General features: G+C 69.2%; 105 protein-coding genes, 2 tRNA genes and 2 pseudogenes (2 of these 109 running past the window's edge). 57 read left to right on the top strand and 52 right to left on the bottom strand.

Annotated elements, in window-relative coordinates:
- The 4 genes from DOS48_RS27655 to serB form a co-directional block, all read right to left on the bottom strand.
- On the bottom strand, window positions 1-422 hold the 5' portion of the coding sequence (locus tag DOS48_RS27655) for a GNAT family N-acetyltransferase (protein ID WP_127118789.1). Its footprint begins 208 nt before the window's first position; only the first 422 of its 630 coding nucleotides appear in the window; its start codon is at window positions 420-422; the stop codon falls past the left edge of the window.
- Window positions 423-473: 51 nt separating this feature from the next.
- Complete coding sequence (locus DOS48_RS27650; protein WP_127118788.1) at window positions 474-1580, bottom strand: Brp/Blh family beta-carotene 15,15'-dioxygenase; 1107 nt, start codon at window positions 1578-1580, stop codon at window positions 474-476.
- Window positions 1573-2403 carry a lycopene cyclase domain-containing protein gene (locus DOS48_RS27645; RefSeq protein WP_127118787.1) on the bottom strand — a complete coding sequence of 277 codons (831 nt, stop codon included), beginning with the start codon at window positions 2401-2403 and terminating at the stop codon, window positions 1573-1575. Before DOS48_RS27645 ends, DOS48_RS27650 begins: the two co-directional genes overlap by 8 nt.
- 115 nt (window positions 2404-2518) lie before the next feature.
- The gene (gene serB / locus DOS48_RS27640; protein ID WP_127118786.1) at window positions 2519-3163 is read right to left on the bottom strand and encodes a phosphoserine phosphatase SerB; all 645 of its coding nucleotides are present in this window, start codon (window positions 3161-3163) and stop codon (window positions 2519-2521) included.
- A 95-nt stretch (window positions 3164-3258) separates the two neighbouring features.
- Between serB and DOS48_RS27635 the strand changes: the two genes are divergently transcribed.
- The 3 genes from DOS48_RS27635 to DOS48_RS27625 all read left to right on the top strand — a co-directional run bounded on the left by DOS48_RS27635 (window position 3259) and on the right by DOS48_RS27625 (window position 4406).
- The gene (locus DOS48_RS27635; protein WP_127118785.1) at window positions 3259-3462 is read left to right on the top strand and encodes a hypothetical protein; all 204 of its coding nucleotides are present in this window, start codon (window positions 3259-3261) and stop codon (window positions 3460-3462) included.
- 3 nt (window positions 3463-3465) lie between these two features.
- A complete protein-coding gene (locus DOS48_RS27630) occupies window positions 3466-4017 on the top strand; it encodes a 2'-5' RNA ligase family protein (RefSeq protein ID WP_127118784.1) in 552 nt (183 codons plus the stop codon).
- Window positions 4018-4106: 89 nt separating this feature from the next.
- Window positions 4107-4406 (top strand): hypothetical protein, encoded by a 300-nt coding sequence (locus tag DOS48_RS27625; protein ID WP_127118783.1) that lies wholly within the window; start codon window positions 4107-4109, stop codon window positions 4404-4406.
- A gap of 63 nt (window positions 4407-4469) precedes the next feature.
- Here the strand turns inward: DOS48_RS27625 and DOS48_RS27620 are convergent, their stop codons facing one another.
- Together DOS48_RS27620 and DOS48_RS27615 are read right to left on the bottom strand one after the other, a co-directional pair.
- Window positions 4470-5882, bottom strand: coding sequence for a cytochrome P450 (locus tag DOS48_RS27620; RefSeq protein ID WP_127118782.1), 1413 nt, complete (start codon window positions 5880-5882; stop codon window positions 4470-4472).
- Window positions 5883-5985: 103 nt separating this feature from the next.
- On the bottom strand, window positions 5986-7617 hold the full coding sequence (locus tag DOS48_RS27615) for a methyl-accepting chemotaxis protein (protein ID WP_127118781.1): 1632 nt from the start codon (window positions 7615-7617) through the stop codon (window positions 5986-5988).
- 166 nt (window positions 7618-7783) lie between these two features.
- Here DOS48_RS27615 and DOS48_RS27610 point away from each other — a divergent pair, with 166 nt between their 5' ends.
- Complete coding sequence (locus DOS48_RS27610) at window positions 7784-9562, top strand: excinuclease ABC subunit C (RefSeq protein WP_127118780.1); 1779 nt, start codon at window positions 7784-7786, stop codon at window positions 9560-9562.
- Between the two features lie 162 nt (window positions 9563-9724).
- Entirely contained in the window at window positions 9725-10978 is a 1254-nt protein-coding gene (locus DOS48_RS27605; RefSeq protein ID WP_127118779.1) for a HEAT repeat domain-containing protein, read from the top strand.
- A 6-nt stretch (window positions 10979-10984) separates the two neighbouring features.
- Here the strand turns inward: DOS48_RS27605 and DOS48_RS27600 are convergent, their stop codons facing one another.
- The gene (locus DOS48_RS27600; RefSeq protein WP_127118778.1) at window positions 10985-11830 is read right to left on the bottom strand and encodes a hypothetical protein; all 846 of its coding nucleotides are present in this window, start codon (window positions 11828-11830) and stop codon (window positions 10985-10987) included.
- A 357-nt stretch (window positions 11831-12187) separates the two neighbouring features.
- Between DOS48_RS27600 and serA the strand changes: the two genes are divergently transcribed.
- Entirely contained in the window at window positions 12188-13792 is a 1605-nt protein-coding gene (gene serA, locus DOS48_RS27595) for a phosphoglycerate dehydrogenase (RefSeq protein WP_127118777.1), read from the top strand.
- A 60-nt stretch (window positions 13793-13852) separates the two neighbouring features.
- Here serA and thrC read toward each other — a convergent pair whose 3' ends face one another.
- The 3 genes from thrC to upp all read right to left on the bottom strand — a co-directional run bounded on the left by thrC (window position 13853) and on the right by upp (window position 16184).
- Window positions 13853-15136: a threonine synthase gene (gene thrC / locus DOS48_RS27590; protein ID WP_127118776.1), complete on the bottom strand. Its 1284-nt coding sequence runs from the start codon at window positions 15134-15136 to the stop codon at window positions 13853-13855.
- Between the two features lie 83 nt (window positions 15137-15219).
- Entirely contained in the window at window positions 15220-15435 is a 216-nt protein-coding gene (locus DOS48_RS27585) for a hypothetical protein (protein WP_127118775.1), read from the bottom strand.
- Window positions 15436-15509: 74 nt separating this feature from the next.
- Window positions 15510-16184, bottom strand: a complete 675-nt coding sequence (gene upp, locus DOS48_RS27580; RefSeq protein WP_127118774.1) for a uracil phosphoribosyltransferase — start codon at window positions 16182-16184, stop codon at window positions 15510-15512.
- A gap of 142 nt (window positions 16185-16326) precedes the next feature.
- Between upp and DOS48_RS27575 the strand changes: the two genes are divergently transcribed.
- From DOS48_RS27575 to DOS48_RS27560, 4 genes are all read left to right on the top strand, one after another.
- Window positions 16327-16530, top strand: a complete 204-nt coding sequence (locus DOS48_RS27575) for a hypothetical protein (protein ID WP_127118773.1) — start codon at window positions 16327-16329, stop codon at window positions 16528-16530.
- Between the two features lie 99 nt (window positions 16531-16629).
- On the top strand, window positions 16630-17316 hold the full coding sequence (locus tag DOS48_RS27570) for a DUF5828 family protein (protein ID WP_127118772.1): 687 nt from the start codon (window positions 16630-16632) through the stop codon (window positions 17314-17316).
- Window positions 17317-17429: 113 nt separating this feature from the next.
- Complete coding sequence (locus tag DOS48_RS27565; RefSeq protein ID WP_127118771.1) at window positions 17430-17672, top strand: hypothetical protein; 243 nt, start codon at window positions 17430-17432, stop codon at window positions 17670-17672.
- A 116-nt stretch (window positions 17673-17788) separates the two neighbouring features.
- Window positions 17789-18166 carry a helix-turn-helix domain-containing protein gene (locus DOS48_RS27560; RefSeq protein WP_127118770.1) on the top strand — a complete coding sequence of 126 codons (378 nt, stop codon included), beginning with the start codon at window positions 17789-17791 and terminating at the stop codon, window positions 18164-18166.
- 22 nt (window positions 18167-18188) lie between these two features.
- On the opposite strand, the gene DOS48_RS27555 is transcribed toward DOS48_RS27560, so the two are convergent.
- From DOS48_RS27555 to hisB, 4 genes are all read right to left on the bottom strand, one after another.
- The gene (locus DOS48_RS27555) at window positions 18189-18797 is read right to left on the bottom strand and encodes an IMP cyclohydrolase (RefSeq protein ID WP_127118769.1); all 609 of its coding nucleotides are present in this window, start codon (window positions 18795-18797) and stop codon (window positions 18189-18191) included.
- 427 nt (window positions 18798-19224) lie between these two features.
- Entirely contained in the window at window positions 19225-19821 is a 597-nt protein-coding gene (gene cgi121, locus DOS48_RS27550; protein ID WP_127118768.1) for a KEOPS complex subunit Cgi121, read from the bottom strand.
- Window positions 19818-22262, bottom strand: a complete 2445-nt coding sequence (locus DOS48_RS27545) for an ATP-dependent DNA helicase (RefSeq protein WP_127118767.1) — start codon at window positions 22260-22262, stop codon at window positions 19818-19820. Before DOS48_RS27545 ends, cgi121 begins: the two co-directional genes overlap by 4 nt.
- Before the next feature lie 84 nt (window positions 22263-22346).
- Window positions 22347-22943: an imidazoleglycerol-phosphate dehydratase HisB gene (hisB, locus tag DOS48_RS27540; protein WP_127118766.1), complete on the bottom strand. Its 597-nt coding sequence runs from the start codon at window positions 22941-22943 to the stop codon at window positions 22347-22349.
- 93 nt (window positions 22944-23036) lie between these two features.
- Between hisB and DOS48_RS27535 the strand changes: the two genes are divergently transcribed.
- Window positions 23037-24479, top strand: a complete 1443-nt coding sequence (locus DOS48_RS27535; protein WP_127118765.1) for an APC family permease — start codon at window positions 23037-23039, stop codon at window positions 24477-24479.
- Window positions 24479-25285, top strand: coding sequence for a universal stress protein (locus DOS48_RS27530; RefSeq protein ID WP_127118764.1), 807 nt, complete (start codon window positions 24479-24481; stop codon window positions 25283-25285). Before DOS48_RS27535 ends, DOS48_RS27530 begins: the two co-directional genes overlap by 1 nt.
- A 22-nt stretch (window positions 25286-25307) precedes the next feature.
- On the opposite strand, the gene hisA is transcribed toward DOS48_RS27530, so the two are convergent.
- Window positions 25308-26048: a 1-(5-phosphoribosyl)-5-[(5-phosphoribosylamino)methylideneamino]imidazole-4-carboxamide isomerase gene (gene hisA, locus DOS48_RS27525; protein ID WP_127118763.1), complete on the bottom strand. Its 741-nt coding sequence runs from the start codon at window positions 26046-26048 to the stop codon at window positions 25308-25310.
- 114 nt (window positions 26049-26162) lie between these two features.
- On the opposite strand from hisA, the gene DOS48_RS27520 reads away from it, so the two are divergent.
- The 3 genes from DOS48_RS27520 to DOS48_RS27510 are packed head-to-tail and all read left to right on the top strand — an operon-like array spanning window position 26163 to window position 30424.
- On the top strand, window positions 26163-27455 hold the full coding sequence (locus tag DOS48_RS27520; RefSeq protein ID WP_127118762.1) for a thiamine ABC transporter substrate binding subunit: 1293 nt from the start codon (window positions 26163-26165) through the stop codon (window positions 27453-27455).
- Window positions 27456-27462: 7 nt separating this feature from the next.
- Entirely contained in the window at window positions 27463-29268 is a 1806-nt protein-coding gene (locus DOS48_RS27515; protein ID WP_127118761.1) for an iron ABC transporter permease, read from the top strand.
- Window positions 29258-30424 carry an ABC transporter ATP-binding protein gene (locus DOS48_RS27510; RefSeq protein ID WP_127118760.1) on the top strand — a complete coding sequence of 389 codons (1167 nt, stop codon included), beginning with the start codon at window positions 29258-29260 and terminating at the stop codon, window positions 30422-30424. Before DOS48_RS27515 ends, DOS48_RS27510 begins: the two co-directional genes overlap by 11 nt.
- A gap of 17 nt (window positions 30425-30441) precedes the next feature.
- Here the strand turns inward: DOS48_RS27510 and DOS48_RS27505 are convergent, their stop codons facing one another.
- Entirely contained in the window at window positions 30442-30699 is a 258-nt protein-coding gene (locus DOS48_RS27505) for a hypothetical protein (RefSeq protein ID WP_127118759.1), read from the bottom strand.
- A gap of 109 nt (window positions 30700-30808) precedes the next feature.
- The gene (locus DOS48_RS27500) at window positions 30809-33181 is read right to left on the bottom strand and encodes an amino acid permease (RefSeq protein ID WP_127118758.1); all 2373 of its coding nucleotides are present in this window, start codon (window positions 33179-33181) and stop codon (window positions 30809-30811) included.
- Between the two features lie 304 nt (window positions 33182-33485).
- On the opposite strand from DOS48_RS27500, the gene DOS48_RS27495 reads away from it, so the two are divergent.
- Complete coding sequence (locus DOS48_RS27495) at window positions 33486-34595, top strand: alanine--glyoxylate aminotransferase family protein (protein ID WP_127118757.1); 1110 nt, start codon at window positions 33486-33488, stop codon at window positions 34593-34595.
- A gap of 22 nt (window positions 34596-34617) precedes the next feature.
- On the opposite strand, the gene DOS48_RS27490 is transcribed toward DOS48_RS27495, so the two are convergent.
- From DOS48_RS27490 to DOS48_RS27480, 3 genes are read right to left on the bottom strand one after another with little or no spacing between them, the layout of a single operon-like run.
- Entirely contained in the window at window positions 34618-34926 is a 309-nt protein-coding gene (locus DOS48_RS27490) for a hypothetical protein (RefSeq protein WP_127118756.1), read from the bottom strand.
- Between the two features lie 18 nt (window positions 34927-34944).
- Window positions 34945-35244 (bottom strand): DUF424 domain-containing protein, encoded by a 300-nt coding sequence (locus DOS48_RS27485; protein WP_127118755.1) that lies wholly within the window; start codon window positions 35242-35244, stop codon window positions 34945-34947.
- Entirely contained in the window at window positions 35245-36129 is an 885-nt protein-coding gene (locus DOS48_RS27480) for a tetratricopeptide repeat protein (protein WP_127118754.1), read from the bottom strand.
- A gap of 218 nt (window positions 36130-36347) precedes the next feature.
- Here DOS48_RS27480 and DOS48_RS27475 point away from each other — a divergent pair, with 218 nt between their 5' ends.
- Window positions 36348-37745 carry an APC family permease gene (locus DOS48_RS27475; RefSeq protein ID WP_127118753.1) on the top strand — a complete coding sequence of 466 codons (1398 nt, stop codon included), beginning with the start codon at window positions 36348-36350 and terminating at the stop codon, window positions 37743-37745.
- 25 nt (window positions 37746-37770) lie between these two features.
- Here DOS48_RS27475 and pepF read toward each other — a convergent pair whose 3' ends face one another.
- The 3 genes from pepF to DOS48_RS27460 form a co-directional block, all read right to left on the bottom strand.
- On the bottom strand, window positions 37771-39570 hold the full coding sequence (gene pepF / locus DOS48_RS27470; protein ID WP_127118752.1) for an oligoendopeptidase F: 1800 nt from the start codon (window positions 39568-39570) through the stop codon (window positions 37771-37773).
- An 83-nt stretch (window positions 39571-39653) separates the two neighbouring features.
- Window positions 39654-40142, bottom strand: a complete 489-nt coding sequence (rimI, locus tag DOS48_RS27465) for a ribosomal protein S18-alanine N-acetyltransferase (RefSeq protein ID WP_127118751.1) — start codon at window positions 40140-40142, stop codon at window positions 39654-39656.
- Between the two features lie 98 nt (window positions 40143-40240).
- On the bottom strand, window positions 40241-41839 hold the full coding sequence (locus DOS48_RS27460) for a PAS domain-containing protein (RefSeq protein WP_127118750.1): 1599 nt from the start codon (window positions 41837-41839) through the stop codon (window positions 40241-40243).
- A gap of 206 nt (window positions 41840-42045) precedes the next feature.
- Between DOS48_RS27460 and DOS48_RS27455 the strand changes: the two genes are divergently transcribed.
- Window positions 42046-42118 (top strand) — tRNA-Arg (locus DOS48_RS27455).
- A gap of 221 nt (window positions 42119-42339) precedes the next feature.
- Here the strand turns inward: DOS48_RS27455 and DOS48_RS27450 are convergent.
- Both DOS48_RS27450 and DOS48_RS27445 read right to left on the bottom strand, forming a co-directional pair.
- Window positions 42340-42480 (bottom strand): hypothetical protein, encoded by a 141-nt coding sequence (locus DOS48_RS27450; RefSeq protein ID WP_168654270.1) that lies wholly within the window; start codon window positions 42478-42480, stop codon window positions 42340-42342.
- Window positions 42481-42505: 25 nt separating this feature from the next.
- The gene (locus tag DOS48_RS27445) at window positions 42506-42994 is read right to left on the bottom strand and encodes a type II toxin-antitoxin system death-on-curing family toxin (RefSeq protein WP_127118749.1); all 489 of its coding nucleotides are present in this window, start codon (window positions 42992-42994) and stop codon (window positions 42506-42508) included.
- A 196-nt stretch (window positions 42995-43190) separates the two neighbouring features.
- On the opposite strand from DOS48_RS27445, the pseudogene DOS48_RS29670 reads away from it, so the two are divergent.
- Both DOS48_RS29670 and DOS48_RS27440 read left to right on the top strand, forming a co-directional pair.
- Window positions 43191-43280, top strand: a pseudogene (locus DOS48_RS29670) (IS5/IS1182 family transposase); the annotation flags it as partial.
- 243 nt (window positions 43281-43523) lie between these two features.
- Window positions 43524-43697: a hypothetical protein gene (locus DOS48_RS27440; RefSeq protein ID WP_158283850.1), complete on the top strand. Its 174-nt coding sequence runs from the start codon at window positions 43524-43526 to the stop codon at window positions 43695-43697.
- Here the strand turns inward: DOS48_RS27440 and DOS48_RS27435 are convergent.
- A pseudogene (locus tag DOS48_RS27435) lies at window positions 43685-44318 on the bottom strand (IS6 family transposase). The gene DOS48_RS27440 and the pseudogene DOS48_RS27435 sit on opposite strands and share 13 nt — an antisense overlap.
- Before the next feature lie 119 nt (window positions 44319-44437).
- A complete protein-coding gene (locus tag DOS48_RS29425; RefSeq protein WP_127118748.1) occupies window positions 44438-44794 on the bottom strand; it encodes a type IV pilin in 357 nt (118 codons plus the stop codon).
- 420 nt (window positions 44795-45214) lie between these two features.
- Here DOS48_RS29425 and DOS48_RS27425 point away from each other — a divergent pair, with 420 nt between their 5' ends.
- The 3 genes from DOS48_RS27425 (at window position 45215) to DOS48_RS27415 (ending at window position 47435) form a co-directional block, all read left to right on the top strand.
- Entirely contained in the window at window positions 45215-45994 is a 780-nt protein-coding gene (locus tag DOS48_RS27425) for a hypothetical protein (RefSeq protein WP_127118747.1), read from the top strand.
- Window positions 45991-46644: a chromosome partitioning protein ParA gene (locus DOS48_RS27420; protein WP_127118746.1), complete on the top strand. Its 654-nt coding sequence runs from the start codon at window positions 45991-45993 to the stop codon at window positions 46642-46644. The genes DOS48_RS27425 and DOS48_RS27420 overlap by 4 nt, the downstream gene beginning before the upstream one ends.
- 92 nt (window positions 46645-46736) lie before the next feature.
- Window positions 46737-47435: a peptidase gene (locus tag DOS48_RS27415; protein WP_127118745.1), complete on the top strand. Its 699-nt coding sequence runs from the start codon at window positions 46737-46739 to the stop codon at window positions 47433-47435.
- A 16-nt stretch (window positions 47436-47451) separates the two neighbouring features.
- Here DOS48_RS27415 and DOS48_RS27410 read toward each other — a convergent pair whose 3' ends face one another.
- Window positions 47452-47754, bottom strand: coding sequence for a HalOD1 output domain-containing protein (locus DOS48_RS27410; protein WP_127118744.1), 303 nt, complete (start codon window positions 47752-47754; stop codon window positions 47452-47454).
- A gap of 232 nt (window positions 47755-47986) precedes the next feature.
- Between DOS48_RS27410 and DOS48_RS27405 the strand changes: the two genes are divergently transcribed.
- From DOS48_RS27405 to DOS48_RS27395, 3 genes are all read left to right on the top strand, one after another.
- Window positions 47987-49495, top strand: a complete 1509-nt coding sequence (locus tag DOS48_RS27405) for a phenylalanine--tRNA ligase subunit alpha (protein ID WP_127118743.1) — start codon at window positions 47987-47989, stop codon at window positions 49493-49495.
- On the top strand, window positions 49495-51234 hold the full coding sequence (pheT, locus tag DOS48_RS27400; RefSeq protein WP_127118742.1) for a phenylalanine--tRNA ligase subunit beta: 1740 nt from the start codon (window positions 49495-49497) through the stop codon (window positions 51232-51234). Before DOS48_RS27405 ends, pheT begins: the two co-directional genes overlap by 1 nt.
- Window positions 51235-51338: 104 nt before the next feature.
- Window positions 51339-51491: a hypothetical protein gene (locus DOS48_RS27395; protein ID WP_158283849.1), complete on the top strand. Its 153-nt coding sequence runs from the start codon at window positions 51339-51341 to the stop codon at window positions 51489-51491.
- A gap of 29 nt (window positions 51492-51520) precedes the next feature.
- On the opposite strand, the gene DOS48_RS27390 is transcribed toward DOS48_RS27395, so the two are convergent.
- The gene (locus DOS48_RS27390) at window positions 51521-52654 is read right to left on the bottom strand and encodes an aminopeptidase (protein WP_127118741.1); all 1134 of its coding nucleotides are present in this window, start codon (window positions 52652-52654) and stop codon (window positions 51521-51523) included.
- A 132-nt stretch (window positions 52655-52786) separates the two neighbouring features.
- On the opposite strand from DOS48_RS27390, the gene DOS48_RS27385 reads away from it, so the two are divergent.
- Window positions 52787-53452, top strand: coding sequence for a hypothetical protein (locus DOS48_RS27385; RefSeq protein ID WP_127118740.1), 666 nt, complete (start codon window positions 52787-52789; stop codon window positions 53450-53452).
- On the opposite strand, the gene DOS48_RS27380 is transcribed toward DOS48_RS27385, so the two are convergent.
- Window positions 53428-54771: a M20 family metallopeptidase gene (locus tag DOS48_RS27380; protein WP_127118739.1), complete on the bottom strand. Its 1344-nt coding sequence runs from the start codon at window positions 54769-54771 to the stop codon at window positions 53428-53430. The genes DOS48_RS27385 and DOS48_RS27380 overlap by 25 nt on opposite strands.
- A gap of 109 nt (window positions 54772-54880) precedes the next feature.
- Between DOS48_RS27380 and DOS48_RS27375 the strand changes: the two genes are divergently transcribed.
- Window positions 54881-54954 (top strand) — tRNA-Lys (locus tag DOS48_RS27375).
- A 316-nt stretch (window positions 54955-55270) separates the two neighbouring features.
- On the opposite strand, the gene DOS48_RS27370 is transcribed toward DOS48_RS27375, so the two are convergent.
- From DOS48_RS27370 to DOS48_RS27345, 6 genes are all read right to left on the bottom strand, one after another.
- Window positions 55271-55927 (bottom strand): lactate utilization protein, encoded by a 657-nt coding sequence (locus tag DOS48_RS27370; protein WP_127118738.1) that lies wholly within the window; start codon window positions 55925-55927, stop codon window positions 55271-55273.
- A gap of 285 nt (window positions 55928-56212) precedes the next feature.
- The gene (gene thsA / locus DOS48_RS27365; protein WP_127118920.1) at window positions 56213-57862 is read right to left on the bottom strand and encodes a thermosome subunit alpha; all 1650 of its coding nucleotides are present in this window, start codon (window positions 57860-57862) and stop codon (window positions 56213-56215) included.
- Between the two features lie 260 nt (window positions 57863-58122).
- Window positions 58123-58665 carry a KH domain-containing protein gene (locus DOS48_RS27360; protein WP_099255094.1) on the bottom strand — a complete coding sequence of 181 codons (543 nt, stop codon included), beginning with the start codon at window positions 58663-58665 and terminating at the stop codon, window positions 58123-58125.
- A 102-nt stretch (window positions 58666-58767) separates the two neighbouring features.
- Window positions 58768-59751, bottom strand: coding sequence for a serine/threonine-protein kinase Rio1 (gene rio1 / locus DOS48_RS27355; protein WP_127118737.1), 984 nt, complete (start codon window positions 59749-59751; stop codon window positions 58768-58770).
- A 68-nt stretch (window positions 59752-59819) separates the two neighbouring features.
- Window positions 59820-60371, bottom strand: coding sequence for a Holliday junction resolvase Hjc (gene hjc / locus DOS48_RS27350; protein WP_127118736.1), 552 nt, complete (start codon window positions 60369-60371; stop codon window positions 59820-59822).
- A 57-nt stretch (window positions 60372-60428) separates the two neighbouring features.
- Entirely contained in the window at window positions 60429-60800 is a 372-nt protein-coding gene (locus DOS48_RS27345; protein WP_127118735.1) for a rhodanese-like domain-containing protein, read from the bottom strand.
- Window positions 60801-60959: 159 nt separating this feature from the next.
- On the opposite strand from DOS48_RS27345, the gene DOS48_RS27340 reads away from it, so the two are divergent.
- Both DOS48_RS27340 and DOS48_RS27335 read left to right on the top strand, forming a co-directional pair.
- Window positions 60960-62360, top strand: coding sequence for a phosphoglucomutase/phosphomannomutase family protein (locus DOS48_RS27340; RefSeq protein WP_127118734.1), 1401 nt, complete (start codon window positions 60960-60962; stop codon window positions 62358-62360).
- A 138-nt stretch (window positions 62361-62498) separates the two neighbouring features.
- The gene (locus DOS48_RS27335) at window positions 62499-63242 is read left to right on the top strand and encodes a DNA polymerase sliding clamp (protein ID WP_127118733.1); all 744 of its coding nucleotides are present in this window, start codon (window positions 62499-62501) and stop codon (window positions 63240-63242) included.
- Window positions 63243-63296: 54 nt separating this feature from the next.
- On the opposite strand, the gene DOS48_RS27330 is transcribed toward DOS48_RS27335, so the two are convergent.
- The 3 genes from DOS48_RS27330 to DOS48_RS27320 all read right to left on the bottom strand — a co-directional run bounded on the left by DOS48_RS27330 (window position 63297) and on the right by DOS48_RS27320 (window position 67219).
- Window positions 63297-65081 carry a histidine kinase N-terminal 7TM domain-containing protein gene (locus tag DOS48_RS27330; protein ID WP_127118732.1) on the bottom strand — a complete coding sequence of 595 codons (1785 nt, stop codon included), beginning with the start codon at window positions 65079-65081 and terminating at the stop codon, window positions 63297-63299.
- 62 nt (window positions 65082-65143) lie between these two features.
- Entirely contained in the window at window positions 65144-66535 is a 1392-nt protein-coding gene (locus DOS48_RS27325; RefSeq protein ID WP_127118731.1) for an MFS transporter, read from the bottom strand.
- Between the two features lie 90 nt (window positions 66536-66625).
- Window positions 66626-67219 (bottom strand): hypothetical protein, encoded by a 594-nt coding sequence (locus DOS48_RS27320; RefSeq protein ID WP_127118730.1) that lies wholly within the window; start codon window positions 67217-67219, stop codon window positions 66626-66628.
- 126 nt (window positions 67220-67345) lie between these two features.
- On the opposite strand from DOS48_RS27320, the gene mdh reads away from it, so the two are divergent.
- The 6 genes from mdh (at window position 67346) to DOS48_RS27290 (ending at window position 74119) form a co-directional block, all read left to right on the top strand.
- Window positions 67346-68260 carry a malate dehydrogenase gene (mdh, locus tag DOS48_RS27315; RefSeq protein WP_127118729.1) on the top strand — a complete coding sequence of 305 codons (915 nt, stop codon included), beginning with the start codon at window positions 67346-67348 and terminating at the stop codon, window positions 68258-68260.
- A gap of 181 nt (window positions 68261-68441) precedes the next feature.
- A complete protein-coding gene (locus tag DOS48_RS27310; protein ID WP_127118728.1) occupies window positions 68442-68714 on the top strand; it encodes a glutaredoxin family protein in 273 nt (90 codons plus the stop codon).
- A gap of 106 nt (window positions 68715-68820) precedes the next feature.
- Entirely contained in the window at window positions 68821-69996 is a 1176-nt protein-coding gene (locus DOS48_RS27305; RefSeq protein ID WP_127118727.1) for an amidohydrolase family protein, read from the top strand.
- Between the two features lie 82 nt (window positions 69997-70078).
- Window positions 70079-72217 (top strand): NAD-dependent DNA ligase LigA, encoded by a 2139-nt coding sequence (gene ligA, locus DOS48_RS27300; RefSeq protein WP_127118726.1) that lies wholly within the window; start codon window positions 70079-70081, stop codon window positions 72215-72217.
- Between the two features lie 40 nt (window positions 72218-72257).
- Window positions 72258-73289, top strand: a complete 1032-nt coding sequence (locus DOS48_RS27295; RefSeq protein WP_127118725.1) for an ABC transporter ATP-binding protein — start codon at window positions 72258-72260, stop codon at window positions 73287-73289.
- Window positions 73286-74119, top strand: coding sequence for an ABC transporter permease subunit (locus tag DOS48_RS27290; RefSeq protein ID WP_127118724.1), 834 nt, complete (start codon window positions 73286-73288; stop codon window positions 74117-74119). Before DOS48_RS27295 ends, DOS48_RS27290 begins: the two co-directional genes overlap by 4 nt.
- A gap of 98 nt (window positions 74120-74217) precedes the next feature.
- On the opposite strand, the gene DOS48_RS27285 is transcribed toward DOS48_RS27290, so the two are convergent.
- Complete coding sequence (locus DOS48_RS27285; RefSeq protein WP_127118723.1) at window positions 74218-75519, bottom strand: O-acetylhomoserine aminocarboxypropyltransferase/cysteine synthase family protein; 1302 nt, start codon at window positions 75517-75519, stop codon at window positions 74218-74220.
- Window positions 75520-75662: 143 nt separating this feature from the next.
- Between DOS48_RS27285 and DOS48_RS27280 the strand changes: the two genes are divergently transcribed.
- Window positions 75663-76892, top strand: a complete 1230-nt coding sequence (locus DOS48_RS27280; RefSeq protein ID WP_127118722.1) for an SPFH domain-containing protein — start codon at window positions 75663-75665, stop codon at window positions 76890-76892.
- 26 nt (window positions 76893-76918) lie between these two features.
- On the opposite strand, the gene DOS48_RS27275 is transcribed toward DOS48_RS27280, so the two are convergent.
- The 3 genes from DOS48_RS27275 to uvrB all read right to left on the bottom strand — a co-directional run bounded on the left by DOS48_RS27275 (window position 76919) and on the right by uvrB (window position 80276).
- On the bottom strand, window positions 76919-77515 hold the full coding sequence (locus DOS48_RS27275) for a hypothetical protein (RefSeq protein WP_127118721.1): 597 nt from the start codon (window positions 77513-77515) through the stop codon (window positions 76919-76921).
- A 77-nt stretch (window positions 77516-77592) separates the two neighbouring features.
- Entirely contained in the window at window positions 77593-78123 is a 531-nt protein-coding gene (locus tag DOS48_RS27270) for a hypothetical protein (RefSeq protein ID WP_127118720.1), read from the bottom strand.
- 98 nt (window positions 78124-78221) lie between these two features.
- Window positions 78222-80276 (bottom strand): excinuclease ABC subunit UvrB, encoded by a 2055-nt coding sequence (uvrB, locus tag DOS48_RS27265; protein ID WP_127118719.1) that lies wholly within the window; start codon window positions 80274-80276, stop codon window positions 78222-78224.
- Window positions 80277-80784: 508 nt separating this feature from the next.
- Here uvrB and hisG point away from each other — a divergent pair.
- Window positions 80785-81675: an ATP phosphoribosyltransferase gene (gene hisG, locus DOS48_RS27260; RefSeq protein ID WP_127118718.1), complete on the top strand. Its 891-nt coding sequence runs from the start codon at window positions 80785-80787 to the stop codon at window positions 81673-81675.
- A gap of 12 nt (window positions 81676-81687) precedes the next feature.
- Here hisG and DOS48_RS27255 read toward each other — a convergent pair whose 3' ends face one another.
- The 3 genes from DOS48_RS27255 to larB all read right to left on the bottom strand — a co-directional run bounded on the left by DOS48_RS27255 (window position 81688) and on the right by larB (window position 83074).
- The gene (locus tag DOS48_RS27255; RefSeq protein WP_127118717.1) at window positions 81688-81954 is read right to left on the bottom strand and encodes a GIY-YIG nuclease family protein; all 267 of its coding nucleotides are present in this window, start codon (window positions 81952-81954) and stop codon (window positions 81688-81690) included.
- An 81-nt stretch (window positions 81955-82035) separates the two neighbouring features.
- A complete protein-coding gene (locus DOS48_RS27250; RefSeq protein WP_168654269.1) occupies window positions 82036-82188 on the bottom strand; it encodes a hypothetical protein in 153 nt (50 codons plus the stop codon).
- A gap of 103 nt (window positions 82189-82291) precedes the next feature.
- Entirely contained in the window at window positions 82292-83074 is a 783-nt protein-coding gene (gene larB, locus DOS48_RS27245; RefSeq protein WP_127118716.1) for a nickel pincer cofactor biosynthesis protein LarB, read from the bottom strand.
- 187 nt (window positions 83075-83261) lie between these two features.
- Here larB and DOS48_RS27240 point away from each other — a divergent pair, with 187 nt between their 5' ends.
- Window positions 83262-83429 carry a DUF1931 family protein gene (locus DOS48_RS27240; RefSeq protein WP_004047560.1) on the top strand — a complete coding sequence of 56 codons (168 nt, stop codon included), beginning with the start codon at window positions 83262-83264 and terminating at the stop codon, window positions 83427-83429.
- A 69-nt stretch (window positions 83430-83498) separates the two neighbouring features.
- Here DOS48_RS27240 and rpiA read toward each other — a convergent pair whose 3' ends face one another.
- From rpiA to DOS48_RS27225, 3 genes are all read right to left on the bottom strand, one after another.
- Window positions 83499-84224: a ribose-5-phosphate isomerase RpiA gene (gene rpiA / locus DOS48_RS27235; protein ID WP_127118715.1), complete on the bottom strand. Its 726-nt coding sequence runs from the start codon at window positions 84222-84224 to the stop codon at window positions 83499-83501.
- A 39-nt stretch (window positions 84225-84263) separates the two neighbouring features.
- A complete protein-coding gene (locus DOS48_RS27230; RefSeq protein WP_127118714.1) occupies window positions 84264-85391 on the bottom strand; it encodes an ORC1-type DNA replication protein in 1128 nt (375 codons plus the stop codon).
- A gap of 105 nt (window positions 85392-85496) precedes the next feature.
- Window positions 85497-86597: a methyltransferase domain-containing protein gene (locus DOS48_RS27225; RefSeq protein WP_127118713.1), complete on the bottom strand. Its 1101-nt coding sequence runs from the start codon at window positions 86595-86597 to the stop codon at window positions 85497-85499.
- Window positions 86598-86683: 86 nt separating this feature from the next.
- On the opposite strand from DOS48_RS27225, the gene DOS48_RS27220 reads away from it, so the two are divergent.
- On the top strand, window positions 86684-87241 hold the full coding sequence (locus DOS48_RS27220; RefSeq protein WP_127118712.1) for a TATA-box-binding protein: 558 nt from the start codon (window positions 86684-86686) through the stop codon (window positions 87239-87241).
- 75 nt (window positions 87242-87316) lie between these two features.
- Window positions 87317-87676, top strand: a complete 360-nt coding sequence (locus tag DOS48_RS27215; RefSeq protein ID WP_127118711.1) for a hypothetical protein — start codon at window positions 87317-87319, stop codon at window positions 87674-87676.
- 19 nt (window positions 87677-87695) lie between these two features.
- On the opposite strand, the gene DOS48_RS27210 is transcribed toward DOS48_RS27215, so the two are convergent.
- Window positions 87696-89939 carry an ATP-dependent DNA helicase gene (locus DOS48_RS27210; protein WP_127118710.1) on the bottom strand — a complete coding sequence of 748 codons (2244 nt, stop codon included), beginning with the start codon at window positions 89937-89939 and terminating at the stop codon, window positions 87696-87698.
- A gap of 168 nt (window positions 89940-90107) precedes the next feature.
- Between DOS48_RS27210 and DOS48_RS27205 the strand changes: the two genes are divergently transcribed.
- The 14 genes from DOS48_RS27205 to DOS48_RS27140 all read left to right on the top strand — a co-directional run bounded on the left by DOS48_RS27205 (window position 90108) and on the right by DOS48_RS27140 (window position 105659).
- Window positions 90108-90608 (top strand): amino acid-binding protein, encoded by a 501-nt coding sequence (locus DOS48_RS27205; RefSeq protein WP_127118709.1) that lies wholly within the window; start codon window positions 90108-90110, stop codon window positions 90606-90608.
- Window positions 90609-90815: 207 nt separating this feature from the next.
- On the top strand, window positions 90816-91847 hold the full coding sequence (radA, locus tag DOS48_RS27200) for a DNA repair and recombination protein RadA (protein ID WP_127118708.1): 1032 nt from the start codon (window positions 90816-90818) through the stop codon (window positions 91845-91847).
- A 505-nt stretch (window positions 91848-92352) separates the two neighbouring features.
- A complete protein-coding gene (locus DOS48_RS27195) occupies window positions 92353-94071 on the top strand; it encodes an ammonium transporter (protein WP_210755386.1) in 1719 nt (572 codons plus the stop codon).
- A 99-nt stretch (window positions 94072-94170) separates the two neighbouring features.
- The gene (locus tag DOS48_RS27190; protein ID WP_127118707.1) at window positions 94171-95508 is read left to right on the top strand and encodes a glutamate-1-semialdehyde 2,1-aminomutase; all 1338 of its coding nucleotides are present in this window, start codon (window positions 94171-94173) and stop codon (window positions 95506-95508) included.
- Window positions 95509-95855: 347 nt separating this feature from the next.
- A complete protein-coding gene (locus DOS48_RS27185) occupies window positions 95856-97085 on the top strand; it encodes an argininosuccinate synthase (protein ID WP_127118706.1) in 1230 nt (409 codons plus the stop codon).
- Complete coding sequence (argH, locus tag DOS48_RS27180) at window positions 97086-98558, top strand: argininosuccinate lyase (protein ID WP_127118705.1); 1473 nt, start codon at window positions 97086-97088, stop codon at window positions 98556-98558. It abuts the gene before it with no gap.
- A gap of 252 nt (window positions 98559-98810) precedes the next feature.
- On the top strand, window positions 98811-98999 hold the full coding sequence (gene lysW, locus DOS48_RS27175) for a lysine biosynthesis protein LysW (protein WP_008847314.1): 189 nt from the start codon (window positions 98811-98813) through the stop codon (window positions 98997-98999).
- A gap of 41 nt (window positions 99000-99040) precedes the next feature.
- On the top strand, window positions 99041-99937 hold the full coding sequence (gene lysX / locus DOS48_RS27170) for a lysine biosynthesis protein LysX (RefSeq protein ID WP_127118704.1): 897 nt from the start codon (window positions 99041-99043) through the stop codon (window positions 99935-99937).
- On the top strand, window positions 99934-101019 hold the full coding sequence (gene argC / locus DOS48_RS27165; protein ID WP_127118703.1) for an N-acetyl-gamma-glutamyl-phosphate reductase: 1086 nt from the start codon (window positions 99934-99936) through the stop codon (window positions 101017-101019). Before lysX ends, argC begins: the two co-directional genes overlap by 4 nt.
- Window positions 101016-101933 carry an acetylglutamate/acetylaminoadipate kinase gene (locus tag DOS48_RS27160; RefSeq protein ID WP_127118702.1) on the top strand — a complete coding sequence of 306 codons (918 nt, stop codon included), beginning with the start codon at window positions 101016-101018 and terminating at the stop codon, window positions 101931-101933. Before argC ends, DOS48_RS27160 begins: the two co-directional genes overlap by 4 nt.
- Window positions 101930-103057: an aspartate aminotransferase family protein gene (locus tag DOS48_RS27155; protein ID WP_127118701.1), complete on the top strand. Its 1128-nt coding sequence runs from the start codon at window positions 101930-101932 to the stop codon at window positions 103055-103057. Before DOS48_RS27160 ends, DOS48_RS27155 begins: the two co-directional genes overlap by 4 nt.
- Window positions 103057-104220, top strand: a complete 1164-nt coding sequence (locus DOS48_RS27150; protein WP_127118700.1) for a [LysW]-lysine hydrolase — start codon at window positions 103057-103059, stop codon at window positions 104218-104220. The genes DOS48_RS27155 and DOS48_RS27150 overlap by 1 nt, the downstream gene beginning before the upstream one ends.
- A 126-nt stretch (window positions 104221-104346) precedes the next feature.
- Window positions 104347-105246 carry an ornithine carbamoyltransferase gene (gene argF, locus DOS48_RS27145; protein ID WP_127118699.1) on the top strand — a complete coding sequence of 300 codons (900 nt, stop codon included), beginning with the start codon at window positions 104347-104349 and terminating at the stop codon, window positions 105244-105246.
- 59 nt (window positions 105247-105305) lie between these two features.
- On the top strand, window positions 105306-105659 hold the full coding sequence (locus tag DOS48_RS27140) for a hypothetical protein (protein ID WP_127118698.1): 354 nt from the start codon (window positions 105306-105308) through the stop codon (window positions 105657-105659).
- Between the two features lie 236 nt (window positions 105660-105895).
- Here the strand turns inward: DOS48_RS27140 and DOS48_RS27135 are convergent, their stop codons facing one another.
- Both DOS48_RS27135 and DOS48_RS27130 read right to left on the bottom strand, forming a co-directional pair.
- Window positions 105896-106258 (bottom strand): hypothetical protein, encoded by a 363-nt coding sequence (locus DOS48_RS27135; RefSeq protein ID WP_127118697.1) that lies wholly within the window; start codon window positions 106256-106258, stop codon window positions 105896-105898.
- 202 nt (window positions 106259-106460) lie between these two features.
- Window positions 106461-107642, bottom strand: a complete 1182-nt coding sequence (locus DOS48_RS27130) for a twin-arginine translocase subunit TatC (RefSeq protein WP_127118696.1) — start codon at window positions 107640-107642, stop codon at window positions 106461-106463.
- Window positions 107643-107763: 121 nt separating this feature from the next.
- On the opposite strand from DOS48_RS27130, the gene DOS48_RS27125 reads away from it, so the two are divergent.
- A complete protein-coding gene (locus DOS48_RS27125) occupies window positions 107764-110016 on the top strand; it encodes a twin-arginine translocase subunit TatC (protein ID WP_127118695.1) in 2253 nt (750 codons plus the stop codon).
- Between the two features lie 115 nt (window positions 110017-110131).
- Window positions 110132-112283 carry the 5' portion of an excinuclease ABC subunit UvrA gene (uvrA, locus tag DOS48_RS27120; protein ID WP_127118694.1) on the top strand. It continues 800 nt past the right edge of the window, so only the first 2152 of its 2952 coding nucleotides appear in the window; it begins with the start codon at window positions 110132-110134; its stop codon lies beyond the right edge, outside the window.

The raw sequence follows: 112283 nt of genomic DNA, 5'->3' as shown, positions 1-112283 counted from the left end.
CCGATAGCGTGTAACCGTTCGAGGAGCCGGCTCCCGATCCCTCGGCCCGTCGCCCCGTCGCGGACGTACCCCATCTCGAGGTGGCCGTATCGGCTCGCCTCGGGGAGCAGCGCCGGGTCGTCGAAAAAGTACACCTCCTCGGCGACGGCGGTCGGCGATTCGCACTCGCGCAGCGCCATGACGCCGAGAATCTCCCCGGCGTCCCGCGCTTGGGCGTCGGCTCCGGCGGGTGTGTCGCCCCCGCCACTCCCGTCGCCCCCGCCACCCCCGTCGGCCTCGGTCGCGACCAGCACGTGGTACGTCGGGTCGTCGAACCCCAGGTCGACGCCGTACGACTGCCCCTCGCTGAAGTGCGCGGTGATGAGCGCCTCCACCTCCTCGGCGTCGCCCGGCCGCGGGTCGCGGATCGCGATGTCGTCCATTCGGCGCGTCCTACGCCGCCCGCGGACAAGAGGCGCGCGGTGTCGCCCGGCTCACGCCTCTCGCTCGGCGCCCGGCCGCCAGACGCCCTGTCGCCGGTCGAGCCACGCGACGACGGCGACGTGCGGGAGCGTCATGGCCGCGATGGCGACGAGCGACACGGCGAGCACGTCGCCGGGCGCGGCGACGCCGGCGGGGACCGCCAGCCCGACCGCGCCGACGACGAGGAACCCGCCGAGGGTGAGCGGCGCGGCGTCGCGCGCGAACCGGCGAAGCGCGCCCGCGCGGTCCCCCGCTCCGAGCGCCGTCGCCGCCCGGTGGTCGACGAGGACGAGGCGGCCGACGTGCCGGAGCGCGTGCCAGAGCGCGAAGTACACCCCGACGGCGAATATCGGCGCGGCGAGCAGGAACCACGCCCACAGCGCGCCGACCTCCCCGGCGTCGCGGAGCCACCCTCGTCGCGACGCGCCGGCCCGAACGCGTCGGTAGCCGAGCCCGACCGACGCCGCCGTCGCGGCGACCATGAGTCCGCCGACGGCCGCCCGCGTCGCCGGGACGAAGAGCGGGTCGACCGCGGCGGCCGCGGCGTCGGCGTCGACGACGAACAGCCCGACGATCCACTCCGCCACGAGCCGGTACTCCGCCGGGTGCGCGAGCAGCGGGACGCCCATCGGGAGCCCCCCGCGGACGACGAGGCTCAGCCAGCGCTCGGCCGCGGTCGGCAGGTGGTCGACGCCCGCGACGACGAGCGCTGCCACGTCCCCCTGGCCCCAGTGAAGCCACGTGAGCGCGATGAAGCCGACGAACGCCGCGACGGGCGCGAGGAAGAACGCGCCGACGACGGCCCCGCCGAGGATCGCGTAGACGACCGAGACGACCGCGATCGACCGCCGCACGGAGACGCCGGCCGCCGCCCGAAGGGGGACGAGGTGGTCGACCGCGCCGTGAGCCATCCCGACGACGAGCGTGCCGACGGCGAACGTCGCGACGCCGACCTCCACCGGAAACAACGGGGTCACGGCGCCGACCGGCAACAGCGCCGCCAGCGCGACCGCCGGGTACAGCGCGAACCAGCGATCGACCGCCGACCGGGCGCCCTCGTCGCGCCACGTCGCCGTCGGGTCGCTCCGCGCCCCCGTCCCCGTCGCCGCCTCAGTCATTGATCGGTTCGACGGCTTCCGGCTCCGGCTCCGGCGGGTCCGGCTTCCGGTCCGGGTCGAACGCGTCGACCGAGGACTCGGTCGGCCGCCCGCGCCGGTCGTTCCAGTCGAGGACCCACTCGAACAGCACGAGGCCGTTCACGGTCATCACGCCGGCCGAGGCGAAAAACAGCATCTCCTCTATCGGGAGCCCGAGGACGCTCACGCCGGTCGTGAGCTCCGCGGAGAGCCGCCACGTGCCCATCTCGATAGCAATCCGGTCCGCGACCCAGAAGTACGCGGCCGGGATGAGCGTCGCCGCGAGCCACATCCGCGGCGTCCGGACCAAGTACCCGCCGCCGACCGACCACTGGAGCGCGAAGACGGGGCCGACCCACGCGATCAGACCGCCCAGGTAGAGGTACGAGGGGTCGAGCGTGACGAGCCAGAGGCCGACGACGACCATCGCGACCCCGGCGACGACGCCGGCGATCCGGGGCCGCCAGTCGAAGTCGCCCTCGCGGAACGTCGGGTCGAACCCGATCAGGTGGAGCGCGAACGCGGTGACGACCGTCTGGATGGCGAAAAAGAGGTACTCGCCGAGCGGGATCGACAGCGCCCGGACGAGGACCGCGCCGTCCGCGTACCCCCACGCCCCCCGCCGGATCATATAACTGATCCACGGCGTCGTGTACACGTACGCGATGGCGACGAGGATCGCGATACCCGCCGTTGCTCGTCGTTGCCGAACGCCGCCGTACCGCGGCGCGAGGTACCACAGCGCCGCGAGGACGGGGAGGCTGAAGACGAGGTGAAACTGGAGGTACGTCAGTGTCGGGAGCATCGACTCACCCCAGAAACGCCAATCATGCCATCGTTTTCGCACCGCTGCTTATTAAGCGCCCGTCCAAACAGTGTGGGTGTTCCCGACGGGACCGCCCATTCCGTCGTCGCGTCGGTCACTCCTCTGAGAGCACGTCGTACCCCGTTAACACGGTTTCGAGCCGGAACATCGACTCGACGACCGTGTCACAGACGGGGCGGACCGCGTCCTTCGGCTCGAACCCGACCGCGAGGTTCGCCACCTCCAACATCGGCAGGTCGTTGGCGCCGTCCCCGACCGCGATCGTCTCGGCCATCGGGACGCCGACGTCGTCGGCCAGCGCTTCCAACGCGTCGTCTTTCGTCCCCTCGATGAGCGGCCCCTCCGCGCCGCCGGTGAGCGCGCCGCCGGCCATCGGCAGGCGGTTGGCGACGATGGTGTCGGCCGTGACGCCTTCCTTCGCGAGCGCGGCCTCGACCCCGCGCTCGAAGCCGCCGGTGAGGACGGCGACGTGGTGGCCCTCGGCCTGCAGGCGCTCGATCAGGTCGCCGGCGCCCGGCCGAAGCGTGACCGCGTCGAACGCGGCCGCGACCGCGTCCTCGTCGAGCCCCGCCAGCAGTTCGGCCCGCTGGTAGAGGCTCTCGGCGTAGCTGAGTTCGTCGTTCATCGCCCGCTCCGTAATCTCTGCCACCTCGTCGGCGACGCCCGCGCGCTCCGCGAGCAGGACCGTCATCTCCGAGTCTGAGAGCGTGCCGTCGAAGTCGAACGCGATGAGGCTCATGGCTTCCGTTCGGCCCGGAGGGGTTTTTAAACACCTGATCGCGCAACGCGGCGCGTCCCCGCCGGGCTTTTTGCCCGCCTTACCGTTGTGCGGGTATGGATCGAACAGACGCGGACCGCGCCGACGTCGACGTCGACGACCTCCTGAAACTCATCTTGGTGCTCGCCATCGCGTGGCTTCTCTTGGAGATCGTCGGCACGGTGCTCAACCTCACGTTCGCGCTCGTAGACGCCATCTCGCCGCTTCTCGCCGTCGTCATCGTGGTGTTGATCGCCTTACGGCTCACCGACCGCATCTAAGGCGTGTTCAGCCTGAACGTTCCGTTAGCGCCCGCGGTCAGCCGCCTCGCTACCGATCTCCACCTGAAACGGTCGGGGTTCGACCGGGTTCGCGAGCGACACACCCTCGTCTGTAAGCGGTTCGGCGTCGACGACATCGACGCGGCGTCGAGTCGACCCGACGACGCGACCCCCTCGAAACCGGACGCGCTCAGGGTGCTCCGGCGCGACCTCAGACCCGTCCTGTCCGCCACCGCGCCCTTCGACGTGGCCGTGACCGGCGTCGAGGTCTTCGACGACCCGGCTTCGGGCTCTCGCCCCGTCGTGTACCTCGCCGTCGAGAGCGCGGGGCTGGTCCGGCTCCACCGGCGGCTCTGTGACGCCTATGGCCCGATCCCCGGCATCGAGGGTGACGACTACGAGCCGCACGTCACGCTGGCTCGTGGTGGAAGCCCCGACCCCGGCGTCGTCGCCGACCTCGTCGCGAGCTCGTTCGAGCCGGTCCGGTGGCGCGTCCACGCGCTCGACGTGTACGACCCCGACTACCGCGAGGTCGCCGCGACCATCGACTTATAAGCGACGGCGGCGAGCCCATCGGTCGGCGACTCCTCGCCAGCAGGGGGCACGCAGTACGTATTTACCTCTCGCGCGAAACGACACGCCCGATGTCCTCCACCGTCGACCGAACGCTGTTCAGCGAGCCCTCCGGCCGTCTCCTCGGCGTTGTCTACCTCTCCGGCGCGCTCCTGCTGTCGGGCTCGTACGGGTACTACGTCCTCCTGACGGATTTCACGCCGAACCGTTTCGCACTCGTCATGAGCGCCGGCATGGCGCTGTCCGGCGTCGCGGAGTCCCTGCCGAAACGTCGCCGACGAGCGGCCGGGATCCTCCGGATCGCGTCGATATCCGTCCTGGTGAGCCTGCTCGTCGTCATCACTTCCGCGCCCGAACTCCTCTCCGCGTGAGAGGAGGGGGGAGGCGAGCCCACATGAGCGGGGTCGGGAGGCGAGCCCGCGGGCGAGCGCCTCTCAGCGCTCCCGGATCCGCATCGGCACCGGGTGGTTCGGATGCATCGTCAGCGACCCGCGCAACGAGAGGTCGGGGCCCTCGTACTCGAGGTCGTACTGCGAACACACCTCCGCGAGGATGAGTTTCGCCTCCAAAAGCGAGAACGCCTTGCCGATACAGTGGCGCGGCCCGCCGCCGAACGGGAAGTAGGCGAACCGCGGCCGCTGGCTCCGGCGCTCCGGCAGCCAGCGGTCGGGGTCGAACTGGTCGGGGTCGTCGTACCAGCGCGAGGACCGATGGGTGACCCACTGCGAGAGCATCAGTGCGGAGCCCTCGGGGATCCGATACCCCCCCAGTTTCACGTCGAGTTTCGGCTCGCGAAAGAGGGTGTAGACGGGCGGGTACAGCCGCATCGACTCGTTGAGGACGCGGTCGGTGAACTGCATCTCGCGAACGTCGGCCGCGGTCGGCCGGCCGTCGGCGGTGCCCGCGTCACCGCCGGTCGCCGCCTCGGCCTCCGCCACGACGCGCTCGCGGGCGGCCGGGTGGTTCGAGAGCAGATAAAAGGTGTACGTCAGCGTGAGCGCGGTGGTGTCGTGGCCCGCGAGCAGCATCGTCACCAGCTCGTCGCGGAGGTTCTCGTCGGTCTGCTCGCCGCGGTCGCGAGCGCGAAGCAGGACTGAGAGCAGGTCCATCGGCAGGTCGCCGTCGCCGTCGCCTGCGGGCCCGCGAACCGCCACGCCCTCGGGGCCGGCCGGGTCCACGGCGGGGTCGCGCTCGGTCCCGCGACGGCGCTCGACGATGCCGTCGATCACGCCTTCGAGGGTGTCGATGGCGGCGTCGAACTCGCGGTTCTCGCGGGTCGGCACCCAGTTCGGGATCAGGAAGCGCCGCGGGTCTGGCTCGAACCGCGCGCCGAGCGGCTCCAGCTTCTCTTGGACCGTCTTCACCTCCTCGTCGGTGATGTCGGCGCCGAACATCGCCGAGACGATGATCTTGACGGTGAGCCGAGCGACCTCCAGCTGGATGTCGACCACCTCGCCGTCGCTCCAGTCCGCGAGCTGAGAGCGCGTGTGATCGACCATCGTCCCGTCGAGCGCGCCGATCCGCTGGGTGTGGAACGACGGGTTCGCCAGCTTCCGCTGACGCTGCCACGTGTCCCCCTCGCTCATCAACAGGCCGTCTCCGAGGAGGGTGTCCATGGCGTCGTCGCCGAACTGCGGCTTTCGGTACCGCTCGGCGTCTCCGACGAGGACGCGCTCGATGTCTGCGGGGTTCGTCAGGAGGTACGTCTCTCGCGGCCCGAGGTCGAACCGCACGACGTCGCCGTAGCTGTCGGCGCAGGCGTGCATAAACGAGAACGGGTCGTCTGCGAACTGGCGACCGTTGCCGAAGAGGGGGTCGCCGATGGGTCCGGGCGGCGTGGCGGACATACGAAAACAAGGGTCTCGGCGGGGTTAAACGTTCGGCGGGGAGGGAACACGGCCGGGTCATCCGCGCCCCGTAGCGCGGGGCAACCACCGCCGCCGACCGCGCTTACAAACTCCGCCCGGATCCCTGCCGCTGCCCCTCTCGTTGGGCGTCTAACCGCTCGACGCGAGTGATGAGTTCCTCGACGGCGACCTCCTGATCGTCGGTGGCGTCGACGATGCGATCGGTCGCTTCCTCGGTGCGATCCGAGCGCTCCCGCACCCCCTCTAGCGACGACGTGAGCTCCTCGACCGTCGCGGCCTGATCGTCGGTGGTCCGGGCGACCTCTGCGACGCCGGCGGCGGCCTCGTCCACCGCGTCGGCGATCTCTTCGAGGGAGTCTAACACCGTCTCGATCTCCGTGCCCGCGTCCTCGATGCGGTCGTGCGAGCGCTCGACGGCGGTGCTCGTCTCGTCCGACTGCGCCTGCAGCTCGGCCAAACTCTGTGTGATCTCCTCGGTGTAGCCGCGGGTCTCGTCGGCCAGCTTCTTCACCTCCTCGGCGACGACCGCGAAGCCGTCGCCCCCCTCGCCGGCGCGGGCGGCCTCGATGTTGGCGTTGAGCGCGAGCAGGTTCGTCTGTTCGGCCACGTCGGAGATGACCTCGATGACCTCCTCGATGTCGTCCATGCGGTCCGAGAGCGCGCCGACGCTCTCGACGAGCTCGTCGCCGATCTCGACGACGTCCTCGGTCGCCTCGCGGGCGTCCTCGCTGGCGTCGAGCCCCTCGTCCGCGGCCTGGCTTGCGGCCACGGCGGCGGAGTCGACCTGGTCGGCCGTCGCGGCGACCTCCTCCATCCCGGCCGAGAACGACTGCATCTCGGAGACGCTCTCGTCTAACAGCTCGTTCTGCTCGTCGACGTTCTCGGCGATGTCGGCGGCCGCGGTGCTGGCCTTCTGGACCGTCTGGTCGATCTGACGGGCCTGCTCGTGGACGCTCTCCGAGAGGTCCTGGAGGTTCTCGGCCATCCGGTTGACGACGCCGATGACGCCCAGAAGCTCCTCGTCTAGGATCTCGCACTCCTCGTGGCAGACGGCGCGGGCGTCGAGGTTCCCCTCGCCGATCGATTCGGCCGTCCCGCGGATCTCCGAGACCAGCCGCTTCGTCGCGTCGCGCTGGTTGATGTTCTCCGTCCGGTCGATGACGACCTCGGTGACGCCGACGAGCGCGTCGCCCTCGTAGAGGGGCGTCGCCGTGAACTCGATGTGTTTCTCCTCGCCGTGGCGGTCCACCATCGTGCTGGTGTCGCGGTACCGGGTCTGTGCCGAGTCGCAGCGCTCGACGCCGTACTCCTCGTCCGCGGTCTCCGGCGCGTCGAGCACCTTGTCGGCGAGGGTGTCGGCCCGCCGCCCGTCGGGGTAGAACAGCTCCGAGACGTGCGCGTGACCGATCGCGTCCTCGCGGGCCTTCCCGGTGAGCGACGCGATCGACTCGTTCCACTCGGCGACGTTCCCCTCGGCGTCGAGGATGAAGGTTGGGACACCGGTCGCGTTGAACACCTGTTCGAAGCCGGCGGCGGCGAGCGTCTCGGCGCGGTCGACGCCGTCCTCGTCCGTGATGTTGTACTCCTGTCCGCCGCCCGCGCTCGCTCCGGTCGCCTCGGCGGGGTCGTCCACCACGACCCCACCGTCCGGGACCGACCGCGAGTCTCGATCCCGACCGAACGCGCGTCGGAGCAGCCCTCGAAGTCCCGTCATTGCTACTCGCTCCTCTCCGAACCAATCAAATAAACCATCGCTCCTGCTGCTCAGAACTGATAATTGGATCGGTCCGGTCGGGGACGAACCCGGACCCGTCCGACGCCGCCTCGCCCGCCGATCCGCCCGCAGCGTTCAAACGCGTCCGACGACTACTCCCGATCCGATGGACGCCGACGCCGTGCGCGAGCGGGCCGGGGACCTCCCCGCGGAGCCCGGCGTCTACCAGTTCCGCGCCGGCGAGACGACGCTGTACGTCGGCAAGGCGGTCGACCTGCGCGACCGCGTCAGGTCGTACGCCGACCCCCGCTCCGGCCGGATCCGGGGGATGGTCGGCCGCGCCGACCACATCGAGTTCGCGGTCACCGACACCGAGACGCAGGCGCTGTTGTTGGAGGCGAACCTGATCAAACGGCTCCAGCCGCGCTACAACGTCCGGTTAAAGGACGACAAGTCGTACCCGCTCGTCGCGTTCACCGACCACCCCGTCCCCCGGATCGAAGTGACCCGCGACCCCGCCGAGGGCGCGGTCGCGTACGGCCCGTTCACGAACAAGGGGCGCGTCGAGGCGGTGATCAAAGCGATCCGCGACGAGTTCCGGCTCCGCGGCTGCTCGGACCACAAGTACGCGAACCGGGACCGCCCCTGTCTCGACTACGAGATGGGCATCTGTTCGGCGCCCTGCACCGGCGAAATCGACCCCGAGGCCTACGCCGACGACGTCGCGGCCGCCCGCCGGTTCTTCGAGGGCGAGACGGGCGTCCTCGCCGACCCCCTCCGGCGCCGGATGGAGGCCGCCGCCGAGCAGGCGGAGTTCGAGCGCGCCGCGAACCTCCGGGACCGCCTCCGGGCCGTGGAGGCCTTCCACGGCGAGGGCGGCGAGGCCGTGAGCGACCGGCGCGACGACCGCACCGTCGACGTGCTCGCCGCCGCCGTCGAGGGCGACGTCGCTCGCGTGGCCCGGCTCCACAGCGAGCGCGGCCAGCTGGTCGACCGGAGCCGGCACCGCCTAGACGCCGCGGCGGCGGGCGAGGGGAGCGAGGACCGCGATTCGTCCCCGGCTGACCCCGACGCCAACACCCCCGCCGCCGTGCTGTCGGCGTTCCTCTCGCAGTACTACGCCGAGCGCGAGTTCCCCGAGGCGGTGCTGCTCGCCGAGCGCCCGGCCGACCCGGACGTGGTCGACTGGCTGGAGGCGGAGGGCGTCTCGGTCCGCGTTCCCGGCGCGGGCCGGGAGGCAAAACTCGTCGAACTCGCGCTGAAAAACGCCCGCAAGCGCGGGGGTCGCGACGACCCGGTCGGCGCGCTCGGCGAGCGGCTCGGCATCGACCGCCCCGCCCGGATCGAGGGGTTCGACGTGAGCCACGCGCAGGGCACCGCGGTGGTCGGCTCGAACGTCTGTTTCGTCGACGGGAGCGCGGAGACCAGCGACTATCGTCGGAAAAAACTCACCGAGCGCAACGACGACTACGCGAACATGCGCGAGCTGGTCCGGTGGCGGGCCGACCGCGCGGTCGCCGGCACGGACGACCGGCCCGACCCCGATCTGCTCCTCATCGACGGAGGCGAGGGGCAGCTCGGGGCCGCCGGCGACGCGCTCGCGGAGACCGGTTGGGACGTGCCGGTCGTCGCCTTGGCGAAGGCCGAGGAGCTGGTCGTCACCCCGACCGGCACCCGGCGGTGGGACGACGGGGCGTCCGAACTGCACCTGCTCCAGCGCGTCCGCGACGAGGCGCACCGCTTCGCCGTTTCCTACCACCAGACCGTCCGCGACGAGGTCAAGACGGTCCTCGACGACGTGCCGGGCGTCGGGCCGCAGACCCGCCGCCGACTCCTGCGTCGGTTCGGCTCCGTCGACAGCGTCCGGTCGGCCTCCCGCGACGACCTCACCGACGTCGACGGCGTCGGCGACGCGACCGCCCGGTCGCTCCGCGAGCGCTTATAAACTCCTACCGCGCTCGTCGCGTCCGTCGCGTCCCTCGCGCTCGTCGCGGCGCCGGACCACGCCGCCCGCGACCCGGACCACGCTGTCCGCGACCTGGACCGTTCTCGGCCGTGATACTCGCGGGGGCACGTTTAAAAAGCCGCCCGGAAGAAATGTCAACGAATGCAGGACGACTCCCGACAGGACCGGACGGACGGCGAGCGCCCGCGGGCGTTCGCCCTGCTCGACGCGGGGAACGACGCGGCCACCCGGCTGGAGGGCGTCGAGGCGCTCGGCAACCCGTCGAGTTCGATGACCGGCAGCGAGCGGCGCATCGCCGACCGGCTCCTGCGAGTCGTCCTCACCGACGAGAACGCGACGGTCCGCGCCGAGGCCATCGACGCGCTGTACTTCCACGGCGACCGATACATCGACGAACTGGTCGCCCGCGTCGCCGACGCGGTCCGACGCCGCGACGGTGACGACGACCCTCAGTCCGTCTTTCTCCGGTGGCTGACGAGCGGCCACGCCGCCTACCGGATGGCCGGCGCGACCGGGGTGGGGGCGGCGGACTCTCCGGCCTCTCCGGACGCGACGCGCCGGCTCCGCGAGGCGTTCGACGACGACGACGCGCGAGTCCGCGCCCGCGCCGTGCGGTCCTACGCGGCTCTCGGCGGCGAGGCGGTCGCGCCGATCCGACCGCTGCTGCGCACGCCGAACCGGCTCGTCCGGCAGGCGGCCGTCGACGCCCTCGTGTCGATCGGTACCGCCGACGCGACGGACCTGCTGGCGACGGCCGCCGCGGACGGCGGGGACCGGCTCCGCAAGACCGTCGTCGACCGGCTCGCCGACCTCGACAGCCCCGCGTCCGCGACGATCCTCCTCGACGCGATGCGGGACCCCTCCCTCGCGGTGCGGCGCACGGCGGCGGCGTCGTTGGCGCGGCTCCTCGCCGCGGGCGACGCGGTCCGCGGCCGAGACGTCCGCGAGCGGCTCGCGAGCGACAGCCCCCTCGGAAGCGACGACGACGACGGCGACCCCGCGAGGCTGTTCTACGACGTCACGGCGGGGTCGGCGTCGACTCGCCTCCCGGCCGCGGCCGAGCGCCACGCGATGTGGCTGTGCGGTGAACTTGCCGCCTCCGAGGCCGGATCCCCCGACGACGCCCAGCGCTGGCTGCTCGACGCGCTCGCACACGAGGACGCGTACGTCGCCGACATCGCGGCCGCCTACCTGCCGCGACTCGACGGGTCCGGGCTCGAACAGGCCCTCCGCGCGCTCGCCGCCGACGAGGGTACCGACCCGGACGCGAGAGCCCGTGCCCGCTCGGCGATCCGGCGGATCAAAGCGCAGACCGCGGCCGCCGCCGCCGACCGCTCGCTCGACTACATCTACGTGCGTCGCCCGGCGGACTACACGGAGAAGCGCTCGCAGTAGGTCGCGTCACCCCCGCCGCACGAACCGCCCGTCCTCGGACGCGATTTTTAAGTCAATTTCGTCGTCGAGGAAGTTCAGCACCGTCGAGACGTTCGGGTCCGCGTCGGCGTCGACGTACAGCTGGAGGACCCCGCCGTCGTCGTCGAGCCGGGCCGAGAGCATCCGCACGAAGTCGCAGGCGGTCCGGAGGTCGAACGACCGGACGACCTCGTGGAACACGCTCACCTCCAGCGATATCACGTCGCCCGCGACGCGGTTGGCGTCGATGATCCGCGACACCGTCTCGCCGAGCTCGTCGGGGCCGAGCTCGTCGGGGCCGAGCCGGGGGTCGAGCTCGACGACCTCGATGGGAATCTCCGCGAACTCCACGTCCGGCGCCGACTCGAAGGGATACGGCTCCGTGCTGACGACGACGGTCTGTCGCGGCCACGCCGCCAGCTCTTCGTCGAGCAAGCGGACGGTGCGTTCCGGGTCCGCCGTGACCGCGATCACCAGGTCGCTGCCGGCGTGAAAGTGGGCGCGGAGCGCGTCCGCGTCCTCGCTGTCGACGGGCGCCGCGACCTGGACGGTGCCGTCCCACGAGACGCGCTCGGCGATGTGCGTCCCCTCCTCTATCCGGCCGGAGACGTGGTCGTGGAGGTGCGTCTTGAACTCCTCGACCGCGTCGTCGGTGTCGTAGGACGTCTTCGTCGTCGCGCAGTACGGGCAGTCCCACGTCGTCCGGAAGTCGGAGCGGCTGACGGCCTCGGAGTGGTGCGCCAACAGGTGCGAGCCGGTGACCTCGCGCATCGCCGCCCGGTCCGGCGTCCACGCGACGAACCCACACCGGTCACACCCCCATCGAACCATCATGACTGAGAACGTATACGTTCAGATTCTGCCGGACGGATATGTATGTTGTGTTATAGGTAACCCGCCTCGGCGTCGTCGCGGTCGGCGTCGGTCGAACCGGATGATGACCGAACCGGATGATGACCGAACCGGATGATGACCGAACCGGATGATGACCGAATCGGATGATGACCGAATCGGGCGACGGGCGGAGGCCGACCCCGACTGGCGACCGTCGCCGACCGGATCGCGGTACCCACGAATGCGCTGGTTCCACTCGAAACGGTGGGGTTCGATGCCCGCGATCGCGGATCGCGACGGTCGGCAAAACGGAGCGATGAGGAAAGGGTTAACCTCGCGCCCCCGGTCAAAACGCCCATGAAGGTACTCGTAACTGACCCCATCGCGGACGCGGGGTTGGACCGACTCAGAGACGCCGGCCACGAGGTCGTCACAGACTACGACGCCGAGGGCGAGGCGCTTCTCGACGCCGTGAGCGATGCCAACGCGCTCATCGTCCGGTCCGGGACCGACGTGTCCGAGGCCGTCTTCGACGCCGCGTCCGACCTCGTCATCGTGGGCCGCGCAGGCATCGGGGTCGACAACATCGACATCGAGGCCGCCACCGACCACGGGGTCATCGTCGCCAACGCCCCCGAGGGCAACGTCCGCGCCGCCGCCGAGCACACCGTCGCGATGACGTTCGCCGTCGCGCGCTCGATCCCGCAGGCGCACAGCCGCCTCGTCGGGGGCGAGTGGGCCAAAGGCGAGTTCCTCGGCACCGAAGTGAACAACAAGACGCTCACCATCGTCGGCCTCGGTCGCGTCGGCCAAGAGGTCGCGAAGCGCCTCGACTCGCTCGGGATGGACCTGGTCGTCTACGACCCGTACATCTCCGAGGATCGCGCCGACCGGCTCGGCGCCGAACTCGTCGACGACCTCCACGACGCGCTCGCGGCCGGCGACTTCGCCACCGTTCACACCCCCCTGCTCCCCGAGACGGAGGGGATGATCGGCGAGGACGAGCTGGCCCAACTCGAGGGCGGCTACCTCATCAACTGCGCCCGCGGCGGCATCGTCGACGAGGACGCGCTCGCCGAAGCGGTCGACGACGGCGTCCTCGCGGGCGCCGCGCTCGACTCCTTCGCCGAGGAGCCGCTCCCGAAGGACTCGCCGCTGCTCGACGTCGAGGAGATCGTCTTGACCCCGCACCTCGGCGCCTCGACGGAGGCGGCCCAGGAGAACGTCGCGGTCGACACCGCGGAGGCCGTGCTCTCGGCGTTCGCGGACGAGCCGGTGTTGACCGCGCTCAACGCGCCCTCCGTCGACGAGACGGCGTTCCCGCGGATCAAGCCGTACATCGCCGTGGCGGAGACCGCCGGGAAGGTCGCCGCGCAGCTGCTCGACGGCCGCATCACGAGCGTGGAGACGACCTACGAGGGCGACATCGCCGAGGAGGACGTCGAACTCGTCACCGCGAGCGCGCTGAAGGGCGTCTTCGAACCCCTGGAGTGGCAGGTGAACTCGGTGAACGCGCCGCGGCTCGCCGAGGAGCGCGGCATCGACGTCACCGAGTCGAAGACCCGCCAGACCGACGACTTCCAGAGTCTCGTCCGCGTGACCGTCCACAACGGCGACGACTCCATTTCCGTCGAGGGGACGCTGTTCGCGGGCGAGGACCCCCGCATCGTCAGGATCGACGGGTTCCGCGTCGACGCGGTCCCGTACGGCAACATGCTCGTCGCGCGCAACACCGACGAGCCGGGCGTCATCGGCCTCATCGGGAGCGTCCTCGGTGACCACAACGTCAACATCGCCGGGATGTACAACGCCCGCGAAACGCAGGGCGGCGAGGCGCTCACCGTCTACAACCTCGATCAGGATGTCCCAGACACCGCGATCGAGACGCTGCTGGAGGACGACCGCGTCATCGAAGTGACGGAGATCACGCTGGACGACGCCGACGAGCGGCAGGCGGAGTAACGGTCGAGCGGTCTCCGCGCAGTTCTATTTAAAAACAGCCGACGGCGACGCTTCTCGAAGTTACCCGCGCACGTGGTCGAGCACCGCGTCCGCGTCGTTCGGGACGGGCTCGGGGTCGCTGCCGACCTCGTAGGCCGCCTCGGGGTCTTTTAACAGGTGGCCGGTCGTGAGACAGACGACGCGCTCGTCGTCGTCGACGACGCCCTGCCGCCGGAGCTTCTTCAGTCCCGCGAGGCTCGCCGCGGAGGCGGGCTCGACGCCGACGCCCTCGGCCGCGAGGTGGCGCTGGGCGGCGGTGATCTCGTTGTCGCTGACGGCGACGGCGGTGCCGCCGGTGTTCCTGATTCCGGGGATCGCCTTCGGCGCGTTGACCGGGTTGCCGATGCGGATCGCGGTCGCGCGCGTCTCGACGTCCTCCCAGCGACGGACCTCGTCGTTCCCCTCCTCTATCGCCTCGACCATCGGCGCGGCCCCCTCAGCCTGCACGCCGGTGAGCTTGGGTACCTCGTCGACGTCGAGCGCACCCGCCTGCACGAGTTCGCGGAACCCCTTATAAAGCGCCGAGGTGTTGCCCGCGTTGCCGACGGGGAGGACGATCCGGTCCGGGAACGCCCCGTAGTCGGCGTAAAACTCCTCTAATATCTCGAAGCCGATCGTCTTCTGGCCCTCCAAGCGGAACGGGTTCAGGGAGTTGAGCAGGTACGCCTCGCCGCGGGCGGCGAGCTCCTGGACGATGTCGAGGCAGGAATCGAAGTTGCCGTCGACCTCCAGGATGCGCGCGCCGTGGAGGCTCGCCTGCGCGACCTTCCCCGCCGCGACCTTCCCCTGCGGGAGGAGCACGAGCGTCTGCATGTCGCCGCGGCCGCCGTAGGCGGCGAGCGCGGCCGAGGTGTTGCCGGTGGACGCACAGGCGAGCGCGCCGACGCCGAGTTCCTTCGCGACCCGGACGCCGACGGTCATCCCGCGGTCCTTGAACGAGCCGGTGGGGTTCATCCCCTCGTGTTTGATCCGGAGCGCGTCGACGCCGACCGCCTCCTCGATCCGGGGGACGCGGTGGAGCGGGGTGTCGCCCTCGGGGAGCGTCACGCCCAGATCGAAGGGGAGCGCCTCGCGGTACCGCCAGACGCCGCGGTCGGGGCCGTCGGAGGGGGCGCCCGCGCCGAACTCCTCGAACGTCGGCGGGTCGTCGTACCGGACTTCGAGCAGGCCGTCGCACTCGTCGCAGGTGTAGCGTACGTCCTCGAAGGGGGCGAACGTCTCGTCACACTCGATACAAGCGAGCCACGTCCCGTCCTCGGCGGAGTCGGGCGCCGTCGGCGCCGGGGTGTCGATGGCAAGATCCATTACGTCGCCGTCCGTTCCGCCGCGGCTTAAGACGGGCGGTCGGGACGGACGTTGCCGTCTGCCTCGCGGGGACGCTCGGGCCGTCAGTCGACGATGATCTCGGAGCTCCCGTCGCTCGTGTCGCCGCCCGAGCCCAGCCGGTCTTGATACCGTCGAATCCAGTCGGCGAAACAGTCGGGACAGAGCCGCTGGGTGTCGATGTTTGCCCGGTCGACGCTCAGCCGGACGGTCCGCGAGAGCGCGTCCGTGGTGGGGTCGCCGCAGCCGTCGCAGGGCTCGGTCGTCGGCGCGTCGCTCATACCGGAGGGTCGCGCCGGTCGCTCTTAAAAGTACGTCGGCGGTCGCGGCGGGCCGTCGCGCCGCCCCGGCGGCCTCAGACCGTCCGGAACGCGCGGTCGCCGGCGTCGCCGAGCCCCGGCACGATGAACCCGTCGTCGTCGAGGTGGTCGTCGATGGCGACCGTGAGCAGGTCGGCCGCGGGGACGGACTCGCTCACGCGCACGAGCCCCTCGGGCGCGGAGACCGCCGAGAGGACGAACAGGTCCTCGAACTCGCCCGCCTCGTCGAGGACGTGGTCGAGGACGGCGCACATCGTCGAGCCGGTGGCGAGCATCGGGTCCGCGACGATCACCGTGTCGTCGGGCCGGATCTCCGGCAGTTTCACGTAGTCGATGGTGATCGGGAACTCCCCGTCGGTCATTCCGGCCGCCTCGTCGCGACCGGCCGAGATGACGCCCTGCTTGGCGCGCGGGAACGCTTTTAAAAGCCCCTCGACGAACGGCGTCGCGGCCCGCAACACGTTGATGATGACCACGTCGTCGAGGCCCTTCACGCGCTCGCCGGTCGTCTCCTCTAAGGGCGTCTCGACCGGGACGTACTCGGTTCCCATCGCGCCGTCGATGATCTCGTACCCGCAGATGCGGCCGAGCTTCACCAGCCCCTTCCGGAACGCGACCTGCTCGGTCTCGACGTCTCGGAGCCGCGAGAGGGTGTCTTTCGCCAGCGCGTGGGTGATGAGGTGTGCATTGTCGCGGTCTTCGATGGTCATTATCGGAGGAATCGACGCGGCCGAGTTAAAGCATGGTGACAGCCGCCCGATCGGTGCCCGCTGGTAGCGCGATCGGTGACCGGCGACCGTCCGATCACCGAAAGCCGATACGTTGATACGTCGTGCCCGCCCAGCGCGCACCATGTTCATCAACGTGTCCGCAGCGGGAATCGCCGCGACGGTCGTGACGGTTCTCATGGTCGCCGTCATGTTGTATCTCGTCTGGGGAGCGGTCGGCGAGAGCGCCCACACGCCCACCCCCGACGACAGCGAGCAGGCCGAACTCGACGAGGGCGACGACGACGACGCGCAGGCCGAACTCGGCGCCGGCGGCAACTCGGTATAACTCGCCTTTCGACGCCGCAGACCGCTCTTTTTCGCTGCGCGGCGTGCTATGTCGGCTCGGGGAGACTTATACGCGTCCGCGCCATACCGGGCGAACAAGATGGAAGAGAGCATCTCCGGGTTCAAGACGCGCGGGGACTGGGGCGACGTCGTCGAACACGGCGAGCGCATCACCCTCGCGCTTCGCGAGACGGGCGCCGACGGTGACGCCTTCTACGAGTTCGACGAGTGGCGCCCGAAGTCCCACGAGCGCATCGACGAGGATGTCTCGGCGAAGACCGCCGAACAGGCTTCCGTCAGCGAAGGCGAGGGCGAACGCGCCGGGAAGACGCCCGGCGACGACCTCCAGACGGCCGGCGAGAAGCTCACCGAGTCGTACGAGAAAGTCGAGGAGAACGACACCGAAAGCGCGATAGAAAGCTGGGGCGAGTCCATCGAACACGTGGCCCGCGCGGCCGACTCCGCGAGCCGCAAGGCGCTCCGGACCGTCGAGGACGCGGTCTACAGAAAAGTGATGACGCAGGTGGCGCCGTACTACTTCGACAACGAACTCGTCAGCGCCAACATCCAGGAGGTCGGCCGCGGCGACGACGGCGAGACCTTCGTCTTCGAGGTGAACGTCAACGACGACGAGCTGAAAGGCGAGGTGAGCGACATCCTCGCCGAGTACGAGTCCGAAATCGACCGCTGGCACGTCGAAGTCGAGAAACGGACCGAGGACGTGGCCGCCGCGGAAGGGGTCGAACCGCCCCAAGAGGAGGGCGGTCCGGACTCGACGATGACCTGAGGCGGTCGGCGCGAGCCTCCGGCGTCGCGGAGCGGCGAGGTTTGGCCGACCCCCCGAACACTCGTTGACCCGAACACGTCGAACTTAACCCACAGAGCCCCGAACGAACGCCAATGACCGAGCTACTCCGGGTGGCGGCCGGCGAGCTGTCGGCCGACGAGCTCATCGACGCGCTCAACGACGGGCGGCGGGTCCTCGTCGACGTCGAGGTCGCCGGCGGGGACCACGAGGTCGTGTTGCGGTACGACGGGGAGACGTACCTCTGTGACACGCCCACGAACCTCCACCGCCACAGCGACGAGTCCGGTATGCGCGGCTGCATCCGCCGGATGGGGTACGCTGCGGGCGACGAGTGACCGCCGCGGGCGCCACGATCGACGAGTGAGCGCCACGATGGTGTGTCGAACCGCCGCGACCGACCCCACAGCCCGCGGATAGCGACTTTTAACCCGAGCGCCGTCGAATCACCTCCATGAGCGACCCCGAGATCGAAGACCTCGTCGGTGACGTCTCCCCGTCCTTCGATCACGTCCTCTCCTGTGTGTTCGGCGTCCGAGACCACGAGAGCCGCACCTACCTGACGCTGCTCGATCACCCCGGTAGCACGGTCGCCGAGCTCGCCGACACTCTCGACCGCGACCGGTCGAACGTGAACCGGTCGCTGTCGACGCTCCGCGAGAAGGGGCTCGCGGAGCGCCGCCGCCGGCTGCTCGACTCGGGCGGCTACGTCTACCAGTACACCGCCATCCCGGTCCCCGAGGCGAAAGAGCGGCTCCACGACGCCTTAGACGAGTGGGTCGAGGGGGTCCACGCGGCCATCGACGGCTTCGACCCCGACGAGGCGGCGTAACCGCCCGTCCGCGACCGCGCCGTTACGCCGGGTCGTTGTCGAACGCCAGCGTCACGCCGTCGCCGTCGACGGTCGCGCCGGCGGCACACACCGGGTGTTCGAAGTCGGCGCCGAGGACCTCCGACGCGGCCGCCTCGGGAGCGGGCGTCTCGGCGTCGGCCGCCGCGAGCGCGTACGGCTCGGGGCTGTCCGTCTCGTAGGTGGCGACGATGGTCGGCTCCTCGACCGCCTCGACGACGAGGCCGTCGCGCCGCACGACGCCTATCGTCGCGGTCTCGGCCCCGACGACGCCGGCGATCCGCGGCGTGTCGTAGTCGTCCTTCTCGAAATCCAGCGCGAGCAGGGGCGTCGCCAGCGCGTCGCGGGCGGGGTATCCCATTTCGAGTTTCTCGGCGATGGGGTCGACGTGCGAGCCGTTGCCGACCACCGCCAGCGACTCGCCCGTCGGCGTCCGCACCGACCGGGCGCAGTTGTACGAGACGTACGGGTTGTCCGTCTCGGGCGCGTCGGGAGTCGGCCCGACGGTGAGCGTTCCGTCTCGGTCCGTCACGCGGCGGTTCGGGAACGAGCGCGAGGAGACGCGGTAGGCGCCGACACCGGGAGCGACGACGACGAATCGTCCGACGTACATACAGGGTCGTGGCTATTCAGCCGAGTAAAGCGCATCGATATACGCACGTTCGACGATCAGGTCTGCGGGCCACGCGGGCGAACTCGGTCCGTCGAACGGCCGCCGGCTCTACGTGTGAACGCGTACCAGAGAGCCGGCGACGCGCAACGCTTACAAACACCCGCTGGCTATCTGCTGGTGCGCACAGTCCATTGGGGTAGTGGCCAATCCTGTTGCCTTCTGGGGGCAACGACCCTGGTTCGAATCCAGGATGGACTATTCTCGCGACCCGTTTCGCGCCGGTCGACGCTCACCGTCGCTGTGACTCCTCGCTGTCGGACCCGCGCTCACCCCCAGCGACGAGACGCGCGCTGGCGGAATCAATCTCGTTTCGACTGGAACGATAACGCCGTTACGTACTGCGGTTTCCAATCGAAGAAAGGGGGTATCACTTCTCGACGTCGAGGAGCGCGACGCGCTCGCGAACGATGTCGGCGACGCCGCCCGCGGTCGCCTCCCGTTCGCGCTCGCCGATGTCGTAGAACGCCGTCACGCGCTCGCGATCGAACGCGGGTTCGAACGCCCCCGTCGCGGGCGATTCGAGCAGGTCGGCGACCGACTCGGCGGCCGCGTCGAGGTCGGCGTCCGTTCGGTCCGCGCCCCGAACCGCACCGAAGTTTGCGACGAGGACGACGACCCGACTTCTCCCCTCCTCCACGCCGAGCGAGAGCGCGCGGTCGATCTGGCGGCTCCCGGCCGCGTACAGCATGATCTCGACGCCGGGGTCGCGGGCGACGGCCTCGCCGCGGCCGATCGAACGAGCCGCCAGGCGAGCGGCCTCGCCGAGGTGCGTCGCCGAGACGATCAGGCTCGCGTCGAACGCCTGCACCACCGCGCCGGTCGCGTCGGCCACCTCGTCGAGCGACGCGAGGAACGCGTCGAGGTCGTCGATGGCGGCGGTCCCCGCGACGAGCCGGTGCGGCGGGGTCGGCGACGAGGCGGGCGCGTCGCCGCCCTCGGTGTCTCGGTCCGCCGCCTCGCTCATCGGAAATCACCCAGGCTCGCCTGCCCCTCGCCGTCTCCGTCGCTCGCCGAGCCGGCGGTCGCGGCCGCGGACGCCGACTTGTCGGGTCGCACCTCGTCCATCGAGGGGTCCTCGCGCCCGGCGTGTTCGAGGATGCGCTCGGCCGTCCGCTCGCGTCCCCGGAGCGCGCCGAGGATCACCGCCTTGTCGGCCTCGCGGAGGTCGGCGCGCGTCTCGACGCCGGCCTCGTACAGCCGGCGGGCGCGCTTCCGGCCGACGTTGCGGACCCCGGCTAAATCGAGCAGCTCCTCGCGGACCCCGTACTCGATCCGTTTTCTGGCCTCGCGGACCGCGACGACGGTGTCGCCGTCGACCCCCTCCACGTCCCGCGCGAGGGTCTCGGCCGCGCGCAGGAGCCACTCGGCGGTGTCGACCTTCCCGCGGATGTCGCCGGGGCCGACGCCGTATCGCTCGGTGATCCGGTCCTCGTCGACCTCGTTGGCCCAGTCTTCCAGCAGGCGGGCCGTCTTCAGCGAGGCGAGCCAGTCCTCGAAGCGCACGTCCTCGTACTCGGAGGGTACGTCCCCGAGGAACTCGCCTTCGCGCTCGTAGCAGACTTCGGTGTACGTCTCGCGGTCCCCGGATTTGAGGTAGAGCTCGTACATGTCCGGCGTGCGACTGACGAGGTGATAGAGGCCGAGCGGGGTGACTTCGGGGGGCGCCGCCGCCTCGCGTTCTCCGTCCCCCTCGTCCGGCTCGTCGTCGCCGGCGCGCGTGTACGTGCCGAATCCCGGCTCGTCGCCGTCGCTCGCCGCGTCGCCGTGGTCGGCCCTGACGAACGCGCCGGCGTCGTCGCTCGCCGTGGCCGCGCTCCTCACGGACTCCAGCCCGTCGATCATCTCCGCGGCGCTCATCGGGTCGAGGTAGAGCCGCGAGACGGTGTGGCCGATGCCGGTCGCGGTCAGGCTCTCGCTCCCGTTGCCGCGGTCGCGGTCGATGAACTCGTTGACGGCGAGGTATTCGAGCACCGTGTCCGTGACGGCCCCGAGCCGTCCCGAGTCGTCGGTCTGCGTCGCGTAGAGGGTGTTATCGAGGAAGGATAAGAGCCCCTCGCGGGTCGAGGCGAATCCGGAGGCGACCGTGGCGAGGACGTGCGTCCGGAGCGCGGGCTCGGCGGCGAGCTTCGACCGGACCGGCTCGGGGTCGGCCCAGAGGTACCGCTCGAACAGCTCCTCTTTCGTGTCCGCGTCGTTCGCGAGGAGGACCGCCTCGCCGTACGGGTCGAGACCGGGGCGGCCGGCGCGCCCGCACATCTGGTGGACCTCCAGCACGTCGAGGGGTTTCATCCCGCCGAACTCCCCGTCATACCGGCGCCAGTCGCGCACGATAACTCGTCGCGCGGGGGTGTTGACCCCGGCGGCGAGCGTCGGCGTCGCGGAGATACACTTGATCAGCCGGTCGCGGAACGCGTCCTCGACGCGGGCGCGGTCCTCGCTCCGGAGGCCCGCGTGGTGGAACGCCGACCCCTGTTCGACCGCGTCGGCGAGGTCGGCGGCGGTGTCGGTGTCGGAGCCGGACCGGATCTCGGCGGCGAGTTCGCGGAGGGCGTCGCGCTCGTCGTCGGTGAGCCGAGCGCCGGTCACGTCGGTGAGCTTGCGGGCCGACGACTCGGCGTTGCGCCGGGAGTTGACGAAGACGAGCGAGGAGCCGCCCTGGCCGTCCTCCTCGGTGTCCAAGGCGTCGGCGACGAGCCGGGCGGTCTGGTCTTCCCCGCGCTCGACGGGGACCTCCAGTTTGCTCCCGTCGGCGAAGTCGACGGCGTTGCCGAAGTGGACGCCCATCCGGAGGTCGATGGGGCGCCAGTCGGACTCGACCAGCTCGGCGTCGAGCCAGTCGGCGATGACGTCGGCGTTGCCGACGGTCGCCGAGAGCGCGACCGTCTGGAGGCCGGGATTCACCTTCCGGAGCTTCGCGAGGGTCACTTCGAGGGTGGGGCCGCGGTTCGGGTCGTCGACGAGGTGGACCTCGTCGCTCACGACGCAGGTGAGGTCGTCGATCCACGGGGCACCATTTCTGATCAGCGAGTCGACCTTCTCCGAGGTGGCGACGATGATGTCGCGCGTCGCGAGCCACTCGCCGTCGGACTCGTAGTTGCCGGTGGAGACGCCGACGGTGACGCCGAACTCCTCCCAGCGCTCGAACTCGGCCTTCTTCTCGCTGGCGAGCGCGCGCAGGGGGACGATATATAAGGCGGTCCCGCCGCGCTCGACGGCAGAGAGCATGGCGAGTTCGGCGATGAGCGTCTTCCCGGAGGCCGTCGGCACCGCGGCGACGAGGCTCTCGCCGTCGACGACGCCGGCCTCGACGGCGGCGGTTTGCGGGGGGTACAGCTCCGCGACGCCCTCCGCTTCGAGCGCCTCGCCGACGCCCGCGGGGAGCCCGGAGAGCGAACTCGGTTGCATTGGTGGTGAGTGGGGTCCCGCCCGATTTAAACCGTCGGAACGGGTCGCTGGGGGGCCGAACGCGCGGCCGAACCGCCAGACCGCCTACAGCTCCCCTTTCGTACTCGGGGTGTCGCTGCGCCGCTCGTCCAGCCGGGTCGCGTCGTCGAGCGCCCGCGCCAGCGACTTAAAAAGCGCCTCGACCTCGTGGTGGGCGTTGTCGCCCGATTCGATCGCGGCGTGGAGCGTCAGGCCGGCGTTGTGCGCGAGCGAGAGCGCGAAGTGGTCGGCCATCACGCTGGTGAACTCGCCGACCGACTCCTGTGAGAACTCGCCGGAAAAGTCGTAGTACGGGCGGCCGGCCACGTCGACGACGACGCTCGCGACCGCCTCGTCGAGGGGGACCCGCCGGTCGGCGTACCGCCGGATGCCCCGCTTGTCGCCGAGCGCCTCGTCGAACGCCTCGCCGAGGCAGATCGCCACGTCCTCGACCGTGTGGTGGTCGTCGATCTCCGTGTCGCCGTCGCAGGCGACGGTGAGATCGAAGAGGCCGTGCTTGGCGAACGACGCCAGCATGTGGTCGTAAAACCCCACTCCGGTGTCGATCTCGCTGTCGCCGTCGCCGTCGATAGCGAGGGTGAGCTGGATCGTCGTCTCGCTCGTCTCGCGGGTGACCGCGGCCGTCCGGTCGTGCTCGCTCATATCGGCCCGTCGCGGCGGATTCGTAAGTCGGTTGCGGGTGGGTGGCCCCCGGCGGTGGCTATTTGCCCCTCCTCCGTGTCGCCTCGGCACGGGATGGACGACTCCGATCCGACCGCGACGCCCGACCCGCCCTCCGCGCCGGACCCCGATCCCGGCCCGCCGGGCGGCGACGCCGAGACGCTCGCCGCCGCCGTCGACGCCGACACGGGAGCAGGCGAACTCGAACGCACGATCGGCCTCGTCGGTGGCCTCGCGATCGGCGTGGGGACGATGGTCGGCGCGGGGATATTCGTCTTTCCGGGGCTCGCGGCGGCGAACGCCGGCCCGGCCGCGTCGCTCTCCTTTGCCATCGGGGCGGTGATCGCGCTCCTCGTCGCGCTTCCGGCGTCGGAGCTCGCCACCGCGATGCCGCGAAGCGGCGGCGGCTACTTCTTCATCTCGCGCGGGCTCGGCACCGCCGCCGGCGCGGTCGTCGGGCTCGGGCTCTGGCTCGGACTCGTCTTCGCCTCCGCCTTCTATCTCGTCGGGCTCGGCAGCTACGCGGGGCAGGTGTTCCTCGAGGCGGGAATCGCGCTCCCGGTCGACCCCGCCGTCCCCCTCGGCGTCGCGTTCGGCGTCGGACTCACGGTCCTCAGCCTCTTCGGGACCGAGAACACCGCGGCGCTCCAGAACGGCATCGTGGTCCTCCTCCTGGTCATCCTCACCGTCTTTTTAAGCTACGGCTCGCTCGACGCCCTCGGCGTCTTCGGCGTCCAGTCGACCCCGGAGCGGTTCTTCCCGCCCGGCGGCGCGCTCCCGGTGTTACAGACCGCGGCGCTCGTGTTCACCTCCTACCTCGGGTTCGCGCAGGTCGCGACCGTCGCGGGCGACATCCGGGAACCGAGCCGGAACCTGCCGCTGGCGATGGTCGGCTCCGTGCTCATCGTCGGCGTCCTCTACGTCGTCACCATCTTCGTCGCGACGAGCGCCTTCGGCAGCGCCCGCCTCGGCGAGTTCGGCGAGACCGCGATGGTTGAGGTCGCGCGCTCGTTCGTCGGGCTCCCGGGGGCGCTGGCGATCGTCTTCGCCGGACTCCTGGCGACGTTCTCCAGCGCGAACGCCTCCATTCTCAGCGCCTCCCGCGCGGTGTACGCCGTGAGCCGCGACGGAATCTTACCCGCGGCCGCGAGCCGCCTCAACCTCGCGTACGGCACTCCGCACGTCGCGCTCGGGCTCGCCGGGGGACCGATCGTCGTCCTGGCGGCGACGGGACGGGTCGCGCTGCTCGCGGAGGTCGCGTCGTTCCTCCACCTCGTGATGTACGGACTGATCTGCGTCGCGCTGATCCGACTGCGCCGAGAGCGCCCGGCGTGGTACGACCCGTCGTTCCGCTGTCCGGCCGGCGTCGCCGTCGCCGGGGTCGGCGGGCTCGCGAGCTTCGCGCTCATCGCGTTCATGCAGCCGGCGTCGATCGGCGTGGGCGCGGCGGTGATGCTCGCCGCCTACGGCTGGTACCGACACTACGCGACCGACATCGAACTCGCAGGTGACTTCTGATGACCGAGACACCCACGGACGACGGCGAACGGGCAGCGAACGACGACCACGGGGCGCCCGGCGACCGACCGGATGCGGCCGCGCCGACCGACCGGCCGTCGGTGTTGGTCCCGCTGGAAGTGCTGAAGGGGGCGTCGCTCCCGAACGGCACGCCGGAACTGCTCGCCAACGCCCACGTCGTCCTGCTGGGCTACCACGTCATCCCCGAGCAGACGGCGGCCGAGCAGGCGCGCGAGCAGTTCGGCGAGACAGGGATGGCGAAGCTCGACGAGTTCGCCGACGCGTTCGCCGCGGCCGGCGCCGACGTGGAGACGCGCCTCGTGTTCACGCACGACGAGGCGACGACGATCGACCGGCTCATCTACGAACACGACTGTCTCGCGGTGTTGGTGCCGAACGGCGTCGCGCAGGTCGAGTCGGTGCTCTTCCCGCTCCGCGGGACGGTCGGCGTCGAGCGGAACAGCCGCCTCGTCGCCGGACTGTTCGCCGACACCGACGTTGACGTGACGCTGTACCACGCCCTCGGCGCGGACGAATCGCCCGAGGACGGGGCGTCGTTCGCGGCGGATGTCGCCGCGGCGCTCGCCGAGCGCGGCATCGCGGAAGACCGGATCGACACCGTCGTCGAGGACGCGACCGTTCCGGTCGACGCCATCGCCGACCGGGCCGCGTCGTACGACGTGGTCGTGATGGGCGAGACGGACCCGTCGGTCACGACGTTCGTCTTCGGGATGCCGTCGGCGCAGGTGGCGGAGCGCTTCCTCGGCCCGGTGTTGGTCGTCCAGCGCGCTCGCCCCGAGGAGTAGTCGGCCCGGCCGCGTACCCGGTTCAGGCGTCGTCAGCGGCCGCCTGCGCCTCCCGCAGCGTGAAGCGCCCCTCGTACAGCGCGGTCCCCACGACGACCGCGGCCGCGCCGGCGGCTTGTAAATCCACCACGTCGTCGACGGTCGCCACGCCGCCGGAGGCGATCACCGGGATGTCGACCGCGTCGGCGACGCTCGCGACCGCCTCGCGGTCGATGCCCGCCAACTGCCCCTCCACGTCGACGTTCGTGAAGAGGATCGCGCCCGCGCCCAGCTCCTCGTAGCGCGCGGCGGCCGCGGCCGGGTCGAGGCCGGTCCCCTCGGTCCACCCGCTGACGACGACCTCGCCGTCTTTCGCGTCGAGGCTGACGACGACGCTGCCGGGATGGGTGTCGTCGATTTCGGCGACGATCTCCGGCGTTTCGATCGCCGCAGTGCCTAAGATCACGCGATCGAGCCCCAGATCGAGCAGGTCGCGGGCGCCCTCGGCCTCCCGGATCCCGCCGCCGAGTTGGAGGCCGACCTCGTCCGGGACGTGTTCGACGACCGATCCGATCGCCTCCGCGTTGACGCGCTCGCCCTCGAACGCGCCGTCGAGGTCGACGAGGTGGAGCGTCTCGGCGCCCGCCTCGATCCAGCGGTCGGCGGCCTCGACCGGGTCGCCGTACCGCTTGCCGGTGCCGCGCTCGCCGCCGACCAACTGCACGACCTCGCCGTCCTGCACGTCGACGGCGGGGATCACTTCGAACTCGGGGAAGTCGCTCATACGCGTCGTGAGTCCCGGCCGCGGATTAAACGGGTCGATCCGCCCGGCGACGGCGCGCGCTGGCTCGTCGACAACACCGACCGCTTTTGTACCACCAAGTACAACAACTCGGTAATGACTGCTGGCGATGCGGCCGAGACCGATCGGTGTGACGCTCACGACGACGCCCGTCTCGACGAGCGACCGGGCGACGGCGCGCGGCTCGACGCCCCCGAGCGCCCCCGGTCCACTCGGCGTCGGTTCCTCGCGCTCGGCGGGGCGGCCGGCGCCGTCGCGCTCGCGGGCTGTAGCGCCGAGCCGACGGGCGAAAGCGAGAGCGACGGCTCCGGGGGCGAGGGAGACGCCTCCGACGGTGACGGCTCCGAAGCCGACGCCGAGAGCAGCGGGGACGACGCCGAGGCCCCGACGCTGACGGTCGCCACCTACACCAACTTCATCGACGCGCCCTCCGTCAGTCCGGGCGAGTGGCTCAAAGCGGAGTTCGAGTCCCGCTTCGACGCGACGCTGGAGTGGGCGACGCCGGACAACGAACTGAACTACTACATCGAGCGGGCCGCCTCGGGCGTGTCGGTCGACGCCGACCTCTACGTCGGGCTCACCACCGAGGACCTCGTTCGGGTCGACGACCGGCTCGACGACGACCTGTTCGCCGAGCGCGGCGCGGTCGACGGGTTCGACGACGTGCGCGAGGGGCTCCTCTTCGACCCGTTCGACCGCGCGGTCCCCTTCGACACCGGGTACGTGAGCCTCGTGTACGACGGCACCGCCACCGAGGCGCCGGAGACGTTCGAGGGGCTGCTCGATGACGATCACGCGGGCGCGCTCATCGCGCAGAATCCGGGCGGCTCCTCGACGGGCCGGTCGTTCCTGCTTCACACGGTCCACCGCTTCGGCGACGGGGCAGACGGGAGCGTCGCGGGCGGCGACGGCGACGCCGACTACGACTACCTCGACTACTGGGCGGATCTGCAGGCCAACGACGTGCGGGTCCTCGGCTCGTGGGACGACGCGTACACCGCGTGGAGCAGCGGCGAGGCCCCGATGGTCGTCTCGTACTCGACCGATCAGGTGTTCGCGGCCGACGCGGGCGAGGACCTCGAGGAACACCAGATCCGCTTTTTAAACGATCAGGGGTACGCGAACCCGGAGGGGATGGCCGTCTTCGCCGACGCCGAGGAGCCGGACCTCGCGCGGGAGTTCATGTCGTTCATGCTGGAACCGGACGTGCAGGGAGAGATCGCCCAGCGCAACGTCGCGTTCCCCGCCACGGACACCGCCACGCTCCCCGACGACTACGCGGACCTGGCCCAGCAGCCGGCCGAACCGGTGACGTTCACGTACGACGAGTTACAAGAGTCGGTCAGTGAGTGGGTCGAAAACTGGGAGCGGCAGTTCGCCGGGAACTGATCCCGACGTGGCCACCGACAGCCGCGCCCGGTCGCTCCGCGACGGCCTCTTGGCCCGGCTCCGTGGACGGCTCCTGACCGCGCTCGCGGCCGTCACGAGCGTCGTCCTCGTCGTCGCGTTTTATTATCCGGTCGGCACCGTCCTGATCGAGGCGGTCCTCGTCGACGGCGTCCTCACCCTCGCCGTCTTCGTCGAGGTCGTTCGCGACCCGTTCTACTTCGGCGAGCTCGCCCGGCTGTTCGCGGGCGAATCGCCGCTCGCCGTCGCGCGCGCCCTCCTCGGCCCGGACCGTCGGCTCGGGATCGTCGGGTTCACGGCGTATCAGGCCGCGCTGTCGACGATTGCGAGCGTCGCGCTCGGGCTGCCGGCCGCCTACCTCCTCGCGCGCTTCGAGTTCCCCGGTCGGCGCACCGTTCGATCGCTGACCATCGTCCCGTTCGTCCTCCCGTCGATCATGGTCGCCGTCGGCTTCGTCGCCACGTTCGGCACCAACGGGACGCTCAACGCCGTTCTCACCGGGCTCGGACTCCCGCCCGTCGACCTGCTGTTCACGCTGGAGGCGGTCGTGATCGCCCACGCCTTTTATAATGCGCCGCTGGTCGCTCGGGTGACCACCGCGGCGTGGGAGTCGGTCGACGCCCGCGCGGTCGAGACCGCCCGCAGCCTCGGCGCCGGGCCGATACGCGCGTTCTACGACGTGGTCGCGCCGCAGGTGTACCCGGCTGTACTAACCGGGGCGGCGCTCACGTTCGTCTTCACGTTCGGCACCTTCCCCATCGTCTTGGCGCTCGGCGGGTTCGAACTCGCGACCGTCGAGGTGTTCGTCTACCGGCTCGTCCGCGACCTGAACTACGCCGAGGCGGCCGCGCTGGCGATCATCGAACTCGTCATCTCGCTCGGCGTGCTGCTCGCGTACCTGCGCTACGAGGCGAAAAACGCCGTCCGGTCGCGGGGCGCCAGGCCCCTTCCGCGAAAGCCCCTTCTCCCTCAGTCGCCGTCGCTCCGCGGGCTCTTCACCCGATTCGGGCTCGCTGCCTACCTCCTCCTCGCGGGGCTCGTCTTCCTCGCGCCAATCGCCTCGATGGTCCTCGCGAGCGTGACCGGCGGGGACGGCGCGCTCACGCTCGACCACTACCGGTTCCTCCTCGACCGCCAGCGCACCGGGGCGGCGTTTCAGGTGCGACCGTGGCCCGCGATCCGCAACTCGCTCGCGTTCGCGAGCGTCGCGACCCTGATCGCCTTACCGATGGGGGTCGTCGTCGCTGTGTTGACGACCCGGCGGTATCGCGGACGGAAACTCGTCGACGCGGCCGCGATGGCGCCGCTCGCGGTCTCGGGGATCGTCGTCGGCCTCGGGCTCCTCCGGGGGCTCGTCTTCGGGGTTGAGATCGCGGGGTGGCGGTTCGCGGCGACCGGCGCCGCCGCCATCGTCGTCGCGCACGCGGTCGCCGGCTACCCGTTCGTCGTCCGGACCGTCGCGCCCGGACTGGCGGGGCTCGATCGCTCGCTGATCGAGTCGGCGCGGGCGCTCGGCGCGTCGCGGGCGCGGGTGATCCGCGACGTGGAACTTCCCTTGGTGTGGCCGGGCGTCGTCGCGGGCGCGGCGTTCGCGTTCGCCATCTCCATCGGCGAGTTCACGGCGACGGTGGTGTTGGCCACCGGCGCCGACGCGTACACGATGCCGGTCGCCATCGAACGGTTCATCGGGCGTCGGCTCGGACCGGCGACCGCAATGGGCGTCGTCCTCCTCGTCGTCACCGGGCTCAGTTTCGTCGTCATCGACCGGCTCGGAGGTGAGACCCGTGGCCTCTGAGAAGCCGAGCGCGGCCGACGCCGCCCCGACCGCCGGCGACCCCGACCGTCCCCCGGCGGTCGACCTCGACGGCGTGACGAAACGCTACGGCGACGCGACCGCCGTCGACGACGTGAGCCTCAGCGTCCGCGACGGGGAGTTCTTCACGCTCGTCGGCCCCTCCGGCTGCGGGAAGACGACGACGCTCCGGCTGATAGCCGGCTTCGAGGAGCCCACCTCGGGGACCGTCCGGTTCGCCGGCGAGTCGGTCGCGGGCGTGCCCCCGGAGGCGCGCGACGTGGGCGTCGTCTTCCAGAACTACGCGCTGTTCCCCCACATGACCGTCGGCGAGAACGTCGGCTACGGGCTCAACTTCGCCGACCCGCCGGGCGGCGTCTCTCGCGACGAGCGCGTCGCCGAACTGCTCGCGTTGGTCGACCTGCCCGACGCGGCCGACCGCGACCCGGAGCGTCTCTCGGGCGGGCAACGGCAGCGCGTCGCGATGGCTCGCGCGCTGGCGCCGGGACCGGAGATTCTGTTGCTCGACGAGCCCATGAGCGCGCTCGACGCCCAACTCCGCGAGCGGCTCCGGGTGCAGGTCCGGCAGATCCAGTCGAAACTCGGCATAACGACCGTCTACGTCACCCACGACCAGGAGGAGGCGCTGGCCATCTCAGACCGCGTCGCGGTGATGCGCGACGGGACCCCGGAGCAGGTCGCCCCCCCGCGAACGGTGTACCGGGAGCCGTCGAGCCGGTTCGTCGCCGAGTTCGTCGGCGACAACAACGTGTTCGCGGGCCGGGTGACCGCGGTGGACGCGCCCGCGAGCGACGAGTCCGACGACGGGGCCGCCCGAACCGCCGCCATCGACGTCGGCGGAGAGACGTTACGGGTGGCGCTCGGCGGGGACGGCGTCGCGACCGAGGGGGGCGACGCGGTCGCGGTCGGCGACCGGCTCACCGCCTGCGTCCGCCCCGAGTACCTCCGGATCGGCGCGGGCGAGAGCCGCCTCACGGCGACCGTCGAGAGCGCGGAGTTCCTCGGCGAGACGACGCGCGTCACCCTCGACTGGGGCGGCCGCGACGTGGTGGTCCGGACGCGTGACCCGCTCTCCGGGGAGGTCGCCGTCGGGTTCGACCCGGCGGACGCGCACGTCATCGGCGTCGACCGGGCGTAAGCGTCGCCGGCCGGCGTTCACCCCCAGTGCCAGAAGTCGTTCCCGTCCTCCTCGACGGGATCGGTCCGAGATCTCAGGTCCGCGACGTCCTCGGCGGTCGGCTCGTGGTCGTCCGGCAGCGACTCCATACACTCGAAACAGAGGAAGAACTCCGAGCCGTCGGTGAGTTCGAGCGTCAGTCCCTGCGTCGACTCGAACGCGAAGTTCCACAGGTCGCCGATTCCGCCGGCGATCCTGACGGACCGCTCGCAGACGTCACAGGACTCCGTAGCCATACGCCGAGTTGCGGCTCCGCGCGCTAATGGGTGTCGCCCCGGACGTTCGATATCGCTGATAACTAATCGCCGACCGAATCAGCGCAGCGCCCGGCCGGGAGGCCCCGCGTTACGCCTTCGCGTCGTCGCTGTCGCCGTCGCCGTCTATCTCCGGCGTCGACGGCTCCGTCGTGACGCCGGTCTCGGCCGGCGGCTGGTCGGCGTCGACGACGTCGTTCGACCGCGCACCGCTGCCGAACAGCCGACTGAAGAGGCCGCGCTCGCTGCGCTTCTCCGCGAGCAGCACGGAGCACTCGACGTGGTTTAACACGTCCAACACGAGCGTTCCGCTGACCAGCCGCGAGAGCAGGCCCTTCTCGGTCGCGCCGACGATGAGCATCGTGGCGTCGCGCGCGGCGCGCTCGATGGACGCCTCGACGTCGCCGCTCTCGACGCGCAGGGTCGCGTCCCCGAGGTCGTGCTGTTCGGCCCACTCGCCGAGGAACGCCCGCCCCGCCGTTTCGTCGTCGGCGACGTGTAACAGCGTGACCTCGCTGCCGAACTCGGCCTGCAGCATCTTCGCGACCGCGCCCGAGAGGTCGGAGGCCGGGCCGCCGGCGGTCGGGACGAGGATGCGCGAGGCGTCGAACCCGCGGTCCCGGAACACGAGGAAGTCGCAGGGCAGCGAGTGCGCCAACTCGTCGACGGCGGACTCGGCGCGTCCCGGCGCCCCGTGCGAGTCCGCACCCCAGCCCATCACGGTCATGTCGGCGCCGTACGTGCGCGCGGCGTCGAACACTTCCTCGAAGACGCGGTGTGAGAGCACGACGTGGGTCTCCACGTCGACGCCGAACGTCTCGGCGTCGTCGCGGGCCTTTTCGACCAAGTTGTGTGCCGCCTCGTGGGCGCCGCGGTCGCGGGCCGCCTCCAGCGAGGTCTGGTCCGGCACGTTCGCGATGTTGACCGCGACGACGGTCCCGTCGCGCTGCTTGGCGATGGCGGACGCGAGCGTGATCAGGTGTTCCTCGGTCGCGGGGTTCGCGAGCGGCACCATCACGCGGTAGTCGTCGCCGCTCGGCTGGACCGACGTCGCCGCCGACACGGCGGCTTTCGGCAGCTCGTCGGAGCGGTCGAGGATCCACGCCCCCAACACGCCCCGCGACTCCACCTTGTTGCGAGCGTACAGCAGGTACCAGAGCAGCGCGAACACGACGAGCCCGGCCGAAAGCAGGATGATCGTCGGCTCGATGTAGTAGATCAGCGCGAACGACGACACCGTCCCGATGATCGGGACGATGGGGTACAGCGGGACCTCGAAGTCGGGGTCGTACCCCTCGACTTCCGACTCGCGCATCACGATGAGCGCGAGGTTGAGCAGGCCGTAGACGACGAGGTGGAGGACGGATCCCATCGTCGACAGCGACTCGACGCTGCCGGCGACGAGGAAGAAGATGATGAGCGCGCCGGTGAGCGCGATCGATTTATACGGCGTGCCGAACCGCTCGTGGATCTCGTTGAGCGACGGCGTGACGATCTTCTCGCGGCCCATCGCGAAGTTGATCCGCGACGACGAGAGGATCGACGCGTTCGCCGAGGAGGCGGTCGCGAGCAGCCCGCCGATGAGCAGCATGCCGGCGCCGACCGCGCCGAGCGAGTAGCCGAACACCTCGTAGTTGCCGAATAGGAGTCGCGCAGCGTCGACGACGGCGGTGTCGTTGTTCGCGACGAGCTCGTTCGGGACCGCCGCGAGCAACACGACGAGGAACAGCGCGTACACGAGCGTGACGATCACGACCGAGCCGAGGACCGCGAGCGGGAGGTTCCGCCCCGGATTCTTGATCTCCTCGGCGACCGAGGTGATCTGGACGAATCCGAGATAGGAGACGAAGATGATCCCCGTCACCGGGAGCACCTGGCTCGTCGTCCCCGGCGGCGCGAGCGGTCGCAGCGACTCCATGTCGGCGTTCAGCAGGCCGACGACGGTGAAGACGGCGAGGATCCCCAGAAGCGACATCACGATGACGATCTGGAGCCCGCCGGTCTCCTTCGCGCCGAAGTAGTTGACCGCGATAAAGAGGAGGGCGCCGGCGAGCCCGATCACCTGTGCCGCCTCCAGCGTCAGCGGCCCGAGGCCGATCGGGCCGAGCCCGAGGAGCGCGTTGACGTACTCCCCGAAGCCGTACATATAAAAGGCGGACGCGAACGCGAGCCCGAGCCAGTTCGCCCACCCCGCGACGGAGCCGAACATCGGCCCCAAAGCGCGGTTGACGTAGAAGTAGGCGCCGCCCGACTTCGGCATCGCGGTGCCGAGTTCGGAGGCCGACAGCGCGGTGAATAAGGCGATCACGCCGCCGAGAACGAACGTGAACGCCGCGAGCGGGCCGGCGCGGGCGACCGCGGTGCCGGGCAACACGAAGATCCCGGCGCCGATCATCGTCCCGATCCCGATCGTCAGCGCCGCGAGCGGGCCGAGGTCTTTCGCCAGTTCCTCGTCCCCGCTCACGGCGGGCCACCTCGGACGGTTGGTACTCTTCGGGCGTATCTCATACCGTTCTTCTCTCGTCCGTTCGTATAAAGCCGGCTGATCCGTGTAACGGTCCCGTCTCCGGAACTCGTCGGCCCTCCGGAACGGCGGCGCGTCGCTTCCCCCGGCGCGCGGTTTAAACCCGGTCCGGCTCGCCGGCGCGCTCGCGAATCACCGCCCCGCCGCCCGGCCCCGCGGCGACGGCGACAGACGCCGTGGCGTTCGAACATATCACAAGGACCATACCCGCTCGCGTCTCGATACGATCCAACAGGTGGATCCCGTGACGAAGAAACGCGAATACCGCGACGACTACGACGACAAGACGCTGTACATTCCCGGTCCGACCGAGGTCCGCGAGGACGTAATCGAGGCGATGACCGAGTCGACGTTCGGCCACCGGATGGACCGGATGACCGACCTGTACACGACCATCGTCGAGGACACGAAGACGTTCCTCGGCACCGACAACGACGTGATCATCCTCACCGCCTCCGGCACGGAGTTCTGGGAGGCGTCGACGCTGAACCTCGTCGACGAACGCGTCTTAGTGCCGACCTGCGGCAGCTTCAGCGAGCGCTTCGCCAACGTCGCCGAGCGCCTCGGCAAGGACGTCACTCGCCTGGAGTACGAGTGGGGCGAGGCCGTCAAGCCCGAGGATATCCGCGAGGCCCTCGAAACCAGCGACGAGGGGTACGACATGGTCGCGGGCGTCATGAACGAGAGTTCGACCGGCGTCCGCAACCCCATCGAGGAGATGGGCGACGTCATCGCGGAGTACCCGGACACCTACTTCGCCGTCGACGCCGTCTCGTCGCTCGGCGGCGACTACGTCGACATCGACGAACACGACATCGACGTCATCTTCGCGTCCACCCAGAAGGCGTTCGCGATGCCGCCGGGGCTCGCGGTCTGTGTCGTCAGCGACGACGCCTACGACCGCGAGGTCGAGAAGGGCGACTCCTCGTGGTACGGCGGCTTCCGCCGGGCCATCGACTACTACGACCGCAAGGGGCAGACGCACTCGACGCCCGCCATCCCGATCATGTTAGCGTACCGCCAGCAGATGAAACACATGCTCGACGAGGGCCACCGCGCCCGCGACGAGCGTCACCGCGAGATGATGGAGTACGTCCACGACTGGGCCGACGAGCACTTCGCGATGTTCCCCGAGGAGGGGTACGAGTCGCAGACCGTCGCCTGCATCGAGAACACGCAGGGTATCGACGTCGCCGCGACCATCGAAGAAGTCAGCGAGGAGTACGACATGGCCTTCTCGAACGGCTACGGCGACATCGCCGAGGAGACGTTCCGCATCGGTCACATGGGCGAACACACCGTCGAGAGCGTGAAGGAACTCACCGACGCCATCGAGGACGTCGCCGGGCTGTAACGCGGCCGACTCCCCGACGCGCTCAGGTCCGTCGCGGCTCGACTAACTCGATCTGATACCGCCGGCCGCCCGGCTTCGTCTCTTCGACCCCGACGACGACGAACGACTCCTCGCCCACGTCGATCATGTCGCCGGGCGAGAGCGGCCCGTCGTCGCCGGACTCGCCGCGCCGTCGCCGGTTCTCCCTGGCCCGACGATCCGTGTCGCCGGTGACCGCCGGGCCGACGCTAATCGTCCCGCGTTCGGCCGCGATAACTCGGCTCCAGAACGCGTCCGAGGGCGGCCGCGGTCCCACGCGCTCTGCCAACTCGGCTCTCGTGAGTCGCTTCATCGTCTCATCACCGACCCCTCACAGCCAGAGCAGTTGTGCGTGTCGGGTCTCGTCGAACTCCAAGACGGCCTCCTCGTCGACGAGGCCGGCCTCGACGGCGACGCCGACGGCCTCCGTGCCGACGATGTTCGCGACCTGCGCGCGGCCGAGCCCCGCGACGACCTCCTCGGCGGTCGCCTCCACTGCCTCCTCGCCCCCGTAGAACTCCTCGCTCACCGTGATCGTCGCTCGGCCGTTGTCGTAGGTCTCCCCGAGACAGTCGGCGTCGCAGACGGAGACGAGCCGCCCCTCGGCGGTGTCGCGCTCGCGGAGGAGCATTTAAAAGCCCTCTGGCCCCTCGCCCTGGAGCTCTCGCTCCGGCTCCTCGCGCGTGCCGCCCTGCCCGCCGCGACCGCCGCGACCGCCGGCACCGGGCTGTCCGCCGGCGCCGGGTCGACCGCCCGGTCCGGGCGCCTGGCCGGTCTGTTCTTCGACCATCTGCTCTTCGGCCTCGCGGCGCATCTCGTCGGCGCGGTCGGCGACCTCCTCGGCCTGCTCGTGTTCGCCCGCCTCCTCCAGCGCGCGCGCCTTCTCCTCTAACACGTCCGCGCTCCGGTAGCCGAGTCGGATCGCGTTGTCGAAACAGCTCACGGCGTCCTCGGCGAGGCCGCGCTCGACCAGCAGGAACCCGCGGTTGTACCACGCTTCCGCGAAGCGCGGGTCGGCCTCGACGGCGCGTTCGGCGTGTTCGAGCGCCTGCTCGCTGCGCCCCGACTCCCAGAGCGCGTACGCGAGGTTGGTCTCGGCGGTCGCCGCGTGCTCGGAGTCCTCGTCGATGCGCAGCGCCTCCTGGTAGGCGCCGATGGCCTGATCGAACTCCTCCAGCTGTGCGTGTGCAGCGCCCTTGTTCACCCACGCCTCCTGGGCCTCCAGCGAGTCCTCGTCGGCGAAACTCGCGGCGCGCTCGAACGTCTCCGTCGCCTCCTCGAAGCGGTTGATGCCCATGTACGACAGCCCCACGTCGACCAGTCGCTCGACGTCGACCGCGTCGCTCTCGACGTTTCGCTTGTCCATGATGTCGGTGAGGACGCGGGAGTCGACGGGGTCGACCGTGTTGGGGTCGGCGTCGATCTCCTCGGGGTCGAGGGTGAACTCCTCGTAGTCGGCGTCGACGCCCTGCCCGGCGGAGAACTCGTGGCGGTCGCCGTCGCGTTCGTCGGTCATATACCCGGTTTTGACGGTCACGAGGCGTAAGGGTTGCGTCGGCGGGTCGTCGCATCGCGCGGCTCACGGGCCGAGCGCGGCGACGCCGCTCGGCGCATCGGGGCCGCGTCCGGATCGCTACCTATCATACAACTGTTGTATGTCGGCGTATCTGAAAAATACGGCCCGTATATTACTGATTACGAAGACCTAACTGTATTCGTCACAATATTCGCACAATGGCAGACGGAGACCTCAACCGAGATCTGGGGCTCTACTCGGCGGTGACGCTGAGCATGGGTGCGATGATCGGCGGCGGCATCTTCGTTCTCCCCGCCGTCGGCTACGAGAAGGCCGGGCCGGCGATCATCCTCGCGTACCTGCTGGCCGGGGTCGTCGTCCTCCCGAACGCGCTCTCGAAGGCCGAGATGGCGACGGCGATGCCCGAAGACGGCGGCACGTACATTTATATCGATCGTGCGATGGGCCCGCTCTTCGGCACCATCGCCGGAATGGGCGTCTGGTTCTCGCTCGTGTTTAAAAGTGCATTCGCGCTCGTCGGCCTCGGCGCGTACCTGCTCCTCCTCGTGAGCATTCCGTCGGGCCTCGTCAAGGTCGTCGCGCTCGCGCTCGGGGCCGTCGTCATCCTGCTCAACATCGTCGGCACCGAAAAGAGCGGCCAGGTGCAGGGGATCTTGGTCACGTTCGTCGTCCTCGTCCTCGGCGCCTACGTCGTCGGCGGGGTCGGCCCGTCGGCCGCGACCCAGTACGCGCCGTTTACCACCCACGGGCTCGGCGGCATCGCCACCGCGACCGCGTTCGTCTTCGTCTCGTACGCCGGGATCGGGGAGGTCGCCTCCGTCGCCGAGGAGATCACCGACCCCGGCCGGAACATCCCCCGCGCGATGCTCATCTCCATCGGCGTGATGATGGTCATCTACACCGCGGTCGTGGGCGTCGTCGTCGGTATCGTCCCGGCGGACACCCTCGTCAGCAGCGGGCCGGACGGCGGCACGTCGCTCACGCCGATGGCGGACGGCGCCGGACAGGTGTTCGGCGGGGTCGGCGTCACGCTCGTCGCGATCACGGCCGTCCTCGCGCTCACCAGCATGGCGAACGCCGGCGTGTTGGGCACGTCTCGGTTCCTGCTCGCGATGAGCCGCGACTCGCTCCTCCCCGACCGGATCGGGCGGATCAACCCCCGGTTCCTCACGCCGGCGAACGCCGTCCTCGCGACCGGCGCGGTGTTGCTCGCGCTCATCGCGTTCGTGCCGGTGGTCAACCTCGCGAAACTGGCCAGCGCCTTCCTCATCCTCGTGTTCTCCTTAGAGAACGTCTCCGTGATCGTCTTCCGGGAGACCGGCTTCGACTTTTACGACCCAGAGTTCGTCGCTCCCGGCTACCCGTTCGTGCAGATCCTCGGCGTGGTCGGCGGCGGGGTTCTGATCGTCCAGATGGGGTGGCTCTCGATCGTCGGCGCCGTCGGCATCAGCGTCGGCAGCGCCCTCTGGTACCTCGCGTACGCCCGCTCGCGCACCGACCGCACCGGCGCCCTCGCGAGGCACTTTAACGGCGACGGGGAGGGGACAGTCCGATCGGAGCGGGTCGCGCCGGCACACGAAGAACCCGAGGAGTGACCGGCCGCACGCGACCGTGACGCGGCTACGCCAGATCGAGCAGCGACGCGATCTCGCCGAGGTAGTCGTCGTAGATCCCGACCGCCGACTCGATCGGCTCGGGCGAGGCCATGTCGATCCCGGCCAGTTCCACCACGTCGAGGGGGTAGTCGGAGCCGCCCGCGGCCAGCATCTCGCGGTAGTCGGCGGCCGCGGGTTCGCCCTCGTCTAAGACGCGCTCGACGATGGCGGCGGCCGCGGAGATGCCGGTCGCGTACTGGTAGACGTAGAAGTTGTAGTAGAAGTGCGGAATCCGCTGCCACTCGCGCTCGACGCCGCCCGTCAGGTCGGCGGGCGCGTAGTAGTCGCCTTTCAGGTCGGCGTATATCTCGTCGAAGGCGTCGGGGGTGAGCGCGTCGCCGGCCTCCACGCGCTCGTGAATCTGCTGTTCGAACGTCGCGAACATCGTCTGCCGGAAGAGCGTCGACCGGAAGCGTTCGAGGTACTCGTCGAGGATGTGGGTGCGCAACTCGTCGTCTTCCACCGTGTCGAGCAGGTGGTGGGTGAGGAGCGTCTCGTTGACCGTGGAGGCGATCTCCGCGACGAAGATATCGTAGCTCGCGTCGTGCCACGGCTGGGCGTCGCCGGCCAGCTCCGAGTGCATCGAGTGGCCGAGCTCGTGGGCCAGCGTGTACATCGAGGCGATGTCGTCCTGGTAGTTCATCATGATGAACGGCTGGGTGTCGTACGTGCCCGACGAGAACGCCCCGGAGCGTTTCCCCCGGTTCTCGTAGACGTCCACCCACCGCGAGTCGAGCCCCTCGGCCATCCGCTCTTGGTACGCCTCGCCGAGCGGCGCGACCGCCTCGATCACCCACTCGCGGGCCTGCTCGTACTCGACGTCCGGCCCCTGATCGCCTGTCAGCGACATGTACAAGTCGTGGCTCTCCAACTGGTCGACGCCGAGCGCCCGCGCCTTCAGGTCGGCGTGGCGGTGGAGCACGCCGAGGTTCTCGTCGACGGTCTCGACGAGCGTGTCGTACACCTCCACCGGAACGTTCGACCCGTCGAGCGCGGCCGCGCGGGCGGAGTCGTAGCCGCGGATCTCGGCGTCAGTCGCGTGCTTCCGGACCGCCTTTTTAAGCGACGTACCGACCGTGTTGCGAACCCCCTCCCACTCGTCGTAAAACGTCTCGTGAACCCGGCGGCGGAACTCCCGGTCCGGGTTCGTCTGGAGCTTCGTGAAGTTCGACTGCGTGATCTCTACTTCGTCGCCGTCGGGGTCCTCGACGACGCCGTAGGTCATGTCGGCGTTCGTCAGCATCGAGTAGATCTCGCTCGGCGCGTCGGTGACCTCCGAGAGATCCGCGAGGACCGCCTCCACTTCGGCCGAGCGCGTGTGGTCTTTCATCCGCAACACGTCGTCGAGGTAGTGGTCGTACGCGGCGAGTTCCGGCTCGTCGTCGATAAATGAGGCAACGTCGGCCTCGGTGAGCGACTGCAGCTCCGGTTCGAGATAGGAGATCGCACTCGATGCCTCGGAGCCGAGCGCGGAGGCTCGCGCCGACATCGCCTGATACTCCTGGTTTCGAGTGTCCTCGGCGCTCCGGAGTTGGGCGTACGTCATCACCTGCTGGAGGTCACGGAAGATGTCCTCGCGCAGTTCCAGCAGTTCGAGGAGGGTGGCGGCGTCGTCGGTGACGCGGCCCTCGTAGTCGGCCACCTCTTCGACGCGCTCCGAGACGGCTTCGAACGCGGTCTCCCACGCCTCGTCGCTCGCGTAGATGTCCTGGAGATCCCATTTATACGCCGCGTCGATGTCGGACCGCTCGGGAACCGAACTCATACCACGAGGTTGGCGTCCGGGAAACTAAGTCTTGGTATAAACGAGGCGCTGCGTGCGGGGACTCTCGCGCTACCCGTCCTGCGCTACCCGCTGTTCCCGCGCTGCTCGTCGCCCCACTCCGCGAGGTCGACCACCAACACCAGCGCGTCCTCGCCGTCCCGGTAGTAGTTGGAGATGCGGCGGATCGGCTCGAACCCCTCGTCCGCGTACAGCGAGCGCGCGACGCCGTTGCTCTCGCGAACCTCTAAGCGCACGACGGCGACGCCGACGGTGCGGAGTCGGACGAGCGCCGACCGGAGCAGGGTCCGCCCGATTCCGCGCTCGCGCGCCTCGGGGTGAACCGCGAGGTCTTTTATATGGCCGATGTCGCGCCCGTGGTTCGGCGTCGCATCGGCGACGACGTAGCCGACGACGGCGCCCTCACGCTCCGCGACGAGGAACGCGGGCTCTTCGAGCAGGCGCTCGAAGGCGTCGTACGGCCACGGGTCGCCGAAGCACGCCCGCTCTATCCGCACCACCGCGAGCAGGTCGGCGCGCTCGACCGGCCGGAGGGTCGCGTCGACGGGTGTCACGAGTGGGGTTGGCACGGGGAAGGAATAAACGCGACGGGACGGTGCGTCCGCGACGGCCGCGGGCACGATGCGCCGTCAGATCGCGACCGTCGAGGTCGCTATCGGCCGTCTATCCACAGCGGCCGCTCCGAGTCCGCGTCCGGGCCGGGGCCGGAGAAGACGAAACACGCCCCGTCGGGCACGGTCACGCCTTCGGAGCTCGCGGGCGCGGCGTCGCCGTCGCAGAGGTCGACCGTCCACCCGTGGGACTCGACGACCTCCCGAACGATGTCGAGCCCGTACCCCGTGCCGTCCTCGCAGGTGGTAAAGCCCGGTTCGAACACCGACTCGCGGTGGTCCGCGTCGACGCCCGGCCCGTCGTCGGCGACGAGGAACCCCCCGTCGGTCGCGGTCACCACGACGGTGAGCGAGTCGGCGCCGTTCTCGTCGCCTCGGCCGCCCTCCGTCTCACCGACCGCCTCGGGCGCGGCGTGTTCCACCGCGTTCCGGAACAGGTTCTCGAACGCCTGTCGCAGGCGGCCGCGGTCGCCGCGGATCGTCGCGTCCGCGCCGACGACGAGGTCCGCGTCGTCGCCCCCGGCGGTGTCCCACGCGTCGCGGGCGACGGCGCCGAGCGCGAACTCGGTCGGGTCGTCGATCCCGGAGCCCTGTCGCGCGAGCGTCAGCAGCTCCGAGACCAGCTGGTCGATCCGGTCGACCGCCCGCTCGCCGCGCTCTAAGGGCTCGGTATCGTCTTTCAGCTGTGCCATCTCCATCGACCCGCGGATCACGGCCAGCGGGTTCCGGAGGTCGTGTGAGACGATGCTCGCGAAGCGGTCGAGCTGTTCGTTGCGGTCGGTGAGCCGGCGTTCGCGCTCCTTTCGCTCGCTCACGTCTCGCGAGTTGATGAGCAGGCGACCTACCTCGGCGTCGGCCGGCAGGGACCGGGTCCGGGACTCCAGCCAGACCCAGTCGCCGTCGGCGGTGCGGTAGCGGTACTCCAGGGTCGGGCTCTCGTCGGGGTCGCTCAACGCGCGGTAAAACTGCTCCGTCACGCGTTCGCGGTCGTCGGGGTGGACGTACCCCAGCGGCGACCGGCCGACGGTCGACCCCTGCTCGTAGCCGAGCACCTCCTCGACGGACGGGCTCTCGTACCGGACCCGGCCGTCCGCGTCGACGACGGTGACGAGGTCCGACCCGTACTCCAAGAACTTCTGAAACCGCTCCGGGAAGGCCGCGTCGCGGTCGACGCGCCGCGCCGTGACGACGCGCCCGCCGAACTCGGGGGCCAACTCCTCGTCGACGACCGATTCGACCCAGACGAATCCCCCGTTCGCGTGTCGCAGTCGATGGGTGACGACGCGCTCCGTGGCGACCGCCGAGATGGCGTCGGCGACCGGGCCGCGGTCGTTCGGGTGGACGCGCGCCAACAGGTCCTCGCCGACGAGCGCTCCCCGGTCGACGCCGAGGACCGCGGGCACGGCGGGTCCGGCGAACAGCACCTCGCCGTCGACTGCGACGGCCGCGACGAACCGATCGGCGCCCGGCGACGCCGACTGCCCGCGTCGCCTCGTCTCGTTCGTGTCACTTGACTCCCCTGCCCTCGCTGGATCGGCGGCGGAACCGGCCTCACTCGCCCCTCTTGTCGCTCCGTACTCGTCGTCTTCGGAGACGTCGCGGAGCGTATCTGTCGAGCAGTCTGTCGGGCGAAGAGTCACGCTAATTCGCTTGACCGTTCGGGCCTGATCATATAAAGGTGCTCGCTAGAAATATTAAACCAGATAATTAGGGTGGGTTTCCGGCGACGGCAGGCGATCGCTTCGCCTCGATTCGGCCATCTTTCGGTGGCGTTCGCTCGCTGTCACCCGTCTCGGACGCTCGCAGTCAGAAGCGTTAAACGCTCGCCGCGGGTAGCCGTTTCCGAGGGCGCGTAGCTCAGCGGACAGAGCACTTGGTTCCGGACCAAGATGCCGCGGGTTCAAATCCCGTCGCGCCCGTTCCTTCGCTTCGCTCAATCACGGGCGCGACTGACCCTCGCTCGTTCGCTCCGCTCACTCGCGAGGATCCCGTCGCGCCCGTTCCTTCGCTTCGCTCAATCACGGGCGCGACTGACCCTCGCTCGTTCGCTCCGCTCACTCGCGAGGATCCCGTCGCGCCGGTATCGCTCTGATCGACAGAGTACAACCGGGTAGATAGGATAAAAACGTGGCAGCGCCGGCTACTCGTCTTCGAGGGCGTCGTAGACGTCCCGATTCGAATCTCGGTCGTCCGCGGCGACCCGCCGAACCAACTCTCGCCGGATGTCCTCCATCACGTCGTCGAGCGGTGATGTCGTTTCCGCTCCCTCTTCGGTGGCCATGCCTGTACGAACGCGTCGAATGCCGTTAATCGTTCGGGTCCGAGGAATCGCCTGTTAACTCCGCTAAGCCGTACTGGACGAGTTCGTCTCGCCATTCGTCGATCTCACCGGCCAGATCCAACTCTTCGGTGTGGAATCGCAGATACTCGGTGGTGTCCTCCTCATCCACCGCCGCTTCGTCGGTGCCGAACGCTTTCAGAATCGTCCTCACTTCGCTGTCGTACTCGAACCGATACCCGTTGAGGAAGTAGAAGACGGCGGTCACGTTGAGCGCGGTGCGCTTGTTCGCATCGACGAAGGGGTGATTGGCGACGAGGAGCCGCAGAAGATTGTACGCCTTCTCGTGGACGGTTTCCGGCGCTGAGCCGAAGCTGCCCTTTTCGATGTAGTTCAGCGCGAACTCGATGTCGCCGTGGTTCCGAACACCGGCGGGAGTATCGGGGTACTCCGCGACGATGTCGTCGTGGATGGCGACGACGTCGTCGACGGACGGGTACCACAACGAGTCGGCCATTCACTCTGGTGTCGGTGCTGCATCCGTGTAGATTTTGTTATAGTCGGCTGAACGATGTCGGATACCACCGTTTCAATGACATCGAATTCGGTCGCCTCACGCCTGAAAGGTTGAGTCGTTCGACAGTCAAAGTAGCGCCCGTTGCGCTCGTACCGTTCTAATCGCATGACTGCGTCGGGATAGACGCCGTAATAGTGCGAGACGCATGCTTTCGTTCTTCCGTGAGTTCCGAGAAATCGCGCTGATGTGTGTCGTCTATAGCATCAAACGCTTCGTCACACAGTGAATCTCTCCGCCCTACAGCGATCCAACACAGCCGTTGAAACCTTCCACGCAGCGGGTGATTGAGTGAGGCCGTCGAAGACAGGCCGAACACACCCACCCGTTCCAGTTATCACACCAAGCGGAAGCAGACGGAGGAACTCTCGGCGTGTGGGGGGCCATCGACTCCAATGACATCATTCTGCTGGAATAAAGGTGACTATATTCTGAAGCGACCACTCAGAGTGCCCTGACAGAGACTCGCAGAATGTCGACTGACAGGGTGAACCCACCCATCCTCGTGTTCGCCGTGCCAGCCGACGTGGTCGTGCCCCTCGGCGACATCCTCGGCGTCCCCGAGAGTCGGTATCTGATCGCGGTCAGCCATAACATCTCTGCGGTCGGTGTCCGGTGTCTCAGCGGTAGCGTTCAGATAAGCTGATTCCATGCGAAGGCAAACGATCTCAGCCACTCGTCAGCAGTTTCTGCGTCGGCGTTGCTGAAACAGTTTAAGAAACAGTAGTTCGGCGTTTTATCCCACGAAAGACACGTTCGACGCTGTTCCGATTTCCATGCCGTTCGTATCTAAAATTGAGGTCGTGTTTGCGACAGGCTCGCTGAACTGAGGCTGATCCATTGACGAGAACAGTTACGTCATCAATATCGTGTTTGTCACGGAGATCAGCGAAAAACTGATCTGTGAGAACTTTTTTGTCCTTGGTTTAAGCTGTGTGTGGAGCAGATCGTTCGTTTCTGGATCGACCGCAGCGTACAGCCAATACTGTTTATGGTCAAGTCGAATCACAGTTTCATCGACCGCAACGTGATTCGGGCTCCGCCCAGACTCTGGCTGTAGATCGGCCTCGTGAACCCAGTTATGAACAGTAGATCGAACTCTTTCAACACCGAATATCTCAAGAAAAGAAACAGCATTCGAAAGCGATGATCCAGCAAGGTGGAGCTGAATACTGAGATTCATCAACAACTTCGGTGTTGCTTCTCGCACCACAAACTCTAAGTTAATATCGTCTAAACAGCCGCTAAGGCGGTCGTTTTCGGGCATAGAACACTTTGAAACGCACCGCTTCACCTTTCAAACCTTATCTGAACACCGCTCTTAAAATGTCCGAAAATATTTCAAGTGGCGGTGCCATCACTGAAGAATTGGGTAACTAATTAGAGCTAGTTCCCAAGGTCCGTTCTAATAACGGTTGCCTCACCACCAGGAGTTACAGCAACGACATTGGAGCCTTGGGCACAAGAGAACTCTCCTCCAACAGCACTACTGTTATTAACACTATCGGCAGACCCACATGCGACTGTTTCTGTGTTTGGGCCTAGTGAAATAACAGTCACATTACTACTGTTGGCGTCGTAGCTGATACCTGCAGTTGCACCCTGGTCAACACTTTCACCGAGGCCGAGGACGAACGTACCGATGACGGCGGCCAGAATCACGGTAATTGCGACCATCAGGATAACGCCGATGACGGGACTCACTGCCCTGTCTTCCGCGTTGGATTGGCTTTGTAATTTCATGTTTGAACCCAGCGGTCCACCGACGAATGGGCGACCCATTCCGATCGGTTGCTGGTTACCTACTGGTATGTCGGGGGTGCTTATGTAGTTAATGGCAGGAATCTCAAGTGTGAAATCTGTGGGAACGGCGCTGGAAGGCGGCGTTGATGCGTGTTGAGCGGTTTTGTGCCTGACGCCGCCAAAAAAGTTCTACTAATGACACGTCTGGCGCGTTGTCGGGAGTCATATCGGAGTCTCGTGGGTATCCTCAGGGAAGCGTCACCACGACGACCACTGCAGTGATTGTGAACACGACGCAACATGCGCCCGAACGAACGCGACCGCACTCTTGCTCCACCCCCCACGTCCTTCACGGCTCGCTCCGATTTGAGATCCCTCGGCGCCCAGCCGTTTTTCTGCGATGGCGCGGCAGCCGCTCGTATGGAACTCTCGTGGGACGTCGACCGAGCGGGAGACGTGTCGCTGGTCCGTGGCCGCGTGTGCAACGAGGACGACGTTCCCCGTCGCGTCAGGGTCGAGAGCCGGTTCGACGCACCCGTGCTCCCGCCTCGGCGGGGCGGCGTGCCGGCGTCCGGCTGGGACGACTCGGGGGCGACGCTTCGGCTCGACTCGGGAGCGCACCGCCCGTTCGGCTTCGCGGTCCGGGCGCCGCCCGTCGACCCGCCTGTCGAGGTCGCCGAGGCGGTCCCGCTCGATCCGGCGGCCGACACGGAGCCGTCCGCCGTGCCGACGACCGCCGCCCTGCGACAGCTCGGGGAGCATCGCCCGCCGAGAGCCGCGGTCATCGGCGAGACCGACGAGCCGGACCGCGTCACCGACTCGGACGCTGGCGACACCGCGAACGCTGGCGACATCGCCGACGACGCTCTCGATTCGAGCGGACGGGACGAATCGAAGCGCGAACGAGGCGATCGGCCTCGGTCGCCGACCGAATCCGGCGGGTGGGCGGCCGCGGTCGACTCGCGGTTGGACGCGATCGAAGCGCGCATCGATCGGGCGGAGCGACTGACCGACGCCGACGTGGCGACCGCGACCGATGTCGTCGCCGACGCCGACGGGATCGCGGCGCTTTCGGGGCTCGACGACCGCGTCGCCGCCGACGCCGAGCGGCTCCGCGAGGTGAGCGAGCGCGCCGCGGAGCTCGCGGCGCGGGCCGAGGCGACCGACGCGCCGATCGCGGCGCTGGAGCGACTGGCGTGATCCTCGCGGTCGCCGGCGGGAAGGGCGGCGTCGGCAAGACGACGCTGGCGTACAACGTCGCCGCCGCGTGCGACGCGGTCGTCGTCGACGCCGACCTCGGCATGGCGGACCTCCCGGCGGGTCGCGGGCCCGACCTCCACGACGTGCTCGCCGGCGCGGCCGCACCCATCGAGACGCTCCGCCCCGGCCCAGTCGACATCGTGCCCTGCGGCCGAACGCTCGCCGGCGCGCGGGCGGCGGACCTCAGGCGACTCGAATCGGCCGTGACGGCGATCGAGCGCGCACGCGGGACCGTCGTCGTCGACTGCCCGGCCGGGCGACGCTCGGACGCCGGGGTCCCGCTCGCGGTCGCGGACGCGTGTCTCCTCGTCGTGTCGCCGCGGGCGTTCGCGCTCGCCGACGCGATCCGCACCCGCGAACTCGCCCGCGAACTCGACGCTGGCCTCGTCGGCTGCGCGGTCAACCGCGTCACTGCGTCGCCGCCGACCGAGGCGATCGCCGACGCCCTCGGCGCGCCGGCGTCCGTCGTCCCCGCCGATCCGCGCGTCGGGCGGTCGGTCACCGAGGAGCGACCCGTCGTGGACGCGGCGCCGGACAGCGCCGCAGCGGACGCCGTTCGGGACCTCGCGCGTCGGGTTCCCGCCGAGTGAGGGGGGCCGACCGCCTCTGTTGCCGCCCTTGCCTTCGGTCACCGGACCGCGAACTCGCGCCTTTTTACCGCTTCGTGTCCGACTCTCGGGCGATGCTTACGGCCGCTCTGCTCGTCGGCGTCGCCGTGTTGACGTTCCTGACCGTCGAGATCGGGCCGCTGTACGCGGCCGACCGGTCTCGCGAGCGTCGCGACCCGAGCGACGCCGAACGGCGTCGGCTCGACGCCCTCCGCGAGCGGGCCGGTCTCGACGTTGACCGGGTCGCGATCGCGCGCCGCGACGACGCGGACCGCGAGCGAGAGGACACTTCTGTCGAGGATGTCGGTCGCATCGAGGTGGCGGTTCGCGGCCCGCCTCGAAGGCGGGTGTTGTTCCTCTCGCCGGCCGTCCTCGACGACCTCGACGAGGAGACCGCGCTCGGGCTGCTCGCGGCCGAGGCCGGTCGCGTCGAGACGTACTACGGCGAGTTCCGTGCGCTCGCGGTCGCGGCCGTCGTCGGCGTGCTGGCGGCGATCGTCACGGCGACCGTCCCGTTCGACGCCGGATTCGCGTCGCTCGTCGCGGTCGGGCTCGCGGCCTTTTGGGCGGGGCGGCGGGTACAGTACGCGGCCGACGCTCGCGCCGGGGACGCCGTCGGCGCGGATCTGGTCGCCGACGCCTTCGAGCGCGCGGCGGCGGCTCGCGGCGTCGAGCCCGCCACCGGCGACTGGTCGACGTGGTTCGAGGTTCAGCCGCCGCTCGGCGATCGGATCGCGGCGCTGCGGGCTCGAAGCGAGTCCGCGGGAGAATAGGGGTGTGGGGTCGACGTTACTCGGGCCGAGCGACGGCGGCCATCTCGTCGACGGAGACCGCGTAGTCGCCGACCGTCAGCGAGATGTCGACGCCGGAGTCGGGGCGCGTCCCGACCATCGCGTTCAGCGCGTCCGGATCGACGTAGTCGTAGAGGACGATCCCGGTCTCGTCGGCGAGTTCGTCGGGGTCGACCCCGGCGAGTTCGGCGATCGCCTCGACGACGGCGCGGCTCGGTAATCGCTCGTCTCCACCGTGCGTGACGCGAACTGCTCTCGCACCCGGCATTTCCTCGTTCGGCCCGAACGTCGCGCTGCTCATACTAGTCTTGGGGCAATCTGTGTATATAAAGTTGTATTTTAAATTACCATTTTTGATATTTATAAGGCGCGGTACACGTCTGGCCGTTCTGCGTCGCGGGCGGCGACCGATCGGGCGCGGCTGAGGGGACGAGCGCCGCGGCCCGAGCGGTCGGGCGCGACGACACGCCCCTCGCGACGACAGCGTGCCGGAACCGTTACCAACCAGCCACACACCTATACACACAACTCGAATGCGACTCCCGGAACGACAGCTCGCGGTCCTCGAAGCCGCGAGCGCGACGGACGAACGGACGATAGACGAGATCGCGGCGGAGACGGGGCTGAAGCCGGAGACGGTCACCGGCGCCGCCTTCGACCTCCGCGACGAGGGGCTGCTCTCCGTCGACGAACGGGCCGCCGAGACCCTCGCTCTCACCGACGAGGGGCGGGGCTACGTCGACGACGACCTCCCCGAGACGCGGCTCTACCGCGCGGGCGTCGGGCTCGACGCCGACGACGCTCCCGTCTCGATGGGCCGAGTCATCGGCGAGGCCGCCCTCGACGGCCCCGAGGTCGACATCGCGCTCTCGAACTTCGCCCGGAAGGGCTTCGGCTCGATCGACTCGGGCGAACTGGCGGTCGCGTCCGACGCGGATCCAGACAGCGACCCCGAGGCGGCCGCGCTCGCGGCGCTCGCCGCCGGCGACGACCCGGCGGCCGACGACGCCACGCTCGATCAGCTCGCCTCCCGCGGGCTCGTCGACCGCGGCGAGTCGCTCACCCGGTCGGTGACGCTCACCGACGACGGCGTCGACGCGCTGATGCTCGGCGTCGAGGCGACGGAGACGGTCTCGGAGCTCACGCCGGAACTGCTCGCCAGCGGCGAGTGGCGCGACGTGGAGTTCTCCGAGTACAACGTCGAGGCCGACGCGCCCACGACACAGGGCGGCCGGAAACACGTCCTCCGCCGGACGGCCGACCGCGTGAAGGACGTGCTCGTCGGGATGGGCTTTCAGGAGATGGAGGGCCCGCACGCCGACAGCGACTTCTGGATCAACGACTGTCTGTTCATGCCGCAGGACCACCCGGCACGGACCCACTGGGACCGGTTCGCGCTGGATGTCGACCCGATGGAGGACATCCCGGACGAGCTGATCCGGCGGGTCGAGTCGGCGCACCGCGACGGCTGGGGCGACGACGGTGACGGCTACCACTCGCCGTGGTCCGAGGAGTTCGCCCGCGAGGTCGCCCTCCGCGGCCACACCACCTCGCTGTCGATGCGGTACCTCTCCGGTATCGCCGGCGCGGAACTCGAACCCCCGCAGCGCTACTTCTCCGTCGAGAAGGTGTATCGCAACGACACGTTGGACCCGACCCACCTCCTGGAGTTCTTCCAGATCGAGGGGTGGGTGATGGCCGAGGACCTGTCGGTACGCGACCTGATGGGCACCTTCGAGGAGTTCTACCGGCAGTTCGGCATCACGGACATTCGATTCAAACCGCACTACAACCCCTACACCGAGCCCTCCTTCGAGCTGTTCGGCGAACACCCGGAGACGGGCGAAGAGATCGAGATCGGGAACTCGGGTGTCTTCCGCGAGGAGGTCACCGGCCCGCTCGGCGTCGACTGCGACGTGATGGCGTGGGGGCTCGCCTTAGAGCGACTCGCGATGCTCACCACCGGCGCGGAGGATATCCGCGACCTCCACGGGACCTTGGCCGACATCGAGTTCCTGCGAGACGCGGAGGTGAGCTACTGATGCCCGTCGTCGACATCGACACCGACGAGCTGCGCGGACTCACCGGCCGCACGGACACGACCGACGAGGAGTTTAAAAAGGACCTGTTCGGGCTGGGCTTGGAGTTCGAAGGGGAGACCGACGACGGCCTCCTCCAGTTCGAGTTCGCGCCGGACCGGCTCGACCGGCTCTCGGTCGAGGGCGTCGCGCGCTCGCTCCGCTACCACTACGGCGACGACCGCGGCGTCTACGTCCCCGAGACGAACGACGCCGAGTGGACCATCGAGGTCGACGAGTCAGTCCCGGACGAGCGCCCCTACGTGACCGGCGCCGTGATCCGCGGCGTCGACCTCGACGAGGGCGCGCTCGACTCGCTGATCCAACTCCAAGAGAAACTGCACGCGACGATGGGTCGCGGTCGCGCGAAAGGCGCCATCGGCATCCACGACCTCGCGATGGTGAAGGGCGCGCCGCTCCAAGAGGGCGCGGAGCCGTCTATCTCCTACCGCGGCGTCGACCCCGACGGGGTCACCTTCGTCCCGCTCGACGCCAACGACGAGTTGACGCCGAACCAGGTACTCGACGACCACGCCACGGGCCAGACGTACGCCGACCTCGTCGAAGACCTCGACCGCTACCCCGCGATCTACGACGAGCTCGGGCTCTTTTCGTTCCCGCCCGTCATCAACGGTAAGCGCACCGAAGTGACGACGGGCTCTCGCGAACTGCTCGTCGAGCTCACCGGCACCGACCAGTGGACGATAGACCGGATGTGTTCGATCATCTGTTACGCCCTCTCCGCCCGCGGCGCGACCATCGAGGAGGTCGAGGTCAACTACACCGACGGCGCGACCGCGCCGAGCGAGTACGGGGCCGAACTGGTCCGCCCGAACCTCGACACCGACGAGAAGTCGGTGACACACGACCGCATCGAGACCCTGCTCGGGGTCGACTTCGAGCCCGAGGAGATCGTCGACTGCTTCGAACGCGCCGGTCTCGACGCCACCTACACGCTCGACGAGGACGTGACCTACGAGGTCGAGATTCCGCCGTACCGCGTCGACGTGCTCCACCCGCTCGATCTGGTCGACGACGTGGGGCGCGCCTACGGCTTCGACAACCTGGAGCCGCGCTACCCCGACGTGGGGACGGTCGGCGGGCGCCACGAGCGCTCGCGGCTGGAGGACGCGGTCCGGACGAGCCTCGTCGGTCTGGGCTTCGAGGACCTGCTGAACTTCCACATGACGAGCGGGAGAGAGAACTACGACCGCATGCACGTCGAACCGGGAACCGACGCCTTCGGCGGCGGCGAGCCGGTCGCGATCACGGAGCCGTACAGCGAGGAGTACACCCAACTCCGGACGTGGGCGCTCCCCTCGCTGCTCATGCTGCTCGAACGCAACACCCACAACGCGTACCCGCAGGACGTCGCCGAGGTCGGCTTCGCGGCCGAGCGCGACGACGCGGCGAACACGAACGTCGCCGAGCGCCGCCACGTCGCCGGCGCGGTCGCCCGGCGCGACGCCTCCTACGAGGCCGCGAAGGGGCGCCTGCAGTCGGTCTGTGACGACTTCGGCGCCGATCTGGAGACGCCGCGAACCGAACACCCCTCCTTCATCGAGGGCCGGACCGCCGCGGTCGTGATCGACGGCGAGACGGTCGGTGTCATCGGCGAGGTCGACCCCGCCGTCCTCGTCGAACACGACTTGGAAGTTCCCGTCGCCGCCTTCGAGTTCCACCTCGACGCGCTGCGCGCGTAACGCCGCCCGCAGGCGGAACTTCCGGATCGGACGATTTCACGCTGATTCAGGATCGAGAGATCCGGAACAGAAGATACTTATCGCAGTTCCCGATGCGTTTCGGTATGAACTGCGAGAAGTGCGGCAAAGAGCGCCGCGTTCGGTTCTGCGACGTCGACGGGTTCGCCTACTACCTCTGTGTGACGTGTGCCGACGAGTGGGACGCGGTGAGCAGCCATCCGGAGGCTGACGCGGAGACGCGCTCCGTCGTACAGTAGCGCTCCCCTTTTTCAGTCGATCTCCCGGCTTACGCCTCGAACCCCTCCTCCCACCGGAAGACGCCGTTTCGCTGGACGACTTCGCCGTCGACCTCCAGCCGCGAGTCGCGTTGCACGTCGGTTATCATGTCGACGTGGACCGCGCTGTCGTTGCCGGACTCGCCGTCCGGGAGGCAGGCGTCGTAGGCGCGCCCCACCGCGAGGTGAACCGTGTCGCCCATCTTCTCGTCGAAGAGGATCGAGTCGGTGAACCGATCGATGCCGCGGTTCATCCCGATGCCGAGTTCGCCGAGCCGTCGCGCGCCGGGGTCGGTGTCGAGGACGCTCGCGAGCGCGTCCTCGCCGGCGCCGGCGGCGAAATCGACGACCTCGCCGCCCTCGAAGACGAGGCGGACGTCTCGGACCCGAGTCGCGTCGATCGTCATCGGCACGTCGAAAAACGCCGTTCCCTCGGTGTCGTAGGGGGCGGTGAACACCTCGCCGGAGGGCAGGTTGTGCGAGTCGTACGCGACCGACGCGGCGGAGTTGACCGCGGTGCGACCCGCGATCGACATCCGAACGTCGGTGTCGGGGGCGTCGTCGCGTTCGGTGACGATCCGGACCTCGTCGCCCTCGTCGAGGACCGTCTTCATCCGCGCCATCTCGTCGGCGAGCGCCTCCCAGTCGCGGAGGACCGCGTCGTAGACGAACTCCCGGTACTCCTCGTAGGCCATCCCCGCCTGCTGGGCGAGCGAGCGCGTGGGGTGGACCGTCGACACCCAGTCGGTGTCCATCCGGGCCTCGCGGACGGGCTGTCTCGCCTTCGCGTACGCCTGCCGGGTCTCGCTCGACACGTCCGCGGTCGCGGTGGTGTTGCGCCCGCCGCCGATCCGGAGGTAGACGTCGGCGGCGTCGAAGATTGCGCGGTCGACGGCCGGGTCGTCGTCGAACTCGGGGCCGTCCTCGCCGTCCGCGGCCTCGGCGCCTTTTAAATACGCTCGCGAGAGCTCGGCCGACCCGTACAGCGGCGTCACGGTCGCGCCGCGCTCGCCGAGCGCCTCGGCGACCGCGACGCCCAGCTCGTGGGCGTCCTCGGCGACGCTTACGACGACGTCGTCTCCGGGTTCGACCCGCGCGCTCCAATCGACGAGCAGTTCGGCGTGTTCGCGTACGCGTTCGTCCATACCGGGGCGTTCGCCCGCCGAATACAAAGGCGTCTCCGTCGACTCGCCCCGCCGGGACGTCGCCCGTCGCCGTCAGCAGCGAAACCTGCCCCGGTGCCGGTCGCTTATGTGCGCGCACCCGAACAGATAGGCATGACCGAGGAGTCACCCGCGGACAGACGCTCTCCCGTCGGCGAACCGGTGGTCCGGTCCGACCCGGCGGTGACGGGCGACCGAGCCGCCGAAGCGGTCGGGTTCGACCCCGACGACCCCGACAGCGTCGCCGAGGCGGCCGAGACGGTCGCGCGCTTCGCGGCCGGCGACGTCGGCGACGACGACCACGTGTTGATGCTCCGGGGAGCCGCCGCCTGCGCCGCGCTCGTTCGCGGCGTCGGATCGTATAAATCCGCCGCCGAACGCGCCGGCGACGATGTTTCGGTGGCCTTCATCCGGAAGTGGGCGCGCGTCCACGACCTCCCGCAGGCGATCCGCCGGCAGGTCGCGAGCGGGCAGATCGCGCCCAGCACGGCGAAACACGTCGCGCGCCTCGGCGGCACCGACCGCTACCTGTTGGCGTGGGCGGCCATCGACGGCGACCTCACGGTCCGGGAGGTGCGCGCCATCGCTTCGGCGGTCAACGACGGGAGCGACGTGGCGACCGCGGTCGCCGAAGCCGGCGTCGAACTGGGCCACGTCGGCCTCACGCTCCCGCGTGACACGTACGTCGAACTCAGACGCCGCGCCTCGAACCAGACCACGGCCCCCGGCGACATCGTCGCCGACGCGCTCGCCGACTACTTCGCGTCGACGCCCGAGTGATCGGTCGCGAACGCACCGACCGTCGCCGCGAGCGCCTCTCGCCCGCGCTCGACTTCCTCCCACACGATCGTCTCGTCCGGGTAGTGCGCCTCCGTTATCGTCCCCGGTCCGAGCAGGACCGTCGGGATGCCGGCCGCGACGTAGTGCCTGGAGTCGGCCCCGTAGGTCGCTCCGGTCGGCTCCGGGTCGGGGAGCCCGACCGCGGTGAGCCCCGCCCGCGCCGCCTCGACTATCGGCTCGTCGACGGCAATCTCCGCCGGCTCGAACTGCACCGAGAAGCGCTCGAACGTCGGCGGGTGCTCGCGGAGCCACGGGTCGTCGTCGGCCACCTCGCGTAACCGCTCGCGGAACGTCGCCTCCACCTCACTCACCGTCTCGCCGGGCGCCACGCCGATCCGGAACTCGGCGGACAGCGTCGACGGGACCGTCGAGGCCCACGACCCGGCCTCGACGCGTCCGCAGACGACGGGCCACGGGACCGGGAACTCGCCGAACAGGGAGTGATCGACCGTCTCGCCGCGTTCGGTCTCCAGGTCGGCGAACGCCTCCCGGATCGCCTCGAACCGCGGGAGCACGTCCTCGCCCCGCCACCGCGTCGCTGCGTGGGCGCTCCGCCCGGTCAGCTCCAGCCGCGCCATCAGCGACCCCTCGCAGGCGACCACGGGGCGCAACTCCGTCGGCTCCGCGACGACGACGGCGTCGCGCTCGAAGGGGTAGGGGTTCGCGAGCGCCGCGGTCGCGGCGCCGTACCCGCCGTCCTCCTCGCCGGCGACGGCTTCGACGACGACCCGGAGCCCGGCCGACGGGAGGTCGAGGTCGCCCGCCGCGACCGACTCGCGCAGGTCGACGGCCGCGCCGACGCACGCCGCCACCCCCGACTTCATGTCCGCGGCGCCGCGGGCGGTGAGGGTCTCGCGGCCGTCCTCGTCGGTCCCCCACGCCGGCTCGAAGGGGTCGCTCGACCACTCGGCGGGCTCGGCCGGCACCACGTCGATGTGGCCGTTTAAAACGATGGTGGGGACGTCGTCGCTCGCGTCGTCTCCGGTCGGGCCGTCGCCGTCTGCGCCGCCCGCGTCGCCGTCGCCGCCCAGCGTGAGGACGCCGGCGACGCTCCGTCGCCCCGCGAGCGCCGCCTCGTCGAGGTCGTCCGGGAAGGAGGAGTGGTCGGCGAGCAGGTCCGGGTCGGCGTCCCACGTGTACGTCTCGAACCCCAGCGCGTCGAGTTCGCGTTCGACGAACTCGGCGACGGCGGCCTCCTCGCCGGCCGTGGAGGCGAACCGGCAGCAGTCGGCGGCGAACGCGCGCATGTCGAAGTCCATGCCCGCGCCGACGGCGGCCCCCCGGAAACCGTTTCGGATCGGGGCGACGCGCCTCCCGCGGGCGGTTTCTAAACGTTTATCCGTGGTCTGTCCCTACGACGAATCGTCTGGGCCGGTAGCTCAGTTAGGGAGAGCGTCCGGCTTTTAACCGGACGGTCGGGGGTTCGAATCCCTCCCGGCCCGCTGTACCGCCGCGAGCAATATCGCGAGCGGCGGTGCTGTGCCGAGGGAGGGTTCGAATCAGGGAACGGAGCGAAGCGAAGTGACCGTGGTTCGAATCCCTCCCGGCCCGTTTTCCTGCGACCGACGAGAGCAGTGAAAACGCTAGAGAGATTCGAAGAGGCCAGTCGCGCGCAGTGAGCGCAGCGAACGAGCACGTCTGGACGTGGTCCGAATCCCTCCCGCCCCGTACTTCTCGCCGCGAGCATCTCGCGGGCAGCGGCTCACTGTCGTCGAAACCGGGGAAAGAAAGTCGGAGGCGTCGCCGCAGCGGAACGGCTCAGTACCCGAGCTGTTCGCGCACGAGAACGACCGTCGTCCGGCCCTCCTCGGTCTCGCGCCGGTAGACGAGCTGTTTGGCGATCGCCGACTCGACGCCGTACGCCTCCTGTGCGCGCTCGTTTTCCAGCGGGTACGCGACCGACTCCAGCCGGTCGAAGGCGTCCGAGAGCGTCGGGACGATCTTGTTCGTCCCGGTGACGATCACCACGTTGCCGGCGGCGAACGGGTACGCCCCGATCCGGCTCCCGGAGAGGTCGGCGGCGACGAGTTCGCCCGTCTGTGCGACCGCGTTAATACCGCCGAGGAAGTAGTCGGCCGTCTGCGACTCCCGGCGTGCGGTCTGTCGCTCGGCGTCGTCGTCGATACTCCAGATCTGGTCGGGGAGGCTCTCCCACTCGTGGTCGCCCTCGCTCAGGAACTCGTCGAAGCCGATCTCTTCGAGCGTCGTCGAGTGCCCGTTCATCACGGAGACGCCCGCGGGGATCTGTGACCGGACCGCGTCGAGCGCCTCGTCGGCGTCGTCGACGACGACCACGTCGAAGCCGCGCTCCTCTAGGTTCGCGACGGTCTCTGCGACGGTCTCGTCGTCGGGAAGCTCGTCCAGTTCCGCGTCGATCTCGGTGTCGTCTGCGTAGTCGGCCTTCTGCTGTGGCATGGTGAACGTGAAAACCTCGTCAACAAGTAGAGGTCCGGGAGCCACTTAATCGCTCGCGGACGCCGCCGTCCGGTGGTTACGCGGGTGTTACCCGCGCGTCGCGCGAGCCGGCCGTGTGGGTTGATACCGTTGTCCGTGGCGGGGCGACGAGCGTGTCGCTCCGCGAGCGAGGCGTCGATAAAATTGTGTGTCGTCGAGGCCCGAAAGGGGCGCCCGACGGTCGGTCGGCGGGTCGGTTCAGCGAAGCGACTGCGGTTAGGGGTGGGTGTGTGTCCTATCGGACGTTCACATCGCACCGCCCATGCCGCCCATGCCGCCCATGCCGCCCATGCCGCCGGGCGCGCCGCCGGGGCCGCCCTCGTCGCCGCCGTCGTCGGAGCCGCCGCCCTTGAGGTCGCCGGCCGCGATGACGTCGTCGATGCGCAGGATCATGACGGCCGCCTCGGTGGCGGACTCGATGGCCTGGGTCTTGACGCGGAGCGGCTCCACGACGCCCTCGGCCTCCATGTCGATCACGTCGCCCGTGTAGGCGTCGAGACCGGCGCCGAACTCGCCGCCGTCGTGGCGGGAGCGGAGGTCGACGAGCGAGTCGATGGGGTCGAGCCCGGCGTTCTCGGCGAGGGTGCGCGGGACGACTTCCAGCGCGTCGGCGAACGCCTCGACTGCGAGCTGCTCGCGGCCGCCGACGGAGTCGGCGAAGTCGCGGAGTTGCAGCGCGAGCTCGGCCTCGGGAGCGCCGCCGCCGGGCAGGACCTGCCCGTCGAGCAGCGTCGTGCGGACGACGCCGAGCGAGTCCTCGATGGCGCGCTCGACTTCGTCGACGACGTGTTCGGTGCCGCCGCGGAGGATGAGGGTGACGGACTTCGCCTCTTCGACGTCCTCGACGAAGATGCGCTCGTCGCCGCCGATGTCCTTCTGGGCGACGGAGCCGGCGAAGCCGAGGTCGTCCGACTCGATGTCGTCGAGGTTGGAGACGACGCGGCCGCCCGTCGCGCGGGCGAGGCGTTTGAGGTCGCCGGACTTCGCGCGGCGGACGGCGAGGATGCCCTCCTGCGCGAGGTAGTGCTGGGCCATGTCGTCGATGCCGTCACCGACGAAGACGACGTCGGCGTCGATGTCGACGAGGTGGTCGACCATCTCGCGGAGCTGCGCTTCCTCCTGGTCGAGGAACTGCTGGAGCTGGTCGGGGTCGGTGACGTTGACCTCGGCGTCGATCTCCGTCTCCTTGACTTCGATGGCGCCGTCGAACAGGGCCACGTTCGCGTCCTCGACGGCGAAGGGCATGTTCTCGTCGACGCGCTCTTTGTCGACGATGACGCCCTCGACGAGCTCGGACTGGTCGATCGAGCTGCCGACGACCTTCTCGACGGAGACGTTCTCCGTGTCGATGCCGTCGTCGTCCTGCACCGCGATGACCGCGTCGACGACGAGCTCAGCGAGGAGGTCCTTGGAGTTCTCTGCGCCCTTGCCGGTCATCGCCGTCTCGGCGATCTCGACGAGCGTGTCGCGGTCGTCCGAGGAGACCTCGATGGCCTCCTCTTCGAGAATCTCCTTGGCCTTCTCGGCGGCCTGACGGTACCCCTGTGCGAGGGTCGTCGCGTGGATGTCCTGATCGAGCAGCTCCTCGGCCTGATCGAGCAGCTCACCGGCGACCACGACCGCGGAGGTGGTGCCGTCGCCGACTTCCTCCTCCTGCGTCTCGCTGACCTCGACGATCATGTTGGCCGCCGGGTGGTCGATGTCCATCTCCTTCAGAATCGTGACGCCGTCGTTCGTGACGACGACCGACCCGCCGGAGTCGACGAGCATCTTGTCCATCCCTTTCGGGCCGAGCGTGGTGCGGACGGACTCCGCGACCGCCTTGCCGGCCGTGATGTTCATGTTCTGAGCGTCCTTTCCGGATGTTCGCTGCGACTCCTCGGAAAGTACGATCATGGGCTGATTGCCCATCCGCTGGCGCTGTGACATTACAGCCATTGATTGTTTGTGATTCTATATAAACCCTTTGCTTACTGCGTGAGAAACCGCAACACGGTGGGTGGGAGACGGCCGGTGTGGGCCACGTTCACACGGCCATTTATATAGTACCGCAGATCGACCGCTGGGAGACGGAGTTCGGCTCGGAAAAACGGGGTACGTCGGCTCGCAGACCGGGTGAAACGGCGATACGCTCCCGTCGTCGACGTCGGCGGTCCTTACTGGGGCGCGTTGAAGCTCACGTCGTCGTCGAGCTCGTTCGACATGCGCTCTAAGTACGAGTACACCGCGCCGTGCGGGGCGCCGTCGAGCAGCATCCCGACCGCCCGGCGGACCACTTCGAGCTCTTCGGGCTGGCCGACGGCGCCGACGGTCGACCCGTAAACGACGACGTTCGCGCCCGACAGCTCTTCGAGGAGTTCGCGGGTCCGACCGTTCTCGCCGATGATCCGGCCCTTCTTGCGCTGGAGGTCGTTGTCGTTGCGAGTGTGTTCGGACAGGTCGATCAGATCGAGCGTCCGGAGGTCGTGGTCGAGGATCGACAGCGCGGTCTCCGGTTTAAATCCGCGGCCGATCGCTTTGATCACGTCCGGGGCCACCATCGCCGCTACCGGGTCGTCGCGCTCCTCGATGGCGACGCTGCCCGACTCCGAGTCGATGTCGAGCCGGACGTTCGCCCGCTCCTCTATCTCTCGCATCGTCTCACCGCCGGCGCCGATGACGACGCCGATCCGGTCCTGCGGAACCGTCACGTGTTGCATACGAACCGATACCCGGCCGAGCCTTTTAAACGTGTTCCGCTGCGGGCGGTGTGTGGCCGCGTGACGGTGTCTCCGGCCGCTTGAGGGCGTCGGGTCCGAGACCTACTCGTCGGCGTTCGCCGATTCCGACTCGCCGCCCGCGTCCGACTCGCCGCCCGCGTCCGGCTCGCCGCTCGGATCTGGCTCCGGTTCCGTCACGTACGCGCGGAGGTCGTCGGGGTCCACGTCGATCCCCTCGCGGGTGAAAAACGCCGCCACGTTCTTGCAGTCGCGCTGGAGGAACTCCCCGGCGTTCGGGTGGTGAACCGTCACGGCCTGTCCCAAGTCGATGATCACCAACTCGCCGTCGTGGATGATCATGTTGTACTCCGATAAGTCGCCGTGGATCAGGCCGGCGCCGTAGAGCCGGCGCATGTACTCGCGGACGACCTCGTAGGCCGTCTCCGGGTTCTCCACGTCGACCTCGTTCAGCCGACGAGCGCGCTCGTCGGCGTGCCCCACGAGCTCCATCACGAGGACATTCCGCTGGACCGCGATCGGCTCGGGCACGCGCACGCCGGCCTTGCGCGCCCGCTTGAGGTTCGCGAACTCCTTGCGGGTCCACGCCAACACGACCGCCTTCTTGTCGCTCGCGATGCCCTCGAAGCGCGGGTCGCCCTCCAGGTAATCGCGCATCTGCCGGAAGTTCGAGGAGTTGATCCGATACACCTTCACCGCGACCTCGCGCTCCGGCGTGACGCCCTCTGGCCCGCCGCCGGCCGCCGCCGACCCCGGCTCCGGTCGCTCGCCGGCCTGCCCGCCGAGCGCCTCGAAGACGCTCGCCTCCTTCCCCGTCGACACCGGGCCGCCGAAGGCGTCGACGTAGCCGTCCTGGACGAGTTTATAAACGGCCGCCAGCGTGGCGTCGTCGAACACCGACTCCTGGAGTTTGAACTGCTCGGTGTCTTTGATCCGCTTGCGGAACTCGTCGAACTCCCGGTCCTGTCGGCGGGCGATCCGGTCCGCCTCCGTGTCGGAGACGTCCAGCTGTTCCCACTCGTCGCCGGGCTGCTCGTCGGGCTCTAGCAGGACGAACTCCTCGCTCATTCACCCCGACGTTCGGGGGCGCGCGGCTTAAGGGGGCGGGTCCGACGCCGGCGCGGCTCCCGCGGCCGTCACAGCACGTCCATCGCGTCCTCGACCGGCATGTGCCCGTCGCGGACCGCTTCGAGGATCTCCCGGCGCTCCGCCGCCTCGGGGTCGGCGGTGTCGTCGTCGTCATTCGCGCGCCGCCCGGCCTCGGCGAGCGTCACCTTCTCCGTCTCGCCGACGAACTCGGCGAAGTCGGTGCCGTCCGCCAGCGCTTTCTCCTTTTTCACCCGGTACGACCCGGCGTCGGTGGTGTACAGGTCGCCGGGGTGGAAGAAGTACCAGTCCTCGCGGTCGAACCGGACCGCGATCCGCGCCTTCGCGCCGAAGTTCTGGGCGAAGAAGAGCAGCGCCTCCACCTCCTCGCCGGTGAGGTATATCGGGTCGCCGGCGCTCGATTTCGCCTCGATGGCGTAGAACGTCTCGCCGTCGCCCGCGAGCACGTCCGGGAGCTCCCGCTCGGTCGCGGCGCCGCTCGCCGGCGCGCGCATCACGGCGAACCCGGCCTCGTCTAAGGCGTTCACCAGCTCGCGCTCGCGGCGGTCGCCCTTTCGGTTAGCGGCCACGGTCGTCGTCACCCGGTTCGGTCATGGGCTCCGTAGACGTGAGTCGGGCAAAAGGGCGACGGGTCGCGCTCACCCGCGCAGGCGCCACCACAGCGATCGGAGCCGGTAGCCGAGCGAGTTCCGTTCGTACCCGTTCCACCCGCTCATTCCGCCCGCGAGCGTCGACGCCTCGTAGCCCGCCTCCTCGAAGACGCGGGTCGCCCGCTTTGCGACGATACCCATCTTGCAGACGGTGACTATCTCTCGGTCGTCCGGCACCTCGTCGAGCCGCTCTCGGAGGGTCGTCTCGTCGCCGCTCCGGAGGTCGTCGTACACGGGCACGTTTCGGCTCGCGCCGATCGCCCCGCTCTCGTAGTCCGACTCGGGCCGGATGTCGACGACGATCGGCTCGTCGTCGGTGCCGAGGCGCTCGGCCAACTCGTCTGGGAGCACGCGACTCATTGGTACGACGTTGGTCTCGCGGGGGAAACCCCTGCCGCTCGCGGCCGCACCGACACCCCGTATCAGTCGGTCCTGTGCGCTCGCTCGCGGCACGTCCCCGGCCCCGCAACGTTCGCGTGCGGCACCGGGCATTATTGTCCCCGCCGCCGAGGTGCCGATATGGACGAGATATCCTTCGGCACGGACGGGTGGCGCGCGACGCTCGACACCTTCACCGACGACCGCGTGCGGATCGTGGGGCAGGCGGTCGCCGACCACCTCGCGGCGGCGGGCCACGACGACCCGGTCGCGGTCGGCTACGACGCCCGCGAGACCTCGGAGGGGTTCGCCGAGAGCCTCGCCGAGGTGTTCGCCGGCAACGGCTTCGACGTGATTCTCCCCGAGCGCGACGCGCCGACGCCCGTCATCGCGCACGCCATCGTCGAGCGCGGGCTCGCCGGCGCCTGCATGGTCACCGCCTCGCACAACCCGCCGGAGTACAACGGCGTGAAGTTCATCCCGAGCGACGGCGCGCCAGCCCTCCCGGACGTGACTGAGGACGTGGTCGGCCGCCTCGCGGAGCCCGACCTGCTCCCCGAAGCCGAGCGCGGCGACATCTCCCGCGTCGACCTCGTGAGCGACCACGCCGATGCGGCCCGCGAGGTCGTCGGCGGCGCGACCGGCGGCGCGGGCGTCGATCTGGAGGGGCTCACGGTCGCGTACGACGCGATGCACGGAAGCGGGCGCGGCGTCACCGACGCCCTCCTCGAGTCGGCCGGGGCGGAGGTCGTCCGCCTGCGCTGTGACCGGGACGTGACCTTCGGCGGCGACTCACCGGAGCCGTCGGCCGAACACCTCGAAGAACTGGCAGAGCGCGTCACCGACCCCGAAAGCGACGTCGATCTGGGGGTCGCCAACGACGGCGACGCCGACCGGATCGCGGTCGTCACGCCCGAACGCGGCGTGTTGGACGCCAACCTCTTTTATGCCGCCTGCTACGACCGGCTCTTGGAGTTCGACTCCGGCCCGGCCGTTCGCACCGTCTCGACGACGTTCCTCATCGATCGGATCGCGGAGGCGCACGGCGAGGCGGTGTACGAGACTCCTGTCGGATTTAAATGGGTCGCCGAGGCGATGGGCGAACACGACGCGCTGTTCGGCGGCGAGGAGTCGGGCGGGTTCACGCTCCGCGGCCACGTCCGGGAGAAGGACGGCGTGTTGATGGCGCTGCTCGCGGCCGCGGCCGAGGCCGCGGAACCGTTCGACGACCGCGTTGACCGGCTGGTCGACGAGCACGGACAGGTCGCGGCCGGGAAGGTGTCGCTCGACTGCCCCGACGACCGGAAGGCCGGCGTCCTCGAAGAGCTGGACGACCACATCCCCGAGTCGGTGTCGGGCCACGCCGTCGCGAAGGTCGTCACCCTCGACGGGTTCAAACTCCTCTTGGAGAACGGGTCGTGGCTGCTCGTCCGCCCCTCGGGCACCGAGCCGAAGCTCCGGGTGTACGCCGAGGCCGACAGCGACGAGGCGGTCGACGAACTGCTGGCCGACGGCCGCGACATCGTCGAGCCGCTCATCTGAACGCTCGGCCCCGAGAGCGGCCCGATCCGCCGGTAGGATCGCTCCCGCGATCCCCCGTTTGATCCGGTCGCCGTGCGCGCTCCCGCGGCCGGTGCGATCGGGTGCCTTTTTAGGTGATACCGCCCTAGCCGAACGTATATGTTCAAGGCCATCGTGGGCGCGTCGACGCTACAGGACGCGCTCGACTCGGTGAGCGTGTTGGTCGACGAGTGTAAGATCCGACTGAACGACGAGGAGTTCTCCATCCGGGCCGTCGACCCCGCCAACGTCGGCATGGTCGATCTCACGCTCGAAGCCGCCGCGTTCGAGTCCTACGAGGCCGACGGCGGCGTCATCGGTGTCAACCTCGCCCGCCTCGAAGACATCGCCGGCATGGCCAACTCCGGCGACCTGATCCACCTCGAACTCGACGAGGAGACCCGCAAACTCCACATCGAGATCGACGGGCTCTCCTACACCCTCGCGCTTATCGACCCCGACTCCATCCGGCAGGAGCCGGACATCCCGGACCTCGATCTCGCCTCCGAGATCGTCGTCGAGGGCGCGCAGATCGACCGCGGGATCAAGGCCGCCGACATGGTCTCTGACCACATCCGCCTCCGCGTCGACGAGAGCGACGAGGCGTTCTTCATCGAGGCCGAGGGCGACACCGACGACGTCGACCTGCGGCTCGCCCGCGAGGACCTCATCGCGCTCACCGCCGGCCCCGCCGACTCGCTTTTCAGCCTCGATTACCTGAAAGACATGAACAAGGCGATCCCCTCCGACGCCGAGGTCACCATCGAACTCGGCGAGGAGTTCCCCGTCAAGCTCCACTACGGCTTCGCCGAGGGGCTCGGAAACGTGACCTTCATGCTCGCGCCTCGTATCCAGAGCGACTGAAAGACCGAACTCGATCGCTGTTGAACCGCTGCGGGCCGAGATCTCTTTTCCGGCTTACCGCTCGTCTACGATCGGAATCGACACCGTCACGCGCGTCCCGCGCGGCTCGCGGTCGGCGTACTCGACCGCCGCGCCGATCGCCGCGGCCCCCCACTCGACGACCCAGAGGCCGAGCCCCGAGCCGTGTTCGAGCGCCGTCTCCTGACCGGCCTCTATCGCTTCGACCTCGTGATCGGGGACCCCCGGCCCGTCATCTGTGACGGTGAGGACGAACTGGTCGGCCTCGCGCTGGGTGTCGCCCGCTCGTTCCAACGTCACGCGCACCCACGCGCCGCCGTCGTCGCGCTCGCTGCCCTCGCCGTCGTGGTGGTCGAGCGCGTTCTCGACCGTGTTCTCGACCACCGCCCCCAGCGCGTCGCCCCGGACGCACGTGGTCCAGTCGCCGTCGTCCACCAGCAACTCGACGGTTGCGTCGGGGTTGCTGTTCTGCGCCTCCTCGACGACTCGCTCGACGAGGTCGTCGACGGCGACATCGTGTGCCTCCCCGTCGGCGACGAGCCGCTCCACCGTGCCGGCCTTCTCGCCGAGCGCGGCCAGCGCGCCCGCCCGTCGCTCGATGGCGTCGGCCATCCGGGTCAGGTCGGGGTCGTCGAGCCGGTCGCGGAGAATCTCGCCGTAGCCGTGGACCACGCCGGCGTCGTTGCGAAGGTTGTGACGCAAGATCCGATTGAGCACCTCGAGCTGTTGGCGCCGCCGCTCGCGCTCGGTGATGTCCGAGAGGACGACCGTGTACCCGACGTGTGTCCCGTTCGGGTCGGTCAGCCGCGCGGTCGACACGGCGTAGGTCCGCCGACCCGCTTCGGGGGTCCCCGCGACCTCGACCGTCTCGCTGGCGGTCTCTCCGTCGATCCCTTCGGACTCGGCACCCTCCGCTCCGGACTCGGCCCCCAGACCGATCGGGATGTCGAGAAACTCGTCGAGCGAGCGGCTCTGAGCGGCTTCGGCGCCGACGCCCAACACCCGTTCCGCGGCGGGGTTGAGCCGAACGATGCGGTTGTCGAGCCCGAGCGCGACGACGGGGTCGTTCAGGTCGTCTATCGCGGTGCGCTCCGCCGCCCGGCTGGTCGTGGGGTTCCGGTCGAACATCTCTGCCCGGTTGAACGCGTACGCGTCCATGAGCGCGTGCGGGACGAACAGGACGGGGGCCAACTGCAGCTGCGGGACGGGACCGAGTTCGAGCGCCCACGCGACCAGGGCGAACCCCGGCGGGAGCGAGCTCAGGGCGACGGCGGCGCTCTCGCGGCGGTACAGCGGGCCGTAGCTGAGGAGGGTGTCGACGAGCAGGAAGACCGCGCTGGCGACGAGGACGGTCTCGACGGCGACGACGAGGTACGCCCACGGACCGAACGCGTACGAGACGGTCGCGACGCCGAACGCCGGGGCAGGTTCGAGGCCGGTCCAGAACGCGCCGTGCAGGGGGTTCGTCGCGATCAGCGCGGTCGAGAGGGCGCCGAAGGCGACGACCGCCGCGAACAGCCGGCTCCGGACCACGTCGCTCCGGCCGGTGTAGGCGAGCGCGAAGCCGAGGAAGGCGACGCCGGTCCAGACGACCCCCAGCCACATCGCCCCCTCCAGGGCGGCCCGGAGGGCGAGGTCGTCGACGAGGAGCCCGGCGCCGTAGGAGAGACACCAGACCGCTTGGGCGGCGAAGACGCCCAGAAACCAGTCGACTCCGGGGCGCCCGCGGTGGTCTCTGATCGCCCACGCGAGCGCGAGCGCCCCCGCTCCGCCGGCGATCGATCCGACGGCCGGCCACGCGGGGACGAGATCGAGTGCCATCTGTCGATACCGATTGCGATGACCACGCGGGGTGTAAAACTATCGCGCCGCTCGGCGCCCCGTCACTCGCGGCGGCGACCGAACGCGACGGCCACGGGAACGAGCAGGAGCGCGCCGGCGAGGAACGGCGACGCGACGGCGACGGTGTAGAGCGCGGCCATCAGGGGCGGGCCGACGGTTCGACCGAGGCTCGACGCCCCCTGCGTCACGCCGAAGGCCGCGCCCTGTGCCGCGTCGTCGGCGGACGTGGAGACGAGCGTCGCCAGCGAGACGTTCACGAGCGCGTTCCCGAGCGACAGCGCCGCGAGCGCGAGGAGGAGCGCGACGAGCGGGAGCGTGAGCCACGACGGGCCGCCGAGGGCGACGCCCCCGAACGCGCCGTCGACGAGGCCGGTCGCGGGGATGGCGACGAGCGCGGCGCCGAGGACGACCGCCCCGCCCGCCACGAGCGTCCGCGAGGAGACGACCCGCGAGAGCCGCCCGACGAGGACGCCCTGGTTCACCGCACCGAGGACGCCGACGTAGGTGAGGAGGAACGCCGCGGCGGTCGCGTCGTAGCCGAACGCGTCCGCGACGTACGGGATGAACATCACTTGTACGCCCGCGAACGCGACGGCGACGACGAAGTACGTGAGCGTCAGCGGGCGGAGCGCGGCCGAGGCGAGCGCCTCGCGGAACTGGCCGATCGCGGTGGTCCGCCTGCGCCCGGCGTCCGCGGTCGACCGCGTGCGCGCTGGCTCCTCGAGGAAGCGGGCGCCGACGCCGACGGCGAGGAAACTCATGCCGGCCGCGGCGAAACTCGGGAGCGAGTACGCCGTCGCCGGCACGAAGGCGGGGAGGAGCGCGTCGGCGCGCGCCACCACGGGGTCGGCGGCGAGCAGGCCGCCGATGGCCGGACCGAAGACGAACCCGAGGCCGAACGCGGCGCCGATGAGCCCCAGCGCGCCCGCCCGCCGGTCCCGCGGCGTGATGTCGGCGACGTACGCCTGCGCGGCGGCGATGTTCCCGCCCATCGCGCCCGCGAGCGTCCGGGAGGCGAAAAGCGTCGCGAGCGCGGCGACGGTGCCGAAGCGCTCGCCCGCGACCCCGGCGTAGCCGAACGTCACCCACGCGACGCCGGCGGCCGCGAGCGACGCGAGGAGGACGGGCCGGCGTCCGATCCGGTCCGAGAGCCGCCCGAGCGTCGGCGCCGCGAGGAACTGCGCGAGCGAGTACGACGCCGCCAGCAGGCCGATGAAGGCGTCGCTGACGCCGAACGACCGCACGTAAAAGGGGAGGATCGGAATCACGATCCCGAAGCCGACCAGATCGATGAACACGACGCCGATCACGACCGCGAGCGCGCGCCGCGGGTTGGCGACGGCGGGCGGCTGCGCGTCGTCGTCAGCGTCCGGCACGGCCTCGGCGACGTCGTCGAGGCCGTCGTCGGCCGCGCCCCCCTCCGGATGTGTCACGGTGGTGAGAGACCTCGGGCGAACTTAAAAAGGCGGGAGAGCGCGGTCGGGGGCGTGATTTGAATTGCGACCCGGTTCCGAGTCGAGCCGCTACACGTGACGCTCGATGACGCGTTTCGCCGCCTGCCCCTTCTCCTTCCAGCCGTACCCCTCGTCGTACACGTGTCGCTTGGCGTCGACGAGCTCCTCGGGCGTCGACTCCTCGAAGCCGCCGCGGTCCCACGCGCCCGACTCGCGGAGCCACTCGACGACGTTCTCGCGGGTCTCGGGCCACGAGAGCCCGACCATCTCGTACCACGCGACCATCGCGAAGACGGCGTTGTCGTGACAGCCGGGGACGGAGCCGTACTCGTAGACGGTCCGCATGGGGTCGCGGGTCGGCTCCGAGACGAGCTCCTTGAACTCGGCGGCGGTGAGGAGCCGGAGCCGACCGCCCTCCTCGACGACGCGCTGCTCGCGCGCCAAGGCGTTGAGCGCGGCCTTGTGGAGCCCGCCCCACTCGCCGTGGACCGCTTCGCGAAGCGTGGACTCGGCCAGCCCGTCCGGCTCGGCGGTGAGGACGGTCAGCAGGTCCGTGTACGCCTTCTCGATGGTCGGCCAGCTCACACCCTCGAACTCGCAGTCGGCGTCGTGAAGGCTGTTGGTCGTCCGGCAGCCGGGGCACGGGTAGCGGAACGTCGGCACTAGCAGGCGATGGGTGACGACCGGAGTTAGGCGTTTCGCGACGGGGCGGCTCGCGGGCCCGCTCGGTGCGGGCAGTTGCGGGGTTCCGAAACGTTTACTCGCCGTCCGGTCGCGAGTGTACACGGTATGACAAAGGTAAGCGTCATCGGTGCGGCGGGCACTGTCGGTGCTGCAGCCGGGTACAACCTCGCGTTGCGAGACGTGGTCGACGAGCTCGTCTTCGTCGACATTCCGGACCAGCGTGAGACGACGATCGGACAGGCGGCCGACACCAACCACGGCGTCGCTTACGACTCGAACACGACCGTCCGGCAGGGCGAGTACGCAGACACCGCCGGCTCGGACGTCGTCGTGATCACGGCCGGCATCCCGCGCCAGGAGGGCCAGACCCGGATCGATCTGGCCGGCGACAACGCGCCGATCATGGCCGACATCGGCTCCTCGCTCGCCGAACACAACGACGACTTCGTCACCGTCACGACCTCCAACCCGGTCGATCTCCTCAATCGGCATTTATACGAGGCGGGCGACCGCGACCGCCACAGCGTGATCGGGTTCGGCGGCCGACTCGACTCGGCGCGCTTCCGGTACGTCCTCTCGGAGCGCTTCGACGCGCCCGTCCAGAACGTCGAGGCGACGATCCTCGGCGAACACGGCGACGCGCAGGCGCCCGTCTTCTCGAAGGTCCGCGTCGACGGTCGCGACCCCTCGTTCGACGCCGACGAGAAGGAGGAGATCCTCGCGGACCTTCAGGAGTCCGCGATGGACGTGATCAGCCGCAAGGGCGCCACGCAGTGGGGTCCCGCCACCGGCGTCGCTCACACCGTCGAGGCCATCCTCAACGACACCGGCGAGGTGCTCCCCTGCTCCGTCGTCCTCGACGGCGAGTACGGCTACGAGGACACCGCGCTCGGCGTGCCCGCGAAACTCGGCGCGGACGGCGTCGAGGAGGTCGTCGAGTGGGACCTCGACGAGTACGAGTCGGACCTGCTCGATGAGGCCGCGGACAAGCTCTCGGAGCAGTACGACAAGATCGCTTAAAAAGACAGATCGGCTCTCGCCGGCCGGCTCTCGCCGTTCGCGAGCAGATCGACCGGCGACGTGACCGCGCCGCGGTCGCAACGCCCCGATTTTTCCTCCCACCGACGCGAGCCCCCGCCAGCGACGCCCGCGGTCCGCGCCGATCGAAACCGACTCGTCGCCGCCGCCCGGACGCTCGGGTATGAGCGAACCGGACGCGTCGGACGCCGTCCCCGTCACGGTGTACACCCGCGAAGACTGCTCGCTTTGCGTCGCGGCCCGTGACACCATCGAGTCGGTCGCCGCCGACCTTGACGTGGCCGTCGCTATCGAGATGGTCGACGTCGACGAGGACCCCGAACTGGCCGCGGAGTACGGCGAGCGCGTCCCGTACGTTCTCGTCGACGGCCATCCCGCTTTCAAGTACACCGTCGAGGAGCGCGACCTGCGACTGAAACTGCTAGCGGCGTCTTGAGACCGAAGCTGCCCGCCGCGTCCTGAGACCGGTCCGGCCGGTCCGGTCGCCTCCCGCGGCCGACCGCGACCCGAGTCTTTACGACTCGAACGCCCCTGATGCGGCTATGCACCTGATTCGAGGCGGGCGAGTGGTCGACGCCGACGGGAGCCGCGCGGCCGACGTGGCGGTCGCCGACGGCGACATCGTCGCGGTCGGCCCGGACGCGGTCGACGAGATCGGCGGCGAGGGCGCGGTCGACGCCGAGACCGACGCGACCGGCGCGGTCGTCGCGCCCGGCCTGATCGACGCCCACGTCCACGTCATGCTGGACGGGCGCCCGGACGTCGCCACCGCGGTCGCCGACAGCGACTACACCGCGAGCTATCGGGCCGCCGGCAACCTCCGAGACGCCCTCGAAGCGGGCGTCACGACGGTCCGCGACCTCGGCAGCCGCGGGACGCTCGCGCTCGACGCGGGCGAGGCGGTCGCGGCGGGGGACATCCCCGGCCCGCGCGTCCTCGCGTGCGGCCGCAACGTCATCATGACCGGCGGCCACGGCAACTGGTTCGGCCGGGAGGCCGACGGGCCGGCCGAGGTCCGGAAGGCGGCCCGCGAACAGCTCAAACGCGGCGCGGACGTGCTGAAGTGTATGGCGACCGGCGGCGTCCTCACCGAGGGGGCGGTGACCGGCGCTCCCGAGTTGACCCCCGACGAACTGGCGGCGTTCACGGACGCGGCCGCCCCGACCGACACCCCGACCGCGGCGCACGCCCACGGCGAGCGGGGGATCAAGAACGCGGTCGCCGCCGGCATTTCGAGCGTCGAACACGGCACCTTCATGGACCGCGAAGCGGCCGAGATGATGGCCGACCGGGGCACCTACTGGGTGCCGACCGCGAGCGCGCTCCGCGGGGTCGCCGACCACGGAGTCGAAGCCGGCATCCCCGAGGACGCGGTCGAAAAGGGCGAGGACGCCGCCGACCGCTTCGACGACGCGTGGGACCACGCGCTGGCGGCCGACGTGCCCATCGCGATGGGGACCGACGCCGGCACGCCGTTCAACTTCTTCGCCGACATCCCGACCGAACTCGCGTACATGGTCGACTACGGCCTCTCGCCGGCGCGGGCGCTGGCGGCCGCCACGGTCAACGCCGCCGACCTGCTCGGGCTCGACGACGTGGGCCGCGTCGCGACGGGCTACCGCGCCGACCTCGTCCTCCTCGAAGCCGATCCGACCGACGACGTGACGACGTGGCAGGACCCGACCGCGGTGTTCGCTGCCGGCGAACGGGTCGCGTAGGGCGGCGACCGCCGACCGCCGACCCGCCGGCCGCCGCCGCCGAACGCGCGTTTTTAACCCGAGCCGACCGAACCGTCGGGCGATGACGAGCGCGAACTCCGGGTCGTCGCCCCGGCACGCGGACCCCGACGAGAACCCCTACGTCGAGGCGCCGCCGACCGACTTCGAGCCGGTGGCGACGCTCTCAAAGGCGGAGGCGACCGAACAGGCGTCGCTGCTCCGCGCGGCGATACGGGAGCACGACCACCGCTACTACGTGGCGGCCGACCCGCTGATCGCCGACGAGGTGTACGACCGGCTGTTCGCCCGGCTGCGAGCGATCGAAGACGCGTTCGACCTCCCCACCGCGAACTCCCCGACGCGCCGGGTCGGCGGCGAGCCGCTCGACGAACTGGAGACGGTCGAACACGTCGCGCCGATGCGCTCTATCGACAACGCGATCGACCCGGACGCGGTGCGCGCGTTCGACGAGCGCGTCCGGACGGGGCTCGACGACGACGGATTCGACCCGAACTCGGTCGCGTACGTCTGCGAACCGAAGTTCGACGGCCTCTCAATCGAGGTCGTCTACGAGGACGGCGAGTACGTCCGGGCCGCCACCCGCGGCGACGGCACCGCGGGCGACGACGTGACCGAGCAGGTCAGAACGATCCGGTCCGTCCCCGGACAACTCCGCGGCGACCCGCCCGCTCGACTCGCGGTCCGCGGCGAGGTGTACATGCCCCGCGACGCCTTCGAGGCGTACAACGAGACGCTGATCGAGCGCGGCGAGGAGCCGTTCGCGAACCCCCGCAACGCCGCGGCCGGGACCCTCCGTCAGTTGGACCCGTCCGTCGTCGCCGAACGCCCCCTCGACGTGTTCTTCTTCGACGTGTTGGGGTGGGAGCCGGGCGACGGCCCCGAGCGCCCCGACACCCACTGGGGGGAGTTCGACGCGTTCGAGTCGTTCGGGCTCCGCCACACCGATCGGATCGAGCGCGTCGACGACATCGGCGCCGCGCTCGCGTACCGCGACCGGCTCATGGACGACCGCGAGGGGCTGAACTACGCCATCGACGGGGTGGTGATCGCGGTCGACGACCGCGCCCACCGCGAGGCGCTCGGGGCGACCGCGCGGGCGCCGCGCTGGGCGTTCGCGTATAAGTTCCCGCCGCGGACCGCGACGACGACCGTCGAGGGTCTCACGGTGCAGGTCGGCCGGACGGGGCGGCTCACGCCCGTCGCGGAGCTCGAACCGGTCGACGTGGGCGGCGTCAGCGTCTCGCGGGCGACGCTTCACAACCCGGACATGATGGCGGCGCTCGGCGTCGGTGTCGGCGACCGCGTGCGGGTCTACCGAGCCGGCGACGTGATCCCCTACATCCCCGAGGTGGTCGACCGGCGCGCCGACGCGCCGGCCTCCTTCCCCGAGACCTGTCCGGTGTGTGACGCACCGGTCGAACGCGACGGCCCGCTCGCCTTCTGTACCGGCGGGCTGGGGTGTCCGGCGCAACTGGAGCGAGCGATCGAACACTGGGCGCGCCGGGAGGCGCTCGACATTGAGGGGCTCGGTCCGGAGCGCGTCGAACAGCTCCGCGAGGCCGGGCTCGTCGAGTCGCTGCCGGACCTGTACGACCTCACGGCCGAGGACCTCGCGGCGCTGGAGGGCTGGGGCGAGACGAGCGCCGAGAACCTGCTCGCGGAACTCGACGAGACCCGCGACCCCCCGCTCGACGACTTCCTCGCCGGACTCGGCATCCCCGACGTGGGGGCGACGACGGCCCGCGCGCTCGCGGCGCACTTCGGCGACCTCGACGCGCTCCTCGCCGCCGACGAGGCGGACCTCCGCGCGGTCGACGACGTGGGGCCGGCGGTGGCCGAGTCGATCCGGTCTTTCCTCGACAGCGAGGAGAACCGGGCAGCGATCGAGCGCCTCCGCGAGCGCGGGGTCGACCCCGAACCGGTGAGCGTCGACGCCGGCGACGCGCTCGACGGGCTCACCTTCGTGTTCACCGGGTCGCTGTCGACGACCCGAGGGGACGCGCAGGCCCACGTGGAGGCGCACGGCGCGAACGCCACGTCGAGCGTCTCGGGCAACACGGACTACCTCGTCGCCGGCGAGAGTCCGGGGCGGTCGAAGCGGGACGACGCCGACAGCGAGGGCGTGCCCGTCCTCGACGAGGACGCGTTCGCGGACCTCCTCGCCGAGCAGGGGGTCGCGTGGCCGCCTGCGGGGTCGTAAACCCGCAACCCTTTATCTGGCGACGCGGCAACGGGGCGGTATGACCGCCATCGAACTGCGTGGCGTGACGAAGGAGTTCGCCGACGTCACGGCCGTTCGCGGCCTCGATCTCACCGTCGAGTCGGGCGAGGTGTACGGCTTCCTCGGCCCGAACGGCGCCGGCAAGTCGACGACCATCGACATGGTCCTCGATCTGGTCCGTCCGACCGAGGGGACCGTGCGCGTCCTCGGGCAGGACGCCACGGCCGACGGGGTCGCGATCCGGCAGCGGACCGGCGTCCTCCCGGACGGCTTCGCCGTGTACGACCGGCTCACAGGGCGTCAACACGTCGCGTTCGCGGTCCGGTCGAAGGACGCGGCCGACGACCCCGACGCGCTCCTCGACCGGGTCGGACTTCTCGACGCCGCCGACCGCACGGCCGGCGGCTACTCGAAGGGAATGCGCCAGCGGCTCGCCTTGGCGATGGCGCTCGCCGGCGACCCCGACCTGCTCATCCTCGACGAGCCCTCCTCCGGACTCGACCCCGCCGGCGCAAAGGAGATGCGCGAAATCGTCCGCGCCGAGGCCGACCGCGGCGCGACCGTCTTCTTCTCCTCGCACGTCCTCGAACAGGTCGAAGCCGTCTGCGACCGCGTCGGGATCTTGCGCGACGGGGAGCTCGTCGCCGAGGACTCCGTGGAGGGGCTCCGCGAGGCGGTCGGCGGCGAGGAGACGCTGGAGATAGCGGTCGGCGACGACGCCGAGGCCGTCGACGAGGGGACGGCCGCGGTCCGCGCGCTCGAAGGCGTGAGCCGCGTCGACCGCGACGGCGACGCGCTCGTCGTGAGCTGTGCCGACGACGCGAAGACGAGCGTCATCGCCGCGTTAGAGGACGCCGGCGTCGCGGTCGCCGACTTCCACACCCGCGAGGCGTCGCTCGAAGACCTGTTCTTGGCGTACACGGAGGGCGAGACGCCGGCGCCGAGCGCCGACGACGCAAGCGAGGGCGGCGACGAAGACGGCGAGGACAACGACGCGATCAGCGATGACGACGCCGACGCCGACGCCGACACCGAGGAGGTGAGCCGATGAGCCTCGCGCCCATCGCGAAGAAGGACTTCCAGGACGCGGTGCGCTCCCGCGGCATGCTGGCGCTCGTGGCGCTCTTCTCGCTGCTCGTCGCGGCGTTCGCCGTCGTCGTCAGACCGACCGGACAGGGGACAGAGCAGTTCGCGACCGAACTGTTGTTGCAGTTCTTCGTCGGCCGGTTCCTCGTGACGCCGCTCGTCCCGCTCGTGGGGATCGTCGTGGGCTACAACGCGATCAGCGGCGAGCGCGAGTCGGGGTCGCTGAAGCTGCTCCTGTCGCTCCCGCACTCCCGTGCCGACGTGGTCTTCGGGAAGGTGATCGGGCGGGGCGCCGCGCTGTCGCTCGCGGTGTTCACCGGCTTCCTGCTGCCGGGACTCGTCTTGTTCGCGCTCGAACAGACCGGCGCGCTCGCGGCGTTCAACGTGGGATCGTTCCTCGGTTACACCGTCTTCGCGGCGGTCCTCGGCGTCGTCTTCGTCGCCATCTCGGTCGGCTTTTCGGCGGCCGCGTCGACGCAGCGCCGCGCGCTGATCGGCAGCGTCGGCGTCTACGTCCTGTTCGTCCTGCTGTGGAGCGCCGTCACCGGGCAGTTCCTCAACGCCGCGAGCGGCGTGATCGACCCGCTCCCGGTCTCTCAACAGCAGGTGAGCGTGTTCCTCCAGGCCGCGAACCCGACGAGCGGCGTCGAACTGCTCTCCAGCGCGTTCCTCGGCGGGCAACTGCTCGCGGGTGAGACGCTCAACCAGCAGATATCGGCGGTGTCGATGCTCGTGTTCTGGACCATCGCGCCGCCGCTCGTCGGACTCTGGACGTTCGACGCCGCCGATTTATAAGCGTCGGCGGGCGGTCGACGGTCGGTGATTTATCAGAGACGGCGGGCGCGTTCGCCGGGCGGCGCCGCCGGTTTATAAGTAATCGAGGGTCGCGTCGCTCACGCGGTCGCGTGTTCGATCGCGGCTTCGAGGTCGGCGACGATGTCGGCCGGATCTTCGATACCGACGGAGAGCCGGACCATGTCGGCGGTGACGCCGGCGGCCTCCTGTTCCTCCTCGGTCAACTGCTGGTGCGTCGTCGAGGCCGGGTGGATGACGAGCGTCTTCGCGTCGCCGACGTTCGCGAGCAGCGAGGCGAGGTCGGCGTTCTCGACGGTCCCCTTCGCGGCCTCGTAGCCGCCTTCGAGTCCGAAGGTGATCATGCCGCCGTAGCCGCCCTCCAAGTACTCGCTGGCCTCCTCGTGGGTCTCGTGGCTCTCCAGTCCGGGGTAGTTCACCCACGCAACGTCGTCGTGGGCTTCGAGGGTCTCCGCGACGATCGCGGCGTTCTCGCAGTGGCGGTCCATCCGCAGCGGGAGCGACTCCGTCTGCTGGAGCGTGTTCCACGCGTCGAACGGGGACTGCTGGTCGCCCAGGTCGCGCAGGCCGCGCGTCGTCGCCGCGAAGGTGAACGCCGCGTCGCCGAACGCCTCGACGAAGTTGATCCCGTGATACGCCGGGTTGTCCTGGGCGATCTCCGGGTACTTCTCGGCGTGTTCGGCCCACGGGAACGAGCCGCCGTCAACCAAGACCCCGCCGACGGTGGTGCCGTTGCCCGTGAGCCACTTCGTCGTCGACTCCCAGACGAGGTCGGCGCCGTGGTCGAGCGGCCGGCAGAGGTACGGCGTCGCGAACGTGTTGTCGACGAAGAGCGGCGCGCCGTGCTCGTGAGCGATGTCGGCGATACGCTGGATGTCCGGCGTGACGAGCGCGGGGTTGCCGATGGTTTCGAGGTGGACGTAGGCGGTGTCCTCGTCGATGGCCTCGGCGTACCCCTCGTAGTCGAGCGGGTCGACGAACCGGGTCGAGACGCCGCGCCGCTCGACGGAGTGGGTGAAGTAGGTGTACGTGCCGCCGTACAGCGCGGACGACGAGACGATGTTGTCGCCCGCGGACGCGAGCATGAACGTCGCCAGGTCGAGCGACGCCATCCCGGAGGCGGTGGCGACCGCGCCGACCCCGTTTTCGAGGGAGGCGATCCGCTCTTCGAGGGCGGCGTTCGTCGGATTCATGATCCGCGAGTAGACGTTGCCGGCCTCCTCTAACCCGAAGAGGCGGGCCGCGTGGTCGGCGTCCTCGAACTCGTAGGAGGTGGTCTGATAGATCGGCGTCGCGCGGGCGCCCGTCGCCGGGTCGGGGTTCGATCCGGCGTGGACGCTTCGGGTGCGGAACTCGTGGTCGCCGTCGTCGTCGGCTGGCATACTCGCACGTGACGCGCCGAACGGTTAAAGCCGCCCGGCAGTTACGGACGTTTCCGGTATCTCGGACGCTGACGGGCGCCCTCCGCGCCCGCGACGCCCGAATTCGTGGCAACCGTTAACAGCGTCGGGTCGTAAGGTCACGCATGGGAACACAAGGTCCTCGCGGCAACGCCTTCGACGTCGGAGAGGCGACGGGTGCGATCCCGGACGCCATCTGGCAGTACATGGCGCTCGCGCTCGCGCTCCTCGTCGGCTTCGCCCTCCTCAGCCAGAGCCTCGTCTACGGCGTCGCGGCGCTCGCGGTGCTGGTGGCGGCCGTCACGGTCGTCAGCGCCGTCGAGATCGTCGACGCCTACGACAAGGAGGCGCTCACGGTGTTCGGCGAGTATCGCAAACTGCTCCAACCGGGCGTGCATCTGATCCCCCCCTTCGTCTCCCGCACGTACGCCTTCGACATGCGGACGCAGACGATCGACGTGCCGAGCCAGTCGGCGATCACGCGGGACAACTCGCCGGTGACGGCCGACGCGGTCGTCTACATCAAGGTGATGGACGCGAAGAAGGCATTCTTGGAGGTCGACGACTACAAAAACGCGGTCTCGAACCTCGCGCAGACGACGCTTCGCGCCGTCCTCGGCGACATGGAACTCGACGACACGCTCTCCCGGCGCGACCAGATCAACGACCGCATCAACGAGGAGTTGGACGAGCCCACCGACGAGTGGGGGATCCGCGTCGAGGCGGTCGAGGTCCGCGAGGTGAGCCCGTCACAGGAGGTCCAACGCGCGATGGAACAGCAGACGGGCGCGGAGCGTCGCCGCCGCGCGATGATTCTCGAAGCGCAGGGTGAGCGTCGCTCCGCGGTCGAGCAGGCGGAGGGTGACAAGCAGTCGAACATCATCCGCGCACAGGGTGAAAAGCAGAGTCAGATCCTCGAAGCGCAGGGTGACGCGATTTCGACCGTGCTCCGGGCTCGCTCCGCGGAGTCGATGGGCGAGCGCGCCATCATCGAGCGCGGCATGGAGACCCTAGAAGAGATCGGCAAGGGCGACTCGACGACGTTCGTCCTCCCGCAGGAGCTCACCAGCCTCGTCGGGCGCTACGGCAAGGCGCTCTCCGGCTCCGACGTCCAGGAGATGGAGGGGCTCGAAGGCAAGGAGTTCGACGAGGAGACGGAGAAGCTCCTCGGACTGGAGGACATCGAGAGCGCGCTCGAACAGCTCGACACGGTGGCCGACAGCGACCTCCGGACCGACGAGACCCGCGACGCGGACACGGCCCGCGACGTCGACCTGGGTCGCCAGGACGACGCGGCACGCGAGGCCGACCGCGACATCGAACTGGAGACCGAAAGCGAGCACCCGAGCGACTGACCCCGGTCTCGGCGCGCGCTCGCCGATCAGGGCCGCCACGCCGCAGAATCGACCGCCCAGAGCGCCCCGACCGCGAGGGCGCCGGCGACGCCGCCGGCGAGGAGCGCGAGCGGGGCGTCGGACCCCGCGGCGACCGCCGCGAGCAACAGGGCCGCGCCGACCAGCAGCACCACGGTGTCCTCGGTCGTCGACGCGCGGACGACCGGCGCCACGGCACCGCCCGCCACGGCGCCCGCGGCGATCCGGGCGCCGACCCCGGTCCCGAGCAGCTCGTACGCGGCCGGGTCGGTCGCGGTCGCGAGAGCGGAACCGGGGTCGAGTCCGAACCCCAACCCGAACACGCCCGCGGCGACCACGCCGAGCGTCGGCGCGAGCATCGCGGCGCGCGCAGACAGGTTCGCGTCGGCGATCGCGGCGGCGCCGCCGACGAACAGCACCGATCCGACCGCGAGCAGCGCGGGCGACGCGAGCAGCGAGACCGGCGAGGGCGTGACGGCGGCAAACCCCGTCGAACTCGTCGACGACGCGACGATCGCCGGAGTGGTGCCGGCCGCGAGGGCAAGCGACGCCGCGGCGACGACGAGGGCGACTAATCCGACGAGGCGGCGGGGGAGCATACTCATGTTCGGCCGGACACCGCGCGGACACAAAACGCCCGCGGGAGCGGGCCGGCACTCGGGGGGACGCCGGCGAACTCGCCTCAGATCGTCACGCCCGCGCGGTCGCCGTCGATGGAGACGATGACGCGCTCCGGCGGCCCCTGCTCGTCGGTCAGCCGCAAGAGTAGCGTCTTGACGACCGGGTCGTCGGTCTCGATCTCACCGCGAACGCCGGCCAGATCGACGGCGATCCGAAGCGAGTGGTCGCCGGTCCGACTGATCGACCCCAGTCGCACCTCGACTTCGGGCGCGGTGAGTCGCTGGGCGACGACGAGCACCACCTCGCCGCCGTCGTCGACGAACTCGGTGTTCTCGACGAACTCCGTCGTCTCCGGGTGACCGGGGCGGATCGCCCCCATCGCTCCGGCCTGCGACCGGAAGGAGGTGGCGTGTGTGATCAGCTCCTCGGGCATCGAGCGCACGCTCTGTCCCTCGACGAGCGGGTCGCCGTCGATGTAGCGGCTCCGAACCGCGATATCGCGCGGCGTCGACGCCACCACGTCGCGGAGCCGGTCGGTACAGCCCGCGCTGGCGACGGCACAGAGTCCGGCCACCATCGCGCGGCGCTTCATACGACGCGCTCCGGCGCTCGCGAATAAAAACCCCGTCGTCGCAACTCTCGACGCGCGAGAATCGGACCGAGGCGGCGAGGTGGCGAGGTCGCCCGCGCTCACTCGTCTATCATCGGCGCCGGGACGCCGTCGTCGCCGCCGTCGAGGTCGAACGCGCGCCGGAGTTCCGCGATCCGGTCGCGGATGTCGGCCGCCAGCTCGAACTCCAGGTTGCTCGCGGCCTCGTCCATCCGGTCTTCGAGCGCCTCGATCTGTGCCGTCGCCTCCTCTTTGCTCTCCACGTCGCCGACGCTGACAGACGAGGTGTCCGTCTTCGAACCGGGGAGGTTCGTCTCGCCGACGGGCTTGTCGATGGTGGTCGCCTCGTAGCCGTGTTCGGCGTTGTACTCGACCTGGATCTCGCGGCGCCGCTGGGTCTCCTCGATGGCGGCCTGCATCGAGTCGGTCGTCCGGTCCGCGTAGAGGACGACCTCGCCGTTGACGTTGCGGGCGGCCCGCCCCATCGTCTGGACGAGCGTCGTCGTGGAGCGGAGGAACCCCTCCTGGTCGGCGTCGAGGATGGCGACGAGCGAGACTTCGGGGATGTCGAGCCCCTCGCGGAGCAGGTTGATCCCGACCAACACGTCGATGTTGCCGAGGCGGAGGTCGCGGATGATCTCGTGGCGCTCCAAGGTGTCCGTCTCGTCGTGCATGTACGCCACGTCGATCCCCGCCTCCTCGAAGTACTCCGTGAGGTCCTCGGCCATCCGCTTCGTGAGGGTGGTGACGAGCACGCGCTCGTCGCGTTCGATCCGGTCGCCGACCCGTTCGAGGAGGTCCTCGACCTGGCCAGTCGCCTCGGTGATCTCCACTTTCGGGTCGACGAGGTGCGTGGGCCGAACGATCTGCTCGACGATCCGGTCCGAGGTCTCGCGCTCGTAGTCGCTCGGCGTCGCCGAGACGTAGAGGGTGCGGTCCGTCTTCTCTTCGAACTCGTCGAAGGTCAGCGGGCGGTTGTCGTAGGCGGTCGGGAGCCGGAAGCCGTTCTCGACGAGCGAGTCCTTGCGGGACTTGTCCCCCTCGTACTGGCCTTTTATCTGCGGGATCGTCTGGTGGGACTCGTCGATCACGGTGAGGAAGTCGTCGGGGAAGTAGTCGAGGAGGGTGTAGGGGGCGTCGCCCGACTCACGATCGTCCATGTGGACGGAGTAGTTCTCGATCCCGGAGCAGTAGCCCGCCTCCCGGAGCATCTCCAAGTCGAACGTGGTCCGCTCTTCGATGCGCTGGGCGGCGACCAGGTCGCCCTGTCGCTCGAAGTAGCTGACGCGTTTCTCCATCAGGTCCTCGATCTCTGTGACCGCCTGCTCCAGTTTGTCGTCGGGGATCGAGTAGTGCTCTGCCGGGTGGAGCATCACCGCCGGCTCCTCGGAGACGACCTCGCCTTTCATCGGGTCGACTTTGATCATCCGGTCGATCTCTTCGCCCCACAGCTCCACGCGAACCGCGTAGCGCCCGTACATCGGATATATCTCGACGGTGTCGCCGCGCACCCGGAAGGTGCCCTGCGTGAAGTCCACGTCGTTGCGCTCGTAGTTCAGGTCGACGAGGCGGGCGAGCAGGGCCTCGCGGCCAACCTCCTCGCCGACCTCAAGCCGGAGCGCCATGTCCCGGTAGTTCTGCGGGTCGCCGAGACCGTAGATGGCCGACACCGACGCGACCACGATCACGTCGTCGCGGGTGAGAAGCGAGCGCGTCGCGGAGTGTCGCAGGCGGTCGATCTCCTCGTTTATCGACATCTCCTTGTCGATGAACGTGTCCGTCTGCTCGACGTACGCCTCCGGCTGGTAGTAGTCGTAGTAGGAGACAAAGTACTCGACGGCGTTGTCCGGGAACAGCTCGCGGAACTCCTCGTACAGCTGGGCCGCGAGGGTCTTGTTGTGGGCCAAGACGAGGGTGGGCTGGTCTAACTCCTCGGCGACCCACGAGACGGTGTTCGTCTTCCCGGACCCCGTTACGCCGAGGAGGGTCTGTTTTTTCGCGCCCGACTCGTACCCCTCGACTAACCCTTCGATGGCCTCCGGCTGGTCGCCCGCGGGCTCGAACGGGGCGTCGACGCGGAGGGGTCGGTCGACGGTCGGGCGGTCCTCCGAGAGGGGGGAGTCGGCGTCGCTCACGATACGCGTCGTTGGGGGGCGACGCACTTGAGCGGCGCGGCGACAGGTGGCGGCTGGACTCTCGCTCAGCTGTTCGGGCGTTTATAAATGGTTGACTGCGGACTGACAGCGAACGCCCCCTGAAGCCCCAGTCGCTTGGTTAGCGATCGTTGCGATCGATACGGTGACGGACACCCCCGAAGCCCCAGCCGCGAGACGGGCGTACACTCGCTTCGGTCCTCGTCGCTCGCGTTGCTCGCTCCTGCGGTCCTTACGTCGTCTACGCCCGTCTCGCGGCTGCCCCTTCGATTCCCGCCCGTCCGCAACCGCACCTCACGCCTCCCCAGCCTCGTCGCTGGCACCCTCCGCTTCGCTCCGGGAGCCAGCGACTCCCTCGCGCGGTGCTGTTCGCGCCCTCCGGGCGCTCACAGGCACGCACCACCGCGTTTGTTTATAAACGGTCTCGCGTCGACACCTGCGCCGCTCCCCGGACGAAAACGTTTCCCCCTGTCCCCGCGAGTCGTCGCGTATGCGCATCGCCGTTCCCAACAAGGGCCGCCTACACGACCCGACGCTCTCACTCCTCGAGCGCGCCGGGCTCCACGTCGAGGAGACCGCCGACCGCCAGCTGTACGCCGACACCGTCGACCCCGACGTCTCCATCCTCTTCGCTCGGGCGGCGGACATCCCCGAATACGTCCGGGACGGCGCGGCCGACCTCGGCATCACCGGCCTCGATCAGGCGGCCGAGTCCGGCGGCGTCGCCGACGCGGCGACCGCGGCGGCCGACGACGACCTCGTGGATCTGCTCGATTTGGGGTACGGCTCCTGTAAACTCGTCCTCGCGGCGCCCGAAGACGGCGACGTCTCGACCGTCGAGGATCTCGCCGGCGGCGCCATCGCCACCGAGTTCCCGGCGGTGACGCGCGCCTACCTCGACCGCGTGGACGTCGACGCCGACGTGGTCACCGTGACGGGCGCGACGGAGCTGACCCCCCACGTCGACATGGCCGACGCCATCGTCGACATCACCTCGACGGGGACGACGCTCAAGGTGAACCGGCTCGCCGTGATCGACGACGTGCTCGACTCCTCGGTGCGGCTCTTCGCGCGGCCCGACGTCGTCGATGACCCGAAAGTCGAGCAGGTGATGACCGCCTTCGAGTCCGTCCTCGCCGCCGACGGGCGCCGCTACCTGATGATGAACGCTCCGAAAGACCGGCTCGACGCGGTGAAAGACGTGATCCCCGGCCTCGGCGGGCCGACCGTCATGGACGTGGAGGCGGACGAGAACGGGAACGGCATGGTGGCGGTCCACGCCGTCGTCGAGGAGCGCGACGTGTTCGCGACCATCTCCGAACTGAAGTCGGTCGGCGCGACCGGCATCCTCGTCACGGAGATCGAGCGCCTCGTCGAGTGAGGCCGAACGGAGCTACTCGTCGCCGATCAGCCGCTCCTTCTCGGCTCGCGAGAGCGACTTGATCGCGTGTTCACGCGACATCGCCGCCGACTTCGAGTCGAACGACTCGACGTGGCGCAGCGTCACGGGCGTTCGCCCGCGGGTGTACTTCGCGCCCTCCCCGGCGTCGTGTTCGGCGACGCGCCGCTCCACGTCGGTGGTGTAGCCGGTGTAGAGCGTCCCGTCGGCACACTCGATGACGTACACGTGATGTGACCCGCCCGCGCTCGATGTGGACACGACAGCCGGTCGGTGCGCGCGACTCGAATAGCTGCCGCTCCGGGCGTGGCGTCGCCGGGGGATCGCCGGGGAGTCGGCGGGTCAGTCTCCGGCCCGCGTACGCTCTCGCGAGACCTCGGCGATCCCGGCGTTCGCGGAGCAGTCCGGACAGGCGTTCAACTCGCCGTTTTCGTCGGCGAACACGCGCGCGAAGCGGTCCGAGACGTGCGACCCGCAGTGGTCACAGCATGGCATTGGTTCCCAACAACAGATCCACGGGCTGGACGAACAAATACCCTTTCTCGCCACCGCTGTGCCCTCGTGTCGACCGATACGCCCTCGCCGGTATCGGCGCGGACTACGACTCCGCCGCCGCGTCTATCGCCTTGGCGATCAGCCCCGCCTGCGCGCCCGCCACGAACCCCGCGTCGACGTTCACCGTCGTGAGCACGGAGCAGGACTGGAGCGCGCCCTGCAGGGCCGCCACGCCGTCGCCTCCGACGCCGTACCCGGTCGAGACGGGGAGCGCGATCACCGGGGCGTCGACGAGGCCCGCCGCGACCGTCGGGAGCGCTCCCTCGCGGCCGGCGGCGACGACGACCACGTCGGCCGACCGGATCCGGTCGCGCTGGTCGAGGATGCGGTCGACGTTGGCAACGCCCACGTCGTCGATCCGGTCGACCGTCGCGCCGACCTCGCCGGCGACGACCGCCGCCTCGCCCGCGACCGCCGCGTCCGCGGTCCCGGCCGCGACGATGGCGACGGTCGCGTCGAGATCCGGGGGCTCGAAGTCGCCCGCGTGCACGACGACCGTGCCGGTTCGCTCGTCGTGGTCGACGACCGGGTCGCCCGCCGCCCCGGCGTCGAGTTCGCGGTCCACCGCCGTTCGGATCGCGGCCGCGTCGTCGGCGTCCGCCCGCGTCACCAGCGCGCGGCCCGTCGTCTCCACCGCGGTCGTCGTCAGCGCGGCGACCTCCGCCGGCACCTTTCCTTCCGCGAGGATCGCCTCGGGAATCCCGCGCCGGCGCTCGCGGGCGGCGTCGAACCGCCCCGCCGCCGTCGTCGCGTAGCCGGCGAGTCGTGACTCCGCCTCCGTGACGCCGATCTCCCCGGCGTCGAGCGCCTCTAGCGTGTCGCGCATGGCCGTTCGTCGGGACCGAACCGAGTCGTACCTATCGATCCGAGCCGACCGCCGCCGCGAATCGTCCCTCGCTCTCACAAAGTTTATAAGTGACCGCTCTGGTACACCGCCGCGAACCGCCCGCACGGCCTCCCTCGCGGGCGAATTCAGGAACTCTTATTAACTGTCGACGGATATTCTCGACCGCATGGCAGACCTTATTGTCAAAGCGGCCGTCAAGGAAGCCCTGGACGACAAAAACGTTGCTTCGGACTTCTACGACGCGCTCGACGACGAAGTGGACGAGCTGCTCGAAGACGCTGCGCGCCGAGCCGAGGCCAACGACCGGAAGACGGTCCAGCCTCGCGACCTCTAAGACGGACGCGTTTTAGTCCTTCATTTTTTGCGTGCTGCCGACCGCCGAGCGACGCCCTCTGAAGCCCTGTTACCGCCGAGCGACGCGAACCCCCGTCTCCGTCCCGACGTGGACCGCGTCCGCGAGCCCCACGAACAGCCCGTGTTCGACGACGCCGGGCGTCGCGGACAGCGTCGCCGCGAGCCGCTCCGGGGCGTCGATTTCGCCGAACGCGCAGTCCAAGACGAGGTGCCCGTCGTCCGTGACGACCGGCCCGTCCTTCCGTTCCGCGAGCCGGAGCGTCGGCTCGCCGCCGGCGGCTCGCACCGCGTCGGCGACCGCCGACCGGCCGTCGGGGAGCACCGCTATCGGGACCGACCGATCGAGGACCGCCGCCTCCTTCGAGGGGTCGGCGACGACGTGAAACCGGTCGGCCGCGGCGTCGACGAGCTTCTCGCGAGCGTGCGCGGCGCCGCCGCCCTTGATAAGCGGGCCGACGGTCGGTTCGTCGCCGCGGCCGACCGCAATCTGATCGGCCCCGTCGATCGCTCGGTCGATTCCGGGGGCGTCGAGGCCGACGGCCTCGTCGAGGTCGATGAGGGGAATCCCGCAGTCGACCGCGAGCTCGCGGCTCGCGAAGGAGGTCGCCACGCCCCTCACGTCGAGCCCGGCGTCCACTCGGTCGCCGAGCCGCCGGATCGCGTGGGCCGCGGTCGAGCCGGTTCCGAGGCCGACCACCTCGCCGTCGTCGACCGTCTCGGCCGCCGACTCGCCGGCCCGTCGCTTCGCCGCGTCGCTGCCGCCGCTCGTCTTCATACCGCCGAGTGCGGGCGGTGGCATTGAAAAGGCGTCGGGCTACTCCAGCCGGTCTAACACCGCCTCGGCGTCGTAGGCCAAGGAGAGTTCGCGGGAGCGCCCGCGCCCCTCCACGTCGGCGTACTCCGCGTCGATCACGCCGAGTTGGTCGAGTTTGTTGATGATCTCCGAGTAGCGGGTGTAGCCGAGGTCGGTCTCCTCGCGGAACGCGTCGTACACCGCTCCGGCGCGCTCGCCGTCGTTTTCGGCGAGGACGCGGACGAGCGCGCGCTCTGACTCCGAGAGGCCGCGGAGCGACCGCGAGAGGTGAACGTGCTTCGATTTGTCGTAGGCTGACTCCACGTCCTCGCCGACGATGGTCTTCGAGGCGCGCATCTCGGCGTTGAGTCCCGCCCGGCGGAGGAGGTCGATGCCGACCCGGAGGTCGCCGCTCTCGGCGGTCAGATCCGCGACGCGCTCCAGTTCGCTATCCCCGATGACGCCGTCGTGGAAGCCGCGTTTCGCGCGCTCGAAGAGGATGTCGTATATCTCGGTCGCGTCGTAGACGGGGAAGTACACCTCCTCCGGCCGGAACACCGACTGGACGCGGGTGTCGAGGTCGTCTATCACGTCGAGGCCGAGATCGGAGGAGACGACGATGACGCCGATCTTCGCGCCGGAGTGCGCCTCGTGGGCGCGCAAAAGCGAGTAGAGCGTGTCTGAGGCCTCGTTCTCATAAAAGAGGTAGTTCACGTCGTCTAAGGTGACGACGAGCACGTCGTCTTCCTCCACGAGCCGGTCCGTGATCTGGCCGAACAGTTTTTTAAACGAGATTCCGGAGGAGGGGGGTTCATAATCGAATATCCCCTCGAAGATGCGGGAGAAGACTGCGTAGCGCGTCGAGTCCACCTGGCAGTTCACGCGGACCGTGCGCACGTCGGTCCGGGCGCCGAGTTCGCCGAACAGCTTCTGGACCGCCGTGGTCTTGCCGGTGCCGGGCGGGCCGCGGACCATCGTGTTGAGCGGTCGGGAGCCCCGAACGGCCGGGCGGAGCGCGTACTTTAAACTCTCCAGTTGGCTCTCGCGGTGGCGGAACGTCTCGGGGACGTGGTCGATCTCGAACACCGACTCGTCGCGGAACACCGACTCGTCCCACGAGAGCATGTCGCCGCCGGCGTCCCCGGTCATGAACACACCACGACTGGCTGTCCACTTAATCGTTGCCCGCGGGGAGAGCGAAAGTGAAACGCGTCGGCTGCGCGGCTCACCCGCCGGTTCTCGCCGACTCGATCTTCACTCTCGGGACGGTCGACTCGCCGGTCCACGGCGGTCGTCGCGGTCCGGCCGCCGATCGAGGACGAGCACGTGGCGGGTGAGCGAGCGGTGCACCCGGCGCTCGAAGGCGGCGTCGACGGTCCACCCGGCCGCACGCGCCTCCCGACGCCAGTCGCGGTCGGCGATCACGACCGCACGGGGGGCGACGCGGGCGGCCTCCGCGAGCGCGCCCGCCACGAGGTCGGCCAGTTCGTGCCGGGCGATCTTCGACTGCCGGCCGTACGGGGCGTCGAACGCGACCCCATCCACTGAGTCGTCTCGCAGCGGGAGGTCGGTGGCGTCACCGCGGGCGACGTGCCAGTTCGGCCCCGCCGAGCCGTCCCCGACGTACGCCCGGAGGTTCTCGCGCGTCCCGCGGACCATCTTCGACTGCGCGTCGCAGGCGACCGCGTCGCTCCCGACGAGCCCCGCTTCGAGGGGTAACCCGCCGGTGCCGCACATCGGATCGAGCACGGTCCGACCGGGCCCCGCGCCGGCGAGGTTGACGTACGCCCGCGCGTCCGCCGGCGCCATGCTGCCCGGCTGGAAGAAGGGTCGGTCGGTGGGGTCCGGCGCGAAATCACGCGCGGCCTCGGCGACGACCCACCCCAGCGCACAGACCGCGGCCGCGTCGCCGTCCGCGCCCGGCACCGACTCGTGTGCCTCGCGCTCGCCGGCCGCGAACAGCGCGCGCAACACGTGGTCGGGGTCGTCGAGGTCGACGTCGAACCCGCGGTCGACGAGGACGCCGCCCAGCTCGCGCTCGGCCGCGCTCGTCGAGACCGCCGTCGTGTTTCGCACGTTGCGGGCGCGGACCGCGACCGTCCCCGATCGGTCGATTGGCGCCGCCTCCAGGGCGGCGGCCGCGGCGTCGATGTCGGCGTCGGTCCGGGCGACCGCCTCGGTTGCGCTGCGGGTGTACGCGAGCCGTCGGACCGCCGCCCCCGCGTCGTCGCGACCGAGCCCGACGCTCCCGGCGCGGGCGACTCCCGGCGCGAGCAGTTCGACGCCCGCCGCGGCGACGGCGGCTTCGCGCGCCGCGAACGCGTCCTCCTCGCCGGCGAGTTCGAGCCAGTACACGTCGCGGAGTCGGGCCGCCGCTCGCAAGAGGATAGCGGTTCCAACCAGCCACCTATTTATATCTCACAGCTGTCTGTCCCGGTATAATGGCCGACCCGAAGGAGACGATATCGATAGAGAATGTCGTTGCCTCCACCGGGATCGGACAGGAGCTCGACCTCCAGAGCGTCGCGATGGATCTCGAAGGCGCCGACTACGACCCCGAGCAGTTCCCCGGCCTCGTCTACCGCACCACGGACCCGAAATCGGCCGCGCTGATCTTCCGGTCGGGGAAGATCGTCTGTACGGGGGCCAACTCGATCGACGCCGTCCACGAGAGCCTCGATCTGGTGTTCGACGAGCTCCGCGCGCTCCAGATCCCGGTCGACGACCCGGAGGTCACGGTCCAGAACATCGTCACCTCCGCCGACCTCGGCCAGAGCCTCAACCTCAACGCGATCGCCATCGGGCTCGGGTTAGAACACATCGAGTACGAGCCGGAGCAGTTCCCCGGCCTCGTCTACCGGATCGACGACCCCGACGTGGTCGCGCTGCTCTTCGGCAGCGGAAAGCTCGTCGTCACCGGCGGCACGACGCCGGACGACGCCGCGGCCGCCGTCGACGTGATCGTTGAGGAACTCGACGGTCTCGGCCTGCTGGCGTGAGCCGTCGGCGCGTGGCGAGCGCCCGACCGATCCGATTCCGCGACCACTTTTTACCCGTCGTCCCGTAGTTCGCCTATGATCCTGCAGACGGTGACGCCGGCCTCGGTGCTGGGGACGACCGTCCTGTTCGCGCTGTTCCTCTCGGTGACGGCTCACCTCGCCGCCCGGAACGTCCTCGGCGATGTCGACCCGCGTCGAGCGCTCTACGTCGGCCCGCTCCCGGCCGTCATCGGCGTCGTCGGCGGCGCCTTCTCGCTCCCGGAGTCACTCATCGTCACGGCCGCGCTCGTGGTCGACGGCCTCATGTTCGCGTGGAGCTACGACCAGCCCCGGCGTCTCGTGGTCGGCATGACGCTCATCCACGCGGTGATCACGACGCTGCTCGGCATCGTGTTACTCGGCGTCGCGGTGCTGCTCGCGGCCCGACCGGGGTAGGCGGCGACCCCACGCCGCCTCACGGCTCCGGTGGCGGCCCGTCGTAGGCGTCGTGGTCGCCGTAGAAGTTGAGCATCGCGAACTTCAGCTTCTCGGGCTGTAGATCGAGCAGTTCCTCGCGCTCTTCCGGCGGGAACGCGCTCCGAACCGAGTACTTCCCCATGTCGGCCGCCGTGTACCGGCGGTCCGCGAGGATCCGGACGCCGAAGTCGTCCGGGCCGCGAACGACCCGGCCGATCGCCTGTCGGGTCTTGCGGATCGTCGGGATCTCGACGGCGTACGCCCAGCCGGGGTCGCGGGAGCGGTCGTGGTCGGCGAACGCCCGGTCGTACGCCGCCTGCACCGCCTCCATCCGGTCGGAGAGGTGCGGGTACGGGACGCCGATGACGACGACCGTCCGCGCGTCGTCGCCGTCGAAGCTCACCCCCTCCGCGAGGGTGCCCCAGAGGGAGGTAAAGAGGGTCGCGTCGTCGCTCTCGACGACCCGCCGGCGCAGGTCCTCCTCGTCTTCGCCGGGGCCGTCGAGGTAGAGCGCGCCGAGGTCCGCGCCGGCCAGCCCCCCGCCGACGCCGACGTCCCGGCTCCCCGCGCCGGCGGCCCCCGCGTCCCCGCCGGTCGACCCGCCCAGCCGTTCGTAGTAGCGCTCGGCCTCGGCGTAGGAGGGGAAGAAGGCGAGCGTGTTGCCGGGGGTAAACCGGATCGCGTCGCGCAGCAGCGACGCTACCGTCTCCTGGGTCTCCGGGTCGTTTCGCTCGGAGGCGAAAAGCGGCGGGGTGTCGACCGCGAAGGTCCGGCGGTTCGACTCGGGGTAGCCCATCCCGTACGCCAGCGACGCCACGTCTTCGAGGCCGAGCACGTCGTTGGTCACGTCGAAGGGGCGGAGCGTCGCGCTCATCAGCACCGACGCGGCGACCTCGTCGAACAGTTCTTCGGTGACGCGGCGCGGGATGCAGGTGTACAGCTCCGCGCGGCCGTACACCTCGTCGGTGGCGCCGTCGCGGCGCACGGAGGCGACCGGGTACTGGCCCATCTCGGTCCCCTCCGCCATCCACGTCGAGACGAACCGGGCGACCTGCAGGGTCTGACACTCCGTCCGGGTCGTCGTCTCGCCGTCGCGGTAGCGCCGGTCGTACTCCTCGTCTAACGCCTGCCCGAGTTGGACCGCGAGTTCCGTCTCCGTGTCGATGCCCTTCCCCTCGTAGTTGCGGAGAAAGGCGAGCGTGAGGTCGTCGCGGCGGTCGTCGTTGGCGATAGACAGATCCTCCCAGTTCTCGCCGACCGACTCGCGGCGACCGGCGCCGAGCGCGTCCTCGTACGTTTCGAGCAGGGCGTCACGGAAGGCGCGGACGACGTTCTCCGCCGCCTCGCTGCGAGAGTCGTCGCTCTCCGCGAGCTCCTCTAAGGCGGCGTCGAGCGTGTTCTCGGTCAGCGTTCGCGTGGCGTGGTCGCGCGCGGCGTCCTCGATGTTGTGCGCCTCGTCGAAGACGGTGAGAATCTCGCTCGGGTCGCGGTCGATCCACCGGAAGAACTGCTCGCGGATGTTCGGGTCGAGCAGGTGGTGGTAGTTACACACCACCAGGTCGACGCCCTCCATCCCCTCTTTGAGCAGTTCGTAGCCACAGAGATCGCGCTCGTCCGCGTACGCGTACACGTTCTCGGGGGTGCGAACGTCCTCGAACAGCCAGCCGAAGAACTCGTCCGTGTCCTCGACGAGGTTGTTCCGGTAGTGCGAACAGACGTTCGCGGTCTCGTACTCGTCGATTTCTGCTTCGAGTTCGTCGAGTTCCTCCATCACGGATTCGCGGGCCTCGGCGGCGCCCGCGTCGCCCTCGCGGCTCTCGGCCAACAGCTCGCGCTGCCGGGCTTCCAGTTCGCGCACGTCGCTTTCGGTCTCGACCATCTCGCGGGTGGTGTCCCTGAGCGTCTGACACTCCTGGTAGTCGACGCCGATGTGACACATCGATGCCTTCCCTTTAAATACGACCGCGCGGATGGGCTCTTCGCGGGTGATCGCGCGGGCGTCCTCGACGAACTGCCGCATCTGCTGGTGAACGTTGGTCGTGATCACGACCGTGCGGTCGTGCTCGCGGGCGTGTTCCAGCGCGGGCACGAGCGCGGAGAGGGTCTTTCCCGTTCCGGGCGCTCCCTCGAACAGCACGTCCTGCCCGCGATCCAGCGCGTTGGCGATCCTATCCATCGCCTCGCGCTGGTTCGGATACGGTTCCTCGTACGGGAAGAACCGCAAATGCGGCGACTCTGACACGGACCGAGGTTCGTCGCCGTCGGCTAAAAGCGGTTGGGTGGCGGGGCGAAAGTGGTCTGTGACGGCTGAAGGGGTTCTTGCCCGGTCTCGAAGCGTTCGGTCGGCACGGTCGACCGCCGGTCGCCTCCCCCGGTGTTTTAACCGCTCGCGGCGACCACCGAGAGACGAATGTTCGACGAGATCCTCGAGAAGTTCGAGGGGTCACCGAGCCAACAGGCCGTGATCCGGCTGTTCTTAGAGCGCGGCTTCTCGGTCAACGAGGAGGGGCGGGTCGTCTCCGGCGGGATAGAGATCCCCTACACCGGTATCGCGCGCGAACTCGACGTCGACCGCCGCGTCGTCGACTCCACGACCGACGCGATACTCGCCGACCCGGAGCTGAAACGCATCTTCACGAACATCTCGTCGGTGCCGAGTCTGATGGATCTGGCTCCCGTCCTCGATCTGACGGTGCTCACGATCGAGGTCGCGTCCGCCAACGAGGCGGGGATCGTCGCCGAGGTGACCGGTATCCTCGCCGACCACGGGGTCTCGATCCGGCAGGTGTTGAGCGAGGACCCCGAGTTCACCGACGATCCGAAGCTGTACGTGATCACCGACGCCGACCTCTCCGGCGACCTGCTCGTCGAGATCCGCGAACTCGACTACGTACGGCGCGTCGGCTTCTGAGCGCGGCGGCCGGCCGCGCCGGACGACGGGTGACGCTACGCGGTGACGGCCCGAGCCGAGTAGTTTCACCGGGAGAGCGAGACGGCGCATCGACGCAGACGCTTATATACGACACCGACGCATCCGGAGCGCGACGCGGGAGCAATTTTCACTTTCACTCGGGTGTAAACGAGTATTTATACGGGATGGCGAACAACGGACGTGTACATGCCAGAAGACGAACTCGAGGACCTTCCCGGAGTCGGCCCCGCCACCGCAGACAAACTCGTCGAGAACGGATTCGAGAGCTACCAGTCTATCGCCGTTGCGAGCCCCGGCGAGATGTCGAACACGGCGGACATCGGCGAGTCCTCCGCCGCGGACATCATCAACGCCGCCCGCGACGCGGCCGACGTCGGCGGCTTCGAGACGGGCGCGACGGTCCTCGAACGACGCCAGGAGATCGGGAAGCTCTCCTGGCAGATCGACGAGGTCGACGAGCTGCTCGGCGGCGGTATCGAGACCCAGTCGATCACCGAGGTGTACGGCGAGTTCGGGTCCGGGAAGTCGCAGGTCACCCACCAGATGGCGGTCAACGTGCAGTTGCCGCCGGAACACGGCGGGCTTGACGGCGGCTGTATCTTCGTCGACACCGAGGACACGTTCCGCCCGGAGCGGATCGACGACATGGTCCGCGGACTCGACGACGAGATTCTCGCCAACGAGATGGAGCGCCGCGAGATAGAGGGCACGCCGAGCGACGAGGAGGCGATGGAGGCGCTGATCGAGGCGTTCCTAGACCAGATCCACGTCGCGAAGGCGTTCAACTCCAACCACCAGATCCTGCTCGCGGAGAAGGCGAAGGAGCTCGCCGGCGAACACGAGGAAAGCGAGTGGCCCATCCGGATCGTCTGCGTGGACTCGCTTACCGCCCACTTCCGCGCCGAGTACGTCGGCCGCGGCGAACTCGCCGACCGGCAGCAGAAGCTCAACAAACACCTCCACGACCTGATGCGGATCGGCGACCTGTTCAACACCGCCATCCTCGTCACCAACCAGGTCGCGTCCAACCCCGACTCGTACTTCGGTGACCCGACGCAGGCGATCGGTGGGAACATCCTCGGCCACGCCTCCACGTTCCGGATGTACCTCCGCAAATCGAAGGGGAACAAGCGGATCGTCCGCCTCGTCGACGCGCCGAACCTCGCCGACGGCGAGGCCGTGATGCGCGTCCAGGGCGAAGGCCTGAAGCCGGAATAGTTCCGGACCGACCGCGAATCATCGCGACGACGTGCCGTTTTTGACGGGAATCGACCGCCTAGTTTCACCTTCCCCCCTCGACCGCCGATCGGGTTGACGAACGTACAATTCCTCGCAGATCGGTTCAAACGGCCGAAATCACGGGTTGCGCCCGGAACGGCGCGTCGTGCCCGCGGTTCCGGGCGGCAAAAATCGCCCGCGGTGGCCGCGCCCGGCCTCGTCGGGCGCGGATTCGCCCGATCTGCGAGGTATACTTACAAATCTGACAAAACAGTTGCCCAGTTCGATCGCAAATATTGCGAGGAGTTTGGCTAGAATATGGCCTTATATTCAATGTATCTGTCCTTATATCGGACGCTTCTCGTATCATCAACGAGATTTTTTGTGAAACTCAACTCAAGTGTTTATATATCTCCATACCCCCGCGTCGTAATGTGATTCAGCACATGAACACGGACAAAGAGCGTTGTTTAACAGACGTTTGTTTAGTTGAGGTGGTCGTCGCGTGACGACCGGCGTACTCGCAACGGTCGACCCGAGCACGTTCGCATCCGCGATGAACGGGACGTGGATCCTGATGGTAACGTTCCTCATCTTCTTCATGCACGCGGGCTTCGCCATGCTCGAAGCCGGGCAGGTCCGCTCGAAGAACGTCGCGAACCAGCTGACGAAGAACCTCCTGACGTGGAGCGTCGGCGTGACGGTGTTTTTCCTCATCGGCACGGCGTTTACGAGCGTGATGAGCGGCTCCGGCGGCCCGGTCTCGGCCGCTGGGACGCTGTTCTCCGGCGGCGAACTCGCCGTCGAGAGCGGGGCCGTGGGCCCGTACGTTAACTGGCTCTACGGCGCCGTCTTCGCGATGACGGCCGCGACGATCGTCTCCGGTGCGGTCGCCGGCCGCGCGAAACTCCGCGCGTACGTCACGTACACGTTCCTCCTCGCAGCGGTGATCTACCCGATGGTCATCGCGTTCACCTGGTCGGCGTCGGGCGACGGGCTCGTCGCGCAGCTGACCGGGACCGCGTTCCACGACTTCGCGGGCGGCATGATCGTCCACGGCATGGGCGGGATCGCCGGCCTCACGGCCGCGGCCGTCCTCGGACCGCGGATGGACCGCTACGCCAAGGACGGCTCGACGAACGTCATCCCCGGCCACTCGCTGACGTTCGCCGTGCTGGGGACGCTCGTCCTCGCGTTCGGCTGGTACGGCTTCAACGTCGGCACGGCCTCCGTCGTCAGCGGCGGCGTGTTCAACACGCTGACCGTCAACCTGGTCGCGATGGGGACGACCATCGCGATGGCGGCCGGCGGCATCGGCGCCGCGCTCGTCGTGTGGCTCAAGACCGGGAAAGTCGACACGCTTTACGTCGCGAACGGCCTGCTCGCCGGCCTCGTCGGCATCACGGCCATTCCGGACACCACGGCGTGGTGGGGCGCGCTGATCGTCGGCGGTCTCGCCGGCGCCCAGCTTCCCATCGTCTTCGAGTTCGTCTCGGACACGCTCAAGATCGACGACGTCTGCGCGGTGTTCCCGGTCCACGGCAGCGCTGGCGTCCTCGGAACGCTGCTGTTCCCGTTCGTCGCCGCGCCCGGCACCCTGAGCGCCGGCGTCGGTGCCCACTTCGTCGCCCAGCTGGTCGGCGTCGTCATCATCGGCGGCTGGACGCTCACCGCGACCGCGGCCGTCTGGTACGCCCTCAAGCTGAGCGGCGAAGCGCGCGTCACCGCAGAACACGAACAGGAGGGCCTCGACATCTCCGAACACGGCGTCGAGACCTACCCCGAGTTCGGTGGCGACCGCGTCGCGACCGACGGCGGCCCGTCCGTCGTCGACACCACCCAGGACTCCCCGCGCGCCGACGGCGGCGAGGAGGCGGGCGCGGACATCAAGATGGTCACCGCGGTCGTCCGCCCGGACAAGCTCGGAGCCATCAAGAAGGCGCTCGCGGAGATCAACGCCCCGTCGCTCACCGTGACGAACGTCTCGGGGCGCGGCAGCCAGCCCGCGAAGAAGGGCCAGTGGCGCGGCGAGGAGTTCACGGTCGACCTCCACCAGAAGGTGAAAGTCGAAGTGGTCGTCGCCGACATCCCGGCCGACGAGGTCGCAAACGCCATCGCCGACGCGTCGAAGACCGGCGAACCCGGCGACGGGAAGGTCTTCATCATGCCGGTTGAGGAGGCACTGCAGGTCCGCACCGGCGCGACCGGAACGGAGGCCGTCTAAGCGAGTCGCTCGCGAACCACCGTCGCTGTTTCTCTCCGATCCGACCGGCACCAGGCCGGTTCGGCAACTACTTTCAGCCCGCCGCTCCAACCAGTCGCTATGAACCACGAGCGCTCTCGCGGGCTGTACGACCGCGCGCTGTCGGTCATGCCCGCGGGGGTCAACTCTTCGGTCCGGGCGAACATGCCGCACCCGTTCTTCGTCGAGCGCGGCGACGGCGGCCACGTGATCGACGCCGACGGCAACCGGTACGTCGACTGGGTGATGGGGTACGGCCCGCTGCTGTACGGCCACGACCTTCCGGATCCGGTCGAGGCGGCGATCCAGTCGCACGTCGCGCAGGGGCCGATGTACGGTGCCCCCACCGAAATCGAGGTCGAACACGCCGAGTTCGTGGCCCGACACGTCCCGAGCGTCGAGTCGATCCGCTTCGTCAACTCCGGGACGGAGGCGACGGTGTCGGCGGTGCGGCTCGCTCGCGGCCACACCGGCCGCGACAAAATCGTCGTCATGCAGGGCGGCTACCACGGCGCCCAGGAGTCGACGCTCGTCGAGGGGTCGCCCGACGACCCGCACCCGTCGACGAAGGGAATCCCCGAGGAGTTCGCGAAGCACACCCTTCCGGTTCCGTTCAACGACCCGCAGGCGGCGAAGGAGGTGTTCGCCGAACACGGCGACGACATCGCCGCTGTCCTCGTCGAGCCGATCTTAGCCAACATGGGGATCGTCATGCCGGTCGACGGCTACCACGAGACGCTCCGGGACCTCTGTGACGACCACGGCTCGCTCTTGGTCTTCGACGAGGTGATCACCGGGTTCCGCGTGGGCGGGCTCGGCTGCGCGCAGTCGAAGTTCGGCGTCACGCCCGACGTGACGACGTTCGGAAAGATCATCGGCGGCGGCTTCCCGGTCGGCGCTATCGGCGGCAAAGCGGAGATCATCGAGGAGTTCACGCCCGCCGGCGACGTGTTCCAGTCCGGCACCTTCTCGGGGCACCCCGTGACGATGGCCGCCGGGAAAGCCGGGCTGGAGTACGCCGCCGAAAACGACGTGTACGAGCACGTCGACCGACTCGGCCGGAAACTCCGCGAGGGCATCGCCGAAATCTGTGCGGAGCGCGCCCCCGAGTACACCGTCGTCGGCACCGACTCGATGTTTAAGACCATCTTCACGCGAGACGCCCCCGACGACGTCGACGCCTGCTGTGCGGGGGGGTGCCGACAGAACCCCGACTGCGCGCGCTACGACGCGTGTCCGAAGACGGGCGCCGACGTGGCTCGCGCCGCCACCGACCGCTGGGAGCGCGTCTTCTGGCAGGAGATGAAAGACCGCGGGGTGTTCCTCACCGCGAACCAGTACGAGTGTCAGTTCACGTCCTACGCGCACACGGAGGAAGACGTCGAAGAGACGCTCGCGGCCTACCGCGAGGCGCTGTAGGCCCGACTCGGCGGGCCGGCAAGCGTTGCGACCGACGATCGGTGCGGAATACTTTTATACCGAAACGCAACTACCTACCGCTAATGCGTGCGGAGGCTCGTCTCGACGCCGCCCGTTTCCGAGGCCGACGAGCCCCGCGACCGCGACGAGGCGTCCGACCGCCGCGACCGGATTCCGGCGCGGCGCGACGATCGGCCCCTTCGGGCCAATAATATTCTCCCTCGTCGCGTTCGCGCCGTTCCGTTCCTGTGAGTGACAGCCACGTCCGTCCGTAGCGTCGCCGCTCTCCTTTCGTTCCAACAACTAAAACGGTGAATTTAAGGGGTGTGGGCCGTTTTACTCCGGTAATGGCAACCGTTGCACTCGCGTTCAGTGGGGGACTCGACACGACCGTCTGCGTGCCGCTTTTAAAAGAAGAGTACGGCTACGACGAGGTCATCGGCGTCAACGTCGACGTCGGGCAGCCGACCGAGGAGTTCGACGAGGCGGAAGAGACGGCCGAGGCGCTCGGCCTCGACATCCACGTCGTCGACGCGAAAGCGGAGTTCGCCGACCTCTGTTACGACGCCGTGAAGGCGAACGCGACGTATCAGGGCTACCCGCTCGGGACCGCCCTCGCGCGCCCCGTCATCGCCGAGGCAATCTTGGGCGTCGCCGAAGAGCAGGGCTGTGACGCCATCGCGCACGGCTGTACCGGGAAGGGCAACGACCAGCTCCGGTTCGAGGCCGTCTGGCGCGGCTCCGACCTGGAAGTGATCGCCCCCGTGCGCGAACTCGGCCTCACCCGCGAGTGGGAGATCGATTACGCCGCGGAGAAGGACCTGCCCGTCGAGGCCGGCGACGGCGGCGTCTGGTCTATCGACGAGAACATCTGGTCGCGCGCGGTCGAGGGCGGCGAACTGGAGGACCCGAACTACGAGCCGCCGGAGGACATCTACCAGTGGACCGCGGAGCCGGAAGGCGAGACGACGATCGAGGTCGCCTTCGAGGAGGGCGTCCCGGTCGCTATCGACGGCGAGGCGATGGACCCGGTCCCGCTGATCCAGCACCTCAACAAGTACGCCGGCGGCTACGGCATCGGCCGCACCGACGTGATGGAAGACCGCATGCTCGGGCTGAAGGTCCGCGAGAACTACGAGCACCCGGCCGCGACGGTCCTGCTGACGGCCCACCAGGCGCTGGAGGACCTCGTCTTGACGAAAAACGAGCGCTCATTTAAGAAGGGAATCGAGCAGGAGTGGTCCGAGAAGGCGTATCAGGGACTCGTGTTCGCGCCCGTCGTCGACGCGCTCGACGCGTTCATCGACGAGACGCAGGACGTGGTGACGGGGACGGCGACGGTGAAGGTCTCCGGCGGCAACTGCCGCGTCGTCGCCCGCGACTCGGAGTACGCGGTCTACTCCGAGGAGATGGCCTCGTTCAACACCGAGGACGTGGCCGGCATCGCGCAGGAGGACGCTACCGGCGTCGCGAAGTACCACGGGCTTCAGGAGCGCCTCGCGAACGACGTCAAAAAGAGCGTCTCGAAGCCCGAACTGGCCACCGACGGCAGCGGAACCGACGACGAGTCCGAATAGATGACCGACGACGATCCCGGCACGGCCGTTCGCCGCGACCGCTTCAGCGGCGGCCCCGCCCGCGAGTTCCTATCGAGCCTCGCGGCCGACGCGGCCATCTTCGAGGCCGACCTCGCGGTCGACCGCGCGCACACGGTGATGCTCGCCGAGCAGGGGATCGTCGACGACGCGGTCGCGGGGGCGATCCTCGACGCCCTCGCCGACGTGGAGGCCGCCGGCCACGACGACTTATCCGACGGCGAGGACGTTCACGAGGCCATCGAGACGGCCGTCATCGACCGGATCGGTCCGGACGGCGGGCGGATGCACACGGCCCGCTCGCGCAACGACGAGGTCGCGACTTGCATCCGGTACCGGCTGCGCGAGGACCTGCTCGCGGCCGCCGAGGCCACCCTCGCACTCCGCGAGGCGCTCATCGACGCCGCGAGCGAGCACACCGAGACCGTGATGCCCGGCTACACGCACCTCCAACCCGCACAGCCGACGACGGTCGCGCACTACCTGCTCTCCTACGAGGGCGGGATCGCCCGCGACACCGCGCGCCTGCTCGACGCCTACGAGCGGGTGAACCGGTCGCCGCTCGGCGCGGCTGCCTTCGCGGGGACGCCGTTCGATATCGACCGGGAGCGGACCGCCGAACTGCTCGGCTTCGACGGGACGGTCCGGAACTCGACGGACGCGGCGTCGGCCCGCGACTTCCTCGCCGAGGGGTCGACCGCCTGCGCCACGCTCGCGACGACGCTGTCGGGGCTCGCGGAGGACCTCGTCATCTTCTCGAACAAGGGGTTCGTGGAGCTTTCGGACGCGTACGCCTCCACCTCCTCGATCATGCCCCAGAAGAAGAACCCGGACACGCTGGAGCTGACCCGCGGCGTCGCCGGCGACGCGATCGGCGAGGCGACGGGGACGCTGAGCCTCTTAAAAGGGCTGCCCCGCGCGTACAACCGCGACCTCCAGCGCGCCCACGCGGGCGTGTTCGACATCGCCGACGACGTGCGCGAGGCGACCGAGGTCGCCGCGGGCGCGGTCGCGACCGCCGAGTGGAACGACGCGACGCTCGCGGACGCCGCGGGCGAGGGCTTCGCGACGGCGACCGGCGTCGCCGACCTGCTCGCGATGAACGGGATGCCCTTCCGGACCGCCCACGAGATCGTCGCGACCGCCGCCGAGAGCGTCTCCGACGACGACTCGGCGGCCGACGCCGCCGCAAAAGTTGACGAGGCCACTCGAAAGGTGACGGGCGAGGCCCTCTCGGCACACGTGAGCCGCGAAGCCGTGGTGTCCGCGCTCGACCCCGCCGCCAGCGTCGCGAGCCGCGACTCCGCCGGCGGGCCCGCGCCCGCCGCCGTCGCCGACGAACTCGCGACCGCCGACTCCGGGATCGAAGCCGACACCGCGACGCTGACCGCCGAGCGCGAGTCGCTCGCCGCGGCCGCGGAGCTGCTGGCGTCGGAGGTGGACTCGTATGTCTGAGTCGGCGACCGCGACATCGGTCGGGACGCGCTCCGATCGTCGGTCTCAGCCGCCGCGACGGCCGACGGCGTCGGCGGTCGAGCGACGACCGCCGTCCCTGCGAGGGGACACATTATCTACTGAAATCTGACATCGGATTTCGCACGACGGTTGTCTGGCCGATTTATCTCCGTTAGCTGGAACTCTGTTTATTGTAAACTATATTACAAGTTCGAAGGCTTTATGCGGGTTCACGGTCGAGTAGGTGGTACGATGACGAACGACACCGACCCAGTGCTGGCAGAGGACCCGATCACGGGCGAAGAGATCGAACTCCCGGCCGACGTCGAAGTCGGCGAGATCATCGACAGCCCGGTCACCGGGACCGAGCTGGAGGTCATCTCGCTGGACCCCGTCGTGCTCGAAGAGGCCCCCGAACTCGAGGAGGACTGGGGCGAGTAGATGGTGACGACTGTCACGACCGCGACACGCGAGTGGTCGACATGCAAATAGGGATCCTCTACTCGCGGATCCGGAAAGACGAGAAGCTGCTGCTCTCCGAGCTCCGCGACCGCGATCACGAGATCGCGAAGATAGACGTACGCAAAGAGCGGTTCGGACTGGCGGAGACCACGGCCGACGTCGAGGACCTCGATCTGGTCGTCGATCGCTGTCTGTCGACGAGCCGGTCGCTGTACGCGACCCAGTTCCTCGACAGCTACGGCGTCCCGGTGGTAAACAGCCCCGAGACGGGCGACGTCTGCGCCGACAAGGCAAAGAACTCGCTCGCGCTCGCCGAGGCGGACATTCCGACCCCGGCGACCGAAGTCGCGTTCACGAAGGAGTCGGCGATGGAGGCCATCGAGTCGTTCGGCTACCCCTGCGTCTTAAAACCCGTCGTCGGCTCGTGGGGCCGCCTGATGGCGAAGATCGACTCGCGCAACGCGGCCGAGGCGATCTTAGAGCACAAGGAGACGCTCGGCCACTACGAGCACAAGGTGTTCTACATCCAGGAGTTCGTCGACAAGCCCGGCCGCGACATCCGCGTGCTGGCGGTCGACGGCGAGCCGGTCGCCGCGATGACGCGCTCGTCCGACCACTGGCTCACGAACGCCGCGAAAGGCGGCGAGACGGCGACGTTCGACCTCGACGACCGCGCCCTCGACCTCGTCGAGCGCGCGAGCGAGGCGGTCGGCGGCGGGCTCCTCGGCGTCGACCTGATGGAGGTCGGCGGCGAGGGCTCCGGCGAGTACACCGTCCACGAAGTGAACCACACGGTCGAGTTCAAGGCGCTCGACGCGGCCAGCGACGTCGACGTCCCCGCGACGGTCGTCGACTGGCTGGAGACGAAGGCGGCCGCGGCGGCGGAAGACGCCGACACCACGGAGGCGACGGTATGACGGCCGCCGAGGAGACGGCGGTCGACGCCGCGACCGTCGACGAGACGTACACCGCGAGCGTCGTCGGCGGCACCGGCTTCACCGGCGGCGAACTGCTGCGGATCCTCGCTGCACACCCCGAGTTCGAGATCGTTCAGGCCACGTCGCGCTCGGCCGACAACATGACCGTCGGGCGGTCGCACCCGAACCTGCGCGGGCTCGACCTGCGCTTTTCCGACCCCGACGATCTGGAGTCGGTCGACGTGCTGTTCTCGGCGACGCCCCACGGCGTCTCGATGGGCCAGATAGACGAGTACTTCGAGGCCGCAGACACCGTCGTCGACCTCTCGGCGGACTTCCGGCTGCCCGCGGCCGAGCTGTACGACGAGTGGTACGACGGCCACGAGTCGCCCGAGTACCTGGAGCGCGCGGAGTACGCGCTCCCCGAACTCAACCGCGAGAACCTCCCCGGCGCCGACCTGATCGCCGGCGGCGGCTGTAACGCGACGGCGACGATCCTCGGACTCAAACCCCTCGTCGACGCGGGCGCGCTCGGTCCCGACGCCGGCGAGGTCGTCGTCGACGTGAAGGTCGGCTCCTCGGAGGGCGGCGCCGGCGGCGGCGCGGCCTCCTCGCACCCGGAGCGCTCGGGCGTCGTGCGCCCCTACGCCCCCACCGGGCACCGCCACGAGGCGGAGATCGAGGCGTACCTCGGACTCGACGTCTCCTTTACCGTCCACGCGGTGGAGATGGTCCGCGGCGCGAGCGCGACCTGTCACGTCTTCCCCGACGAGCCGGTCTCGAAGGCGGACCTCTGGAAGGCGTACCGCGGCGCCTACGCCGACGAGCCGTTCATGCGGATCGTCTCCGGCGGCGGCGGCGTCTACCGCTACCCCGAGCCGAAGTCGGTCGCCGGCACCAACTACGGCGAGGTCGGCTTCGAACTCGATCCGGGCAACCGGCGCGTCGTCGTGTTCTCGGCTATCGACAACATGACCAAAGGATCGGCCGGACAGGCGGTCCACGCGGCGAACGTCGCGCTCGGGCTGCCCGAAGACGCCGGCTTGGAGTTCCAGGGCCTCCACCCCGTGGGGTCGCCATGACGGGCGACGACCGCGGCGCCGCGGACGAGCCCCCGGTCGTCGTCAAGATCGGCGGCGCGAAGGCGGTCGACCCGGCCGGCGCGGTCGGCGACGTGGCCCACCTCGCGGCAAACGGGCGGCGAGTCGTCGTCGTCCACGGCGGCTCGACGGTCGTCGACGAGACCATCGAGCGGCTCGGTATGGAGCCCGAGTACGTCGAATCGGCCTCCGGCGTCACCGGCCGGTTCACCGACGCCGACGCGATGGAGGCGTTCACGATGGCGATGGCCGGCAAGCTCAACACCGAGCTGACGGCCCGCTTTCGCGAGGCCGGCGTCGACGCGGTCGGCCTCTCGGGCGTCGACGGCGGGCTCCTCTCTGGGCCCCGCAAGTCGGCGGTCCGCGTGGTCGAGGACGGCAAGCGGAAGATCAAACGCGGCGAACACTCCGGCCGGATCGAGTCGGTGAACGACGACCTCCTCGCCGGACTGCTCGCCGACGGCTACACGCCCGTCGTCTCGCCCCCGATGGAGGGGAAAGAGAGCGACGGCGGCGTCACGGCGGTGAACACCGATGCGGATCGGGCCGCCGCCGCGGTCGCGGGCGCGCTCGACGCCGACCTCGTCCTCCTGACGGATGTCGCCGGCGTGTACGCGGACCCGGACGACCCGGACACGCTGATCGAGTCGGCCGCGACGCCCGACGACCTCGACGCGGTCGAAGCCGCCGCGGAGGGGTTCATGGGCAAGAAGGTGATGGCCGCCACGGAGGCGCTCTCGGGCGGCTCCGGGCGCGTCGTCGTCGCCGACGCCAACGTCCGCGACCCCATCGTCGCCGCGCTCGGCGGCGAGGGAACGACCATCGAGCGGTCGGCGCTCGGGGACGATACCGACGGTGAGCACGCCGACGCCGACACGGAGGGCGAGACCGCATGAGCGGCTTCGTCTTCTCCGAGAAGCCGATCGAGATAGCCTCGGGCGACGGAGTTCACGTCACGGACACGAACGGGACGGAGTACCTCGATTTTGGCGCGAGCTACGCCTGCACCCCGGTCGGTCACTGCCACCCCGAGGTCGTCGACGCCGCGACGAGCCAGCTTGAGGAGCTCATGTACGTGCAGGCGTCGTACCCGCACGCGGCGCGGACGGCGCTGTACGAACAGCTCTCCGAGGTCGGCCCGGTCGATGTCGACAACGTCTGGCTCTGTAACTCCGGGACGGAGGCCAACGAGGCCGCCTTAAAATTCGCCCGGCACGCCACCGGCCGCGAGAAGATCGTCGCCACGACGCAGGGGTTCCACGGCCGGACGATGGGCGCGCTCGCGACCACTTGGAAACAGAAGTACAAGCAGGGGTTCGAGCCGCTCGCGGGCGGCGTCGAGTTCGTCGAGTACGGGGATAGCGACGCGATGCGCGAGGCGATAGACGACGAGACCGCGGCGGTCATCGTCGAGCCCGTGCAGGGCGAAGGCGGGATCAACCCCGCAGACACCGAGTACCTCCAGACGATCCGCGTCGCGACGGCCACGTCGGGCGCGGCGATGATCGTCGACGAGATACAGACCGGCCTCGGCCGGACCGGTTCGCTGTGGGCCACGGAGACCCACGACGTGGTTCCGGACGTTCTCACGACCGCGAAGGGGCTCGGGAGCGGGCTCCCGATCGGCGCGACGCTGTGTCGCGACTGGATCGCCGAGGACGCCGGCAACCACGGCTCGACGTTCTCCGGCGGCCCGGTCGTGTCGGCGGCCGCAGGAGCCACGCTCGACGTGATCGAGCGGGAGGGCCTCTGTGCCCACGCCGACGAGGTCGGGACGTACCTCCGCGAACAGATCGCGGCCCGGCTCGGCGACGACATCCGCGACGTGCGCGGCCACGGGCTGATGATCGGTATCGAGGTCAAGCGCGGTTCGAACCGCCTCCTGCGCGATCTGGCTATCGATCACCAGATCCTCGCGCTGCCGGCGGGCCGCACCGTGGTGCGGCTCCTGCCGCCGCTGACGATCGAGCGCGACCACGCCGACGCCGTGGTCGACGCGCTCGCGGAGGTGATCGGGTGATGTCGACCGGGGCGGAGCGCGACGCGGAGAACGGCGCGGACGGGGGCGCGGACGACTCGTCCGGGGCCGGCACCGACGTGGTCGCGGGCGGCGGCTACCCCGAGGCCTGCGACACGCCGGCCCGGAAGCTGCTCTACGACATGGTGTCTATCCCCTCGCCGTCGGGCGAGGAGGAACAGGCCGCGAAGCGCCTCGTCGACTTCTTCGAGGCGAACGGCCGGGAGGCGTGGATCGACGAGGTCGGCAACGTCCGCGCGCCCGCCAGCGACGCCGTCCTGTTGACCTCGCACATCGACACCGTGCCGGGAGACATCCCGGTCGAGGTGAAGCCGGCGGCCGAAGACGGCGAGACGGGCGAGCCGGGCGAGCCCGTCCTCTGGGGGCGGGGGACCGTCGACGCCACCGGCCCCCTCGTCGCGATGGCGGTCGCGGCGGTCCAGACGGGCGTCTCGTTCGTCGGCGTCGCCGGCGAGGAGACGAACTCGCGGGGCGCCCGGTTCCTCGTCGAGGACCGCGACGCGCCCGAGGCCGTGGTGAACGGCGAGCCCTCCGGCTGGGACGGCGTCACGCTCGGCTACCGCGGCTTCCTCGCGGGCACGTACGTGAACACGAGCGAGTCCGGCCACACCTCGCGCCCGGAGCCGAACGCGATCCAGCACGCGATCGACTGGTGGCACGGCGTCGAAGAGACGTTCGACCCCACCGACGACGACACGCCCGTCTTCGAGCAGGTGACGACCAAGCCCGTCTCGGTCGACGGCGGACTGACCGACGACGGGCTCGCGGTCGAGGCGACGATGGACGTGCAGCTGCGCGTCCCCCCGAACCGGACGGTCGACGAGATACACGAACTGGCCGAAACCGAACTGTCGACCGGCTCGGTCCACTGGAAGGAGCCGATCCCGCCGGTGATGGAGAGCCCGCGCACGGAGCTCGCGAGGGCGTTCCGCGTCGCGATCCGCGGCGCCGGCGGCGACGTTCGCCTGCTCCGGAAGACCGGGACGAGCGACATGAACCTCTTTGCGGCCGCGTGGGACTGCCCGATGGTCACCTACGGCCCCGGAAACTCCGACCTCGACCACGCGCCCGACGAGCGCCTACCGCTCGCCGAACTGGACCGCGCGACGACCGTGTTGAGCGACGTCTGTCGGGACCGACCGTAGGCGTCACGGCACGGCCCGTGACGCCGTCTCCTTCTGTATCGACTCGTTGCGCCGGAGATGATTACTCTCGACTCGCTCGCTCCCCTCGATACCACCCAGAGACCAACACCCACCGACACCCCACCAATGCCACTCACTACTGACGACTTCCTCGATATCGACGACGTGACGCCCGCCGAACTGGACGCCCTGCTCGACCGCGCCGCCGCGATGAAAGCGGGCGAGACCGACCCCCGACTGGGCGACGCGACGCTCGGGATGATCTTCGAGAAACCCTCGACGCGCACCCGCGTCTCCTTCGAGACCGGCATGACGCGGCTCGGGGGCCACGCGATGTTCCTCGGCCCGGACGACATCCAACTCGGCCACGGCGAGCCCCTGCGTGATACCGCTCGGGTGCTCGGTCGCTACGTCGACGGGGTGATGGCTCGCCTGTTCGACCACGAGGACGTCGAGGTGCTCGCCGAGTACGCCGACTGCCCCGTGATAAACGGACTCACCGACGAGGCGCACCCGTGCCAGACGCTCGCGGACCTCCTCACGATCCGCGAGACGGTCGGAGAGGACGCGACGGTCGCGTGGGTCGGCGACGGCAACAACGTCGGGCAGTCGTTCGTCGTCGGCGCGGCGATGGCCGGGATCGACGTGGAAGTCGCCACCCCCGCCGACTACGGCATGAACCCCGCCGTCTTCGACCGCGCCGCCGAGTTCGGCGCGGACGTGACGCCCACGACCGACCCCGAGTCGGTCGTCGGGAACGCCGACGTGGTGTACACCGACGTGTGGATCTCGATGGGCCAAGAGGACGAGCGCGACGAGAAACTCGCCGCCTTCGACGGGTTCCAAGTGAACTCGGACCTGCTCGCCGGCACCGACGCGAAGGTGATGCACTGCCTCCCCGCCCACCGCGGCGAGGAGGTCACGGACGACGTGTTGGAGTCGGATCGGGCGCTCGTCTGGGATCAGGCCGAAAACCGGATGCACGCGCAGAACGCGCTGCTCGTCGAACTGCTCGGCGGGGAGTAGGCGACGACCGGTTCGGCCGGCGGCCGCGGTTTTATACGGCTTCTTCGCCGAGTCGATGCATGGCTATCCCGTTCGTCGGCTCGATAGTGTCGTTCGTCGTCGCGCTCCTCGTCGGTGGCCTCACTATCTACCTGAGCGCGCGCGTCGTCGTCGACGTCGACGACTACGGACACGCCGTGGTCACCGCCCTGCTCGGCGCGCTGGGCTGGGCGCTGACGTCGTGGATTCCGCTCATCGGGTCGCTCGTCGCGCTGGTCGTGTGGGTCGGCGTCATCAACTGGCGGTACCCCGGCGGCTGGGTCAAAGCGGGGATCATCGGTCTCGGGGCGTGGGTCGCCGCGCTCGTCGTGCTGTTCGTCGTCAACGCCGTGTTCGGCCTCGGCGTCGGCGCGTTCGGGGTTCCGGGCATCTAAGTCCCCGGCGAAGGGTGACGCCTTCAGCTCCGGAGCCAGGCCGATCCGGATCGTCTGACCCCCACCGTTCGCACCGGAGCGTTCGCCGTCCGTTCTTGGGACTACGGCTCACTGCCGCACGGACGCGGAGCGTGGGGTATTCGGCTCCGGTGAAATATATAGAAACTGACACAAACTACTGCAAGATACAGAGAGTACAGTCAGCACCGCGGATTGACTAGGTCAGCGTCTTTGTCTCACGCCGCTCGCGCCTTGTCCAGTTCGACTGAGCCATCCTCATCGATGAAGACGTCGAGCTGATTGAACCAGTCTTCGGAGCGAAACTCGTTGGCGAGCACAACGTCGCCGTCGACCTGAACGGTGACTCGGTACTGGCCGGCATTCCAAGCCATCTCCCCGAGTTGTGCGACCCCCTCGCTCGCCACTTCGACCGTGTTTGCGACGGTCAGTTCCTCGCGACGAACGGCCCAGACCGTCACCGTGTGAGACGTATCGTCCTCATTGACAGCGAGCATCGTTATCGTTTCATCCTGTATTCCGGTACAGCCAGCAACGGAGAGCATCCCCGCTAACACTGCGAGGTACTGGCGACGCTCCATGAGTTAGTAGATGCGGTATCTCGGTGATATAACTGCTCCTCGACCAAGCGGTTCTCTGAGTAATGGGTTCGCCGCAGCTACAATCCGCCTCTCCGATAGCGAGATTCGCGCCCCGTAGTCACCCGAACGCTGAGGACGTATCTCCAGTCGGGTATTTCGACAGAGCCGCTCATTTAAAAAGCCCCCGAGGACCGTGCACCGATCAGTTCCCGGTCCACCGCAGCACCGCGAGCGTCCCCTCGTACAGCACGATCATGGTGAGCGTCACGATGATCGGCGCCATCCCGGTCGGGTCGGGGCTAAACAGGAAGGCGATCCCGAGGAACGCCCCCCAGAATATCAGCCGCTTCGCCTCCAGCCACTGCCGGGTGACGAGGTTCATCATGATCGCGAGCATGATGAACAGCGGAATCTGGAAGACGATCGCCATGAACGCGAGCATGATGACGATCAGGTTGAACGTCTCCGCGAGCCCGAAGGCGATGGTCGCCGCGTCCGAGGTGTAAGTGGTGAAATACGAGAAGATAGCGGGCAACACGAGGAAGTGCGCGAACGCGATGCCGATCCCGCCGAGGATCAGGCTCGTCGGGACCGCTGCGAGGTAGTAGCGCCGCTCGTTCTCGTACAGGCCGGGCTTCATAAAGCGGTAGGTCTGGTAGACGAACGCCGGGAGTCCGACGACGACGCCGGCGAGCCCCGCGACCTTCAGCCGCGTGAGCGGGAGTTCGAGCGGGCCGTACAGCCGCGGTCGGTTCTCAAGCGGCGCGGGGATGTGATAGCTCCAGAAGTAGTTGATGAGCTCGGTCGACTCGGTGACGACGACGAGCGTCGCCAGTCCGCCGAAGACGAAGACGACGGCGAGCCGTCGCATCATCTCCTCGATGTGGGCCGCGAGCGGCATCTCCTCGTCCGTCTCCGGCGCCTCGATGCCGTCGTACTCGTCGTCGACGTCGGCGGTGCCCGCGCTCGCGACGCCGCCGTCCTCGACGGTTGGGGCGTCGGGGTCGGCCGCCGTGCCGTCCGCGGGGTCCTCGTCTGTGTCGTCGGCGTCTACTGAGTCGTCGGCGTCTGCCGAGTCGTCCCCAGTCTCGTCGGCGGCTCCTTCTTCGGCGGCGTCTCCACGCTCTTCGTCGCCCGCAGCGCCCGCCTCGTCGTCGACGCCGACCTCCGGAGTGACTTCGGACGTGACCTCCGGCTCCACGGACGACGACTCGGCGTCGTCTCCGTTCTCGTCGGCGTCTGGTTGGCTGGTATCTGACGACTCGTCGGCTGTGTCCACGGATTCGTCTCCATGTGAACTGGTGCCGTCGACCGTCTCGTGGTCGTCGGCCGAGTCGGTCTCGGGGTCCGAGGGCTCGTCACGCGACCGGTCCGAGTCGTCCATTCACTTCTTCTACGCGACTGGGTGACTATAGGCCTTTTTGGATGGCGGCGCCCGTCGGCCCGCTTCGCCGACGCGAGCGCGGTCGAAAAGGTTGATAACGCCCACGGACTTCCACTCCCGTATGGCGAGTGCCCTCGACGAGGATACCCAACAGTCGCTCGCGGACGGCCGCGAGTCGGCCAAGGCCTTCCTCCGATCAGTCCAGAAAGACCTCCAGAAGGTGTTCATCGTCTTCCTGGTTGGCTTTCTCGCGACGTTCTGGGCGCTCCGCGTCTTCATCTGGGAGTTCCTCTACAACGTGACCAAGGCGAACATGTCGGCCGCGGTCGCCGCAGACACCGACGTGATCGCGACCACGCCGTTCGAGGTGATCCTCCTCCAAGCCAAGATCGGGCTGGTGGTCGGCGCCATCTTCGCGATCCCGCCCTTCATCTACGTCACCCGCGACGAACTTCGCGCGCGAGGCGCGTGGCCGCAGTCGCCGATAGCGCGCTGGAAACTCGCCGCGGTGGGCCTGCTCGGCTTCGGGCTGTTCGCCGGCGGCGTCGCCTACGGGATCTACGCCTTTTTCCCGATCATGTTCTCCTTCTTGGCCGGCTTCGGGCTGGAGGCCGGAATCCAGCCGACCTACGGGATCGTGATGTGGACGGAGTTCATCGTCTTCCTCTCGCTCTCCTTCGGGCTCGCGGGGCAGATGCCGCTCCTCATCACCGGGCTCTCCTACTCCGGTATCGTCCAGTACGAGACGTTCCGCGACAAGTGGCGCTACGCGGTCGTCGCCATCTTCGTCTTCGGCGCCGTCTTCTCTCCGCCGGACCCGTTCACCCAGCTGATGTGGGCGTTCCCGCTCATCATCCTCTACGGCTTCAGCCTCTATCTCGCGAAGCTCGTCGTCACGGCCCAGCGGAGTTCCGACCGCATTCACGTCCTCGGCGCGGCGAAGAACCACTGGAACGTCGTCGGCGGGTCGGCCGTCCTCGGCGCGGGGCTCGTCTACGCGTTCTACGAGTACGGCGGCCGCGCGGCAATAAACGGCGTCCTCCGAAACGATCTCATCGACAGCGACTGGCGCTTCCTCGAACCCGGCGTCGGTCTCGGCGTCGACCCCGCGACGGGCGCCGCCATCTACGCCGCGGCGTGGGCGCTCGCGTTCGTCATTATCGCGACGCTGTGGGCCGTCTACGCCGACCTCGACACGACGAGCGCGGGCTACCAGTACGGCGACCCGGCCGCCATCGACGTGGGCGAACTGGACGCGGCGGGCGTCCGCGCCGCCCCCGACGACGCCTTCGCGGAGATGGACGAAGGCGAGTCGCTCGCGCTCGCGCAGGCCGCAATCGACGACAACGACGCCGAGAAGGCCCAAGCCATCCTCGACCGCTTCGACGCGGTGAACGAGGCTGACGGTGACGAAGACGGCGACGGCGACTCGACAGGAACCGGCGAGGGAGCCACAGGTGGGTCCGGCGGTGCGGGCGGTTCCGGCGGCGCTGGCGACGCCGGCCTGATGGGAACGGTCCAGGATCGCACCACTCGCGCCAGCTCCACGTTCCTCTCCGAACTCACCGACGGCGACGAAGGCGAGGCCGAAGACGACATCGGCGGCTACTACAGGGATCTCAAGTTCATCTTCGATTCGCTGCGGTCGCGGTCGTTCCGCCTCGTCGCCGTCTTCGCCGGCGTCATGGGTGCCGCGTTCACGTGGCTGTACCTCGGCGGCCTCGCGACGGTCCGGAACGACCTCGAATCGCGCGTTCCGGCCGAGATCGGCGGCGGGATCAACATCATCACGCTCCACCCGGTCGAGGCGCTGATCTTCATGGTGAAGTTCTCCATCCTGCTCGGGATCGTGGCCGTCTTCCCGTTCCTCCTCTACTACGCGTGGCCCGCGCTCCGTGATCGCGGCTTCGTCGCCGGCCGCATTTATCAGGTGTACCTCTGGGCCGGTGCGCTGTTTGCCGGCCTGATCGGCGGCTTCGCGCTCGGGTACGGCTACATCGCGCCCACGATCATCGGCTGGCTCATCACCGACGCCGAACTGGCGAACATGATCATCACCTACCAGGTGAGCGACTTCCTCTGGCTCGTCGTCTACACCACCATCGGCATCGGCTTCCTCGCCGACATCCCGATTGCGATGCTCCTCCTGAACAACGCCGGCGTCCCGTACCAGGTCTTCCGGGCCCGCTGGCGCGAGGTCACCGTCGGGATCATGCTGTTCGCCGCGGTGTTTACCCCCGCCGACGTGATCACCATGCTCCTCGCCACGGTCCCGCTGATGGCGGCGTACGGGCTGGGCGTCGGGGTCCTCTTCCTCGTCACCTTCGGCGGGCGGCGGAACCTCTCGCCGCCGTCGGAGCTCGTCGGGCCATAACGCGGTCGGGGGCGTTCGGCGACAGGCTGCGTCGTTCCACCTCGCTCCTCCGCGACTCGTCAAACCGCCGTGACCGACGAGTATTCCCGCGCGCGCACGCTATGAGCGAACAGAAATGAGCAAGGACTACATCGAGGTCCGCGGCGCCGAGGAGCACAACCTCAAGGACCTCGACGTCCGGATCCCGCGCGAGGAGTTCACCGTCGTCACCGGCCTCTCCGGCTCGGGGAAGTCGTCGCTCGCGTTCGACACCGTCTACGCCGAGGGACAGCGCCGGTACATCGAGTCGCTGTCGGCGTACGCCCGCAACTTCCTCGGGCAGATGGACAAACCGCAGGTGGAGGCCGTCGAGGGGCTCTCCCCCGCCATCTCCATCGACCAGAAGAACGCCGCGAACAACCCCCGATCGACGGTGGGAACCGTCACCGAACTCCACGACTACCTCCGGCTGCTGTACGCCCGGATCGGCACCCAGTACGACCCCGTCACCGGCGAGGAAGTCGGTGAGCAGTCGGCACAGGATATGGTCAAACAGATCCTGAAACTCCCCGAGGGGACTCGTGCGAAGGTCGCGGCCCCGGTCATCCGCGACCAGAAGGGCGCCTTCGAGGACTTGTTCGAGGACCTCGTGGCCGACGGGTACGCCCGCGTCGAGATTGACGGCGAGCCGACCGACCTGACGCTCGACGACCCCGACCTCGACAAGAACTACGACCACACCATCGACGTGATCGTCGACCGGATCGAGGTGTCGCCGGACGCCCGCTCCCGGATCACGGACTCGGTCGAGACCGCCTTGGAGGAGGCGGGCGGCGTGCTCAAACTGATCGTGCCGGACCCGCCCGACGACGTGCCGTTCGCCTCGAACGCGCGCTCGACCGGGTCGCTCGCGGCGGACGCCGACGGCGACGACCGGCTCGTCGTCGAGTTCTCCGAGGAGCTCGGCAACCCCAACTCCGACGTGCAGTTCTCGGCGATCGAGACCCGCTCGTTTTCCTTTAACAGTCCCTACGGCGCCTGTCCGGAGTGTGAGGGGATCGGCTCGACGAAGGAGGTCGACGAGGACCTCGTTATCGAAGACCCCGCACAGCCGCTCAAACACGTCTTCGAGCCGTGGAGTTACGACCGGACCTACTACTCCCGCCAACTCGACAACGTCGCCGATCACTTCGGCGTCTCGCTCGACACCCCCTTCGAGGAGCTCGACGATTCGATTCAGCGGCAGTTCCTCTACGGCACCGACGACCTGGTTCACTTCGAGTGGACCACGAAGAACGGGACCCGCGAGAAGACCGAGCGCTTCGAGGGCGTCATCCCCAACTTGGAGCGTCGCCACGTGGAGACCGACTCCGAGCGCGCTCGCGACCACATCGAGGAGTACATGGCCGTTACGACGTGTCCGGAGTGTTCGGGGACCCGACTCAAAGAGCAGTCTCGTCACGTCCTCGTCGGCGACACCGCGATCACCGAAGTGAACGAGCTGTCGATCGCAGACGCCCGCGCCCACTTCGAGGGGCTCGAAGACGAACTGAACGAGCGCGAGACGACCATCGCGACGGAGATTTTAAAAGAAATTCGCGCGCGACTCGGCTTCATGGAGGAGGTCGGGTTGGAGTACCTCACGCTCGACCGCGAGGCGTCGACGCTCTCGGGCGGTGAGAGCCAGCGCATCCGGCTCGCCACGCAGGTCGGGTCGGGGCTCGTCGGCGTGCTGTACGTCTTAGACGAGCCGTCGATCGGGCTCCACCAGCGCGACAACGACCGCCTGCTGAACACGCTGGCCGGGCTCCGCGACCTCGGGAACACCCTCGTCGTCGTCGAGCACGACGAGGAGACGATGCGCCGCGCCGACGAGATAATCGACATGGGTCCCGGCCCCGGCAAACGCGGCGGAGAAGTGGTCGCCCAGGGCGACTTCGACGACGTGATCGACGCGGAGGAGTCGATCACGGGCGACTACCTCGCGGGTCGGAAGTCGATTCCGGTGCCCGACGAGCGCCGCGATCCGGACGGCGAACTGGTCGTCCGCGGGGCCCGCCAGCACAACCTCAAGGATCTCGACGTGTCCATCCCGCTCGGCACGCTGACGACCGTCACCGGCGTCTCGGGCTCCGGGAAGTCGACGCTCGTCCACAACGTGTTTTATAAGGCCCTCGTCCGCGAGATGAACGACAACACGTCGGTCGACCCCGGCGACCACGAAGCCATCGAGGGGTTAGACGAAATCGAGACCGTCCGGCTCATCGACCAGTCGCCGATCGGTCGGA

This window comes from Halorubrum sp. PV6 (assembly GCF_003990725.2).
Classification (GTDB): Archaea; Halobacteriota; Halobacteria; order Halobacteriales; family Haloferacaceae; genus Halorubrum.
The sequence above is the reverse complement of the archived record's forward strand: the minus strand, read 5'-3'. Positions and strand labels throughout refer to the sequence as shown.

Bases quoted from the DNA above. Each gene is read 5' to 3' on its own strand.
- rpiA (WP_127118715.1), bottom strand. From the start codon at position 84,224: ATGAAGACGAGCGGCGGCAGCGACGCGGCGAAGCGACGGGCCGGCGAG.
- radA (WP_127118708.1), top strand. From the start codon at position 90,816: ATGCCAGAAGACGAACTCGAGGACCTTCCCGGAGTCGGCCCCGCCACC.
- DOS48_RS27480 (WP_127118754.1), bottom strand. From the start codon at position 36,129: ATGACCGACGAACGCGACGGCGACCGCCACGAGTTCTCCGCCGGGCAG.
- DOS48_RS27625 (WP_127118783.1), top strand. From the start codon at position 4,107: ATGTCCTCCACCGTCGACCGAACGCTGTTCAGCGAGCCCTCCGGCCGT.
- DOS48_RS27425 (WP_127118747.1), top strand. From the start codon at position 45,215: ATGGAACTCTCGTGGGACGTCGACCGAGCGGGAGACGTGTCGCTGGTC.
- DOS48_RS27415 (WP_127118745.1), top strand. From the start codon at position 46,737: ATGCTTACGGCCGCTCTGCTCGTCGGCGTCGCCGTGTTGACGTTCCTG.
- DOS48_RS27555 (WP_127118769.1), bottom strand. From the start codon at position 18,797: ATGTACGTCGGACGATTCGTCGTCGTCGCTCCCGGTGTCGGCGCCTAC.
- pheT (WP_127118742.1), top strand. From the start codon at position 49,495: ATGCCCGTCGTCGACATCGACACCGACGAGCTGCGCGGACTCACCGGC.
- thsA (WP_127118920.1), bottom strand. From the start codon at position 57,862: ATGATCGTACTTTCCGAGGAGTCGCAGCGAACATCCGGAAAGGACGCT.
- DOS48_RS27150 (WP_127118700.1), top strand. From the start codon at position 103,057: ATGTCGACCGGGGCGGAGCGCGACGCGGAGAACGGCGCGGACGGGGGC.
- DOS48_RS27395 (WP_158283849.1), top strand. From the start codon at position 51,339: ATGAACTGCGAGAAGTGCGGCAAAGAGCGCCGCGTTCGGTTCTGCGAC.
- DOS48_RS27440 (WP_158283850.1), top strand. From the start codon at position 43,524: ATGTCGACTGACAGGGTGAACCCACCCATCCTCGTGTTCGCCGTGCCA.
- DOS48_RS27370 (WP_127118738.1), bottom strand. From the start codon at position 55,927: ATGCCACAGCAGAAGGCCGACTACGCAGACGACACCGAGATCGACGCG.
- DOS48_RS27535 (WP_127118765.1), top strand. From the start codon at position 23,037: ATGGACGACTCCGATCCGACCGCGACGCCCGACCCGCCCTCCGCGCCG.
- mdh (WP_127118729.1), top strand. From the start codon at position 67,346: ATGACAAAGGTAAGCGTCATCGGTGCGGCGGGCACTGTCGGTGCTGCA.
- DOS48_RS27570 (WP_127118772.1), top strand. From the start codon at position 16,630: ATGGAAGAGAGCATCTCCGGGTTCAAGACGCGCGGGGACTGGGGCGAC.
- DOS48_RS27345 (WP_127118735.1), bottom strand. From the start codon at position 60,800: ATGAGTCGCGTGCTCCCAGACGAGTTGGCCGAGCGCCTCGGCACCGAC.
- DOS48_RS27140 (WP_127118698.1), top strand. From the start codon at position 105,306: ATGGCTATCCCGTTCGTCGGCTCGATAGTGTCGTTCGTCGTCGCGCTC.
- DOS48_RS27445 (WP_127118749.1), bottom strand. From the start codon at position 42,994: ATGGCCGACTCGTTGTGGTACCCGTCCGTCGACGACGTCGTCGCCATC.
- DOS48_RS27645 (WP_127118787.1), bottom strand. From the start codon at position 2,403: ATGCTCCCGACACTGACGTACCTCCAGTTTCACCTCGTCTTCAGCCTC.
- lysW (WP_008847314.1), top strand. From the start codon at position 98,811: ATGACGAACGACACCGACCCAGTGCTGGCAGAGGACCCGATCACGGGC.
- DOS48_RS27125 (WP_127118695.1), top strand. From the start codon at position 107,764: ATGGCGAGTGCCCTCGACGAGGATACCCAACAGTCGCTCGCGGACGGC.
- DOS48_RS27340 (WP_127118734.1), top strand. From the start codon at position 60,960: ATGGACGAGATATCCTTCGGCACGGACGGGTGGCGCGCGACGCTCGAC.
- DOS48_RS27575 (WP_127118773.1), top strand. From the start codon at position 16,327: ATGTTCATCAACGTGTCCGCAGCGGGAATCGCCGCGACGGTCGTGACG.
- DOS48_RS27135 (WP_127118697.1), bottom strand. From the start codon at position 106,258: ATGGAGCGTCGCCAGTACCTCGCAGTGTTAGCGGGGATGCTCTCCGTT.
- DOS48_RS27220 (WP_127118712.1), top strand. From the start codon at position 86,684: ATGGCCGACCCGAAGGAGACGATATCGATAGAGAATGTCGTTGCCTCC.
- DOS48_RS27330 (WP_127118732.1), bottom strand. From the start codon at position 65,081: ATGGCACTCGATCTCGTCCCCGCGTGGCCGGCCGTCGGATCGATCGCC.
- DOS48_RS27250 (WP_168654269.1), bottom strand. From the start codon at position 82,188: ATGCCATGCTGTGACCACTGCGGGTCGCACGTCTCGGACCGCTTCGCG.
- DOS48_RS27305 (WP_127118727.1), top strand. From the start codon at position 68,821: ATGCACCTGATTCGAGGCGGGCGAGTGGTCGACGCCGACGGGAGCCGC.
- DOS48_RS27610 (WP_127118780.1), top strand. From the start codon at position 7,784: ATGGACGCCGACGCCGTGCGCGAGCGGGCCGGGGACCTCCCCGCGGAG.
- hisA (WP_127118763.1), bottom strand. From the start codon at position 26,048: ATGAGCGACTTCCCCGAGTTCGAAGTGATCCCCGCCGTCGACGTGCAG.
- hisG (WP_127118718.1), top strand. From the start codon at position 80,785: ATGCGCATCGCCGTTCCCAACAAGGGCCGCCTACACGACCCGACGCTC.
- hisB (WP_127118766.1), bottom strand. From the start codon at position 22,943: ATGAGCGAGCACGACCGGACGGCCGCGGTCACCCGCGAGACGAGCGAG.
- DOS48_RS27185 (WP_127118706.1), top strand. From the start codon at position 95,856: ATGGCAACCGTTGCACTCGCGTTCAGTGGGGGACTCGACACGACCGTC.
- thrC (WP_127118776.1), bottom strand. From the start codon at position 15,136: ATGGATCTTGCCATCGACACCCCGGCGCCGACGGCGCCCGACTCCGCC.
- ligA (WP_127118726.1), top strand. From the start codon at position 70,079: ATGACGAGCGCGAACTCCGGGTCGTCGCCCCGGCACGCGGACCCCGAC.
- DOS48_RS27560 (WP_127118770.1), top strand. From the start codon at position 17,789: ATGAGCGACCCCGAGATCGAAGACCTCGTCGGTGACGTCTCCCCGTCC.
- pepF (WP_127118752.1), bottom strand. From the start codon at position 39,570: ATGAGTTCGGTTCCCGAGCGGTCCGACATCGACGCGGCGTATAAATGG.
- DOS48_RS27335 (WP_127118733.1), top strand. From the start codon at position 62,499: ATGTTCAAGGCCATCGTGGGCGCGTCGACGCTACAGGACGCGCTCGAC.
- upp (WP_127118774.1), bottom strand. From the start codon at position 16,184: ATGACCATCGAAGACCGCGACAATGCACACCTCATCACCCACGCGCTG.
- DOS48_RS27360 (WP_099255094.1), bottom strand. From the start codon at position 58,665: ATGCAACACGTGACGGTTCCGCAGGACCGGATCGGCGTCGTCATCGGC.
- cgi121 (WP_127118768.1), bottom strand. From the start codon at position 19,821: ATGAGCGAGGCGGCGGACCGAGACACCGAGGGCGGCGACGCGCCCGCC.
- DOS48_RS27215 (WP_127118711.1), top strand. From the start codon at position 87,317: ATGATCCTGCAGACGGTGACGCCGGCCTCGGTGCTGGGGACGACCGTC.
- DOS48_RS27270 (WP_127118720.1), bottom strand. From the start codon at position 78,123: ATGAAGCGCCGCGCGATGGTGGCCGGACTCTGTGCCGTCGCCAGCGCG.
- DOS48_RS27600 (WP_127118778.1), bottom strand. From the start codon at position 11,830: ATGATGGTTCGATGGGGGTGTGACCGGTGTGGGTTCGTCGCGTGGACG.
- DOS48_RS27205 (WP_127118709.1), top strand. From the start codon at position 90,108: ATGTTCGACGAGATCCTCGAGAAGTTCGAGGGGTCACCGAGCCAACAG.
- DOS48_RS27485 (WP_127118755.1), bottom strand. From the start codon at position 35,244: ATGCTCCTCCGCGAGCGCGACACCGCCGAGGGGCGGCTCGTCTCCGTC.
- DOS48_RS27390 (WP_127118741.1), bottom strand. From the start codon at position 52,654: ATGGACGAACGCGTACGCGAACACGCCGAACTGCTCGTCGATTGGAGC.
- DOS48_RS27530 (WP_127118764.1), top strand. From the start codon at position 24,479: ATGACCGAGACACCCACGGACGACGGCGAACGGGCAGCGAACGACGAC.
- DOS48_RS27310 (WP_127118728.1), top strand. From the start codon at position 68,442: ATGAGCGAACCGGACGCGTCGGACGCCGTCCCCGTCACGGTGTACACC.
- DOS48_RS27385 (WP_127118740.1), top strand. From the start codon at position 52,787: ATGACCGAGGAGTCACCCGCGGACAGACGCTCTCCCGTCGGCGAACCG.
- DOS48_RS27275 (WP_127118721.1), bottom strand. From the start codon at position 77,515: ATGAGTATGCTCCCCCGCCGCCTCGTCGGATTAGTCGCCCTCGTCGTC.
- DOS48_RS27190 (WP_127118707.1), top strand. From the start codon at position 94,171: ATGAACCACGAGCGCTCTCGCGGGCTGTACGACCGCGCGCTGTCGGTC.
- DOS48_RS27615 (WP_127118781.1), bottom strand. From the start codon at position 7,617: ATGACGGGACTTCGAGGGCTGCTCCGACGCGCGTTCGGTCGGGATCGA.
- DOS48_RS27295 (WP_127118725.1), top strand. From the start codon at position 72,258: ATGACCGCCATCGAACTGCGTGGCGTGACGAAGGAGTTCGCCGACGTC.
- rio1 (WP_127118737.1), bottom strand. From the start codon at position 59,751: ATGAGCGAGGAGTTCGTCCTGCTAGAGCCCGACGAGCAGCCCGGCGAC.
- lysX (WP_127118704.1), top strand. From the start codon at position 99,041: ATGCAAATAGGGATCCTCTACTCGCGGATCCGGAAAGACGAGAAGCTG.
- DOS48_RS27160 (WP_127118702.1), top strand. From the start codon at position 101,016: ATGACGGGCGACGACCGCGGCGCCGCGGACGAGCCCCCGGTCGTCGTC.
- DOS48_RS27230 (WP_127118714.1), bottom strand. From the start codon at position 85,391: ATGACCGGGGACGCCGGCGGCGACATGCTCTCGTGGGACGAGTCGGTG.
- DOS48_RS27130 (WP_127118696.1), bottom strand. From the start codon at position 107,642: ATGGACGACTCGGACCGGTCGCGTGACGAGCCCTCGGACCCCGAGACC.
- DOS48_RS27565 (WP_127118771.1), top strand. From the start codon at position 17,430: ATGACCGAGCTACTCCGGGTGGCGGCCGGCGAGCTGTCGGCCGACGAG.
- DOS48_RS27635 (WP_127118785.1), top strand. From the start codon at position 3,259: ATGGATCGAACAGACGCGGACCGCGCCGACGTCGACGTCGACGACCTC.
- DOS48_RS27505 (WP_127118759.1), bottom strand. From the start codon at position 30,699: ATGGCTACGGAGTCCTGTGACGTCTGCGAGCGGTCCGTCAGGATCGCC.
- DOS48_RS27475 (WP_127118753.1), top strand. From the start codon at position 36,348: ATGGCAGACGGAGACCTCAACCGAGATCTGGGGCTCTACTCGGCGGTG.
- argF (WP_127118699.1), top strand. From the start codon at position 104,347: ATGCCACTCACTACTGACGACTTCCTCGATATCGACGACGTGACGCCC.
- argH (WP_127118705.1), top strand. From the start codon at position 97,086: ATGACCGACGACGATCCCGGCACGGCCGTTCGCCGCGACCGCTTCAGC.
- DOS48_RS27650 (WP_127118788.1), bottom strand. From the start codon at position 1,580: ATGACTGAGGCGGCGACGGGGACGGGGGCGCGGAGCGACCCGACGGCG.
- larB (WP_127118716.1), bottom strand. From the start codon at position 83,074: ATGCGCGACACGCTAGAGGCGCTCGACGCCGGGGAGATCGGCGTCACG.
- DOS48_RS27410 (WP_127118744.1), bottom strand. From the start codon at position 47,754: ATGAGCAGCGCGACGTTCGGGCCGAACGAGGAAATGCCGGGTGCGAGA.
- DOS48_RS27585 (WP_127118775.1), bottom strand. From the start codon at position 15,435: ATGAGCGACGCGCCGACGACCGAGCCCTGCGACGGCTGCGGCGACCCC.
- DOS48_RS27285 (WP_127118723.1), bottom strand. From the start codon at position 75,519: ATGCCAGCCGACGACGACGGCGACCACGAGTTCCGCACCCGAAGCGTC.
- DOS48_RS27605 (WP_127118779.1), top strand. From the start codon at position 9,725: ATGCAGGACGACTCCCGACAGGACCGGACGGACGGCGAGCGCCCGCGG.
- DOS48_RS27490 (WP_127118756.1), bottom strand. From the start codon at position 34,926: ATGAAGCGACTCACGAGAGCCGAGTTGGCAGAGCGCGTGGGACCGCGG.
- DOS48_RS27520 (WP_127118762.1), top strand. From the start codon at position 26,163: ATGACTGCTGGCGATGCGGCCGAGACCGATCGGTGTGACGCTCACGAC.
- DOS48_RS29425 (WP_127118748.1), bottom strand. From the start codon at position 44,794: ATGAAATTACAAAGCCAATCCAACGCGGAAGACAGGGCAGTGAGTCCC.
- DOS48_RS27620 (WP_127118782.1), bottom strand. From the start codon at position 5,882: ATGTCCGCCACGCCGCCCGGACCCATCGGCGACCCCCTCTTCGGCAAC.
- DOS48_RS27405 (WP_127118743.1), top strand. From the start codon at position 47,987: ATGCGACTCCCGGAACGACAGCTCGCGGTCCTCGAAGCCGCGAGCGCG.
- argC (WP_127118703.1), top strand. From the start codon at position 99,934: ATGACGGCCGCCGAGGAGACGGCGGTCGACGCCGCGACCGTCGACGAG.
- DOS48_RS27280 (WP_127118722.1), top strand. From the start codon at position 75,663: ATGGGAACACAAGGTCCTCGCGGCAACGCCTTCGACGTCGGAGAGGCG.
- serB (WP_127118786.1), bottom strand. From the start codon at position 3,163: ATGAGCCTCATCGCGTTCGACTTCGACGGCACGCTCTCAGACTCGGAG.
- DOS48_RS27155 (WP_127118701.1), top strand. From the start codon at position 101,930: ATGAGCGGCTTCGTCTTCTCCGAGAAGCCGATCGAGATAGCCTCGGGC.
- DOS48_RS27545 (WP_127118767.1), bottom strand. From the start codon at position 22,262: ATGCAACCGAGTTCGCTCTCCGGGCTCCCCGCGGGCGTCGGCGAGGCG.
- serA (WP_127118777.1), top strand. From the start codon at position 12,188: ATGAAGGTACTCGTAACTGACCCCATCGCGGACGCGGGGTTGGACCGA.
- DOS48_RS27240 (WP_004047560.1), top strand. From the start codon at position 83,262: ATGGCAGACCTTATTGTCAAAGCGGCCGTCAAGGAAGCCCTGGACGAC.
- DOS48_RS27380 (WP_127118739.1), bottom strand. From the start codon at position 54,771: ATGGACTTCGACATGCGCGCGTTCGCCGCCGACTGCTGCCGGTTCGCC.
- DOS48_RS27290 (WP_127118724.1), top strand. From the start codon at position 73,286: ATGAGCCTCGCGCCCATCGCGAAGAAGGACTTCCAGGACGCGGTGCGC.
- DOS48_RS27450 (WP_168654270.1), bottom strand. From the start codon at position 42,480: ATGGCCACCGAAGAGGGAGCGGAAACGACATCACCGCTCGACGACGTG.